Source organism: Enterococcus sp. 7F3_DIV0205, from assembly GCF_002141365.2.
GTDB classification, from domain to species: domain Bacteria; phylum Bacillota; class Bacilli; order Lactobacillales; family Enterococcaceae; genus Enterococcus_L; species Enterococcus_L palustris.
This window is the reverse complement of the sequence record NZ_CP147244.1, coordinates 1,268,773-1,384,115: the sequence shown is the minus strand read 5'-3', so window position 1 is coordinate 1,384,115 and position 115,343 is coordinate 1,268,773. Positions and strand designations below refer to the sequence as shown.

99 protein-coding genes, 1 pseudogene, 1 riboswitch and 1 other annotated feature (2 of these 102 only partly in view) are annotated in these 115,343 nt (G+C 35.6%); of the genes and pseudogenes, 83 read left to right on the top strand and 17 right to left on the bottom strand.

Annotated features, from left to right (window positions below; translation table 11 throughout):
- The 16 genes and pseudogenes from A5821_RS06480 to A5821_RS06410 form a co-directional block, all read left to right on the top strand.
- On the top strand, positions 1-1,072 hold the 3' portion of the coding sequence (locus A5821_RS06480) for a complex I 51 kDa subunit family protein (protein ID WP_170922965.1). Its footprint begins 227 nt before the window's first position; the window shows 1,072 of its 1,299 coding nt (coding positions 228-1,299); the start codon falls outside the window, past its left edge; it ends in the stop codon at positions 1,070-1,072.
- A 7-nt stretch (positions 1,073-1,079) separates the two neighbouring features.
- On the top strand, positions 1,080-3,794 hold the full coding sequence (gene fdhF, locus A5821_RS06475; protein ID WP_422392089.1) for a formate dehydrogenase subunit alpha: 2,715 nt from the start codon (positions 1,080-1,082) through the stop codon (positions 3,792-3,794).
- Positions 3,795-3,809: 15 nt separating this feature from the next.
- Positions 3,810-5,012, top strand: a complete 1,203-nt coding sequence (gene glp / locus A5821_RS06470; RefSeq protein WP_086313758.1) for a gephyrin-like molybdotransferase Glp — start codon at positions 3,810-3,812, stop codon at positions 5,010-5,012.
- A 220-nt stretch (positions 5,013-5,232) separates the two neighbouring features.
- On the top strand, positions 5,233-5,733 hold the full coding sequence (moaC, locus tag A5821_RS06465; RefSeq protein WP_086313757.1) for a cyclic pyranopterin monophosphate synthase MoaC: 501 nt from the start codon (positions 5,233-5,235) through the stop codon (positions 5,731-5,733).
- A 24-nt stretch (positions 5,734-5,757) separates the two neighbouring features.
- Entirely contained in the window at positions 5,758-6,723 is a 966-nt protein-coding gene (gene moaA / locus A5821_RS06460) for a GTP 3',8-cyclase MoaA (protein ID WP_086313756.1), read from the top strand.
- Positions 6,724-6,729: 6 nt separating this feature from the next.
- Positions 6,730-7,164 (top strand): MOSC domain-containing protein, encoded by a 435-nt coding sequence (locus A5821_RS06455; protein ID WP_086313755.1) that lies wholly within the window; start codon positions 6,730-6,732, stop codon positions 7,162-7,164.
- Positions 7,157-7,630: a MogA/MoaB family molybdenum cofactor biosynthesis protein gene (locus tag A5821_RS06450; protein ID WP_086314321.1), complete on the top strand. Its 474-nt coding sequence runs from the start codon at positions 7,157-7,159 to the stop codon at positions 7,628-7,630. The genes A5821_RS06455 and A5821_RS06450 overlap by 8 nt, the downstream gene beginning before the upstream one ends.
- 15 nt (positions 7,631-7,645) lie before the next feature.
- Complete coding sequence (locus A5821_RS06445; RefSeq protein ID WP_086313754.1) at positions 7,646-8,620, top strand: molybdopterin-binding protein; 975 nt, start codon at positions 7,646-7,648, stop codon at positions 8,618-8,620.
- 21 nt (positions 8,621-8,641) lie between these two features.
- Positions 8,642-9,463 (top strand): molybdate ABC transporter substrate-binding protein, encoded by an 822-nt coding sequence (modA, locus tag A5821_RS06440; RefSeq protein ID WP_170923004.1) that lies wholly within the window; start codon positions 8,642-8,644, stop codon positions 9,461-9,463.
- A 9-nt stretch (positions 9,464-9,472) separates the two neighbouring features.
- Positions 9,473-10,144, top strand: a complete 672-nt coding sequence (gene modB, locus A5821_RS06435) for a molybdate ABC transporter permease subunit (protein ID WP_086313752.1) — start codon at positions 9,473-9,475, stop codon at positions 10,142-10,144.
- Positions 10,141-11,142, top strand: coding sequence for a sulfate/molybdate ABC transporter ATP-binding protein (locus A5821_RS06430; RefSeq protein WP_086313751.1), 1,002 nt, complete (start codon positions 10,141-10,143; stop codon positions 11,140-11,142). The genes modB and A5821_RS06430 overlap by 4 nt, the downstream gene beginning before the upstream one ends.
- Positions 11,143-11,462: 320 nt before the next feature.
- Positions 11,463-11,780 (top strand): annotated as a pseudogene (locus tag A5821_RS17580) (ATP-binding cassette domain-containing protein); the annotation flags it as partial.
- On the top strand, positions 11,766-12,263 hold the full coding sequence (locus A5821_RS17575; protein ID WP_422392088.1) for a hypothetical protein: 498 nt from the start codon (positions 11,766-11,768) through the stop codon (positions 12,261-12,263). The pseudogene A5821_RS17580 and the gene A5821_RS17575, both read left to right, overlap by 15 nt.
- Positions 12,260-13,408 (top strand): ABC transporter permease, encoded by a 1,149-nt coding sequence (locus tag A5821_RS06420; RefSeq protein ID WP_086313749.1) that lies wholly within the window; start codon positions 12,260-12,262, stop codon positions 13,406-13,408. Before A5821_RS17575 ends, A5821_RS06420 begins: the two co-directional genes overlap by 4 nt.
- Positions 13,405-14,529, top strand: a complete 1,125-nt coding sequence (locus A5821_RS06415) for an ABC transporter permease (protein ID WP_086313748.1) — start codon at positions 13,405-13,407, stop codon at positions 14,527-14,529. Before A5821_RS06420 ends, A5821_RS06415 begins: the two co-directional genes overlap by 4 nt.
- Before the next feature lie 17 nt (positions 14,530-14,546).
- Positions 14,547-14,702: a hypothetical protein gene (locus tag A5821_RS06410; RefSeq protein WP_170922964.1), complete on the top strand. Its 156-nt coding sequence runs from the start codon at positions 14,547-14,549 to the stop codon at positions 14,700-14,702.
- Positions 14,703-14,752: 50 nt separating this feature from the next.
- On the opposite strand, the gene A5821_RS06405 is transcribed toward A5821_RS06410, so the two are convergent.
- Positions 14,753-15,496 carry a MurR/RpiR family transcriptional regulator gene (locus A5821_RS06405; protein WP_086313747.1) on the bottom strand — a complete coding sequence of 248 codons (744 nt, stop codon included), beginning with the start codon at positions 15,494-15,496 and terminating at the stop codon, positions 14,753-14,755.
- Positions 15,497-15,656: 160 nt separating this feature from the next.
- Here A5821_RS06405 and pfkB point away from each other — a divergent pair, with 160 nt between their 5' ends.
- The 5 genes from pfkB to A5821_RS06380 all read left to right on the top strand — a co-directional run bounded on the left by pfkB (position 15,657) and on the right by A5821_RS06380 (position 20,463).
- Positions 15,657-16,595: a 1-phosphofructokinase gene (gene pfkB / locus A5821_RS06400; protein WP_086313746.1), complete on the top strand. Its 939-nt coding sequence runs from the start codon at positions 15,657-15,659 to the stop codon at positions 16,593-16,595.
- Position 16,596: 1 nt separating this feature from the next.
- The gene (locus A5821_RS06395) at positions 16,597-18,006 is read left to right on the top strand and encodes a PTS fructose transporter subunit IIC (RefSeq protein ID WP_086313745.1); all 1,410 of its coding nucleotides are present in this window, start codon (positions 16,597-16,599) and stop codon (positions 18,004-18,006) included.
- A gap of 24 nt (positions 18,007-18,030) precedes the next feature.
- Positions 18,031-18,486: a PTS sugar transporter subunit IIA gene (locus tag A5821_RS06390; protein ID WP_086313744.1), complete on the top strand. Its 456-nt coding sequence runs from the start codon at positions 18,031-18,033 to the stop codon at positions 18,484-18,486.
- A 9-nt stretch (positions 18,487-18,495) separates the two neighbouring features.
- The gene (gene lacD, locus A5821_RS06385; protein WP_086313743.1) at positions 18,496-19,473 is read left to right on the top strand and encodes a tagatose-bisphosphate aldolase; all 978 of its coding nucleotides are present in this window, start codon (positions 18,496-18,498) and stop codon (positions 19,471-19,473) included.
- A gap of 120 nt (positions 19,474-19,593) precedes the next feature.
- Complete coding sequence (locus A5821_RS06380; protein WP_086313742.1) at positions 19,594-20,463, top strand: AraC family transcriptional regulator; 870 nt, start codon at positions 19,594-19,596, stop codon at positions 20,461-20,463.
- Between the two features lie 61 nt (positions 20,464-20,524).
- Here the strand turns inward: A5821_RS06380 and A5821_RS06375 are convergent, their stop codons facing one another.
- The 3 genes from A5821_RS06375 to A5821_RS06365 form a co-directional block, all read right to left on the bottom strand.
- Positions 20,525-21,808 carry a hypothetical protein gene (locus tag A5821_RS06375; protein ID WP_086313741.1) on the bottom strand — a complete coding sequence of 428 codons (1,284 nt, stop codon included), beginning with the start codon at positions 21,806-21,808 and terminating at the stop codon, positions 20,525-20,527.
- A gap of 220 nt (positions 21,809-22,028) precedes the next feature.
- Entirely contained in the window at positions 22,029-23,384 is a 1,356-nt protein-coding gene (locus A5821_RS06370) for a sensor histidine kinase (protein ID WP_086313740.1), read from the bottom strand.
- Positions 23,374-24,147 carry a LytR/AlgR family response regulator transcription factor gene (locus A5821_RS06365; protein ID WP_086313739.1) on the bottom strand — a complete coding sequence of 258 codons (774 nt, stop codon included), beginning with the start codon at positions 24,145-24,147 and terminating at the stop codon, positions 23,374-23,376. The genes A5821_RS06370 and A5821_RS06365 overlap by 11 nt, the downstream gene beginning before the upstream one ends.
- 436 nt (positions 24,148-24,583) lie before the next feature.
- Between A5821_RS06365 and A5821_RS06360 the strand changes: the two genes are divergently transcribed.
- The 8 genes from A5821_RS06360 (at position 24,584) to A5821_RS06325 (ending at position 33,864) form a co-directional block, all read left to right on the top strand.
- Positions 24,584-25,720: a DUF916 and DUF3324 domain-containing protein gene (locus A5821_RS06360; protein WP_086313738.1), complete on the top strand. Its 1,137-nt coding sequence runs from the start codon at positions 24,584-24,586 to the stop codon at positions 25,718-25,720.
- Between the two features lie 5 nt (positions 25,721-25,725).
- The gene (locus A5821_RS06355; protein ID WP_086313737.1) at positions 25,726-26,067 is read left to right on the top strand and encodes a cell wall protein; all 342 of its coding nucleotides are present in this window, start codon (positions 25,726-25,728) and stop codon (positions 26,065-26,067) included.
- A 352-nt stretch (positions 26,068-26,419) separates the two neighbouring features.
- A complete protein-coding gene (locus A5821_RS06350; RefSeq protein ID WP_086313735.1) occupies positions 26,420-27,121 on the top strand; it encodes a hypothetical protein in 702 nt (233 codons plus the stop codon).
- 109 nt (positions 27,122-27,230) lie between these two features.
- Positions 27,231-27,896 (top strand): WxL domain-containing protein, encoded by a 666-nt coding sequence (locus tag A5821_RS06345; RefSeq protein ID WP_086313734.1) that lies wholly within the window; start codon positions 27,231-27,233, stop codon positions 27,894-27,896.
- Positions 27,897-27,948: 52 nt separating this feature from the next.
- A complete protein-coding gene (locus A5821_RS06340; RefSeq protein WP_086313733.1) occupies positions 27,949-28,641 on the top strand; it encodes a WxL domain-containing protein in 693 nt (230 codons plus the stop codon).
- 14 nt (positions 28,642-28,655) lie between these two features.
- Positions 28,656-29,684, top strand: coding sequence for a DUF916 and DUF3324 domain-containing protein (locus A5821_RS06335; protein WP_086313732.1), 1,029 nt, complete (start codon positions 28,656-28,658; stop codon positions 29,682-29,684).
- A 368-nt stretch (positions 29,685-30,052) separates the two neighbouring features.
- On the top strand, positions 30,053-32,899 hold the full coding sequence (locus A5821_RS06330) for an RICIN domain-containing protein (protein ID WP_086313731.1): 2,847 nt from the start codon (positions 30,053-30,055) through the stop codon (positions 32,897-32,899).
- Positions 32,900-33,171: 272 nt separating this feature from the next.
- Positions 33,172-33,864 carry a winged helix family transcriptional regulator gene (locus A5821_RS06325; protein WP_086313730.1) on the top strand — a complete coding sequence of 231 codons (693 nt, stop codon included), beginning with the start codon at positions 33,172-33,174 and terminating at the stop codon, positions 33,862-33,864.
- A 147-nt stretch (positions 33,865-34,011) separates the two neighbouring features.
- Here the strand turns inward: A5821_RS06325 and A5821_RS06320 are convergent, their stop codons facing one another.
- From A5821_RS06320 to A5821_RS06310, 3 genes are read right to left on the bottom strand one after another with little or no spacing between them, the layout of a single operon-like run.
- Positions 34,012-35,301 (bottom strand): sensor histidine kinase, encoded by a 1,290-nt coding sequence (locus A5821_RS06320; RefSeq protein ID WP_139844048.1) that lies wholly within the window; start codon positions 35,299-35,301, stop codon positions 34,012-34,014.
- Positions 35,302-35,321: 20 nt separating this feature from the next.
- Positions 35,322-36,617 carry a sensor histidine kinase gene (locus A5821_RS06315; protein ID WP_086313728.1) on the bottom strand — a complete coding sequence of 432 codons (1,296 nt, stop codon included), beginning with the start codon at positions 36,615-36,617 and terminating at the stop codon, positions 35,322-35,324.
- Between the two features lie 13 nt (positions 36,618-36,630).
- Positions 36,631-37,383 (bottom strand): LytR/AlgR family response regulator transcription factor, encoded by a 753-nt coding sequence (locus A5821_RS06310; protein WP_086313727.1) that lies wholly within the window; start codon positions 37,381-37,383, stop codon positions 36,631-36,633.
- A 228-nt stretch (positions 37,384-37,611) separates the two neighbouring features.
- On the opposite strand from A5821_RS06310, the gene A5821_RS06305 reads away from it, so the two are divergent.
- The 8 genes from A5821_RS06305 to A5821_RS06270 all read left to right on the top strand — a co-directional run bounded on the left by A5821_RS06305 (position 37,612) and on the right by A5821_RS06270 (position 48,463).
- Entirely contained in the window at positions 37,612-38,625 is a 1,014-nt protein-coding gene (locus tag A5821_RS06305) for a WxL domain-containing protein (protein WP_086313726.1), read from the top strand.
- 14 nt (positions 38,626-38,639) lie between these two features.
- On the top strand, positions 38,640-39,314 hold the full coding sequence (locus tag A5821_RS06300) for a WxL domain-containing protein (RefSeq protein ID WP_086313725.1): 675 nt from the start codon (positions 38,640-38,642) through the stop codon (positions 39,312-39,314).
- Between the two features lie 26 nt (positions 39,315-39,340).
- Positions 39,341-40,006 (top strand): WxL domain-containing protein, encoded by a 666-nt coding sequence (locus tag A5821_RS06295; RefSeq protein WP_086313724.1) that lies wholly within the window; start codon positions 39,341-39,343, stop codon positions 40,004-40,006.
- Between the two features lie 23 nt (positions 40,007-40,029).
- Positions 40,030-40,713: a WxL domain-containing protein gene (locus tag A5821_RS06290; RefSeq protein WP_170922963.1), complete on the top strand. Its 684-nt coding sequence runs from the start codon at positions 40,030-40,032 to the stop codon at positions 40,711-40,713.
- Between the two features lie 264 nt (positions 40,714-40,977).
- A complete protein-coding gene (locus A5821_RS06285; protein WP_086313722.1) occupies positions 40,978-42,045 on the top strand; it encodes a DUF916 and DUF3324 domain-containing protein in 1,068 nt (355 codons plus the stop codon).
- Between the two features lie 34 nt (positions 42,046-42,079).
- On the top strand, positions 42,080-44,929 hold the full coding sequence (locus tag A5821_RS06280) for a leucine-rich repeat domain-containing protein (protein WP_086313721.1): 2,850 nt from the start codon (positions 42,080-42,082) through the stop codon (positions 44,927-44,929).
- 71 nt (positions 44,930-45,000) lie between these two features.
- The gene (locus A5821_RS06275; RefSeq protein ID WP_086313720.1) at positions 45,001-47,745 is read left to right on the top strand and encodes a putative mucin/carbohydrate-binding domain-containing protein; all 2,745 of its coding nucleotides are present in this window, start codon (positions 45,001-45,003) and stop codon (positions 47,743-47,745) included.
- Between the two features lie 31 nt (positions 47,746-47,776).
- The gene (locus A5821_RS06270) at positions 47,777-48,463 is read left to right on the top strand and encodes a response regulator transcription factor (protein ID WP_086313719.1); all 687 of its coding nucleotides are present in this window, start codon (positions 47,777-47,779) and stop codon (positions 48,461-48,463) included.
- Positions 48,464-48,524: 61 nt separating this feature from the next.
- On the opposite strand, the gene A5821_RS06265 is transcribed toward A5821_RS06270, so the two are convergent.
- The 3 genes from A5821_RS06265 to A5821_RS06255 are packed head-to-tail and all read right to left on the bottom strand — an operon-like array spanning position 48,525 to position 51,918.
- Complete coding sequence (locus A5821_RS06265) at positions 48,525-49,841, bottom strand: hypothetical protein (protein WP_086313718.1); 1,317 nt, start codon at positions 49,839-49,841, stop codon at positions 48,525-48,527.
- Entirely contained in the window at positions 49,838-51,151 is a 1,314-nt protein-coding gene (locus tag A5821_RS06260) for a GHKL domain-containing protein (protein WP_086313717.1), read from the bottom strand. Before A5821_RS06260 ends, A5821_RS06265 begins: the two co-directional genes overlap by 4 nt.
- Positions 51,152-51,162: 11 nt before the next feature.
- Positions 51,163-51,918, bottom strand: coding sequence for a LytR/AlgR family response regulator transcription factor (locus tag A5821_RS06255; RefSeq protein WP_086313716.1), 756 nt, complete (start codon positions 51,916-51,918; stop codon positions 51,163-51,165).
- Positions 51,919-52,215: 297 nt separating this feature from the next.
- Between A5821_RS06255 and A5821_RS06250 the strand changes: the two genes are divergently transcribed.
- The 19 genes from A5821_RS06250 (at position 52,216) to A5821_RS06160 (ending at position 71,586) form a co-directional block, all read left to right on the top strand.
- Positions 52,216-53,226 (top strand): WxL domain-containing protein, encoded by a 1,011-nt coding sequence (locus A5821_RS06250; protein WP_086313715.1) that lies wholly within the window; start codon positions 52,216-52,218, stop codon positions 53,224-53,226.
- Between the two features lie 18 nt (positions 53,227-53,244).
- Complete coding sequence (locus A5821_RS06245; protein WP_170922962.1) at positions 53,245-53,922, top strand: WxL domain-containing protein; 678 nt, start codon at positions 53,245-53,247, stop codon at positions 53,920-53,922.
- Between the two features lie 25 nt (positions 53,923-53,947).
- Positions 53,948-54,622 carry a WxL domain-containing protein gene (locus tag A5821_RS06240; protein WP_086313713.1) on the top strand — a complete coding sequence of 225 codons (675 nt, stop codon included), beginning with the start codon at positions 53,948-53,950 and terminating at the stop codon, positions 54,620-54,622.
- A gap of 23 nt (positions 54,623-54,645) precedes the next feature.
- Positions 54,646-55,326, top strand: a complete 681-nt coding sequence (locus A5821_RS06235; protein ID WP_086313712.1) for a WxL domain-containing protein — start codon at positions 54,646-54,648, stop codon at positions 55,324-55,326.
- Between the two features lie 214 nt (positions 55,327-55,540).
- Entirely contained in the window at positions 55,541-56,653 is a 1,113-nt protein-coding gene (locus tag A5821_RS06230; RefSeq protein WP_086313711.1) for a DUF916 and DUF3324 domain-containing protein, read from the top strand.
- Between the two features lie 23 nt (positions 56,654-56,676).
- On the top strand, positions 56,677-59,511 hold the full coding sequence (locus tag A5821_RS06225) for a hypothetical protein (RefSeq protein ID WP_086313710.1): 2,835 nt from the start codon (positions 56,677-56,679) through the stop codon (positions 59,509-59,511).
- Between the two features lie 177 nt (positions 59,512-59,688).
- Complete coding sequence (locus A5821_RS06220; protein WP_086313709.1) at positions 59,689-60,390, top strand: response regulator transcription factor; 702 nt, start codon at positions 59,689-59,691, stop codon at positions 60,388-60,390.
- Positions 60,391-60,480: 90 nt separating this feature from the next.
- Positions 60,481-60,750, top strand: coding sequence for a 30S ribosomal protein S14 (gene rpsN / locus A5821_RS06215; protein ID WP_086313708.1), 270 nt, complete (start codon positions 60,481-60,483; stop codon positions 60,748-60,750).
- 45 nt (positions 60,751-60,795) lie between these two features.
- Positions 60,796-60,936 carry a putative metal homeostasis protein gene (locus A5821_RS06210; RefSeq protein WP_170922961.1) on the top strand — a complete coding sequence of 47 codons (141 nt, stop codon included), beginning with the start codon at positions 60,796-60,798 and terminating at the stop codon, positions 60,934-60,936.
- Positions 60,937-61,594: 658 nt separating this feature from the next.
- Complete coding sequence (locus A5821_RS06205; RefSeq protein WP_086313707.1) at positions 61,595-62,671, top strand: Gfo/Idh/MocA family protein; 1,077 nt, start codon at positions 61,595-61,597, stop codon at positions 62,669-62,671.
- A 201-nt stretch (positions 62,672-62,872) separates the two neighbouring features.
- On the top strand, positions 62,873-63,610 hold the full coding sequence (locus A5821_RS06200) for a ThuA domain-containing protein (RefSeq protein ID WP_086313706.1): 738 nt from the start codon (positions 62,873-62,875) through the stop codon (positions 63,608-63,610).
- Positions 63,607-64,575, top strand: a complete 969-nt coding sequence (locus A5821_RS06195) for a sugar phosphate isomerase/epimerase family protein (RefSeq protein WP_086313705.1) — start codon at positions 63,607-63,609, stop codon at positions 64,573-64,575. Before A5821_RS06200 ends, A5821_RS06195 begins: the two co-directional genes overlap by 4 nt.
- A gap of 109 nt (positions 64,576-64,684) precedes the next feature.
- Positions 64,685-65,719, top strand: a complete 1,035-nt coding sequence (locus A5821_RS06190; RefSeq protein WP_086313704.1) for a Gfo/Idh/MocA family protein — start codon at positions 64,685-64,687, stop codon at positions 65,717-65,719.
- 108 nt (positions 65,720-65,827) lie between these two features.
- Complete coding sequence (locus tag A5821_RS06185) at positions 65,828-67,663, top strand: LTA synthase family protein (RefSeq protein WP_086313703.1); 1,836 nt, start codon at positions 65,828-65,830, stop codon at positions 67,661-67,663.
- A gap of 17 nt (positions 67,664-67,680) precedes the next feature.
- On the top strand, positions 67,681-68,442 hold the full coding sequence (locus tag A5821_RS06180) for a tRNA 2-thiocytidine biosynthesis TtcA family protein (RefSeq protein WP_086313702.1): 762 nt from the start codon (positions 67,681-67,683) through the stop codon (positions 68,440-68,442).
- 25 nt (positions 68,443-68,467) lie between these two features.
- On the top strand, positions 68,468-68,878 hold the full coding sequence (locus A5821_RS06175) for a hypothetical protein (protein WP_086313701.1): 411 nt from the start codon (positions 68,468-68,470) through the stop codon (positions 68,876-68,878).
- Positions 68,879-69,163: 285 nt separating this feature from the next.
- Positions 69,164-70,756 (top strand): daptomycin-sensing surface protein LiaX, encoded by a 1,593-nt coding sequence (liaX, locus tag A5821_RS06170; RefSeq protein ID WP_086313700.1) that lies wholly within the window; start codon positions 69,164-69,166, stop codon positions 70,754-70,756.
- Between the two features lie 150 nt (positions 70,757-70,906).
- Positions 70,907-71,227 (top strand): PspC domain-containing protein, encoded by a 321-nt coding sequence (locus A5821_RS06165; RefSeq protein WP_086313699.1) that lies wholly within the window; start codon positions 70,907-70,909, stop codon positions 71,225-71,227.
- Positions 71,227-71,586, top strand: a complete 360-nt coding sequence (locus A5821_RS06160) for a phage holin family protein (protein WP_086313698.1) — start codon at positions 71,227-71,229, stop codon at positions 71,584-71,586. Before A5821_RS06165 ends, A5821_RS06160 begins: the two co-directional genes overlap by 1 nt.
- Before the next feature lie 40 nt (positions 71,587-71,626).
- Here A5821_RS06160 and A5821_RS06155 read toward each other — a convergent pair whose 3' ends face one another.
- Positions 71,627-72,595, bottom strand: coding sequence for a GIY-YIG nuclease family protein (locus A5821_RS06155; RefSeq protein WP_086313697.1), 969 nt, complete (start codon positions 72,593-72,595; stop codon positions 71,627-71,629).
- Between the two features lie 242 nt (positions 72,596-72,837).
- Here A5821_RS06155 and hprK point away from each other — a divergent pair, with 242 nt between their 5' ends.
- From hprK to A5821_RS06125, 6 genes are all read left to right on the top strand, one after another.
- Positions 72,838-73,776: an HPr(Ser) kinase/phosphatase gene (gene hprK / locus A5821_RS06150; protein ID WP_086313696.1), complete on the top strand. Its 939-nt coding sequence runs from the start codon at positions 72,838-72,840 to the stop codon at positions 73,774-73,776.
- A 250-nt stretch (positions 73,777-74,026) separates the two neighbouring features.
- The gene (gene lgt, locus A5821_RS06145; protein ID WP_086313695.1) at positions 74,027-74,857 is read left to right on the top strand and encodes a prolipoprotein diacylglyceryl transferase; all 831 of its coding nucleotides are present in this window, start codon (positions 74,027-74,029) and stop codon (positions 74,855-74,857) included.
- Between the two features lie 173 nt (positions 74,858-75,030).
- Entirely contained in the window at positions 75,031-76,047 is a 1,017-nt protein-coding gene (locus A5821_RS06140; protein WP_086313694.1) for an NAD(P)H-dependent glycerol-3-phosphate dehydrogenase, read from the top strand.
- 20 nt (positions 76,048-76,067) lie between these two features.
- A complete protein-coding gene (gene galU, locus A5821_RS06135) occupies positions 76,068-76,964 on the top strand; it encodes a UTP--glucose-1-phosphate uridylyltransferase GalU (protein WP_086313693.1) in 897 nt (298 codons plus the stop codon).
- Between the two features lie 338 nt (positions 76,965-77,302).
- Positions 77,303-77,746, top strand: a complete 444-nt coding sequence (locus A5821_RS06130) for a DUF948 domain-containing protein (RefSeq protein WP_086313692.1) — start codon at positions 77,303-77,305, stop codon at positions 77,744-77,746.
- Positions 77,747-77,769: 23 nt separating this feature from the next.
- Complete coding sequence (locus tag A5821_RS06125) at positions 77,770-78,360, top strand: YtxH domain-containing protein (RefSeq protein WP_086313691.1); 591 nt, start codon at positions 77,770-77,772, stop codon at positions 78,358-78,360.
- A 56-nt stretch (positions 78,361-78,416) separates the two neighbouring features.
- Here the strand turns inward: A5821_RS06125 and A5821_RS06120 are convergent, their stop codons facing one another.
- Positions 78,417-79,517, bottom strand: coding sequence for an aminopeptidase P family protein (locus A5821_RS06120; RefSeq protein ID WP_086313690.1), 1,101 nt, complete (start codon positions 79,515-79,517; stop codon positions 78,417-78,419).
- A 213-nt stretch (positions 79,518-79,730) separates the two neighbouring features.
- Here A5821_RS06120 and ccpA point away from each other — a divergent pair, with 213 nt between their 5' ends.
- Positions 79,731-80,732, top strand: a complete 1,002-nt coding sequence (ccpA, locus tag A5821_RS06115; RefSeq protein ID WP_086313689.1) for a catabolite control protein A — start codon at positions 79,731-79,733, stop codon at positions 80,730-80,732.
- 196 nt (positions 80,733-80,928) lie between these two features.
- Entirely contained in the window at positions 80,929-81,558 is a 630-nt protein-coding gene (locus A5821_RS06110; RefSeq protein ID WP_086313688.1) for a sugar O-acetyltransferase, read from the top strand.
- A gap of 66 nt (positions 81,559-81,624) precedes the next feature.
- Here the strand turns inward: A5821_RS06110 and A5821_RS06105 are convergent, their stop codons facing one another.
- Both A5821_RS06105 and A5821_RS06100 read right to left on the bottom strand, forming a co-directional pair.
- A complete protein-coding gene (locus A5821_RS06105; protein ID WP_086313687.1) occupies positions 81,625-84,054 on the bottom strand; it encodes a transglycosylase domain-containing protein in 2,430 nt (809 codons plus the stop codon).
- Between the two features lie 181 nt (positions 84,055-84,235).
- On the bottom strand, positions 84,236-84,577 hold the full coding sequence (locus A5821_RS06100) for an iron chaperone (protein WP_086313686.1): 342 nt from the start codon (positions 84,575-84,577) through the stop codon (positions 84,236-84,238).
- 163 nt (positions 84,578-84,740) lie between these two features.
- Between A5821_RS06100 and A5821_RS06095 the strand changes: the two genes are divergently transcribed.
- The 16 genes from A5821_RS06095 to lpdA all read left to right on the top strand — a co-directional run bounded on the left by A5821_RS06095 (position 84,741) and on the right by lpdA (position 106,108).
- Complete coding sequence (locus A5821_RS06095; RefSeq protein WP_086313685.1) at positions 84,741-85,412, top strand: YdeI/OmpD-associated family protein; 672 nt, start codon at positions 84,741-84,743, stop codon at positions 85,410-85,412.
- Between the two features lie 13 nt (positions 85,413-85,425).
- Positions 85,426-85,878, top strand: coding sequence for a DUF1801 domain-containing protein (locus A5821_RS06090; protein ID WP_086313684.1), 453 nt, complete (start codon positions 85,426-85,428; stop codon positions 85,876-85,878).
- 384 nt (positions 85,879-86,262) lie between these two features.
- On the top strand, positions 86,263-87,153 hold the full coding sequence (locus A5821_RS06085) for a deoxyribonuclease IV (RefSeq protein WP_086313683.1): 891 nt from the start codon (positions 86,263-86,265) through the stop codon (positions 87,151-87,153).
- Positions 87,154-87,450: 297 nt separating this feature from the next.
- Complete coding sequence (locus A5821_RS06080) at positions 87,451-87,672, top strand: YneF family protein (RefSeq protein ID WP_010760812.1); 222 nt, start codon at positions 87,451-87,453, stop codon at positions 87,670-87,672.
- A 164-nt stretch (positions 87,673-87,836) separates the two neighbouring features.
- A complete protein-coding gene (locus A5821_RS06075; RefSeq protein ID WP_086313682.1) occupies positions 87,837-89,588 on the top strand; it encodes an ABC transporter ATP-binding protein in 1,752 nt (583 codons plus the stop codon).
- Positions 89,588-91,372: an ABC transporter ATP-binding protein gene (locus A5821_RS06070; RefSeq protein WP_086313681.1), complete on the top strand. Its 1,785-nt coding sequence runs from the start codon at positions 89,588-89,590 to the stop codon at positions 91,370-91,372. Before A5821_RS06075 ends, A5821_RS06070 begins: the two co-directional genes overlap by 1 nt.
- Before the next feature lie 268 nt (positions 91,373-91,640).
- A complete protein-coding gene (locus tag A5821_RS06065; protein ID WP_086313680.1) occupies positions 91,641-93,269 on the top strand; it encodes a fibronectin type III domain-containing protein in 1,629 nt (542 codons plus the stop codon).
- A 149-nt stretch (positions 93,270-93,418) separates the two neighbouring features.
- Positions 93,419-94,147: a trypsin-like serine peptidase gene (locus A5821_RS06060; protein ID WP_086313679.1), complete on the top strand. Its 729-nt coding sequence runs from the start codon at positions 93,419-93,421 to the stop codon at positions 94,145-94,147.
- 432 nt (positions 94,148-94,579) lie between these two features.
- Complete coding sequence (gene trxB, locus A5821_RS06055; protein ID WP_086314320.1) at positions 94,580-95,512, top strand: thioredoxin-disulfide reductase; 933 nt, start codon at positions 94,580-94,582, stop codon at positions 95,510-95,512.
- Positions 95,513-95,625: 113 nt separating this feature from the next.
- The gene (locus A5821_RS06050; RefSeq protein ID WP_086313678.1) at positions 95,626-96,018 is read left to right on the top strand and encodes a DUF1398 family protein; all 393 of its coding nucleotides are present in this window, start codon (positions 95,626-95,628) and stop codon (positions 96,016-96,018) included.
- Between the two features lie 158 nt (positions 96,019-96,176).
- Positions 96,177-96,539, top strand: a complete 363-nt coding sequence (locus tag A5821_RS06045; protein WP_086313677.1) for a DUF6483 family protein — start codon at positions 96,177-96,179, stop codon at positions 96,537-96,539.
- 81 nt (positions 96,540-96,620) lie between these two features.
- A riboswitch (M-box (ykoK) riboswitch) is annotated at positions 96,621-96,789 on the top strand.
- An 846-nt stretch (positions 96,790-97,635) separates the two neighbouring features.
- Entirely contained in the window at positions 97,636-100,248 is a 2,613-nt protein-coding gene (gene mgtA, locus A5821_RS06040; RefSeq protein WP_086313676.1) for a magnesium-translocating P-type ATPase, read from the top strand.
- Positions 100,249-100,817: 569 nt separating this feature from the next.
- Positions 100,818-101,933, top strand: a complete 1,116-nt coding sequence (pdhA, locus tag A5821_RS06035; RefSeq protein ID WP_010764467.1) for a pyruvate dehydrogenase (acetyl-transferring) E1 component subunit alpha — start codon at positions 100,818-100,820, stop codon at positions 101,931-101,933.
- A gap of 2 nt (positions 101,934-101,935) precedes the next feature.
- Positions 101,936-102,913, top strand: a complete 978-nt coding sequence (locus A5821_RS06030; protein WP_086313674.1) for an alpha-ketoacid dehydrogenase subunit beta — start codon at positions 101,936-101,938, stop codon at positions 102,911-102,913.
- Between the two features lie 137 nt (positions 102,914-103,050).
- Positions 103,051-104,694 carry a dihydrolipoyllysine-residue acetyltransferase gene (locus A5821_RS06025; RefSeq protein ID WP_086313673.1) on the top strand — a complete coding sequence of 548 codons (1,644 nt, stop codon included), beginning with the start codon at positions 103,051-103,053 and terminating at the stop codon, positions 104,692-104,694.
- Positions 104,695-104,701: 7 nt separating this feature from the next.
- Positions 104,702-106,108, top strand: coding sequence for a dihydrolipoyl dehydrogenase (gene lpdA, locus A5821_RS06020; protein ID WP_086313672.1), 1,407 nt, complete (start codon positions 104,702-104,704; stop codon positions 106,106-106,108).
- A 110-nt stretch (positions 106,109-106,218) separates the two neighbouring features.
- Here the strand turns inward: lpdA and A5821_RS06015 are convergent, their stop codons facing one another.
- The 3 genes from A5821_RS06015 to tyrS all read right to left on the bottom strand — a co-directional run bounded on the left by A5821_RS06015 (position 106,219) and on the right by tyrS (position 109,918).
- Entirely contained in the window at positions 106,219-107,763 is a 1,545-nt protein-coding gene (locus A5821_RS06015) for a glycosyltransferase family 39 protein (RefSeq protein ID WP_339099035.1), read from the bottom strand.
- A 204-nt stretch (positions 107,764-107,967) separates the two neighbouring features.
- Entirely contained in the window at positions 107,968-108,282 is a 315-nt protein-coding gene (locus tag A5821_RS06010; protein ID WP_086313671.1) for a YerC/YecD family TrpR-related protein, read from the bottom strand.
- Positions 108,283-108,649: 367 nt separating this feature from the next.
- Positions 108,650-109,918, bottom strand: coding sequence for a tyrosine--tRNA ligase (tyrS, locus tag A5821_RS06005; RefSeq protein WP_086313670.1), 1,269 nt, complete (start codon positions 109,916-109,918; stop codon positions 108,650-108,652).
- 52 nt (positions 109,919-109,970) lie between these two features.
- Positions 109,971-110,174 (bottom strand) — a binding site (T-box leader).
- A 382-nt stretch (positions 110,175-110,556) separates the two neighbouring features.
- On the opposite strand from tyrS, the gene tyrP reads away from it, so the two are divergent.
- The 3 genes from tyrP to nhaC all read left to right on the top strand — a co-directional run.
- Positions 110,557-111,963, top strand: coding sequence for a tyrosine-tyramine antiporter (tyrP, locus tag A5821_RS06000; protein ID WP_086313669.1), 1,407 nt, complete (start codon positions 110,557-110,559; stop codon positions 111,961-111,963).
- Positions 111,964-112,027: 64 nt separating this feature from the next.
- Entirely contained in the window at positions 112,028-113,881 is a 1,854-nt protein-coding gene (tdc, locus tag A5821_RS05995) for a tyrosine decarboxylase (protein WP_086313668.1), read from the top strand.
- A 141-nt stretch (positions 113,882-114,022) separates the two neighbouring features.
- Positions 114,023-115,343, top strand: partial view of a Na+/H+ antiporter NhaC gene (nhaC, locus tag A5821_RS05990; RefSeq protein ID WP_086313667.1) — the 5' portion only. It continues 53 nt past the right edge of the window; the window shows 1,321 of its 1,374 coding nt (coding positions 1-1,321); the start codon lies at positions 114,023-114,025; its stop codon lies off the right edge, out of view.

The following is a 115,343-nucleotide window of genomic DNA, read 5'->3' as shown; positions in this document are numbered from 1 at the left end:
CGAGACCAAATATATCGTTTGTAATGCAGATGAAGGAGAACCAGGAACCTTTAAAGATAAAGCTTTGTTGGAACATGATCCATTGAGCGTGATCGAAGGAATGGTGATTGCAGGCTACCTTTTTTCTGCTAAAGCCGGTTATATTTACATGCGGGGAGAGTATCGGCGAATTCAGAAAGTTTTTCAAGAAGCATTGGATAATGCTGAAAAAGCTGGTTTTTTGGGAGAGAATATTTTAGGAATCAAGGGGTTCAATTATAAAATCACGATTATTTCTGGTGCAGGAGCGTATGTTTGTGGAGAGAATTCAGCCTTATTAAATTCCATAGAAGGAAAAACCGGCAGACCAAGGGTGAAACCACCTCATTTAGCAGATGTTGGTTTGTATTTACAGCCTACTTTAGTGAACAATGTGGAATCTTTTGCAGGAATTCCTGTCATTTTACGTGAAGGAGGACAAGCCTTTCTTGATCTTGGGACCAAAGACGGCGGTGGAACGAAGTTGATTTGTTTATCTGGTCATATTAAAAATCGTGGCTTATATGAAGTAAACCTTGGAACACCACTGCAGGAAATTCTTTATTCTGAAGAATATGGAGGAGGTTCATCCACGGGTCACCCATTAAAATTTATTCATTTCGGAGGACAATCTGGGCCAATCGGAGCAGTTCAGAATCTTGATGCGTGTATTTATTCTTATAAAGGCTTGTGGGATAAAGATTTATCTGTTGGTTCGGGTGCAATCGTTGTGATGGATGATCAGGTGAGCGTTGTTGATTATTTAGTCCAAGTAGCGGCTTTTTTTGCCCATGAATCTTGCGGTAAATGTACGCCATGCCGTTTAGGAACGACACGCATCTTAGAGCTTCTAAAGAAATTCAATACTCAAACAGCAGTTACAGGTGATCTTGAACGTCTTGAAAAAATGTTGATGCATGTGACGAACCTTTCCGCTTGCGGATTAGGTCAATCTGTTGCCAATCCAATGAAAAGCGGTTTAGCTTATTTTCCAGAGGAATTTGAAGCAGGTATCCGAGAAACAGCTGTGTCAGTAAAAGGGGGACTTTGGTAAGATGAACATGAAAATAAAAACAGCAACCGTCACCATGTCGATCGATGACCAAGAAATTACTGTTCCAAAAGGGACAACTGTTTTAGAAGCAGCAACGATGTTGAACATTGAAATTCCCACACTTTGTCACCTGAAAGAGTTAGCACCAGATGGCTCATGCCGTATGTGTACGATCGAAGTTGAAGGCGGACGAAAAGGTGGTTTAACAACAGCTTGTACAGCTCATTGTCAAGAAGGGATGGTGGTTTATACAGCATCTCCTAGAGTGAACGATTCTCGTCGTTTTGTCTTGGATCTCTTGTTGAGTAATCATAAATTAGAGTGTTTTTCATGCGGTAAGAATGGTGAATGTAAATTACAAGATTATTGTTTGGATTATGGAATCGACGACACTAGTTTTACGGATGGAAAGAGGATGCCTTGTCATCAAGAAGATACCAGTAACCCGTTTTTTGATTACGATCCAGAAAAATGTATTATGTGCAGACGTTGTTCTAAGGTCTGTCAATTGCGCCAAGGACGTGATGTGATCAGCATTGCTCAACGTGGCTTTGATACAAAAATGACACCAAGTTATGGTGCAGCTTTTGATCAGTCACTTTGTGAGTCTTGTGGGAATTGTGTTTCCTCTTGCCCAACAGGAGCTTTAGTCAGTAAGGACCACAAACATTATCGAGAATGGGAAACGAAAAAAATTCCAACGACTTGTCCCCATTGTGGAACTGGTTGTCAGATGAATTTAATAGTGAAAAATAATAAACTTGTTGGTGTTGAGCCAATCAATGGCGCAGCGAATAAAAATCTTCTTTGTGTCAAAGGAAAGTTTGCTTCATATAAATTTGTCGGCTCAGGAGATCGCTTGACGGAACCGTTGATCAAACGTAATGGCGTTTTTGAACCTGCTACTTGGGATGAAGCGTTGACTTTAGTTGCGGACAAATTTAGTCAGTTGAAGAGCGATCATGGGCCAGATTCATTGGCAGGTTTTTCTTGTTCTCGTTCGATCAATGAGGACAATTATGTCTTCCAAAAAATGATGCGGGCAGCTTTTGGGACCAATAATGTGGATAATTGCGCCAGAGTTTGTCATTCTGCTTCTGTACACGGTTTGGCTCATACACTTGGATCTGGTGCGATGACGAATCCAATCGCTGATATTACGACAGACGTAGAGGTAATTCTATTAGTTGGCTCAAATCCAGAAGAAGCACATCCTGTCATCGGATCACAAATTCGTCAAGCGATGCAACGTGGAGCTAAAGTGATCGTAGTTGATCCTCGTAAAATTGATTTAGTGAAAAATTGCGAGCTTCATTTACAAATTCAAGCTGGCACAAATGTGGCTTTTGCCAATGGAATGATGCATGTGATATTAAAAGAAGGCTTGGCTGATCGTGCTTTTATTGAAGAAAAAACAGAGGGATTTGAAGCACTAGAGCGAATAGTTGCAGAGTATACGCCTGAAAAAGTTGCTGAAATTTGTCATATTAAAGCAGAGGATTTAATCAAAGCCGCTAGATTATATGCTACCGCAGAAAAAGCACCTATCATTTATTGTTTAGGAGTGACTGAGCATTCTACTGGGACAGAAGGCGTTATGAGCATGTCAAATATGGCAATGCTTGTAGGAAAAATCGGTAAACCAGGCTGCGGTGTCAACCCTCTGCGTGGTCAAAATAATGTGCAGGGCGCCTGTGATATGGGGTGTATGCCCTATGATTTTCCTGGCTATCAAAAAGTTGCAAATCCGCAAGTGATGGAGAAATTTGAAAAAGCATGGGGAGTAACTTTGAATAAAAATGTCGGAATGACGTCAACTCAAGTGTTGCCTGCTGCGACAAAAGGCGAGATCAAAGGTTTATATATTTTTGGTGAAGATCCAATCGTGACAGATCCAGATACGAATCATGTGCGCAAAGCTTTAGAAAATTTAGAGTTCTTTGTTGTTCAAGAATTGTTCATGACGGAAACTGCGGCCTATGCGGATGTGGTATTGCCAGGTATCAGTTACGCTGAAAAAGACGGCACATTTACAAATACCGAAAGGCGTGTCCAAAGAGTACGTAAAGCTGTTGAACCAAAAGGAGCTGCAAGAGAAGACTTTGACATTTTCTGTGACGTGATGACTCGTTTAGGTTATCCTTGTCATTATGATTCAGCCAAGGAGATCATGGATGAAATTGCCGCAGTGACACCTACATTTGGTGGAATCAACTATGAGCGTTTAGAAGAAACCGGTGGTCTGCAATGGCCTTGTAGAACCATAGATGATCCTGGTACACCGATTATGCATGTTGGCGAATTCACTCGTGGTAAAGGCTTGTTTATGGCAATTCCGTATAAGAAATCTAGAGAATTGCCTGATGAAAGTTATCCGTATTTAATGTCTACAGGGAGAATGCTGTATCACTACAATACGCGAGCAATGACTGGACGTACAGAGGGAATCAATCAAATTGCCAATCGTTCTTATATTGAAATCAACAAGGTAGATGCTGACCGTTTAGGCATTGAAGAAGGGGATAAAGTAAAAGTTAAATCTAGAAGAGGAACAATTGAAACGTATGCTGCTGTAGGCAATCGAGTTTTTCCTCAAGAAGTATTTATGACGTTTCATTTTCCAGATGGGAATGTCAATGAACTGACCAATGCTGAATTTGATGATATTGCGATTATTCCTGAATACAAGGTGTGTGCAGTTGATATTTCACCAATCAAGTAAAAGGGAGTTGAGCCAATGATTGAAGTCGAAGAAGCTAGGGCAAAAATCCAACAAGTATCCACCCAGCAAAAAAAAGTAGAGACTGTTTCTATTTTAGAGGCTTTAGGTCGAGTCTGTGCCGAAGATATTCGAGCAAAAATAGCTGTTCCTCATTTTCCAAGAGCTGGGATGGATGGTTATGCAGTCGTAGCATCGGAAACACAAGGGGCTAGTATGGAGCAACCAGTTTGCTTAACTGTCATTGATTCGATTTTTGCGGGTGATTCAGAACATGATTTTGTAAAAAGGCAAAGGACTGCAGTTAAAATCATGACAGGTGCGCCGATTCCAACTGGCTATGATGCAGTTATCAAACAAGAATGGACAGACTACGGTGATACACAAGTCAAGATCTATCAACCAAGCAAAGCTGGTGATAATTATGGCGCAGTGGGTGAAGATGTTCAGCTTGATCAAAAAGTTATTTCTCAATATCAATTGATCAACAGTCGAGCTGTTGGCATATTAGCTGCACAGGGAATAAAGGAAATTCGTGTTCTAGCTCCAATGAAAATCGGGATTTTAGCTACAGGTAGTGAGTTGGTTTCTTTAGGAACACCACTAACCTCTGGAAAAATTTATGACAGTAATTTGTATACATTAGCGGCTTTTATCCAATCAAGTGGTAGTCAAATTATTTTCAAAGAGCATTGTTCAGATACTATTGCTGAGCTTTCTCGCTTGATCCATGAAAAAATAGAAGAAGTCGATTTGTTGATTACAACAGGCGGTGTATCTGTCGGAGAAAAAGATTATGTTCCCAAAGTGATCCAGCAACTGGGAGGAGAGCAGTTGTTCCACTTTGTGAATATGAAACCAGGAACGCCTGTGATGGCAAGCTTGTATAAGAAACGAGTTATTTTAAGTTTGTCAGGAAATCCGTTTGCTTCGGCGGTCAATCTTCATTTATTTTATTGGTCAACATTGGCTCATTTTATGAAGTGTACAGAGTTAAACTTGGAGAAACGTGAAGTCCAATTGATGGAGGCATTAAAGCCGTCAAGGATTCGTCGTTTTATTCGGGCATATGAAAAAGACGGTGTTGTTTCTTTAGTCTCGAAATTACATTATTCATCTGTTTTTCATAATACACTTGAAACGAACTGTTTGATTGATCAACCTGCTAAAAAGGAATTCAAAAAAGGCGATTACGTGATGGTTTATTATTGGAAATTTTAGAGAAGTACTAGGTATTGTTGTTTACACTAGTTAGTCAGGATTAAAGCTGTGAAACAAAAGGGAATGTCATTTTTGTTTCACAGCTCTTTTAATTTTTTTGTTTCTAAAAAAAATTATTTATATCAGATTGTTTTTTTTTAGCTATAGTGATAAACTTAAGCTAAAGAGAATGTTACGTAGTTAACAATCTGGAAATGAAAGCGTTTTAAGGAGTGTTTAAATGAATAAGCCTTTGCAATTTACTCACATAAACGAACAAGGAAACGCACGTATGGTAGATGTTTCTGAAAAGAAAACGAGTACACGGATAGCGACCGCTTATGGAGAAATCCATATGAACAAAGAAGTGGCTGATAGTATCAAAAATCAAACAATAAAAAAAGGTGAAGTCCTTCAGGTAGCAAGAGTAGCTGGAATCATGGCAGCAAAGAAGACGTTTGAATTGATTCCGCTTTGTCATGTCTTAGCTTTAAGCAAGTGTGAAGTAGTATTCAACTGGAAAACGGATCAAATTTTAACGGTTCACTGTGTAACGAAGACAGTTGCTCAAACAGGGGTGGAAATGGAAGCGCTGATGGGAGCAAATATTGCGTTATTAACGGTTTATGACATGTGTAAAGCTCTTGATCGTGAAATGAAGATCACAAATGTTTGTTTAGTCGAAAAATCCGGTGGAAAAAGTGGACACTTTATTTCTAAAAGCCATGTGACCGATGAATAAAAAGGCAAAAGGAGCACAACTAAAATGAAGGATTCTTTTAATCGTGAAATTGACTATGTTCGATTATCTGTAACGGATCGTTGCGATCTTCGTTGTACTTATTGTATGCCGGCTACAGGTATGTGTTTTCTCAAAAAATCAGAAATGTTAAGCTTTGATGAAATTCTTTTTTTACTCACGAATCTTGCTGATCTAGGAATCAAAAAAGTGAAAATCACCGGTGGCGAACCACTGACTAGACCAGATACCGTTGCGTTGATCAAAGCAATCAAAACAATCAAAGGGATTGAAAAAGTAACTTTAACCACGAATGGTATTCAACTCGCAAGATATGCTAGTGCCTTAAAAGAGGCTAAATTAGATGGGATTAACATCAGTATCGATACGCTTGATCCAGATGAATTTCATGAGATTACCAGAGTAGGTGAGTTGAAAAGGGTGCTGGCGGGTTTGAAAAAAGCAATAGAGGTGGATTTGCCTAATATTAAAGTCAATACTGTTGCCAGAGGAGAACTGACTGATGAAGAAATTTGTGAAATCGCTTCTCTTGCTAAATCTGATGCAATCCATGTTCGTTTTATCGAATTGATGCCGATTGGACTGGGGAAAGGTTGCCCAGGCAAAACGCAAGAAGAGATTATGTCGATATTACAGACAACTTATGGTGAATTGCACCCTTTTGACCAACAATTAGGTAATGGGCCTGCAAGCTATTTTTCTTTAACAGGCTTTAAAGGGAAAATTGGATTTATCAGTGCCTTAGGACATTGCTTTTGCGCAGAGTGTGATCGAATTCGTGTCACCGCTGATGGTTGTTTGAAAACCTGTCTACATATGGATGATGGATGTGAACTGAAAGAAGCCTTACAGACGAAAAACAAAGAATTATTATTCGCACAAGTGCTTTCAGCGATTCAAAAAAAACCTGAGAAACATCATTTTCTTGAGAGTCAAGGCGATTCTCGGTTAATGTCACAAATTGGAGGGTAAAGGATTATGGCAGTCGGAGAAATTATCGGAATCAATATTAGTGAACGACGAGGTACACAGAAAAAAGAGATTCCAGAAGTAGACTTAGTAAAAGGGTTTGGATTAGAAAATGACGCTCATGGCGGCAACTGGCATCGCCAAGTCAGTTTATTGTCCTTTGAGAAAATCACAGAATTTAATGAACGAGGAGCACGTGTTGGTAATGGTGCTTTTGGTGAAAATATTATTGTATCAGGAATTGATTTACGTTTATTACCTGTAGGCAGCCAGATTCGGATCGGTGAAGCAGCCTTGGTGGTCACTCAGATTGGGAAGGAATGCCATAAACATTGTCAGATATACGCGCGTGTAGGTGATTGTATCATGCCTAGAGAAGGCATTTTTGCAGTCGTTGTTGAAGCAGGTCATATTAAAAAAGGAGATAGACTTGAAGTTGTATAAAATAGGGATCATTACACTAAGTGATAAAGGCTATCAAGGTCTTCGGGAAGATGAATCAGGTAAAATCATAAAACAGTTGGTCGCTGATAAATTTGAGGTGGTTAGACAAACTATTTTGCCAGATGAAGCAGCAGATCTAAAAGCTTTATTAATGGAGTGGTGTAATATGTGTGATTTGATTTTAACGACTGGAGGGACCGGATTAGGCGTTCGTGATATTACACCAGAAGCAACCTTAAGTGTAGCAGAAAAAACGATTCCGGGTATTAGTGAAGGAATGCGCATGTCCAGTATTCAAAAAACACCATTTGCTATGCTGAGCCGAGGGGTTGCTGTGCAGCGAGGGAAAACCTTGATTATCAATTTGCCTGGAAACCCTAAAGGTGTAAGTGAAAATTTGACCTATGTATTGCCTATTTTACCTCATGCTTTAGATATTTTAACTGATCGAAAAACAGAGCATTAAGCGGAGGAAACACAAATGAAAGTTGTAAAAACGATTGATGCACAAGGCTTGATTTTATGTCAAGATATTACCAAAATCGTTAGAGGAGAGTATAAGGGGGCTATCTTTTCTAAGGGGCATCAAGTGACCTCAGAGGATATTCCTATATTACTTTCACTAGGAAAAGAACATTTATTTTTAGAATCTGAGGAGTCAAATTTGATCCACGAAAATGAAGCTGCTGATTTTTTATATCAGTTAATCTCAGGGAAATTTATGCAACCGACACCTGTCACAGAAGGCAAAATTGAAGTGGTCGCTGAATTAGATGGATTGTTGAAAGTAAATAAAGAGCTTTTATTTAAGCTGAATTCAATCGACAAAATCGCTATTGCGACGTTGAAAAACAATCAAAAAGTAACTGCTGGCCAAAAACTGGCTGGGACACGGATTATTCCTTTAAAAATTGAGTCAGAGAAATTAATGAATGCAGAACACTTGGTTGGCAAAAAAAAGATTTTATCGTTAATTCCGTTTAAACCTGTAACGGTTGGGATCGTTACAACAGGGAGTGAAGTGTTTAATGGATTGATTGAAGATTCTTTTACACCAGTAGTGAAAGAAAAACTGTCTCATTATCCGAGTGCTACAATCAAATTTCATGAAATCGTAAGTGATGATCCTGCACTGATCACAAAAGTAATTGAAGAAATGATAGATAAAGGAGCGGATGTTATTCTTTGTACAGGTGGCATGAGTGTCGATCCAGATGATCGCACGCCGCTAGCAATCAAGCAAACAGGGGCTGATATTATTTCCCACGGTACACCTGTTTTACCTGGGTCAATGCTATTGATTGCCTACTTAGGTGAAAAAACAATTGTGGGCTTACCGGGGGGAGTTATGTTTTCCAAGCGGACGGTTTTTGATTTACTCCTGCCGAAAATAATCGCTCAAGACAAAATAACCAAAGAAGAAATCGCTCATTTGGGTTACGGTGGCTTTTTATAAAAAAGCATTGTAGGAGGAGAAATAATGAAACAACATCGGAAAGTAAGTGTTCTGGCGTTATTATTACTGGTATTTTTAGTTGTATCGGGTTGTACATCAAATGAGAAAAAAACAACTGTTTCAACTAATTCCAGTAACTCAGCTGAGGAGCATCATTTATTGATCGCAGCTGCAGCAAGTCTTGAGTCGGTCATGGAAAAACAAATTATTCCTGCATTCATGGAAGACAATCCTGGGACAACGATTGAAGGGAATTACGACAGTTCTGGAAAATTACAGTCACAAATTGAGAAAGGCTTGGAAGCAGATATTTTCTTTTCAGCTGCTACAAAGCAAATGGATGCGTTAGTTTCACAAAAATTGATCGATAAAGATAGCGTCACACCTTTACTACAAAATCAATTAGTGATGATCATACCAAGCTCTTCAGATGCTGATTGGAAGGATTTTAGTGATTTGAAGAAAGCAGAAATGATTGCAGTAGGTGATCCTGCTAGTGTTCCTGCCGGTCAATACGCTGAAAAAGGGTTAAAAGCGTTAGGCGATTGGGAGTATGTCAAGGAGCATGCTAGTTTTGGGACGAATGTAACAGAGGTTTTAAATTGGGTTGCACAAGGTAGTGCTCAAGCTGGTCTAGTTTATGCTACAGATGCCGCATCAAATGATAAAGTAAAAGTCGTAGCAGGTTTACCAGAAGATGCCTTAAATGAACCAATTATTTATCCAGTTGGTATAGTTGAAAGGTCAAAAGAAAAAGCAATGGCACAAAAATTTCTCACCTTTTTGGAAAGTAAAGAAGTGACTAAATACTTTGAAGATATTGGGTTTATTATAAATAAGTAGGTGGGTATGATGGATTTGAGTCCGATCATTATTTCGTTTCAAACAGCAATTATGGCGATAATCTTTACTTTTCTTAGTGGAACGGTAATTGCTTATCTGGTTTTTCGTATCAAGCATCATGGCTTGAAAATCTTGTTCAACAGTTTATTCACCTTACCGCTGGTGTTGCCACCAACGGTTTTTGGTTTCTTTTTATTGGATATTTTTGGCGTTCAGCAGCCGATTGGTCGATTTCTATTGGATTTTTTTGCGGTAAAAGTTGTTTTTTCCAGGACTGCTACAGTGATTGCAGCAGTTGCAGTGTCATTTCCTTTGATGTACCGCTCGGCCATTGCGGCTTTTGAACAAATCGATCCTGAAATCATTGCTGCAGCTCAAACATTAGGTTTTTCAGAACGAAAAATATTTTTGAAAATTGCCTTGCCTCTGGCGATCAATGGGCTTTTAGCAGGGGGTGTGTTGGCTTTTGCTCGCGGATTAGGAGAATTTGGTGCTACAACCATGTTAGCAGGAAATATTGCTGGAAAAACACGAACACTTCCTTTAGCAATTTATTCAGCGGTTGCAGCAGGTGATTGGGCTTTGGCGCAAAAATATGTTGCAATCATCGTGATCATTTGTTTGTTGATTCTATGTTTAACGGAGCTGTTTAGCAGAAAAGCTAGGAGGACACAAGCATGAAACTGTTTGTTGATATTCAAAAAAAATTACGAGATCATCTGTTGACTGCAAGCTTTGAAATAGAGGCAACAACACTTGGTATTTTAGGGGCATCCGGTTGTGGGAAAAGCATGCTGCTTAAATGTATTGCTGGTATCGAAACCCCAGATTTAGGCCGTATTCAGCTAGGCGATCGTGTGTTGTTTGATCAGGAAAATAAGATCGATTTACCCCCGCAACAACGTAAAGTTGGTTTACTTTTTCAACAATATGCACTATTTCCTCACTTAACAGTTTATAAAAATTTAACGAGTGTGACCAAAGATTCGCAATTGATCGTAGAGCTGTTGCGCATGTTTCATTTAGAAAATGTAAAAAACAGTTATCCTACACAGCTTTCAGGTGGACAAAAGCAAAGAGTAGCTTTAGCGCGTATGTTGGCATCAGAACCTGAGCTGTTATTATTGGACGAACCATTTTCAGCGTTAGATACATCGTTAAAAGAAGAACTTCAGCTTGAATTACAAAGGCATCTGAAGGATTTCAAAGGTAATGTGTTGATCGTTAGTCATAGTTTGGATGAACTTTACCGACTTTGTCCATCACTTGTGGTCATGACTGAAACTGGTTTGATCAAAGGCGAAACAATGGATGTATTTAAACAACCTCGAACGATTGAAGCGGCTCGACTAACTGGCTGTAAAAATATATTCCCTGTTAAACGGATTGATTCTCATACCGTTCAAGTTAGTGGGTGGGAAACGCCATTAACAGTTGCTAAAAAAGTGCCGATAGATTGTCGTTATATTGGTATTCGAGCACATGATCTGCTGCTTGATGAGATTGAAGTCAATCAGGTAGAAGTAAAATATGTCACTAGCCAGCAAACACCGTTTGAACAAAACGCTTGGTTTACTTGTAAAGAAATCGATCTTTGGTGGAAAGGCAGTAAGCAGATTGACGCCAGTAAAGTCAACAGATTTAGTCTTGCACCGGAGGCAATCATGGTTTTAAAATAAGGGAGAAATTGGTTCGGTAAAGATTCAGTTGATTTGCACCCAAATGTTTGCCATTAAAGCAGACAATTTGGGTGCTTATTCTATTTGGCCGAAAATAGCCTTCTAACTTTATTCACATATTGTTCATTGAAATGACAAGTCTGCATCTATTGCTTAATGCTAAAATAGTAATTGGAAGATTGTAGAGAGAAAAAGCAATCAAGAATAATAGGAGAAAGATAAAAATGGGGAAGATTTTAGAAATCAAAGGAGTAACCAAATATTTTGGTGAACAGCAAATTTTAGATGAACTTGATTTTTCGTTGGATGAGCCCAAAATCATTGCTTTAGTAGCACCAAACGGCACAGGGAAAACAACGTTATTAAATAGCATTGCAAACATTGATCCAATCAATTCAGGGACGATTCAGATATTTGAACAACCGAATTCAGATTATCGCTTATTTTATAAAATGTCTTATTTACAAGATGCTTCTATTTTATATGGAAATTTAACTGGCTGGGATCATTTGGAATTTGTTCGTAAAGAACAAGGAAAATCAAAAGAAGAACTTCAGCAATTAGTCATAAAGCTGGGAATTGCTGATTACTTAAAAAAGAAAGTCAAACATTATTCTTTAGGAATGAAGCAACACTTACTGTTAGCGTTATCTTTGATCAACCAACCTGAGTTACTTTTGATGGATGAACCGTTAAATGGCTTAGACCCAGATAGTATTATCAAAGTACGAAATATTATTCGAACATTAGCTAATCAAGGTGTATCGATGATTATTTCTTCTCATAATCTTGAGGAGATTGAAAAAGTGACAGACCATGTGCTCTTTCTCTATAAAGGGAAATTAATTAGCAAAGAAGAGGTTATGATCGATACCATAGAGTATATGATCGTTTTAAAAGATCTCGAAAAAGCACTCTCTTTTTTATCACGAATCGAAGTCGTATGTACCAAACTCTCTGAGTATAAGCTAGTCGGAACATTTTCTAAACAGCAATTTAATGTGTTTCAATCTTTTTGCAAAGAGCAGGAAATAGAATTATTTGATTGTCAGGCGACAAATGGTCAGTTAGAATCTGTGTATTTTAATTTATATGGTAAAAATCAGTGGAGTTCATTATGAATTTTGAATGGAAAAAATGGATCAAAAATCCTAAAAATATTATTTTAATCGGTTTAGCTATACTGTCGATTTTTGTCTCCTTAATGAATCTTTATTATAAGAATCTAGGAGAAGATCAAGCTGTTTTTAACCACTTAAAAGAACTTAATGATGAAATCGATCCACCGCAAGGGTACACTGGACCAAAGGAAAATTACAAATTATTACTGCTTTTAGATGAGAACGGGGAGTTTCCTTCTAACAAAGAGCAGGCGCTTCAAAAAATCTTGATCGATATTATTTATCTGTTAGAAGATGAACACACTGCTCAGTTGGAGAAAAAGTGGATTGAAAAAAACAAGATTCAAACGGAGCGCTTAACATTACAGCAGAAATATCTGGATCTTGGTGGTGAACCTTGGCGCAATGAAACCAATATTGCTGAACAGCTGGCTCGTAATCGATGGCTTCTTGATCGAAAAATTCCTATTTCAAACTTAGAGATAGGACAACAAGGTTTTTATTTTGTCTATTATTTGCTGAATCATTGGATGAATTTTTTTATAGTGATCATGATCGGTTTATGCTTTTTTGACTTTTTAACAAGCGAATATGAACGGAAAAATTATTTATTCATGGCAGCACAACCAATCAATACTAAACGATTTTTCCAGCGCAAATATGTTATGGCAGTCAGTATTTTTGTTGGTGGTTTGTTAGTGTTACTAGCTTTAGGTTTTATCGTAGCAAGTTTGATACATGGAACAGGTTCATTGATGTATCCGATAGCTGTCTATCAAGGAGCAACTTTTAAGTTGATCCCGCTGTGGAACTTTTTGATTAAAACGATCAGTTTACAATTACTCTTTATCACATGTGCAATCAGTTTCTTATTATTGTTGTCTAAATGGTTGAAAAATGCTTTAGAAGTACTTGGATTATTTCTGGTTATCCTGTTTATTCCAATCGTTTTAGAAAAGCTGATTCCAAAAATACATGCAATCAGTCTTATTCTGCCTTTTTTCTATATGGATACGAATACTAAAATAGTCGAAATAACTGGTAGCTTTTCATCTTCTTACGCTATTCAATTGGTCGTTTTAATCAGCTGGAATCTTATTTTAACTCTGATTTGGAAACTAAATTGGAGGGAGAAAAAAAGATGAATCTAATTTTGTTTGAAGGAAAGAAAACATGGCAAACGCGAAAAACCTATTTATTTTTGCTATTAGGACTTTTGATGATCGTTATTTTATTTGTATTTAATGGCTATCAGGGACAAAAAGAAAATGAGGATATAGCTTCAGCGATAGGGAATAAAACAGACGTTATGGGGCAAAGTAGTTATAGTGCTGAAATCGATCAATTTCTGAAAGAGACGAATCAAAATATAGAAGCACAAGAAGATGGCTTTCGTACCGCTGCCGATCAGGGGAAATCATTAGATGGGAAATTAACTCTACCAACGTATCCGTTTTATCGGACGGTGTTAAACGACGAGTTAGTAAAACATAAAATACCTCCTCAATCGATGCGTTACGGAGTAAGAAATACGATTTTTACAGCAATCTTATTGTCTTATTTGGCGAGTGGTTTTGGTATAGTCTGGTTGTTATTGCTGTTTGGTGACAGCTTAACTAAGGAGATCGAAGAGCAAAGTATGTACTTCTATTTTTCTCAACCTGTAAAGAGAGATCACTTGTATTTTACTAAGTACGTTTTGGCATGGCTACAGTCAGTGTTGGTGATGGGGATTGTATTAGTTTTTGGCTTTGTGGTAGCAACTCTGTTCTCAGGCGGAAGTTCGTTTGATTATCCAGTGATTGTTTTTACAGAAAAGTCGATGACAATGATTCCAATCATTCAATACATCGGGCAAGTATTTTTGATGTTTATGTTTGTTTTAGCATTTTGTTTTGCCCTTCACTTTTTGGTCAGTCTTTTGTTGAAGAAAACAAGTTTTAGCTTAGTTGTTACACTACTAATTTTATTTGAAGGCTATACTTTAAGTACGTTGAACAATGAATTTATGAGAAAAATCGCCCAGTTTAATCCTTTTACATATTTGAACGTGAGTCGATTATTTGTGGGGTACGATTTTCGCTCATTTGAATTATTTGCAATTGAAAATCAAGAGTATTACGCTAACTGGTGTTTGCCACGAACATTGCATAATGATCAGATCAATAGTGTAAATGGTCTTTTTGTTTTAAGTGTTGGGACTATGATGTTATTATCTCTAGGCTATTTTTGCTTTAAGAAAAATGTTCATCGGTGGAAAATTTAAAACGGGAGTGAATCGTGTTGAAAGAAGAAAAATTTATTCAATATGTTACTGTAGCACTTAAAAATTTAGGGTACACTAAAGCTAGTATCTTTAATGTTGAAGGAGAAATAAAAAGATTGCTAAAACGCTATTCTACTGAAGAAATCAAGGATAAGGTAGATAAAATGAAATAGACGACTGACACTCAATTAGTCATTGAGTGTCAGTCGTCTATTTTTTTGTCTTAATTTGTACGGATAGCGTATGAGTCCAGCAGAATTCTTGCCATGATTGAAAGAGGTAATCTTGAACGAACTTCATATTCTGGAAAGTAAGAGCCTTCTGATTTAAATCCAATGAAGACGATTTCTGATAAGTGAGCCAAGGAGCTACTTGAATTGGCAGTCAGAGTGATTGTACTAACGTCATTTTTTAAACAGTTTTTCACAGCTGTGACTAATTCAGGGGTTTCGCCATTCAAAGAAATCAATAGAACGATATCATTACGTGTGATTTTTTTACTCATACTGGTAATAATATTGGGATCAGCATGCATCTCGCAATATTTTCCTAAAAGCTGAAATTTCACCGTCATTTCTTGAGCAATCAATTCAGAAAAACCGCGAGCAAAAAGGACAATTTTTTGTGCAGCTTTGATTTTTTGAATAGCATCTTCAATACTACCACTATCTAGCATATTGATCGTGCGAATAACTTCTTGTTCGTTCTTTAAAATGGCCCGTTTGATTTCAGCATCGATCTTTTCAACACCAGAAAAATTAATCATTGTGTTGGATTGATCTTTCAAATAATGTTTAAAAGAAGTAAAGCCTTCATACCCTTTTTTTTTCATTGCACGAACAATCGTTGCAGTAGAAACATTGGCTTTTTCACTTAATTTTACGATGGAATAATTAGGGATATCCACTAAATTTTTATCGATAAAATCCCATAAATATTTTTCTGATTCACTTAGCGATTTTTCCAAGATATCGTGCCTCCATTTCAATGCCTATTCTTTTTACATCATACCATTTTCAGCATAGATAAATAAAGATTGTATCGTTTTTCAGGTGATTCTTATGATTATGAAAACATTTACATAGTAAAGTAGCTGATAATACAGGTGTGAGGAAAGGGGGAGCAAAATGGTTCAACTATATACGTGCACGATGAATTTAGCAATCGACTTATTTATCGAAACCGAAACAATGGAACCTAAAGTTGTCAATCGGACGCTTGATGATGATATTCAAGCAAATGGAAAAGGAGTCAATGTATCATTGATTCTGAAAAAATTAAACATAGACAGTACAGCCATTGGATTTAGTGGTGGCTTCACAGGTCGTTACATTGAAGAATTTTTAGATCAGAAGGAGATAGCGACAGAATTTATTCCTATTGCAGAGAATACTCGAATCAACGTGTTTACACAAGTTAACCAAGAGCAAACTGAATATAAGCTAGTCAATAAAGGGCCAAAAATCCCAAGGGAAAAAATCAATGAGCTATTAAAGAGGATCGAAAAAATAGAAGCAGGGTCTTATCTATGTGTTTCAGGCAGCTTGCCGCAAGGGATTTCTGAAATGATTTTAGTAGAAATTAGCCAAATTGCTCACAAAAATAAGGTCAATTTAGTTTTAGATAGTAGCTATATGAGTGTGATGGATTGTTTGGTTTACCAGCCCTACTTACTAAAACCCAATGAAGAAGAATTAGCAAAATGGTTTGGTAAAAAAGATATTCCTTTGGAAGAAAGTCCAACATATTTGAAACGATTGATCCATAAAGGAGCGCAAAGAGTGTTGTTGTCATTTGGTGGAAAAGGCTGCTTCTATGCGGATAAAGACAGAATTATTTATGGAAATGCTCCGACAGGAAAAGTAGTGAACACGGCTTGTGCGGGTGACAGCTTATTAGGGACGTTCATTAGTGGTTTGCTGATGAACGAGGCGCTAGATAAAACGTTGAAACATAGCATTGCAGCTGGCAGTTCGACAGCTTTTAGAAAAGGGTTGACTGATTTTAGTGATATCAAAGAGCTAGAAAAACAAATTCAAATCCAAACAATAGAAGGGAAGAGCTAATATGACAAAGTATCAATTGATTGCAGCAACAGGTTGTCCTACAGGAATCGCGCATACTTATATGGCACAAGAAGCTTTAGAGCAAGCAGCAAAAGTAAAAGGTATTACGATCAAGGTTGAAACTCATGGACAAATTGGTGTAGAAAACGAATTGACAAAAGCCGAGATTCAAGACGCTGACGCTGTAATTATTGCAGCAGATAAAGATGTTCATGCAGAGCGCTTTGCTGGAAAAAGAGTGATTGAAGTTCCCGTGAGTAAAGGAATCAAAGAAGCGAGCAACTTGATCGATGATGCTTTAGCTGGCAAAGGTAAAATATTCGGTGGTGATAAAAGGGTTGACGTAGATACTTTAGAAGAAAAAAATAATGAAGCTAAAGGAATCGGTCATAGTATTTATAAAAATCTGATGAATGGTGTTTCTCATATGTTGCCTTTTGTAGTCAGTGGTGGAGTGCTAATTGCCATTTCATTTTTATGGGGAATTTACTCTGCTGATCCTGAAAGTGCTCAATTCAATCAATTTGCAGCTACTTTAAAAGAAATCGGTGGTTTAGCGATGGGCATGATGGTACCGATTTTATCAGCGTATATTGCAGAAGGGATTGCCAAACGTCCGGGGTTAGTCGTTGGATTTGTTGGCGGACTAGTCGCAAGTAATGGCGGGACTGGCTTTTTAGGTGGGATCGTTTCTGGTTTCTTGGCAGGATATGTCGTTCTAGGGTTAGTCAAGGTATTTAAAATATTACCAAAATCTTTAGATGGTTTAAAGGCGATTTTCTTATATCCAGTTTTAGGTGTTGCAATCACAGGATTGATCATGTTTGGCATTGCAGGACCAATGTCTGCAATCAATGAAAGCATGATGGATTTTCTAGCTGGGTTTGAAAACTCAAGTCCTTTGGTTTTAGGCATCATTGTTGGATGTATGTGTGCCTTTGATATGGGTGGGCCGGTGAATAAGGCAGCTTATGTGACAGGAACAGCGCTTTTAGCCCAAGGAAATACAAGCTTTATGGCAGGTGTTTCTGCTGCTTGTATTGCACCACCATTGATTACAGGGTTCGCGGTCCTATTTTTCCGCAAATATTTTGACACAAGTGAACAAAATGCTGGGTTGGTCAATTTTATTTTAGGTTCGACGCATATTACAGAAGGAGCCATTCCATTTGCAGCAAAAGATCCGTTGCGGGTATTGCCGACGATGATGTTAGGGTCATCGATTGCTGCGGTTTTAACGTATATGTTTAAAGTTCAAGTGCCAGCGCCGCATGGTGGCTTCTTAGTATTACCTGTTGTGACACATGGTTTGCTATGGGTATTGGCTATTTTAGCTGGCTCGATCGTGGGTGGATTTTTGCTAGGAGTCATTCAAAAACGTCGAATCGAGAAGATAGAAGCAACAGTTTAAGTGATAGAAAGAGGTTGAAAATAAATGGATTTATTAAACGCACAACACGTTTGTATTGAAACATCGATTGGAACAAAGGAAAAGGCCCTTCAATTTTTAGCTCAAACCGCTCAGGATTTACAGATTACGACCAATAGCACAGATGTTTTAGCAAGTTTTAATGATCGTGAAACGCAAGGCAGTACAGGGATGATGGATGGTTTTGCTATCCCACATGCAAAGAGTTGTGCCATTAATGAAGCGAGTATCCTCATTGTAAAAACGAAAAATCCAATTGAATGGGACAGTTTAGATGGCAAACCAACCGAAGTGATCATCGCTTTATTGATTCCTGAACAAGAAGCTGGAACGACCCATCTAAAATTATTATCCAAAGTTGCACGGCTATTAATGAAAGATGATTTTAAAACACAGTTGAAAGAATTAGAATCAGCAGCAGAAATCACTGAATACGTGAATCAACAATTAATTGAGGAGTGAGCATGAACGATGAAAAAAATGACAGAATCTAAATTAACAGCAATGAATCAAATGTGTAATAAAGACGGAATTATTGCTGCACTTGCGATCGATCAACGAGGATCATTGAAAAAAATGATTGAAAAATCTTGTGGAAACGAAGTAGATGAAGAAAGCATCATCACGTTTAAAGAAATTGTGTCTCGTGAATTAACACCCTATGCTTCAGCGATCCTTTTAGATCCAGAGTACGGATTACCAGCAGCAAAAGTCAGAGATCAACACGCAGGATTATTAGTAGCATACGAAAAAACTGGATATGATGCTAGTGAACCGGGGCGCTTGCCTGATCTTTTAAGTGATTGGTCTGTTAAACGTTTAAAAGAAGCCGGCGCTGATGCAGTAAAATTTTTACTGTATTATGATGTGGATGAAAGCAAGGCAATCAATGAACAAAAACATGTTTTTATGGAACGAATCGGTTCAGAATGTGTTGCTGAAGGGTTGCCATTTTTCTTAGAATTAGTTTCATATGATGCAGTGATAACCGATATATCAAGTAAAGAATATGCTAAAATCAAACCTCATAAAGTCATTGAAATGATGAAAGAATTTAGTAAACCGCGATACAATGTTGATGTATTGAAAGTGGAGGTTCCTGTAAATATGTCCTTTGTAGAAGGATTTGGTGAAGAAGCTTGTTATTCAAAGGAAATAGCGAAACAATTATTTAAAGAACAAAGTGAAGCAACTGAGCTGCCATTTATTTTTCTAAGTGCTGGTGTTAGTAGTCAGTTATTCCAAGAAACATTATACTTTGCAAAAGAAGCAGGTTCGACGTTTAATGGTGTTTTATGTGGTCGAGCAACTTGGAAAGAAGGGGTAGCACCTTTTGCTAAAGAAGGAAAACCAGCTGCCGAGCGCTGGATGAGAACTGTTGGCAGAGAAAATATTGAATCCTTGAATCGGGCTTTAAAAGAAACAGCGACACCATGGATGAATAGATAAAACAACTCTTCATAAAAAACAATCTGCTACTATTAGGGATTGTTTTTTTATACATAATCAGTTGTAAATAATCAAAATTTTGATAAAGTAAAGAGTAAGAGAAACAATCGGAGGCTGAACATGAGTGTATATTTAGAACGACCAGAATTTGAAGAAAACCTGCTCTTTAGAGCATTTATCAATGATGGAATGACCATCGTTTACCCACATTGGCATAAAGAAGTTGAAATGATCTATTCAATACGGGGAACAGTCAACATTGGTGTGGGTGATGAGATCGTCCATGTAGCCGAAGGAGAAATTTATTTTTTTGCCAGTGGTGAACCCCATTATTTTTTAGCATCTCCTGATAGTGAGCGAATCGTTTATCAGTTTGACTTAAGTCTATTTGATGAGAAAAGCTTAAAATCGGTGAAAGATTATTCATTGATTGAATTATTTGAAACAGGAGAAAAGCACAGCTCAAAGTGGTCAAAATCATTAGCGATGGACATGAAGAAGCTGTTACAGAAATTATTTGAAGAATATGAAAATCAAAATATAGGGAAAAATTATGCGCTTTTTAGCTTGCTATTTGAACTGGTCACAACCTTCTATAGAAGACTCCCGCAAACGCAAAAGGAAGTCAAAAAAGGAGCGAAAGCTTCTACAATAAAGTATAAGGAAAACTTAGAACAGCTCGATCGCATCTTTGCCTATGTTGAAAATCATTACGAAGAATCGATCACATTGGAAGAAATCGCAAAGTACAGTGGGTTTAGCTCTTACTATTTTACTCGTTTTTTCAAAGCCAATACGGGTACGACTTTTATGAGTTTTTTGACGGAATATCGAATCAATCAAGCAAAGTTTGTCCTAGCAAATGAAAAAGTTCCAATGATCGAAGTAGCTGAAAAATCGGGCTTTGCTAGTGTAAAAACGTTTCATCATGTGTTTAAAGAACAGGTGGGAATTTCTCCGCTGAAGTATCGAAATAAAATTATAGAATAAAAACAACCGATAGACGGATTATTTAGTCTATCGGTTGTTTACTTTTTGATGATCTATTGAGTTATAGGGTAAGTAATGCTAAAAAATGATTCTCACTAGATTGAAGGGAAAAATCGGTTTCGTTATACTGATGAATAATTTTTACCACCGTATTAAGACCGTTTTCCTTATAGTATTTTTGGGGAATTTTTAATGGTTCAGTTATTTTTTTTAACTTGTTTTCAGGCTGAATTGCATTAGTTAATTCAATATAAAGCACATTGCCTTCTTTTTTTATGATCATATATAAATTTTTTTCTTTACTGTTCGTGGTTTCTTTTACAGCGAATTCAGATAAGGCTGATAGACAGTGTAAAAAATCGATCAAGCGAATTGAAATGTTCGTTTCTTGGATCTTATCAGGTATGGAAAGGTGAAATTGAATATGTTCTTTTTCACATAGTTCAATTAGATAAATCAACAAACCTTGAACAGATGGGATATCGATATTACTAAGCTCATCATAAAAATTTTCTTCTAACAAATCTTTCGAATAATCAGTGATGGAAGCAATATAGTTAAGTGCTTGTTGATTTTCACCCTGCTCAATATAATCCATCAAACTTAATAAGATATTACGATAATCATGTCTAAATTCATCTGAAATAGTAATTTTTTCCAATTCCTGATTATACTGTTCGAATAAAACTTCTTTTTTTAATTGTTCTTGATAATACGTGCTATATAGATAAGCAGTCGTATAAACAATTAGATTTAAAGTGAGTAATAAAAATGTCAGGTAAAAAAAAGATTCTACAAAAAAATGAGTAACGGCAATTTGTTTAAGTAAAGCAAAAATAGCCAGAAAGAATAAAGCAATCATTGATTGTATCTTGTAGCTTTTGCGAATATGCAAAATAGAATCAGAAATCATATATTTTTTATCGACCTTTTTAACCACTATGATTAATGAAAAAAGACATACTTGTTGAGCAAGCAGTGAAAAAGGAACCAAAAACTGTCGTTGAACTGCATCGATATAATGTAATTGAAACGTAATATCCAACAAGTTATAGGTAAATAGCCAAGAAATAATGACTAATGAATTAATCAAAAAAGGAGTGAGGGCCATCAAGATCCAACTGCCTGTACGCTGTACAATAAAAATTGCTGAGGCGGCAAAAAAAGTGAACAGTAGTAAAAATACATACGGCGTTCTAATAAAATAACTAATAATGATGATTAAAATCAATAGACAAGATAATAGAATCGATTGTTTTTTATCAATATATTTTTTATTTAGAAGAGCCCAAACAATTTGAAGATAATTTATAGCATATAATTCTGTTGCTAAGTAAGTTTCCATAAATTTGTATGCTCCTTTTAGTAGAAAAAACATAGCTTTGTATTATCATATCAAAAAGTATTAAAAGGCACAATTTATAGCTAGTATAATGAAAAAATATTCTTTTTTTGTAATTTTAGACGATAAAGATATGAAAAAAAGAGAGTGTAACATAACTCTTCGAGCCATATCACACTCTCTTGTAATCCAGATAAACGATAGCATCAAAAACAATCCCTTCTTATTTTCCAGAGCTCAGCACTTTTGCTTCATCTTCTTTTTTTAGTAAAGAATTATTGTTTTTTAGTTTGGGAACTGAAAAACTGGCGATAAAATAGTTGTCTTTTTTAGCTACTTGATAACTGGCTTTTTTGTATTTATCAATCAATTTTGCCAGAATAAATAACCCTTTTCCCTGATGATTTTCTTTGGTTGAAAAATTATTTTGTAAAAGCGACTGAAAAGAGATATTACTATCATTTTTATACGTATTTTTAACCGTTAATTTTACAAACTGTGAATCACCAGTAATAGTGATCTCAATTAGTTGCAAATCGGATTCTTGAACTGCTTCATACGCATTATCTAATAGAATAGAGAAGCAACGAATAAAATCAACGATGTTCATATCAATATCTGTAAGCTTTTCAGTTATTTGAATTTTTGGCTGGATATTTATTTCTGAACATCTTTTAAGAAAGCTGGTCAAAAGACCTTGAATCGGAGGATTATGAATCACAGCGATTGTTTTATACAGATTAGGTGTAAGCAGTGAGTTTGAATAATCAATGATCGAATGAAGCAAACCAAGAGCTTGTTTCGTATCGTTTGTCTCTAGATACGAAGTCAGTCCAATCAAAAGCTGTTTATAATCATGTCGAAATTCATTGGAACGTTCGATTTTTTCTCGCTCTTGCTCATACTTTTCTTTAAGAATACTGATATATTGCTGTTCATTTTGTTGTTTAACAACAAGCAAAATATTCCAGCTAAGAAAAGCTGTAAAGCAAATAATCATGAAGGTACTATAGAAAAAGGGAGCTGAGTATCCTTCTAAAACACTAAGTTGTTGTAATCCAACTGTAAAAAATAAGAAAAATAGAAGTAAGACAGATACAAATCGATACTTTTTAGGTAAAAGGTGAAGAGTTGCTGTCACACTAAATCGCTTATTTAAATAGTTAGCAAAAATCAACAGCAAATAGAAAACAAATTGTTGCAGAAAAATAACGAATTTTAGGTATGTAGAGTGCGTTTCAAATGATATCCAATTTTTGATAAATAAGATATCCCAAAAGTCTAATGTCAAAAGCCAAGAGAGCAACACAATCGCATTTTCAAAACTTAAAAATAAAGCGGGTGTTAACCAGTTTCGGACTCTTTTTACAGGGAATGAAAACTGCAAAATAAAAAAAGGAATCAACAGCAAAATCACAAAATGATCATCGGTCAACGTACCTACGATAAATTGAATAATCAAAAGAATACTCAATATCATCGTTTCCCGAAAAACCAATATCTTTTTATAAGAAAATAGCCAAAGGAGTTGTAGCAGATTTAGTGATAGTAAAGAAATGAAGAAAGGTCTATCCAACATATTGATACTCCTGCAACCCTTTTTTGACTTTATCAATGATCCTAGTTCCTACAAAAAGGTCTTTGTCACCAGTAAAAGTAATTGTACCGTTTTTGCGATTGATTGACGAAATATTTTCAAGATTGATCACATAAGATTGAAGAGATGTAAATAGGTAGGGTTGTTTTAAGTTCGTTTTGATTTTACCAATTTTTCCTTCAATGACTAACTCTTCTGAAAGAGTTTTGATTAGCACTCGGCTTTTTAACCCCTTTAATGATTCAATATATAAAATATCCTTACAATTCAGATAAATTGCTTCGTATCCATTCATAAAGGTCGTGATGTCTTGATCTTGCCTCCACGCCGCTTTAGTAAGACTCTCAATTTTCATCAGTACATTTTCAATTGTCGTTTTCAGTTCAGTTGAATCAACTGGATTTTTTACAAGATATCCAAGTGGAAAAATCTCACTATTGATTATCGAAATCGCCTTGTCTTCAAAACTAGTTAGAAAAATAATCGAACATTTTGAATTTATTTCTCTGATTTTATTGGCTAAATCAATACCTGAATACTGCATTTTTAAATCAATATCTAAAAAGAAGACATCATTATCAGAGATGTCCAATGTTGGAATATCTTCCATAAAAAGCAAGTGATTGTCTAAAGGAGATATTTTGTAATGAAAAGAATTGGAGTGGTAGTTTTCAAGATAATGAATAATTCTTTTTCTATAAAGATTATCATCTTCAACTACATAAATCGTTGTATTTACAGTCATTATTTCCCCTCCTAAGAAAAATAAATATTTTAAAAAAATAATTTTAATATATTTTAGAATAGAATGATAGAAAAAGAAAGGTTTAAATAGATTAAAAACGAAAAAGGCTGTATATGTAACAAGACAGCGCTTACTTGATACTTTTGATCTGAAGAAAAATAAAATTTGTAAATAAAAAAGTTAAATGTAATTTGTTAGCGCTTACTTGTTGTTTTATTTGTTATTAGGTAATTGTACTATGAATGAGTTCATTGATAAACAAATATGAACGCCTTGTACAAAAAATGTATGAGCTGTTCGTTTAGTTAGTTGATTTCATTAAGGTAAATCTCAAAAAACGTGTTTTGAAGATTATTTCTAGCTGTGATCGACAAACTCTATTTTAGATGTAACGAAACGAACATAAAGAGTTTTTATACATAGAAAGGAAGTTAAAATGATTACGCATTTAAAAAAAATCACGAACTATTGCCGATATGTCCTACTGGCGAGTGTCTTACTGCTTATTTTCCCAAACCATTCATTAGCTGCTGGGAAAGAACCTGACCCTTTAGGATTCGTCGTCCAAGCAATTAGGCCAGATACACAACTTGAAATAAACAAATCTTATTTCTTTATCGAAACGAAACCTGATGAATCACAAGTGTTGAAAGTAAAAGTCAAATCAACACAAAATGAGCCAACTAAAATAAAAGTTTTTGTTTCAAATGGTACAACAGGTTCAACTGGGAAAATTGAGTATGATGAGCCGACAAAAGAACTAGATGCAAGTTTAAAAGATCCTTTAACGGAAATTGTTCAAATAAGTGAACCCGAAATAGAGTTAGCAAGTTTTGAGGAAAAAATAGTTGAACTAGTAGTGACACCTCCTAAAAAAAGTTATGAAGGAGTTAAGCTAGGTGCTGTTGTCTTTGAAACGGTTGAAGATCAAGAGAAAACTAAAAAACAAACGATTTCTAATAAATATCAATACAAAATCGGCTTGGTTACGACTGAAACAGGAGAAGAATACAAAAACGCTAAAAATCTAGAACTAACCTCAGCCAAATTAGGATTACATTTAGGGCGTAAACAAGTAGCAGCTGTCATACATAATCCTGAACCAAAAATTGCTGAAAATCTAAAAATTGAAGCAACAGTTACTAAAAAAGGTTCAAAAAACATTCTGAAAAAACAAACTGTAGAAAATGCACGAATGGCCCCAAATAGTACCTATGAATTTTCAGTAGATTGGGGAGTAGACGCCATTGAATCTGGAGACTATACATTAAAAGTTCATGCACAAAATGATGAAGAAGATTGGAAATGGGAAAAAGACTTTAGCGTTTCAGGTGAAACCGCAAAGAAAATGAATGAAGAAACTGTGTTTAAATTAGAATCACCTGATTGGTTGCCATATGTTGTTATGCTTGCTATTGGAGCACTTATAGCAGTCATAGTAGTTTTATCTGTTAGAAATAAACGTTGGAAAAAAATGATTCGCGAACGAATGAGAAAAAGAAAAGCGAAACAAGCAAAAAGAAAGAAGGCTGAACAAACAAAGACTAAAAAGAACAAACGAATGAGGGAGTGAAATAAATGAATTGGGACCTAAAAAAAATCTCAATGAAACGATTACTACTAATAATACTCGTTTTCGGTTTCACTTCTGTTTTTACACCAATCGCATCTGCTAATCAACTAGGTGAAGGAGATGTGGGCATAACATTTAAAAAAACAGAAGATGACGCACCACCGCCACCGCCACATGATAATACACCTACAGCGGATGATGATCAACCAATCAATAAACGTGTTCGTTTACCAAATACTGGAGAAGTAGTGAAACAACTGACCTTTTTGGTTAGTGGCATGATCCTAATCGTAATCAGTTTTGCGATCGTTTTAGATAAACAAATTAAGGCTAGCAGTGATTTATGAACTTGAAAGAAAAAACATTATTTTAAAAATGAATGAAAGGAGAATGTTTTATGAGAGTCTATCTTTGGCTGTATATATTAGGAGCCTGCGGCACAATTTCTTTAGGAATGTTCCTCTTCTCCTTGAATCGAGACAGTATTTTATTAAAAAAATTAAAACTAAAAAAAACAAAAATATTGGTGAACTGGCTGTTACTAGCCGTCTCAATCATCTGTTTTCTTTTGATGATTTATGCCTTTATATATATACAAAAGCAAATCAATATTTTCAATCAAAGTTAAATAGGTGTCAGTAGCTTCAACAGCTTACTACGACAACTTCCTTGCAGGTAGAATATGTTAGGAGAAATTAAATGAATAAAAAAGTATTAGGAACATTAATTTTAGGTTTATCTGTTGGGGCAGTATTGTTGCCAACAGCTGCCAAAGCAGCAGAAAGAGAAACAGATACAGGAGTAGGAATTGGATTTAGCACAGATAATCCAAGTACAATTGTTCCTGGACCGTACGATGAAGCATTAAGTTTGATGGCTAAACCTACAGCCTTTAAATTTGGTACAGAAAACGAAGCAAGCGCACTAAGTTCAGTATACTATCAACAACTGACTGATAAACAATACATCGCAGTATATGAAGATCGTGAGGCAGATCAGCAAACAAATTGGGAATTGTCCGCTAAAATGTCTGATCTAGTTAGCACAACTGATGCATCGAAAAAGTTACTTTCAACACTGACTTTGAACTCAGCAAATATTTCTACGTTTGATTTAGATAGTCAAAGAGATAAAGAGACTAATAAATTACCAAGCACTATTGACGCACTACCAGATTTAACAAAATATGCTGAAGATAAAGTAACTGGTTTTACTAAGGTATCTCTTGAAGCTGGTGCTTCAGGTAGCCAAAATATCATGGTTGGGAAAAAACCAGGATCTAAAGGATTTGCTGCTGAAATTAGAAATGTTCAATTAGCTGTTACTTCTAAACAAAAGGAAAAAATAGCTGGTCAACAATTTACAGGTACAGTTAGCTGGTCTTTAGCAGACGTAGAGTAATTAGAACATATAATATAATACAATAAAAAAAAACACAATAAATAATATTTAAGCTTGAAGGAAGTTGTCGTAGTAAGCTGTTGAATAAAAAGTAATGGAGGAATTTTATATGAATAAAAAAATAGTATGTAGTTTAATAGTAACATTAACATCTGCTAGCGTACTTTTACCAGTTACAGTAAAGGCAGATGAGTTAAATTCTGATATAACGGTCTCTGTTGATGCAGGAACAGGAACAGGACCCGCTGAAGAAGAAATATCAGACAAAACACCTCGTGATGGAGAATTTATCATCAAAGCAGTCTCAGACTTTAATTATCCTTCTGTTCCCTTAGGAGAAACAAGAGCCGCAACGATTGCCAAAGATAAAGCATATGGGATTGAAGTTGTTGATGTAACGGGGAACGGCACTGGTTGGAACGTTAAAGTAGCGATGGATTCATTCAAAGTGAAAGGCGGAGTAAATGACGGAGAAGACTTAAAAGGTTGGGAATTAACAATTCCAACAGCTGAAGTTACCTCAAAAAGTGCATCTATCCGTCCTGAAAACACACCAGTTGGAAAAGAAGCAAAGATATCAGGTACTCTATCAAGCGTAGTGTTCAAAGCAGATGAAGGCAAAGGAATGGGCCGTTATACAAATATTTTTGAACGATATGCTGATAAGCAAGAACCAACAAGAACAACAGGTGTTCAATTATCAATTCCTAATACGGCACGTAAAGCAAGCTATATCGGGAAATTGAACTGGACATTAACAAATACACCAAATTAAAGCGAAGATAAGGATTTTTTGTTGGTAAATCAAAAATGGAGGATAGATAATAGTGAAATCAAAATATTTAAAAGTTGCTTTAGTGGGTTTAGCTGTATCACCAGTTTTTATAGCAGAAATTGGTTTAGCAAAAACCAGCGACGCTTTAAAATCAGATATTGATGCAGTCATTATCGAAGGGAAAGAGAGCCCCGTTCCTCCATCGTTTGGTCAAGATCCAGAAGATCCAACCAACAACGGTACGAACAGTTCGGGATTGTTAAAAATTGATCGAGTTCCAAATTTTAGCTTTGGGAAAGTCGTTAGAAGTGGTTTGTATCAAGAAGAATATGCAATCAATTCTAATCCATATATTCAAGTGTCAGATTTAAGAGGCAACTTGGGTGGATGGTCACTTTACGCGAAGATTTCTAACTTTGTTTCCGAACCCACATCAAAAGATCAAAAAAGATACTTATTGAGTGGCGCAAATTTAACAATACAAAAAGGAGATATTCAGGAACACAACTCTGAGTATGCAGCTCCTCCCAAAAGCCACACTGTTTCATTGAACAAAGATTTACAAAAAGTGATGTCAGCAGATGAAAATGCGGGTCAAGGGGTTTGGGCAACAAGATGGAAAAGTGAAAAAGGGGTAAATAAAAAGATTAAACTGGACATCTTGCCTAATACTGCTAAGGCAGGGAGAGAATATACTGCGACAATTTCTTGGAAATTAGCAGATGTTCCAAGTGCAGAAAATTAGATGGAGAGTAATAAATGACATTTTTTAAAACAATAAAGTATTGCCTGACGATAGTTTTTATGGTGACACTCGTAAGTATTTGTGATCGCGCATATGCAGATGGAATGGGCTATTCAGTTCAAGCGATCATTCCAGAAAACCAAATCGATCAATCGAAAACATACTTTGACTTGAAAATGAATCCTGGACAAACCCAGAATATAGAGTTAGAAATAAAAAGTTCTAGTGGAGAGACATTAAACTTAGCTGTAGTACCATACATAGGCACAACTAATCAAAATGGAGAATTAGAATATAGTGTTGAACCTGAAAAAAACGACTCAACGCTAGTTTATCCAATTACTAGGCTCATCTCAGGGCAGCAAAAAGTGACACTAAAACCTAAAGAAACCAAAAGAGTGACCTTTACTTTAAAAATGCCCAAAAAAGCATTTGAAGGAAAAATAGTTGGAGGATTTAACGTTTACGATGAGGCAAATGATGCAACAAACGAGTCAAAATCAAAGAAAAATGATGTTCAAATAAAGAATGTTTTTTCTGTTGTGATTGGGATCCAATTGCGGGAAAATTTGGATAAAATCAAACCAGAACTCAAGCTAAATACGGTTAAAGCAAGTTTATTCAATTACCGAACAGCAATTACTGCAAATATTCAGAACATCAAATCTGATTTTGTTAAGGATTTAGCGGTCACAGCAAAAATCAGAAAGAATGGTTCAAGTAAAGTCCTCTATGAAGCAGAAAAAACGGAAATGGCAATGGCTCCTAATTCCAACTTCAATTTTCCAATCTCATTAGAAAACCAAGAATTAGCCGCAGGAAGTTATGATTTAGAAATTGTGGCACATTCAAATGAAGATGAATGGACGTTTACGAAAAAATTTACAATCTCTGATGAAGAAGCTGCTCGTTTGAATGAAGAAGCTGTTGAACTTGAGACGAAGTCAAATAGTAAGTTTATGGTGATTATGATTGCGGTAGTCAGTTTGGTTTTTGTTTGTATGATTGTGTTTATCATTGTTTTATGGCGTCGGAAAAAGTGAATTTGAAATGCGGATAGAGTATTTTTATAGGGGAGAATGAGAGTTACTAATCTATTGCTTTCGTGCTGATTCTTTTCATCTCTGATTACAGATAAAACAACTCTGATAGTTTATTTAGGAAAATCACTAACGAAGGAAACTATACAACAGGAAGATAGTTTGGATGATCAAGAAAGAATAAAGCCAATTTTATCTCTGTCTTTTTGCTAATTAATGATAGCTCTATTGTTTTTAAGCTAGAAAATCACAACGTTTTATGTGTAGATGGAATCAGTTTTAATTTTGAAATATTATTAATTTAGCAAACCTACCATACGGGAAAGGCAGGTAATTCGATGTGGAAAATAAAGAGAGGGGAACGATAGTCTTTGGTAAAAAATAAAGTGATTAATATTTTATTTTTATTCATACTATATTTAGTTGTATGGGGAAGTCCATTAGTTGCCCATTCAGAACGAACGTTGAATGACAATATGTATGTTTCTTTCTCAACTTTAGATGAGGGGTATGTTTTAGATGTTTCAGGTTCTACAGGTAAATTAATTACTTATCCGTACCATGGATTAGGAAACCAGTTACTTTCCTTTAAATACAGACCAGAAAAAGATGGATACATTATCCAACTATCTGCAGATGAACAAAGAATTTTAACCCTTGGTTCAAATAATCAAGTAAGTAGTATAACGGTTGAAAAAGTAATTAATAGCTTGAGTATCCTAGAAGATGAAGTGATATGGGACATAAAAAAAGTTTCTGGAAATATTTATTCAATCTCCAATAGAAAAAATGGTCTATATATTACAGTTGATAATGTAACATCTATGCTTCCTATTTCCATGAAAGCTAATAATAATAGCAACTCGCAGAAGTTTAAACTTGAAACAATGCAAGGCGTTTATACAATCGAAAACCGATGGAACACTAATATGGTCTGGGATATTGAGGGTGGTGTTTACAAAGATAGGGACATTATAGGTTATCCTTCTGGAGGAGTGGGTAAAAAAAATCAAGAATGGTTTTTACTATACAAGCCGAATAATAATCAGTATGTTTTATCAAATTCTGGAGATAAGCGATTGATTGTCGATCAAAAAAATGTTACAAGTTCGCCAAGTACTATGTTAAATAATCTTGCTTTTAATGAAAAGTATGCGAATAAGAATTTATTATCACTTTCGAAAATAACTAGCTTGAATGGCAATATGGTTGTGACAATTAGAAATTGGGAGTCAGGTCTATATTATGAACTCACAGATATTAAAACATATGACACCATTGGTCGGGTAATAAAATTAGCAGAAAATAGTGAGAGTACAAAACAGCAATGGATTCTAAAAAAGAAAAAAGAGTTAGCAATTCCTACTATAGATAATATCAAAGTAATGGGGACTATTTCAGGAGAAAGTACTACGTTTTACGCAGGAGAAAAATTAACGGTTAATGGAAGATACACGGATTCAGAATTTAAACAATTTGATTTATATGCTCAATTTGACACAGATGCAGCAAAGCTTATTGAGCAAAATATCCCTATAAACAATGGCACACAAAACTTTTCAGCGCAAGTAGATACTTCCGATTATAGAGATGGAGAACACTTTGTGGAGTTTTCTGCAAGAGGGGATGGAATGTTTCAATCAAATAGGGTGGCCTTAAAATATCAGATCGTATATCCTACTCCAGTTGGAAAACCTAAACCTCAAGTCATAGAACAATACACAGATATCAATTCGTTAAATGCTGGTGATTTTGTAACGGATCTAAGAGATGAAATTGGCAGTAACATTGAAATTACTGGATTGGAGTTAGATACGAGCCTTAAAGGGGATCAGATTGCAGTTGTTTCAATTAAAAATAAGTATAAAACAGTGAAAATCGATGTCCCTGTAACTATTTTGCCAAATCCGATCATTACGTCAGATTATTTTGAAAATCAAGCCTGGCTGATTGATGAAATAAATCGCCAGTTCTCAACGAAAGGCAAGAAAATAGATGAAAATCTTTATATGCTAGATCTATTAGATATTACGTCAATTGTTAATCGAGCAGGAGCCGATTTTCCTAACCAACATATCCCAAAGAATATAGAGGCTCTTCAAAATTTACAAGTAATAGATTTAAAAGACAAACACCTTAGCGGCAGTCTGCCAGATGAGTTAGGGAATTTAACCAACTTGAAGAAACTATCGATATTCGGGAATAGTTTTACAGGAGAAATTCCAAAAACAATATCTAAATTAGAAAAACTTGAATTTCTGGCTTTAGATGATAATAAATTGACAGGAACAGTTCCTCCAGGACTTGAAAAATTAACGAAACTAAAACAAGTATATATTAATAAAAATGCTCTTGTTGGGATTCTACCTACATTTAATTTAGGACCATTTTATAATTTTAGCATACGAGACACTCAGTTAACGTATAATGAAAAAAATAGTCCAAGTTTCATTAGTAATGAAACCCAGTATCAACAAACATTTGCTGTAGGGAAGAATAGCCTAGCTTTGACAGGCGTTAAGAGTTTTCTAATTTCAGATGATGGAGCAATCATAAAACCATTTGATTCGACCAATGAAGGTTTTCTAAACCTTCGTGCGCAAAAAAAGGATATGACAGATGTTGAACTGTATTCAGGACACACATTCAAAATTATCAATAAAGAGAATAATCAAGTACTGTATGATGGGCAAGCAATTAAAAATACGGAAATTAAAATTGACTCTGATACAATTTATCAAGTGGTGATGGATAATGCTGAGAAAAATCCAAACAATATTACCGAATTTGAAGCAAAGCTTCGCGAATACACGCTAAGTGAAGTGCCTAAAACATTATCACTAGATTTGACATTAGGTGATTTTAGGCATCAACCAGTGAAAATTTCAAGTAAAGATAGCCTAAGTGTATTTGATAATCGCTTGAATAGCCAATGGCAATTAAAAATTAAGCCAAGTGAACTAAAAAGTCAAACGCGAACGATGACAGGAAGTTACTTTTATAAATCAAATGATGGTGTACCGGTAGAAATTCTAACTGGAGGTTCGTTTACAACGATTGAAAGTGGAACAAGTAAACCCAATACAGGAACAATAGACATATCAAAAGAGTGGAACGACGAAAGTGGTTTATTTTACAAACAGTCAACAAATGGTAACTATAAAGATACCTATACTGGAAAAATTGAATGGCAATTAGTAGATGCTCCAGCAGGATGACAAATGTGAAAGAGGTTGTCGAAAATAAATAGGAAGAGCTTAGAGAAAGATTTTCTCTGAGCTTTTCTAATATGATGTATATTATCAATAAAATTCCTCTAAAAATACATAATTGTTATTTGGTAGCGCATTCAAGTTGTTTTTTTTATCTTGAAATAAGTGTAATATACATATAATGAAATAAAAATGATTTAAAAAACATAATTACTGTTTTTTTGTTTTAGAATTTTTAAACTAAAAATATAAGTTTAGTAGAAAAGGGAGGACGAATCATGTATACGATTGGATACTTAATGGAGAAGAAACAAGAAGAAAATACACATTTAAATTTTTTAGCAGATAAAGGGTGGAATTTGGCGAAAATTAACTTAAAGGAACAATCCAACTTTCCAGAAAAGTTAGATGCTATCATTATTTTGGGAGAGACGATGTCAGAAACGTGCTGTTACTTGATGGAACTAAAAAAATATATAAAAATCCCAATTTATCTGTTATCTGTAGTGGATGAATCTCGTTCCAATATAGTTTATCTACAGTTAGGTGCAGAAGCATGTTTTCCTATGAAAATGGAAGTTGAGGAATTTTATTACACATTATCGAATTTGCTTTCTCATTACTCAACTAAACAGAGTCATTTTTTAGAGAATACATCAACTTCATCTCCAAGAAAAGAAATAGAGCTAATCCCAAGAAATTTAAGTGTTCTAATTGATGGAAAACAAGAAGTTTCTTTAACTAAAAAAGAATATAGTGCATTGGAACTACTATATAATAGTCCTGGTCAAACCATTTCTTATGAAGAGCTTAAAGAAAAACTATGGGATTCTGAAATAGAGGGCGAAAATAAAAATTATCGAGTGGCAAACCTGATGTTTCATTTACGCAATAAAATAGAAGTTAGCACAACTAATCCACGGTTTATCAAAACAGTTCGTTCAAAAGGATATATGTTGAATTTGAAATAAAACAGAAAAAGATCAGAAGAGAAAATCATCATGAAATGATTTATTCTTCTGATCTTTTTTGTTCATCATCAAACAGGGAGATAAAGATAGGGAGTCTTATGATTCAGTGTAATCACAGTCTTTGTCTTATAAGATGTTAAGAAAGGGTCAAGGAATTATCGGAAAGCTAAAAGTCAACGTAAATTTTTCTTTGTTAGAGGTAATGGAGAACTCAGTTTCTTTATAATGTTGAAGAATTTTTTGAGCAGCAATTAAATTACTTTCAATAAGCTTTTTTTTAGGATGAGTACTTTGATTAAATGTAGTTTCCAGCAATTCTGAAGAATTTTCTAGATTGGTTAAATGAAAGTAAAATACTTGATTTTCTTTTTTTATGGAGAGTGTTAACGTTGAGGTTTGGCCGTCCACATTGGTTTTTAAAGCATAATCAAATAGAGTAGAGATACATCGAATAAAATCTATCAACTGAATAGAAATATCTGATTCATGGATTATTTGCGGAATCGAAATAGTTAGCTGAATATTCTGTGATTCACACATTTCAATAAAGTGAATCAACAAACCTTGAACGGGTGGAATTGTTAAGTGATTTACTTGATCATATTCATCTTCTTCCAACAAATTCTTAGAATAATTTTCTACAGATGAAATAAAACCTAACGCTTTTTGTAACTCATTATTTTCTATGTACCCCATTAAACTCAAAAGAATATTATGATAATCATGCCTAAATTCATCAGATAAAGTGATTTTTTCCATTTCCTTATTATATTGCTGATACAATATTTTTTTCATCATCTGCTGCTGATAATATTGACTATATAAATAAGCAGTGGTGCAAAAAATAATACTTAACGTTAATAATAAAAACGTAAGATAAAAAAAGTCGATACTAGAGTGAAAAAAAACAGATAAACGTTTGAAAGAATCTAAGAAAATCAACAGAATCGTTAATAGGATAGCTGGAAGCTTATAGCTCTTTTGAACTTGATTAATCGAGTCGAATATACTATATTTTTGATCAATTTTTATAGCAATTAAAATCAATATAAAAAGCAATAATTGTTGTAAGACTACTGAAACTGGAAGTATCTGTTGATAAAAAGTATTGGAAATTTGTCCATTTTTTAAAAGAAAACCAATTAAATCATTCGTAAATAACCATGAGATGATGGTTAAGGAGTTTTCTACATATAGAAAGAGGACCATCGGTAGCCATTTTTTTAAAGAGCGAACAATAAAAATAGGCTGTAAAATAGTAAAAACGACTAATAAGACAAAAGGGACGTTAAATACCAGATATAATGGAAGTTGAAGACTCAACAATATAGTGAGAATAGTTGTTTGGTGCGGTGTAATAAATTTTTTATACTTGAGAAACCAAATAAACTGTAAGTAGTTCATAACAAGTATTCCCATAAAGATAGTTATAGTCAAAGGTATACCTCCTTTCAGTATCAGATTTTTTTAGGTATCGTGAACTTGGCAATAAAGTGATTGTTTTTATTTGTGAAGTTATGACTAGCGTATTTATAATTCTTTAATATATTGATGAAAATATACAGGCCCTTTCCTTGATGGCCTTCTTTGGTTGAAAAATTATTTTGCAAAAAAGTAGAGAATGGAATACTGACTTGATTGCTATAGGTATTATCAATTTCAATGGTTATGGTACTAGCCGTTCCAGTTATCGTTATCTCAATAGAAGGATTGCTTGTCCGCTCAGTGGCTTCATAAGCATTGTCGAGCAAGATGGAAAAGCATCGAATGAAATCGACGATGTTCATATCAATATTTGTTAAATTTTCAGTTATATGTAAGCTCAAATGAATATTTGCGCTAAGTACTTTGTTCAAAAAACTTGTTAGCAGAGCTTGAACGGGTAAATTATTAATAACAGAAACTTTCCTATATAGATTTGGCGTAAGCAAGGAATCAGAATACTGAATAAGGCGTTTGAGCTGCTCAAGCGCTTTTTTTTGATCTCCAACTTCTAAGTAAGTCGTTAAGTTTTGTAAGAAATTGTTATAATCCTGGCGGAATTCATGTGAAAGGCTAATCTTATTTTTTTCACGGTTATACGTCTCAGTCAAAAGAGCAATATATTGTTTTTCATTATTAGACTTAAGCACAAGCAGCAAATTCCAGCTGATTAAACAGGTATAACCAACGATAATAAATAAACTATAAAGTAGAGAAAAGGAATCCCCGCTTAAAACATTGACTTGTTTGATGAGAACAGCTAAAAAAAGCAAAAACAAAAGAAAAACAGAAAGTAGTCTATATTTTTTGGGAAGTAGTGCAGGAGTATCGTGAGGGAAGTATCGTTTCCATAAATAATTCATTAATCCGATAACCAAAAATAATACTAATTGCTGCAAAAAGACAAATAAGAAAAAATAAGAATCATAGGTAGCGTTAGAAATTTGCTGATTATAATGTAAAATATCCCAAGTATCCAATGTTGGAATCCAAGAAAGAGTAATTAAAGCAATTTCAAAACTAATCAATAGAGAGGGAGAAAACCAATTACTCAATCTTTTAACAGAAAAAATAAACTGTAATAAAAAGAAGGGAAGTTGAAACAGTGCTATATAAGGTGAATGTATAAGAAAGCCTAAGCCAAATTGTATGACTACGCAGAAAGTTAGGGCCAGACTTTCACGCAACATAAAAATTTTTTTATAGGTAAGAAGCCAGATAAACTGAAAAAAATTAACTGCCAGTAATGATGTAAAGAGAGATTTATCCAAAGTAATTAGCCTCCTATAAGGCTTTTTTTATTTTATCAATAATCGAAATACCTACATTTAATTGTTCTCCATTTGAGAAACTAACGATTCCATTTGCTCTGTCAAGTGTTGCTATAGTTGATAAGTTGATGATATATGAAAGTAGTGAAGTCATTAAGTAGTCTTGTGGCAAAAGTTTTTTTATCTTACCAATATGGCCATTGATAATGATTTCTTCTGAAAAAGTTTTAATTAAAATTTGACCACGTACTCCTTTTAGAGATTCAATATAAAGAACATTTTTACAATTGATATAAATTTTTTCGGCACCGTTTTTTAAGGTAACAATGTCAGGATTTTCAGTCCAAAAATCTTTTAGTTGATGTTCTACTTTTGTTAATAATTTGTGGATCGAGTTATTCATATTCGCTTGGGAAGTCCCATCTTTAACGATATAACCAATTGGAAAGATGTCACTATTGATGATAGAGATTGCTTTATCTTCTAAACTAGTCAGAAAAATAATTGAACAGTTATGATTTTTTTTTCTGACTTCTGTCGCTAAATCAATTCCAGTAAAGGTCGTTTTTAAATCAATATCAAAAATAAAAACATCGGTGTCAGTGATTGAGAGTGTTTGAAGATCTTTAAAAAAAAATAAATGATTATCTATAGAAGAAATATCAAAATTAACAAAATTAGAGTGATAGTCATTTAAAGATTGGATAATTCGCTTCCGATATTCATAATCATCTTCTATCACGTAGATTTTAGCACATAAACTCATAATAAAATACTCCTTAGTATGTAAAATTAAATATTAATCAAACAATATTAATACATAGTAAATTATTTTTCCAATAAAATGAAGAGTTTATTGATAAAAAAAATACGAAAATCGTAAAAAAGACAAAAAAGCGCTTACATTCGATTTAAGTGATTTAAAAGTATCGGTATTATTTAAACAGTATTACAGCGCTGTTTTGATACAAAAGATTTAATAAGGGGGAGTTATATGAAGAGGAATAGATTACTTGCATTCTTGTTGGTATTTATTTGTTTGAGTGCTTATCCAAAGATAAGCAAAGCAGAAGAACAAAATACTGGAAACCATGCGAGTAGTCAAGTGAGTATTACATTTGTTCAGGACAACACACCACTAAAAAGTAAAGAAACTCCAAATGATAAGGGAGGAATACTTGGTGATTTAGGTCTAGGACAAGGGAAAAGATTACCGAATACTGGTGAAGTCAAGATGATTTTATGGATAGCTACAGGCTATTTGGTTTTACTAATGTTGTGCGTCACCGTAGGCTACTATTATTTAATTGGGGGAAGAAAAATGAAATTATGGAAATCAATGTTCGTAACAACACTACTATTAGGTAGTATTGCAGCACCAAGTGTCTCGCTTGCGACAGATAATACAGTTGGCGATGAATCAGGAAAGAAAGATGCACAATCATTTGGTTCAGTAAACCTACAAGCAGGAGAAGATGATAAACCAGGTAAACCTGAAGTTCCTGGTGATGAAGAAGGTGGCGAAACAGGAAATACTGGACTTTTAGCAATTACGTATGTCTCTCCACTCGATTTTGGAGATGTTCAACTAACAGGACAAGAACAAGTGAAAACTGCGAAAAATGAAGATCCAAGTCTTCAAATCCGAGATATTCGCGGAACTGGTAAAGGGTGGACCGTTCAAGTATCTATGACAGAATTCAAACAAAAAACAAACGATAAAATCATTATGAAAGGAGCAGCTTTATACTTGCCAAAAGGAACAGCTAAAGCAAGCGGAGCAACGACATCTTCAGCTCCAACAACAAAAGAAGTTGAAGTAAATGATAAGCCACAGACTATTTTTGAAGCAAAACCAGGAACAAGTACTGATATTGTCGGTGCTGGTGCATGGATGGATAAATTTGGAAAAGAAACAGTGAAATTGACAATTCCTCAAGATGCCTTAGTTGGTGACTATCAAGCACAATTAACATGGACGATTTCAGACACACCAGGAAAGAAATAAGGAGAGAAAATTAAATGAAAAAAACGATTCTATTAACATGCTCAGTTGTATTAACATCACTTGCTATGGGAGCACAAGCGGCTCATGCTGAAAGTACAACACCATACAATGGTAAAGCAACCTTTGAATTTACGACGGAAGATCCTAACAATCTAAAGCCAAATCCACCAGTAGATCCAGAAAAACCAGTAACTCCACCAACTGGTCAAAAAGGTTTAGTGGCAATTGATGCTGTTTCTGATCTTAACTTTGGTTCAGCAACAATTTCAGGGGGCGAAACCAAAGCAACAGCAGTCGTTAATGAAGGCGAAACATTAGGAATTCAAGTAACAGATAAAAGAGGAACAGGTGCTGGTTGGAATGTTCAAGCAAAAATCAGTGATTTTAAGGATAAAACAGATGCTAAAAAGATATTGAAAGGCGCGACTGTAAAAATTCCAGCAGGAACATTTTATACAACCGCTACTGGAGATAAAGATAATGCTCCAACAGCCTCAAATGGGAACGGTACGGTGATTGGCACTGCTGCAACACAACTTATCACAGCAGCCAAAGACAAAGGAAAAGGTTCTTGGGTCAATGATTGGGCAGATAATGTGGAATTAACAATCCCAGGGGGGAATCTTGTTGGTAATTATGAAGCAGCAATTACTTGGACGATGTATGACACACCAACAGGAAACAAATAATTAAGAGAAATCGAAGGAAAACCAATATGAAAAAGCTAAGTATAGTCACAGGTGTTGCTTTAACAAGTCTATTACTAGTTAACGGACAAAGTACTTTTGCAGCAGATACAGCAACACAAAAATCAACGACAGCAAATGTTGAAGTAACGAAATCTAACCTAGTTGATCCAGGTGATCCGGAAGAACCAATTGGACCAGGGATAGGAACAGGAGACTTCACGATTAATGCTGTTTCTGATTTTGACTTTGGTCAAATTAAGATTGGTGATATTGGAACAGCTAAACTTGGAGATGGAAAAAAACTAGGGGTAGAAGTTATTGATGAACGAGGAACAGGTGCTGGTTGGAATGTCCAAGTGAAAATGACAAATTTTTCATCAACTGTTAATGGAAACTCAGACAAAATCGTAAAAGGTTGGGAATTAGTGATTCCTAAAGGAAAAGTAAAAAGTAAAAATGGAGACATGGCGAATGCACCCGTAACAAAAGTCGTAACTTTAAATGAAGCTGGAGTAGCTCAAACTGTCTTTTCAGCAGACAAAGATAAAGGGCTAGGAAGATACACGAGTATCTTTATGGATAAAGATACGGTTACCACTACTCCTGTGACGTTGAAGATTCCTAGTTATGCCAAAATAGGGACTTATAAAGCCGATTTAACATGGACTCTAACAACTGCACCATCAAAATAAGCAATAAAAAAGGAGCAATAAAAATGAAAAAAAATATAGTATTATTCTCATCCCTAGTATTAGGCGTATTAGCTATTAATAGCTTTAATACAGAAGTGCATGCAGAAAAATTGTCAGATGCAACATCACCTGTTGATATTCAAATGTTGGCAGGAGACGAAAATGAAACGCATCCGCCAGTAGGTCCAACAGATCCAACAGACCCAGAAAATCCAGGAACGGGAAATACAGGTTTATTGACAATTGACCGTGTGCCAAATGTAAAGTTTGGCGAAGTGAACATCAGCGGCTCCGATCAAGTGGAATATGCGATGAATGAAAATCCTTATACTCAAGTAACAGACGTACGCGGAACGTCTGCTGGTTGGACGTTGTATGTCAAAGCTGATCCATTTGTAAGTTCCAAAAAAGATGAACTAAAAGGAGCAACACTATCACTAAAAAGCAGTACAATTGCCTCAAAAAGTACAGGAAAAGTGATCACGCCACCAAAAGGATTTAATGTGTCATTAACAGCAACAAACCAAAAAATCTTAATGGCTGATAAAAATTCTGGTGAAGGTACATGGATGCAAACTTGGAAGAAAGCAGATGCTGATGAGAAAAACCAAAACATCCAATTAGCAATCTTAGCTGGTACAGCTAAAGCGAATACAACTTATACAACAACAATTTACTGGGAGCTTCAAGACGCACCAGGAAAATAAAATGAGTAAGAGCAAGGCCAAAATAAATCAATTTTAGGAAAATAAAGCAGGGATTCATTTTACTACAAATGGGTTTTGGAACAAAGCAACTGCTTTCTAATAAAAAAAGTTGTTTTGTTCTAGCCTTATTTTCTAAAAACTGACCTCACTAAATAAACTAATCGTTATTTTATTCACCACAGACGTTAAAACATCTGTTTTAAAAGTTGGGTGTCTCAAAAGTTTTAGGTTAGCCCAAGCTCATTAAATTCAGGAGGAAAAACGATGCGCAACGTCAAAACAATGGTGTACAGTTTATTTTTAAGTATCTTATTTTTTATAGGAATACCCGCTTCAGCGGCAGATATGGAGTATTCGATTAGTGCTAATATTCCTGAAAATCAAGTAGATAAAAGTCAAACTTATTTCGATTTACGCATGAAACCAGGACAAAAACAAGACTTATCATTGAATATTTCAAATGCTGGGGATAAAGAAATTACGTTGAATGTCATTCCAAATGTGGCAACAACCAATCAAAACGGTGTTATCGATTTCAGTGAGAAAGATAAAGAAATCGATTCCAGCCTAAAGTATCCACTGACAAAGCTTTTATCAAAAGAGCAAAAAGTAACGCTAGCTCCTAAAGAAAAGAAAGTAGTTTCATTTAGCTTACAAATGCCAGAAGAGGAATTTTCTGGAAAAATAGTGGGTGGATTTTACGTCTATAAAGATGAATCAGGGGAAAAGGAGAGAAAATCTGAAGGTGGCGTTCAAATCACCAATAAATACGCCATGGTTGTTGGTGTCCAACTAACTGAAAAAGATGATTCTGTGGTTCCTGAATTAAAATTGAATACGATTCAGCCCAGTTTGCTGAACTATCGAACAGCTGTAACAGCTAATCTTCAAAATACACAGCCTACATTTGTCAATGATTTAAAAGTGGTGGCTAAGGTAAGTAAAAAAGGGGCAACAGAGGTTATCCACCAAACAACTAAAGAAGAATTAGCGATGGCTCCAAACTCAAATTTTGATTTTCCGATTAGTTGGGACAATCAAGAACTAGCGCCTGGAAAATATTCTTTAGACTTAGTTGCTAGTAATAAGGATAAAGAGTGGAGATTTCAAAAAGATTTTGAAATTAAAGCCAAAGAAGTTAAAAAATTAAACGAAGAAGCTATTGAAGTCAAAAAAGAACCCAATTATTGGGCGATTGGTGGAATCGTTGCAAGTATTGTCATAGTCATTGCAGCTGTGATCATTTTGATTGTAAAAATAAGAAAAGAAAAAAAACGCAAAGAAGCATTAGCCAAAAAACGTAAAAAAAGGAAAAATAAACAAGGGAAATAACAGTGGAAATAAGCAAAGAAAGGAGGAATAAATAGTGAAAATAAGCGTAAAAATAGTAAGCGGTGCTATTTTATATTTGTCCATATTCATCTTATTTCTTTTTAAAGTATCATTTGTTGAAGCTGCGTCTGAAACAGTTTCATTAGAAGATTATTATGTCGAAATGCTTCCTGATGGTACTCTTACAAGAGGAAAAACTTTTGTCCCAGACAAACCAGTTATTCGACCAGCGTATACAAAATCCTCTACTGAGGCAGTGAATGATATTGTGCATGAAGACGGGAAACGTGCTTTTAAAGATGTTGGATACACGATATTTTTTGACAAAAATTGGGTGCTGTACTATAACAATGTTGGAATCTACAATAACCGACCGATTTCTTATAAAATTAAATTCTTTACAGGACCGCCTTCTCCTTCGCAGTACTTTATGTATTCTATTAAGTTGAATAGTGATGGGTCACTTAACATAGACTCGGCTATGTCAAGAGGAGTTGGTGATGCTTGGGGTTCGTATCAGTTAGTCTATACGGATACGAAAGAAGTTGTAAAAAATGTATATGTTGAGTTCCCTCAAACTATAACGAATCGTATGTCTGACGAGTCTACAATAAACTATTCTTATAATTCATTTGGATTAGTTGGTTTAAAGAAGGTATATCGTGAAAGACCTGTAGGCAATATAGTACCAACTGTACTGTCTCAAATGACAGGATCGGAATCTGAGTTGGATCTTTTGAAGGTAAGGATGTTGCCATCTTCCATTAATGAGCAACAGTTTATTGTTGTATCAGACAACGAATATCCAGTAGTTGAAGGTGGCTTTCAGGAAAGGGGCGCTTTGTCTACTTTTCATACTATTTTTAAGAGTGATGTGAAGTCTCCAAGTATTCCTAACTATACTTCACCAACTATTGAAGGGTCTAAAGTCGCTGATTCTTTTCAAGCTAATTATTCGATTAATCAGGTTGTTACGCCAGCCTATGACAAGTTTTATCCAGATGTGCTAGCAATTGTTTTAGAGGACAAAGACAAATTGTTTTCAACATTTGATGGCGCCAACATCAAAATATCTAAATTAGATGGCACTGATATTACAAGTAAGGTCACAATTAAGAAGACATCAGATGGCAAGTTAGATATAGCTATACCACGTAGTTTACTAATAGAATTGCAAGATAACATCGTTACAGTTCAAGCAAATCTTACTACAATCGATACTAAAAAAGCATTAACTTATTATGATTCAACTAGTGGGTCAATTAAGTTGCCTTTAACAGTTAATAATGTCAGAAAAATAGGAAAAGACTGGGTGACTTCTACTAGCAATACTGCCGATGCACAAATCGTTCCAACTATTTTGGCAACGGCTGTCCCGCAAAAAGTAGAAATAAACAGCAGTACAGATGATTTAAATTTAGACAGTCTTTTGACAGATATAAAAAGTACGATTCCAGGGGACAAAGTAAAAGTACTTCCTCTAACAAAAAAAGTATTTGATACAGTAAAAAAAGAGACAATCACAATGAAACTACAGAGTGAATTGTTACCACAATTAACACAGACGATTGATGTACCAGTAGATGTAATAGATGATGTTATCACTTCAGCATTTTTTGAGAATCAAGCATGGATCATTAATAATATTAATGACCAGCTAAGCCCAAAACAAATAGATAAAGATGTCTATATGTCAGATTTAGCTAAAATCAAACAAATTAATACGGATAGTACTAGACCTTTTCCAGGACAACATATTCCTAAGAATATCAAATATTTTCAAAATCTAGAACTCTTATATTTAAGAAATACTAAACTGGATGGTAATCTTCCAGAAGAGTTAGGGAAATTAGCGAAGATGAAGGATCTAAGAATATTTGATAATTATTTGACAGGAGAAATACCTAAGGAGTTAGGGAATTTAACGAATTTAGAATATTTAATTTTAGATGGAAATGGCTTGACAGGTACTGTACCAAAAGAACTAGGCACTTTACCAAATCTGCATACACTTTATTTGAATAGAAATAGACTTGTCGGGCAATTCCCAACGTTTAGAGACGGTTTTAAGATTTTAATGGTAGAAAATAACCAACTTACTTACAATACAGCCGATGTACCTAGTTTCTTAACAAGTGCTGTTACAAAGGGTTATTCCAAAACATTCATTGGTGAAATGTATTTATCAGGTAATCAGCAAATTATGATTACTAATCCAACAACCACATCGATAAAACCTTTTGTTGAATCTGATCCTGGCTATTTTGCTTTAACAGCAATTTCTTCTGCAACGAAGATTCCATTGTATGCTGAACATGTGTTTAAAATTATTGATGAAGAAACAAAGACGGTTTTGTATGAAGGAAAAGCAGATGAAAAAGCTGAAATTCCTTACAAAAAAGGAATGACATATAAAGTAATTCTGGATAATTCAGATCAAAATCCAAAGAATGTTTGGATAGTCAAAACAAAAATACCTGAACTAAAATTAGACAGTGTCCCTTCAGCGATGGCATTTTCAATTGCATTAGGGAAAGACTTGGAAAAGCCAGTACAATTAACTGGGAAAGTCTCTGTATTTGACAATCGAGAAAATGGTCACTGGCAATTGAGTATAACGCCAAGCACTCTGAATTCTGATTCAAGAGCTCTTAAAGGTGAATATATCTATATCGATAGCAAAGGTGTAGAAAAAAATATTGTCTCAGATCAGAAAATCATGATTGAAAGTGGTGTAAGTGATACCGTTAAAGAAGTAATCCCTATTTCAGATAATTGGGGGAACAAACAAGGTCTGCAATATAAAATGAATGGTTCAAATTATTTAGGCTCATATAAAGGCAATGTTCTTTGGACACTCGAAGATGTTCCTAACTCTAATTAGAGTTAGGAACATGCTTTTATGTTTATAGGTGAATTACATATAAGAAACATTCAGAATGAAGGAGTGATTAAATGAAAAAGACGAGCATAACGCTTTTATTTTTTACGATTACGCTGTTTTTCGGTGTCCAATTTAGCTATGCAGAAGATGGCTCTAAGGAAGTTAGGGGGATTCAAGAACCAACATGGCTGTTTAAAGCTGGAATCAGTAAAGGGAAGTACCATGATCGTCAAGATTTAGGTTTTGTTTTAAAGGAAAATACAACATTAAGAATCAGACAAACAAGTCCTGATTTTAAAGGTGAATTGACAGTGTGGTTATTATCAAATGACTCTAAAGAAGAAGTATCTAAAAAAGTTGGGTCACAGTGGGTAGAACTATCGTCTGATTTTGTGACTACGCCTTTTATTAACACACCATATGGTCAAGCAAATGCAACTGTAGAATATGAAGTTATTGATGATAGTCCGCAAAAACGTTTGCCGATTTATGAATGGCATGGAAATCCTGCCGATTTTTTTACAACTTGGGATAAAGACAATAGTGATTTTGCTCTAATCAAGGGAACAAGGTTTCAGCTTTTCTTACCTGAAAAAGATAAAGAATTAGTCAGAACGCTTAAAGAGTTTAAAACGATTGATGAACTAATTGAACACCTAGATGGTATTCTTACAACGTTTGATCAATATATTGGGTTGGATAACTCTTCATCAGAAAATAGAATGAGCGAAAATCGCTATTTCTTAAAAGCTGATAGAAATGGACCAGGCAGTGCTTATTATGGTCTAAATTGGACTGCAAATACTAGTTCAAGTACAAATATGTGGCTTGAAAAAAAAGGCTGGGGGACACTTCATGAAATTGGTCATGGCTATCAAGCAGGATTTGATAATGTAGGGCTCTACACTGGTGAAGTATCAAATAACTTGTTGGCAGCACAATTCCAGTATGAAAAATTTGGAAAAGACGCTGATAATTTTGGTTGGCTTTTTAACTTTGGGAAAAGAACACAAGTTGACAATGGGTTGTATCAAAAAATCATTATAGAAGGAAGCGGCTATGATAGTAGTCTTAGTCTTAGAGAACGCTTAGTGTTACTGACCATGCTGAAACAAAAAGCTGGAAAAGAAGCATTCGCCAAAATGTATCAAGAATATCGAGTACTAGCTCAACAGCCAGGTTTTAGTACAGCTAATTATCCACTCCCTGATTTGATGAACAAATATTACAGTGAAACAAGCAGGTTTGATTTTACTCCGGCATTGGATCGTTGGAAAATGAAACCGAACATCAAGCAAGGTGAATTTAATCGCTCTAAACGGTTTCCAGCAGTTGCAGCCTTAGTGGATGTTATTCCCAAGGATCAACTAGATACCGCTAGAAAAAGTGTTGATAAACAGATTATGATCAATTCAAACTTTGAGCTTGTAGATAATCAAACGATTGCACCGTTGGGATTGACTGGTTCGCTTACTTTGAATTTAAACATCGATGATCTTGAACAAATAAAAGGGAAAAAACTTCGATTGTTAGATGGCAATTCGATCATTAGAGAAGAAGTAATCCAACAAGCATCAATTCATTTTGAGGATATACCAAACGGCATTTATACCATAGAGCTAGAAAATAGTCTAAAACTTGGCTATTCTTTCAATCAACATTATTTGTATATAAAAGAAAAAGAAAATACAAGCACATTAATCTTTGAAAAAATTAATGCTAGTGTGTTAGTAAACCAAGAAATAATTTTTCGTGGTTTAGGTAGTGTACTTGCAGCTTCATTCAAAACAAATCCAAATCATCAACAAGCTAGTTTTAGAGTTGCGAGTAAAGATCCGCATGTCTATTATGCAGGAGAAAAATACATCAGTATAGAAGTTAGCGATCCTACAGGGAAGGTCATTTACAGCAAAGAACTAGAAGGAACAAAAAATACGTTGGGAGAAGATACATTTTCTTTTGGGCCTGACTACCAAGTGAAAATTTTTCATGATGAAACGAAAAGTCGTTTAATCAGCTCAGATAATATCATTTATAAAGGAAACGATACAAATATCTTTAAGATGACATCTACAGGGTTGTTAAATGAACAACTAAAAAATGATCCGGAATCCACTTTAATGGGAAAAATCGATGAGCTAGCTGCAGAAATAAATGCACAAAAAGAAGTGAAACGATCATCCGATTCTGATTTAAAACAACAACTTTGGGCTGCTATGAATGCATTATCAGAAAAAAATAAGGTAGAGTATCGTAAAAAATACAATTCTTTTTTTGCTGTAGATGGGACACAAGGAGGCGGTGATGCAATGGTAGAAGTCATCGCAGATCCAGATGCTCTTACAATCAATACAGTTCCAGCATTTTTGTTTAAACAAATCCAATTAGGCAAGACAGAGAAAGCCTTTGTATCATCTGGAGAAGAATTAGGCTTAGAAGTTATTGATAAACGAGGAATAGGCGGTGGTTGGAATGTTCAGGTTTCAATGACGGATTTCTTATCTGAAACAGAGGGAAATCAAGAGTCGATTCTTAAAGGTTGGCAGTTGAAAATTCCTAAAGGAACAATTAAAAGCCAAGAAGGAGATTTAGATAATCCGCCAAAATCAAAGGAAGTAATTATTACGACAGCTAATACCAATCAATTGATTTTCTCAGCAGAACAAGGTCAAGGGCTGGGTGATTATACAGAGGTCTTGATGACAGATCAAGCATCAATAGAAAATGCTGTCAGCTTGTCAATTCCGACTTATGCGAAAACAGGCGTCTATAAAGCAGAACTAATTTGGTCGTTAGTAGATGGACCAGTAAAATAAAATCGAATGAAATTATTAGGAGGACTATAGGATGTTTACAATTGGCTTTTTAACGTCAGAAGAACCTGAAAAAAGTGTTCATATGAAGTATTTAACTGAAAAAGGTTGGAATGTTGTGCCGATATCAAACGATGAATTGCCAACTGAAAACATACAAACAGATGCAATCATTATCCAAGAAACAAATATGCCTACAACTTGCCATTGGCTGATCGAACTGACAAAAAATACTTGCTCACCAATTTATTTGCTTTCAGAAGAAGGGGATTCTCATGCAAATATTGTCTATTTACAATTAGGAACTAAGATTTGCTTTTCGTCAGAAATTTATCCCGAAGAATTATTATTAACCTTGAATAATCTTCTAGCAGATAGTCAACCATTCAATAATGCGTTAGAGCAAGGATATCCGATAAATTCTGCTTCTTTTGTATTATTACCAAATAATTTAAGTGTCGTTATTGATGGAGAACGGGAAGTACCCTTAACGAAAAAGGAATTTCAAACAATGGAAATTTTATATAACAATCCGGGAAGAGCGATTTCGTATGAAGAATTCAAAAAAAAATTATGGGGGAATGAAACAGATATCGAGGATAAAAACTATCGTATCGCTAATACAGTTTTCCACTTAAGAAGTAAAATTGAACAAAATACAATGAAACCAAGATTCATTAAAACGATACGATCAAAAGGATATATGTTTAACGATAGATAAGTATAAAAGCAAAAGTGACTGGGATATAACTCTATGCGTTACCCTCCGGTCACTTTTGCTTTTACTTTTCTGGTACTATAGAGACATATTTTAATTGAAGAGAGAGTGTAATCAACAAATTTTGTTGATCGAAATAAAAAACTGAGGTCGTATTTCTATAATTTTTCAGTATCGTTTGAACATTGGTCAATTCAGATGGTTTTGGCATTTTTTTATCCGTAATCAAATATTCAGGCTGCCTAATTTCTGATAATTGCTGTTTAGGAAGATTACTTATTTCAATCAACAAGTCTTGAGGCGTTTTTTTCAAAGTGAAATAAATTGATTTATCTTGGTACCTCGTTTGCCTATTTACGATGAAATCTAAAAGAGCGGATAAACATCTAATAAAATCAATCAATCGAATCGAAATATCAGCATCGTGGATTTTTTGAGGAATAGAGATGTTTAGATGAATCCCTTTTTCTTCACATTGCTCAATAAATCGTAAAAGCAACCCTTGGATCGGTGGGCTCGCCAAGCGATTCAATTGATCATAACTATCCTCTTCTAATAAATTTTTTGAATAATCTGTTACAGATAAAATAAAAGCAGAAGCTTCCTCTAATCGATCCTCTTCAATATAGCCCATCAAACTCACCAAAATACTGCGATAATCATGCCTAAATTCATCTGCTAAAGTAATTTTATCTAAATCTTTATTATACTGCTGAGACAAAATCAGTTTTCGGAGTTGCTCTTGGTAATATCGACTATATACATAAACAGTAAAATGAAACACACTATTAAGTCCAAGTAAAATCACTGTTAAATATAAAAACGAGCTATATGAACTGTTATATACGGCAAATTGACGTAGAAAATATAAAAAAACTAACAGAATAGTAAGCAAAATTACCGTTACTTTATAATTTTTTTGAACGTGAGCGATAGAATCAAAAAGACCGAATTTTTGATCAAACCATTTGACCCACAAGATAAAAATAAACAGTAAAAATTGTTGTCCTACCAATAAAAAAGGAAGAAGCTGCTGGTGTAGCTCAGTGGAAACTAGTCCAATTCTTAATAAGTAAACGGGTAAATCATAAAGAAATAGCCAAGATATAATAATCAAGGAACTCTCTAAATAAAGAAATAAAGCCATCAACAACCAACTTTTTAAATGGCAAACAATAAAAATCGGCTGCAAAACAACAAAAAGAAATAAAAGAAATACAATAAAAGGTGTTTGAAACAAGAAAATAAATAGGCAATGAAAAATAAGAATCGACGAAAGAATGGTAGTTTGATTTGATGAAGTATATTTTTTATTGCCTAAAAACCAAATAAGCTGGAGATAGTTTAGCGACAATAAAATAGCAAAAAAGGGAAAGCTCATAAATATCTCCTCTCATCGGTATTTTTCAGTAGTGTAAAATTAGCAATAAATTGATTCTCTTTTTGTGTGATCGTATAATCACATTCTGGATATTGATCTAAAATCGTCATAAAAATATAAAGCCCTTTTCCTTGATGCCCTGCTTTGGTAGAAAAATTATTCTGCAGCAAGGTTTGAAAGGAAACTTTTTTTTCTTCATTGTAGGTATTACGAACTTCTATCGTTAAAAACTCTTGTGTTCCTTCAATGAAAACACCAATAAAGGGATGTTCAGTCTGTTCCGTTGCCTCATACGCATTATTCAATAAAATCGAAAAACATCGAATAAAATCTACGATATTCATAGTCAAATCTGTTAGATTATCTGTAACTTGTAGGTCAATGTCAATAGTAGCTGTCAGACATTTCGTCAGAAAGCTAGTTAATAATCCTCGAGCGGGTGGATTGCTGATACTGGAAATTTTTTTATATAGGTTCGGTGTCAGCAGAGGATCTGAATAATCAATAATGTTATTAAGTAAGGCAACTGCTTTTTCTTTTTCTTTTTGTTCTAAAGAGCTGTTTAAACTAAGGAGTAAGTTTTGATAATCTTGACGAAATTCATCAGAGAGTGTCACTTTTTCTTTTTCTTGCCTGTAGGTTTCTGAAAGCAATTCGATATACTGTTTTTCATTGTTATATTTGGTTGCAAGTAATACATTAAGCGTGATGATCACTGTACAACCAATCACAATACCGGAACTATATAAAACGGAAACTGGGTCGCCATTTAGGACACTAAATTGTTTGAGGCTAGTAGGTAGGAATAAAAGTAGGAGCATTACTATAGACAATAATTTATATTTTTTTGGCAGTAAAGAAATCGAATTGGATAATGCAAAACGCCGATTTAAATAACGAACTAAAATAATTAAGAAAAATAAGAGAAGTTGCTGCAAAATAATAAATAAATATAAATACTTAGCATAAGTTTGATCAGAAATTTCCTGATTAATATGTAAAATATCCCAAGTGTCCAAAGTAGGAATCCAAGACAAAAGAATCAAGGAATTTTCAATGCTGATCAATAATGATGGGATAAACCAGTTATTCAGTTTTCTTGCGACAAACATAAATTGTATGGCTAGAAAAAATAATTGAGAAAAAGCAATATAAGAATTACTGATAAAAATTGCTAATATAAACTGAATAAATACAAAGCCACTCAAAATGAGACTTTCACGTAATGTGAGTAGTTTTTTATAAGTAATCAGCCAAATCATTTGTAAAAAATTTACTGCTATTATGGAAGTAACGAAAGACTTATCCATACTTAAGCCCCCTATAATACTTTTTTCAATTTATCAATGATTTTGATACCCACCAATAGTTCATCTCCATTAGAAAAGCCAACCATCCCTTTTGCTCTATCAAGAACAGCAATAGCAGTTAAATTAATGATATAAGATTGTAATGATGTAAATAAGTAAGGCTGATGATCCAACATTTTTTTTATTTTGCCGATTTGTCCATTAATAATGATATCTTCATGAAATGTTTTAATTAAAATTTTTCCACGCAATCCTTTTATTGATTCTATGTATAGAATATCTTTTCCATTAACATATATTTTTTTAGCCCCTGTTTTTATCCGAACGATATTCGGATCTTCTCTCCAACTATTATTTAAATTGTACTCAACTTTGTCCAATAGTTCATAGAGTGATTGACTTAATTTTGTAGACGAAACAGTTTTTTTAATAAGATAGCCGATGGGTAAAATATTGCTGTTGATAATAGGAATTGCTTGATCTTCTAAACTTGTTAGAAAAATAATCGAACAGTTACGATTATGTTTGCGTACTTCTAAAGCTAAATCAATTCCTGTAAACGTAGTTTTTAAATCGATATCAAAAATAAAAACATCTGTGTCAGCAATAGAAATTGTTTGAAGTTCCTCCATAAAGAATAGATGGTTATCAATGGAAGAAATGTTGAATCGAACAAAATTTGAATGATAATTTTTTAAAGCATGAATGATTCTCTTCCTATATTCGTGGTCATCTTCTACTACATAAACCTTTGATATAAATGCCATTGAAGGCTCCTTTCTTGTATTCCATGAAAAAAAACAAAATTTAAGTAAATTATTTTAGTATATTTTAGATTATTTTTGCAATAAAAGGAAGTAATTGTTAAATAAAAGGTATAAAAGTGTTCGAAAGGAACGAAAAAGCGCTTTCAAAATGTTTTGTGAGATAAAACTTAACTGTATTATTTAAAGTGTACTACAGCAACAGCTCTTATACAAAAAATAACTAAGAACATTTTTTCGTAAAGGAGTACAGCAAAGTTGAAAGATTTAGCTGCAAATAAAGAGTAAAGGAGGATTTCTATGAGACAGAATCGATTACTTGTTTTATTTATAGTAGCTGTTTATTTTATTTTAACGCCGCTCATCGGACATGCTGAAGAAAAAAAAGCTGCAAGTAAGGCAAGTAGTCAAGCAAGCATCACTTTTGTCCATGACAACACACCAAAAAAACTCAAAGAGCAAACCAAAAATCATGGAGGAATCTTAGGCGATCTAGGTTATGGACAAGGAAAAAGACTACCGAACACTGGTGAGATAATAACAATAGTTGGAATAACTGTTGGTTTACTTCTCATTGGTTTGTTCACTGTTATCAGTATTTACTATTATTTTACAGGGGGAAGAAAAATGAAATTATGGAGATCAATCTTATTATCAGCAATTGTATTAGGTGCGGTTTCAACACCAAACACATCCTTTGCCACTGAATCTGAAGGTGATGGCAAAGGAAATGCAAAATCAGTAGGTTCAGTTACCTTAGAACCAGGAGACGAAAGTGAAAAACCTACAGATCCAGAAGAGCCGGGAGATGAAACCGGTGGGGGAACTGGCAATCCAGGAAACTTAGCGATTTCTTACGTATCACCATTAGATTTTGGATCAGTGAATTTGACTGGGAAAGAGCAAGCAGTTCTAGCAAAAAATGAATCACCAAATATTCAAATCAGGGATTCACGTGGAACGGCAAAAGGTTGGACGGTTCAAGTAGCTATTTCTAATTTTATGAAAGTTAAAGAAGATGGCAAATTAGACGACAAAACAATCATTAGAGGTGCATCTTTATATTTACCAAAAGGAACGGTGAAACCAGCAAACGGTGGAACAGGAGCCAATGCGCCAACTGCTAGAGAATTAACACTTAATAATAAGCCGCAAACAGTATTTGAAGCAGCAGATAAAACTGGTGCAGGGAACTGGATGAATAATTTCGGTAAAGATGCAGTAAGCCTGACGATCCCACAAGATGTATTGATCGGTGACTATCAAGCAGAACTAACGTGGACAATGTCTGACACACCAGGGAAAAAATAAAAGGAGCGAATGACCAAAATGAAAAAGACAATTTTACTAAGTAGTACCTTACTATTAACGGCACTTTTAGCAGCAGGAGCCAATGAAGCAAACGCAGAAACAACGACGCCATTCAATACAGATGCAACGTTTGAATTCACAACAGAGGACCCAGAAAATCCAGATCCTAATGATCCTGTAGACAAAGAGAAACCAGTCGGACCAGAAACAGGTCAAAAAGGTTTGTTAACAATTGATGCTGTCTCGAACTTTGAGTTTAAATCAGCAAAGATCAGTGGTGGTGAAACAAAAACAACGGCAGAAGTTTCGGATGGAGAAACACTAGGAATTCAAGTAACGGATAAACGAGGAACAGGTGCTGGATGGAATGTTCAAGCAAAAGTTGATGATTTTAAAGATAAAAAAGAAGCAACAAAAATCTTAAAAGGTGCAACGATCAAAGTACCAGCAGGAACCTTTAAAACAACAGCCAATGGAGACACAACGAATCCACCGAAAGCAGCAAATGCAGCAGGAACGATCATCGGAAAAGCCGCAACACCAATCTTGCGTGCCGAAAAAAATCAAGGAAAAGGATCATGGATCAATGATTGGGCGGATCAAGTTGAATTAACGATTCCTGGTGGAAACTTATTGGGAGATTACCAAGCTACTGTGACGTGGACTTTGATCAACACACCGACTGGTAATAACTAAATTTTGTGAAGGAAGAGAGAATAAGATGAAAAAAACAATGATGTTATTCGGAGTATGTGCAATGGCTGTTTTGCTATTATCTGGACAAAATGCTTATGCAGATACAGCAACTGAAAAAACGACAACGGCGGATGTTGAAGTATTGAAATCTGGTGGAATCGAGCCGGGGAAACCAGAAGAACCAGAAGAACCGATAGGACCAGGAACTGGTACTGGAGATTTTACAATCAACGCTGTGTCAAATTTTAAATTTGGAAAAATTAAAATGGGTGCAGCAGGGATTGCGGAAGTAAAAGACAATGAAAAGCTTGGAATAGAGATAATTGATGAACGTGGAACTGGTACAGGATGGAATGTTCAAGTTTCAATGACCAATTTCGTATCAACAATTCAAGGGAATCAAGATACAATTGTTAAAGGTTGGGAGTTAGTCATTCCTCAAGGACAAATCTCAAGTAAACTGGGAGATATGCAAAATCCTCCTACCTCAAGGAGCGTTATTATTAATTCAGCAAATAAAAATGAAACCATCTTGACTGCTGACAAAAATAAAGGGATGGGGAGATACACAAGCATTTTTATGGATGATAAAACTAAAGAACTTAATAAATCAGTTCGATTAGCTATCCCAGCTTATGCCAAAATCGGTCAATACAAAGCTGAATTAACTTGGTCATTGATCAATGGACCAGTAAAATAACTCACTAAAAGGGGAGATACACTATGAAAAAGAACATCACACTACTTGCAAGTTTAGCTATGACAATCTATGCTGGCAACTATTTTAGTATGAACGCCCACGCCGAAAAATCAGATGCAGATTCACAAGTCAACATCCAAATGCTTGTGGGAGACGAAAATGAAGAACGACCACCAGTAGGACCAACAGATCCTGGTGATGAGGGAAATAATGGAACCGGAAATAAAGGACTTTTAACAATTGACCGAGTTCCTAATTTAAAATTTGGCGAAGTCAATATTAGTGGATCAGACCAAGTAGAATCTGCGATCAATGAAACACCTTATGTGCAAGTAACAGACGTTAGGGGGACTTCTGTAGGTTGGGCATTATATGTCAAAGCAGATGAATTTTCTAGTGACAAACAAGAAAAACTAAAAGGTGCAACACTATCTTTAAAAAATAGTACAGTTGCTTCATCAAGTTCAGGAAAAGCAATCACGCCACCTAAAGGAAATGACCTTGTCTTATCACCAAAAGCTCAAAAAATCATGACAGCTGCTAAAGGTTCTGGTGAGGGAACTTGGTTACAAGCGTGGAATAAGAATAGCTCTGACGAAAAAAATACCAATGTTCAATTATCTATCTTAGCAGGTACGGCTAAAGCGAATACAGAATATAAAACAACCATCTACTGGGAATTACAAGATGCACCAGGTAAATAAAAACAACAAATGAGAGTAAGGCAAATGTAATTGTATACCAAGAAAATAAGGCATTGTTTTGATAAAAATTCAATTCTTATTTTCTTGTGTATCACTCAAATAAACATGGATAGTCCATTTATTCCCCATAGACGTTAAAACATCTGTTTTAAAAAGTTGGGAGACTGAAAGGTTTACGTTGTCCCAATCTCATTATTATTGGAGGAAATAAACGATGCGAAACGTCAAAAATAGCTTATACAGTTTATTTTTACTTATATTATTAATGATCTACCCAGTTCAAGTACATGGGGCGGATATGGAATATTCAGTTAGTGCCAATATTCCGGAGAATCAAGTGGACAAATCTCAAACTTACTTTGATCTCAGAATGAAACCTGAACAAAAACAGGATTTGACCTTGAATGTTTCAAACTCAGGAGACAAAGAAATCACGCTAAATATCATTCCAAATATTGCGACAACCAATCAAAATGGCGTAGTTGATTTTAGTGAAAAAGATAGAGAAATTGATTCTAGTTTGACACATCCGATCACAAAACTGATATCAGGTGAACAGAAAATCACATTAGCACCAAAAGAGAAAAAAACAGTAACCTTCAACTTACAAATGCCAAAAGAAAAATTATCTGGAAAAATCGTCGGAGGTTTTTATGTATACAAAGACGAGGCAGATGAAGAGAGTAAAAGTTCAGAAGGCGGCGTCCAAATCACCAACAAATACGCAATGGTTGTTGGTCTACAATTGACTGAAGATGATGAGCCTGTAAAGGCAGAACTAACATTAAACACCATTCAACCTGATTTGATTAATTACAGAACCGCCGTCACAGCAAATCTTCAAAATACTAAGCCAACGTTTGTCAATGATTTAAAAGTTGTAGCAAAAGTAAGTAAAAAAGATTCAGTCGAAGTGATCCATCAAACCACAAAGGAAGAAATGGCAATGGCGCCTAATTCCAATTTTGATTTTCCCATTAGTTGGGATAACCAAGAACTTCTTCCAGGAAAATATATGCTAGATCTAGTTGCAACAACAAAAGACGACGAATGGGCTTTCAAACAAGAGTTTGAAATTACATCCAAAGAAGCTAAAAAATTAACAGAGGAAGCCATAGAAGTTGAAAAAGCACCAAATTATTGGGCAATCGGCGGTATCATTGCTGGCAGTATTTTAGCTGTTGCGATCATGATCATTTTCATTGTACTACTATATAAAAAACGCAAGAAAAAGCAGGAATTAGAAAGAAAACGTCAAGCAAAAAAACGCAAACAGCAACGAAAAAAGCGTGCTGAAAAAACAAAACGTGAAAACAAGACAGATTAAAAACAAAAGAAAGGAGGAAAACGATGAATAAAAAAAAGATTTCACTAGCAATCGTTATTTTTTGTTTCTCCTTCATAAGTTTCTTTTTTGGGGATATTCAACAAGCTGAAGCGAATGATCCATGGGATTATTTTACAGAGGTATATACAAAAGGCAGTATTATTAGGGGAAGTGTTTTTCATCCAGACAAACCAATGATTCGCCCCGAATATCAAGGCTCTACATGGGAAGATATCCTAACAGATGTGACGGATAAATCTGGTAATCGGCTATTTTACGGATTTGGAGAAAAGAATTATAGGTATTACAAAGTTGGTGATGTTATCTACTATAACAATGTTGGTGTTTACAATCATCGTAAATTATCGTTGAAGATCAACTATATTTCAGGTGGAGATGGAGGACTAGGTGATTGGAAATATAAAATTTACCTAAATAATGATGGTTCTTTAGTTCAAACATCAGCTGGCAGTTCTTCCGATATTGAGGGATTAATCTCATATCAGCTTGTTTATACTGATAATAAAGAAGTTGTAAAAGATATTTACTTAGAATTTCCCCAAGTTGTTTATATTCATCAAGGTGGTGGCCCCCCGCCTTCTTTTAGCACAGTCAGTAAAAAAGGCTTAAAGAAAGTTTACCTTAATATACTGGGGTTAGTTTACGCTGGTAGCAAGTTGGATTTCATGACGGGAGAGAAAACAAAAAATGATATGTTGAAAATAGAAGCATCAAGATATTATACTGAGGGACATCCACAAAATTACGTGATTGTTTCTGATAATCAAGAGGCAATCACAATTGGTGCATACAGTGCCTTTAATATAAGCCCAAAATTTAATGTATTTTCAAGTTCAATAGAGGCACCTGGAACGCCACGTTATTCTTCACCAGTTGTGAGCGGTCAACAAAGTTTTAATGGATTGGCGCCAGAATATCAAATAACCCAAAGTCTGGGATCAGCATTTCAAACGTATTATCCAGATAAATTATCAATCATATTAGAAGATAAAGAAGGCATTTTTCCAACTACTGGTTTACCAGACATTAAAGTTTCAAATCGAAATGGAGAATCCATTACAAATAAAGTAAAGATTCAAAGAATTACAACAAAAAAAATAGCTGTTGAACTTTCAACGGCATTACTAGAAGAGCTCAAAAGTAATTCTGTTACGATCAAAGTTAGCTATAGTGATCTTAATCTTTCTAAAATTATGAAGTATTATGATTCAGGCAATGGTACATTCGATATCCCACTTTCAGCCTATAATATCAGGAAAAAAGCTACAGAAGAAATAGTATCTGATACAGAAACAGGAAGTGCGAAACTTATCCCAAGTATTACTGCAACTCCTGTTGAACAAACTGTGTGGATCAATAGCTCTACAAACGATTTAGATCCTACTAAATTATTGAAGAATATAGAAAGCTCCCTTCCCAATGATACTGTAAAATTTGTTGGTTTCTCAGAAGAAAAAATCTTTGATAAGGTACAGGTAGATTCTGTTAGAATAAAACTTCAAAGCCAACAGCTGAGTCAGTTGACTAAAGTAATAGAAGTTCCAATCACTGTTATTGATTATGTCGTTACTGCAGCCTTTTTTGAAAATCAGTCTTGGATTATTAATAATATTAACAATCAACTAAGTCCTAAACAGGTTGGAAAAGATGTCTACTTATCTGATTTGGCTCAAATCAAACAAATCAATACAGATAGTACGAGACCATTTCCAGGACAATATATCCCTAAAAATATCAAGTATTTTAAAAATTTAGAACTCTTATATTTAAGAAATACAAAAATGTCTGGAATCTTGCCAAAAGAGTTGGGACAATTAGATAAAATGAAAGATCTAAGAATCTTTGACAACACGCTTACTGGGGAAATACCTCAAGAATTAGGAAATTTAAAAGAGTTGGAGTATTTGATCTTAGATCAAAATGGTTTAACAGGTACGGTGCCAAATGAATTAGCTGATTTATCTAAGCTTCATACACTTTATTTGAATAAAAATAACTTAGTTGGACAGTTACCAACTTTTAGTGACGGCTTCAAAATCTTAATGGTGACTGATAATCAGATTACTTATAACTCAGCTGCTGTACCAAACTTTTTAACAAGTGCAGATAAAAAGAGTTATGCCCAAACTTTTATTGGTAGTATGAGTTTAACTGGTAAAGAACAAGTTACGGTAACTGATCTGGCAACGACCATGATTAAGCCCTTTGATTCAACTAACGCTGGTTATTTTGACTTAACAGCTAAGGCTCAAAATGAGATTCCTCTTTATGCTGAACATGAGTTTAAAATTATCGATGAAACAACAAAAGAAAGCTTATATGAAGGAAAAGCAGATAAGAATACTGCGATTCCTTATAAAAGAGGAATGATTTACAAAGTTATCATGGATCAAGCGGATCAAAATCCGAAGAATCAATGGATCGTCAAAACGAAAATACCTGAACTAAAATTGGACAGTGTTCCTTCAGAGATGGCCTTTTCCATTCCTTTGGGTAAAGACTTGAAAAAACCAGTCCAATTAACTGGAAAAGTCTCTGTTTTCGATAATCGTGATAAAGGCAATTGGCAATTAAGCATGACGCCAAGCACGCTAAAATCTGATACTAAAGATCTTAAAGGAAGTTACAGTTACATTGATTCCAAAGGAGAGCATTGGATCGTTTCTGACCAAAAAGTAACGATTGAAAAAGGACAAAGTGATGCTGAGAATGAAGTGATTCCAATTTCAGATCAATGGACGGATAAAAAAGGTTTACAATTTACAATGAATGGGTCTAATTTTATTGGAAAGTACCAAGGAACAGTGATATGGACATTGGAAGATGTGCCGAATTAAGCATCACAGTTTGATTTCTAAAAATTAGATGAGCATAAAAAGTACTGCTTGGTTGCTGGAAGATGTTCTTGCTGTTGATTAGCCAAGAGCATCTTTCAGAATACATATAAGGAAATGTCAGCCAAAGCTCAAGACATAAAAAGTTAGACAAGAAAATAAAGAAATGGAGGAATAGCTATGTATACGATCGGCTTTTTGACGTTACAAACCATGAAAAAATCAGCTCATGTTGAGTTTCTGACAAGTAAAGGCTGGGACATTGTTCCAGTGACTGAAGAGGAATTTTCTATAGATGTTGACAAGATTGATGCATTGGTGATTCAAGAAGAAGCAATGCCTGTTACGTGCCGGTGGTTAATGGAAATCACGCGTCAAGTAACCGAGGTACCAATTTATTTATTGTCTACTAGTGGAGGGAAACATTCCAATATTGTCTACTTACAGCTAGGGGTAGAAGCTTGTTTTCCAATTGAAATAGATCAAGAAGAATTTTATTATACAATGACTAATTTATTGGTGCGTCGTTATAAAATGGGGAAACATATAAAGGAAGAAAATCGAAATATGTACTCATTGAAATCCGCAGGGTTAGAGTTAGTTCCTAGCAATCTAAGTGTTGTCATCGATGGGGAAGAAGAAATCATCTTGACTAGAAAAGAGTTTCAAGCAATGGAGCTTCTATACAATAATCCATGTCGTGCAATAACGTATGAAGAATTTAAAGAGAAAATGTGGGATCCTGAACAAAATGAACCAGAAAAAAATTATCGTATTGCCAATGTCGTTTTCCATTTACGAAATAAAATAGAACAAAACCCAATGAACCCAAGGTTTATTAAAACAGTCCGTTCAAAAGGATACATGTTGGACATGAAATAAAAAAAGAGTCCTTGCATTTTATCTTATTTGATGTTATTCTTATCACTCTTAAAAAGTAATCATTACGATTTAGAAAGGGTGAAAGAAAGCATGGCTAAAAAATCAAAAATTGCCAAAGCAAAACATCAACAAGCACTAATTGAAAAATATGCTGAACAGCGCATTGGGTTAAAAGCGAGCAAAGACTATGAAGCGTTAGCAAAATTACCAAAAGATTCCAATCCAAATCGCTTGAAAAATCGCGATTTGATCGATGGACGACCAAGAGCATATATGCGCAAATTTGGCATGTCACGGATCAATTTTAGAACATTAGCACATCAAGGGAAAATTCCTGGTGTACACAAAGCAAGCTGGTAATCATTAGAACAGGAAACCGACGAATAGATGCAAAGAGGTGATTGGATGGAGAAACAAGATCTTTCAAGTGCACGTAGACGATTGAAGTGCAGGAATAGAAAAACAAGAAAACGAGCATTGAAAATTATTCAGCAGTATAAACGGGAACAAAGACATCGAGTGATGACTTCTGGTAGTGTTGGCTGAGTATTTTACGAATCGGATAAACAAATGAAGTTCTTCCTTTTTATTGTAGAAGGGAAGGGCTTTTTTGTTTTTAGTGGAGTTATTAAGATTGCATTTTATACGATTGTTTTGGCTAGTCCGCTTTTATTAGTGTGATTCATAATTAAGAGAACTTTTCTACAATTTTTAGTAATGTGAGGGAAACTATCCGTTTTGTGATTCACAAGTAATGAGACTTCTCTCCCTTTGGTCGCCAAGTACAGTTCATCATCTGCTCTGGCAAAGCTATTCGTAGTGATTCACAAGTAATGAGACAACGCTCCTTTTAGTCGCCAAGTATAGTTCATCATCAGTTCTGGCAAAGCCAGTCGAGGTGTTTCACAAGTAATGAGACAACGCTCCTTTTAGTCGCCAAGTACAGTTCATCATCAGCTCTGGCAAAGCCAGTCGAGGTGTTTCACAAGTAATGAGACAACGCTCCTTTTAGTCGCCTTGTACTGTTCAACATCTATTCTGTCTACTTTGTAGCCAATCATAGTGTTTCACAGCAATATCCAGGAACTTTCCAACCGAAATCTAGGAAGAAAGCTCTTTCAAATTTTTGTATAGTAATAGTGTAGACGTGTAACCGTTTTATTTTTCCACAAAATAATATAAGTAGATTACTGGAGGTTTTTGAATGACGTTGAAAGTCGGAATTATCGGTTGTGGTGGGATTGCTAATGGCAAACATTTACCCGCGCTTGCACAAGTGAAAGAAGTGGAGCTAGTTGCTTTTTGCGATTTGATTAGTGAACGAGCAGAAGAAGCCAAAATGCATTATGGAACGTTGACCGCTAAAACATTTACGAATTATCAAGAGATGCTTGAAGAAATGGATTTAGATGTGGTTCATGTTTGTACACCAAATAGTACACACGCAGAATTATCAATTGCTGCAATGGAAGCTGATTGTCATGTGATGTGTGAAAAACCAATGGCAAAAACAGCTGCTGAGGCGCGTAGTATGATCGAAGCAGCCAATAAGACGGGAAAAAAATTGACGATCGGGTATCAAAATCGTTTTCGAAAAGATTCGACGTACTTGCATGAAATTTGTGATGAAGGCGAATTAGGCGAGATTTACTTTGCCAAAGCACATGCCATTCGTCGTCGTGCAGTGCCAACTTGGGGTGTTTTTCTTGATGAAGCAGCGCAAGGCGGCGGACCGTTGATCGATATTGGGACGCATGCGTTGGATCTGACGTTGTGGATGATGAACAATTACAAGCCTAAATATGTTGTAGGGAAAGCGTACCATAAATTAGCTGAGACAGAAGATGCTGCGAATGCGTGGGGTTCTTGGGATCCTAAAAAGTTTACTGTTGAAGATTCAGCTTTCGGTTTTATCATAATGGAAAATGGTGCAACGATCTTTTTGGAATCTAGTTGGGCATTAAATAGTTTAGATGTAAAAGAAGCTAAGACCACTTTACATGGTACTAAAGGTGGTGCAGATATGAATAATGGTTTAACGATCAACGGAGAAGACCACAGCACACTTTTTGAGAAGAAGATTGAATTAGAACCTGGTGGTGTTGATTTTTACGATGGCGCAGGAGACAAACCAGAAGTTTTAGAAGCACAATCTTGGATCGATGCGATCTTAAATGATACAGAACCTGTCGTTAAACCAGAACAAGCTTTAGTTGTGACCGAAATTCTTGAAGCAATCTACAAAGCATCCGAGACAAATCAGCCTGTATTTTTCAATTAAATCTAGATTATCTAGCTTCACGGGCTAGTACTACGCTTTGCTTCGATCACATCAATTCCTAAGAGCTAAAGCTCTAAGGATTGAAGGTCTCGGAAAAAAGATAAATTATGAATGAGGCAAAAAGTGCCTCATTCATAATTTCCTATTTTTCAGTCGAGACTAAACGAGCCCGATACGCTTTTAAATTAGGGAGGAAAAATAATGATCCAAGTTACCGTGTGGAATGAATTCCGTCATGAGAAAACAGATGAAGCTGTAAAAAAAGTTTACCCATCCGGCATTCATCAACAGATAGCTAATTTTTTAAAAGAAGATGATTTTTCTGTTCGAACGGCTACCTTAGACGAACCAGAACATGGTTTAACGCAAGACGTTCTAGCGAATACCGATGTTTTGATTTGGTGGGGACATGTGGCTCATCAAGAAGTTTCAGATGAAATCGTTCAACGGGTCTATCAATGTGTTCTTGAAGGAATGGGTTTAGTTGTGCTTCATTCAGGACATATGTCAAAAATTTTTATGAAACTAATGGGCACATCCTGTGACTTAAAATGGCGGGAAGCGCAAGAACATTGCCGCATCTGGACAGTAGCGCCAAGTCATCCAATCGTAGAAGGTATTGGTGAGTATATCGAACTTGAAAAAGAAGAAATGTACGGTGAACATTTTGATATCCCGACACCGGATGACTTGATTTTTATCAGTTGGTATCCTGGTGGCGAAGTTTTCCGAAGTGGCTGTACGTATCATCGCGGGAATGGAAAGATCTTTTATTTTCAGCCAGGGCATGAAACATATCCTTCTTACTACAATAAAGAAGTGCAAAAAGTAATCAAAAATGGTGTCCGTTGGTGTCAGCCAACTCAAAATGTTTATCCCAATTACGGTCACCATGAACCATTAGAACCCATTACGAACAAGAAAGGAACGGAACAATGAAATTAGGTGTATTTACTCCCTTATTTAATAATTTAAGCTTTGAAGAAATGATCGATACAGTCGCAAAATCAGGATTAGAAGCTGTTGAAATCGGAACAGGCGGCTCACCTGGAAATGCTCATTTGGATATTGATAAACTATTAGCGAGTTCAGAGGCTAGAAAAGAGTATTTAGCAAAACTTGCTGACAAAGGCTTAACGATCAGTGCTTTGAGTTGTCATAATAATCCAATCTCGCCACTGAAAGAAACAGCACAAGAAGCAGATGAATTAGTACAAAAAACAATCAAACTTGCTTCATTAATGAATGTATCAGTTGTTAACGGTTTTTCTGGTGTATCAGGAGGAAACCCGACGGATACCCAAGTCAATTGGCCTGTTTTACCTTGGCCGACGGAGTACGATGATAATTACAATTATCAATGGGAGAAAAAGTTGATTCCTTATTGGAAAAATATCAATACGATCGCAGAATCTGCTGGTGTGAAAATTGGGATTGAATTGCATGGTGGTTTCTTATGTCACACACCTTATACAATGCTAAAATTGCGTGAAGCAACGGGCAAAGCAATCGGCTGTAATTTAGATCCAAGTCATTTATGGTGGCAAGGAATCGATCCAGTCGCAGCCGTGAAAATTTTAGGTGAAGCAGATGCAATTCATCATTTTCATGCGAAAGATACGTATTTAGATCAAGACAATATCAATATGCATGGACTAACGGATATGCAGCTATATGGTAACGTTAAAACTCGTGCATGGACTTTCCGCTCAGTAGGTTGCGGCCATGATTTAAACGTCTGGTCGGATATTATCAGTGCGCTGAGAATTTACGGTTATGACTATGTTTTAAGCATTGAACATGAAGACCCGATTATGTCCACAGAAGAAGGCTTGAATAGAGCGATTACTAATTTGAAAAGCATTATGATCAAAGAACAACCTGCCCAAATGTGGTGGGCATAATTAAGGAAACAACGTTTCATATAGTCGCCTTGTACTGTTCAACATCTGTTCGCTATCTCTTTCGCTAACCAAAAATCAATCATTCTCATTAATAGAAAGGACGCAAAAAATGACAGCAATCAACTTCGCCGTAATCGGCTATGGTGGTATGGGTTCCTACCATATCCACAACATCATACCTAATGAAAACGAACGAATTCACGTCGTAGGAACTTACGATATTTCTGGTGAACGTCAAAAAATCTCCAGTCAACATAATCACAAAATTTATGACTCGTTAGAAGAAGTACTAACAGATGAAACAATCGAAGCCGTACTGATTGCGACACCCAATGATTCTCACAAAGACTTAGCGATTCAAGCACTAAAAGCAGGAAAACATGTCGTCTGCGAAAAACCAGTTACGATGAATGTAGCAGATTTAGATGAAATCCTAAACGTTGCCAAAAAAACAGGCCAAACCTTTATGGTCCATCAAAATCGTCGTTGGGACCCAGATTTTCTAATCACACGGGAACTATACAAAAATCAACAAATTGGAGAATTATTCCAAATCGAAACCCGAGTTCAAGGGGCTAATGGTATTCCTGGAGATTGGCGTCATGAATTAAAACATGGTGGTGGAATGCTTTTAGACTGGGGAGTTCACTTATTAGACCAACTATTATTTCTAGTCGATAGCCGCATCGAAAAAGTATCTGCCGATTTAAGCTATATTCTTGGCGATGAAGTCGACGATGGTTTTATCGCCTATATTATTTTTGAAAATGGCATCCGAGCAATCATCGAAGTGGGCACAACCAATTACACTAAACTACCACGCTGGTATCTAAAAGGAACCAAAGGCACGGCAATCATTCACGATTGGGATTTAACGGGTGAAATGGTGGTCGAATCAGGGAAACAAGATATTCAAGCACCAAAACCAATTCAAGCAGGTGTGGGCTTAACGAAAACGATGGCACCGCCATCAGAAGAGGCAACAGAAACAAAAGCTTTACCACAAGCAACTGCTGAATACGATACATTCTATAAAAACTTTTACAATGTTGTAAGAGAAAAGGCTGAACCTGTAGTCAAAAATGAAGAAGTTCGGCAAGTAATGGTGCTGATCGAAGAAATTTTTAAAGCTGCGAAAAGATAAGGTAGATACGTCTAAGGTAAAGTTTCCTAGAAGAGGGAGCTTTACTTTTTTTTCGTCTAAGCATAAAATATTAAAGGACGCTTTACGAAAGAGAAAAGGGAGAATGGTGTGAAGAAAAAATTACAAATACTCAATAAAAAACCAGTTAAGTATTCGCTGATCGTGATAGGATTACTGTTACTGGCTTTAATTAGCAACTTATATTTACAATGGTGCCAAAATGAATTGTCATTGGATTTAGTGTTTAAATTTGCCTTTTCATGGCATACAGAAAAATTTATTCTAGGCAGTCTAGTCCTACTGATATTTTTATTATTTTTATGCAGTTTAGCGGGTTCACTGCTTCTTGGAAGTGCGCTTTATGCCATTACGATCGGTATTTTAGGTTTTGCTGATTATCAAAAAATGTTTTACCGAACAGAACCGATCTATCCAGATGATCTAAAAATGATCACTGAATTTGGCTTATTAAGAGAAATGATCGGAACGATTCCCTTCATTATTATTTTATTGATTGCAGTGATTGGTTTGTTCTTTTTCGCAAGAGCCATTTACAAAAGTCGCTTGCTGTCAAAAAAAATACAGATCATTCGCATTTCAGGTTTAATGATCACAATGGCATTATTGGTGTATGTCAGTGATTTCAACAACCCAAATAATCTATTAAGAAAAGCCTATAACGAAACTGCTTTGTGGATTCCGTATAGTCAAAAAATGAATTATTATAATACCGGTTTTATGGGTGGTTTTTTATATAACTTAAAAGTGGACGCAATGGACAAACCAGAAAACTACTCACAAAAGACCATCGAAGGCATTACCTCAAAATACACAAAAACAGCTCAAGAGACAAAAAGTTCATTGGAAGAACAACCAAATATTATCTTTGTGATGAGTGAAAGTTTTTCAAATCCGCAACATTTAACTGGTGTAACCGCCAATAAAGATCCATTAAAAGCCTATTACGATATTGCCAAAACAACCTATAGTGGTCAAATGCTTTCGCAAAATTACGGTGGAGGAACTGCAAATATTGAATTTGAGGCTTTAACCAGTTTTTCTATGGAATTGTTCAATCCTCAATTGACGACGCCTTATACAATGTTGATCCCGAAAATGAAAGAAATTCCATCGATCGTTTCACTTTTAAATCAGCAAGACTATCGAACAACAGCCATTCATCCGTACAATACATCAATGTATAAGCGCAAAGATGTGTACCAAACAATGGGATTTAATCAATTTATTAGTGAAGAGACGATGAATTACACAGAAACACTTGAAAATAATCCTTATATATCTGATGAATCGGCCTATAAAGAAGTATTGGACTTATTAAAAGAAGAGCAAAATCCGCAATTTGTTCATTTAGTGACAATGCAAACCCATATGCCATACAGCGATAAATATAAAACCTCAGATTATTCTTCACAAAGTTTAGGAAATAAAAAGGCAATCGACAGCTACATGCAAGATGTGGCTTATAGTAGTGAAGCATTGAAGCAATTTACAAGGGAATTGAAAGAATTGAAAAGACGAACTTTAGTTGTTTTTTGGGGCGATCATTTGCCTAGTATCTACTCAGATGAAATCAAGGTGGACAACGATGAAGTGAACATGCATCAAACGGAATTTTTAATGTATGATAATCAAGGAAAACTTAGCGAAAAAAATACCAATGATGCTGTTACTAGTCCCTTTTACTTTGCTCCTTCACTATTTGAACAAAGCGGCATGGAAATGACTGGTTTTTACCAACTACTATCGGAATTAGAAAAACAAGTACCCGCTTTTGAGAAAAGTTTCTATTATAAAGATAAAAAATGGAGTAAGACACTTGCCCTTAATAAAGAACAAGAAGAATTGTATGAAGACTATCGTTTGATTCAATATGATATTGTTTCTGGAGAGCGTTATAGTTTAAAAAATGATTTTTTTAAATAAAAAGAGGAGTACACGTGATGAGTTTTAAAAAGAAAGACAATCAGATATACTATAATCCCATTCGGCGAGCTGTCATACAACATCAAATGATTCAACCGGGAGATAAAGTAGCGATTGGCATGAGTGGTGGAAAAGACAGTACTAGTCTATTGTATTTTTTAGATATGATCAGTAAGCAAAAACGCCTAGGCTTTGAATTTGAAATCATGCCAATAACTTTAGCGATGGGGTTTGATATGGACATCAGTCCTTTGCAGGAATTTGTGGAAGGATTAGGCTATGAACTAGATGTTGTGCCAACAAATATTGCTCAAGTTGTATTTGACATTCGAGAAGAACGCTCGCCTTGTTCCCTTTGTGCCAAATTGCGTCGGGGCATTTTGTATAAGCGTGCCAAAGAAATCGGCTGTAATAAAGTAGCTTTGGGTCATCATCTGGATGATGCAATTGAAACTTACTTTATGAATTTTCTATTTCACGGTCAAATGGCTAGTTTTGACCCAATTAGTTATCTATCAAAAACAGATATTACGCTGATCCGTCCATTGCTTTATGTTGAAGAGAAACAGATTATTCAGTTTGTTCAAAGAGAAGGGCTGCCTGTCATTTTTAATCCATGTCCAGTCGATAAGAAAACCAAACGAGAAGAAATCAAACATCTTGTTAGCGGATTAGCTCAAAGCTATCCTGATATTAGAGAAAAATTTATTATGGGAATGGAGCAAGGGATATCTGAGAATTTCTGGACGAAGTCGATGAAACCAATTGATCATTTGTAGTTAGCCTCTAGAGGGACGGAATAGAATGAAGAAATTAATAGCGTTGTTGTTATTGGTACTTGTGGGATGTTCTGAGACGAGTTTACTTAAAACACAAGAAGAAATAAGCTTCGAAAAAACTAAGAGCGAAAAAGTCGATTTTAAATTTGAAGGGAAAAAATTGCTGATCACGAACAACTCAAAAGATGTTCTCACCGTTTTTGAATCAGAAACGAAATTTTCAATAGAAAAAAATAAAAAATGGATTTTAGCTGATAGAACGACCGGTCTCCTTGCGTGGTCTGGTGGTGCTTCAAGCAAAACTGTTTATGAATATGATTTAACTAATGAACTTTCGGAAATTGATTCAAATAAGGTCAAAATAACTGTGTATTATACTTTTGGATCTAGCACGGAAGGCAAACGCCATGAAAAAGAGATGATTTATGAACAATAGATATTATACGGAATGAGCTAGCAAAAGAAGCTGTTCTGCAGCCGCTAATTCAAAAAACTAAGACTGAGACATAACGCTATGAGTCATGTCTCAGTCTTAGTTTTTTTTGATTAATTACGACTTTCTTCCTATATATGGATTAAAAATCAAAATAAATCATTTGTTACCCTTGAGGACTACCAAAAATTCATTCTAAAGTCCTATGACAAATAACTAAAAAGAAGGCATAATAGGTACATAAGGAAAACACCCTCGGGTGAAAAATTTGCTAAGGAGGCAATTTCCATGAAAGAAAGAGAAAGAGTATTAGACTTAGTTAAAAAAGGTATCCTATCTTCAGAGGAAGCTTTAGTTTTATTAGAAAATATGGCGACAGAAAAAGATGAAAAACAAATCAAAAAAGCTGCCGACCAAGTAAATGCAACTGTTGACACAAAAGAAAATGACAAAGTCGTAGATTTATTAAATAAGTTAGAAAGTCAAAAAGAAGAAGAAATCGTTGAACCTGAAATTTCTGATGAGGACGTCAAAGCAAAAGAAGCACAAGACCATGAACGTTTAGAAAAAATTCTAGACAATCTAGCGACAGAAGCAAATCGCGCATCTGTTGAGTTGGATGAAATCAACGCTGAAATTGCAGGTGTTAAAGAAGAAATCAAGGAAGCACAAGAAAAATTGATGGAACTAAACACTAAAGAAGAATTGAGCGAATTAACAAATGAAGAGTTAGAGTTGAGAACTTCATTAGAAGCTGAAATCAAATCTTTAGAAGATTCATTAGACGAAAGAATCCAAGAAAAAATTGCTTTAGAAGCTGAACTGAAAAACATTCGCAAAGAGCAATGGTCTGAAACAAAAGATCGTGTTACTTCAAAATTTGATATTCCAGATGATTGGAAAGATCAAGCAACAGATACGATCAATCAAGTTGGCGAAAAAATGAGTGAAGCCGGCTCTCAATTAGGTTCTTTCTTGAAGAAAACATTTAATGCATTCTCAGAAACCATGAACGATAATATGGAATGGAAAGATGTTAGCTTTAAAGTACCAGGAGTTGCTACAACGAAATTTGATCATGAATTTAACTATCCTGCACCACTTGCAAGTTTGATCGATGTTAAAGTAGCAAATGGGAATATCGTGTTTAAAACATGGGATCAACCAGATGTTAAAGTAGAAGGTAAAATCAAACTTTATGGTAAAATGGATGCTGAAACACCGCTTGAAGCATTCTTGGAAAGAAGCCAAATCGATGTAGATGATGAAGTCATTTCATTCCAAATTCCAAATAAACGGGTTCGTGCAGATCTAATTTTTTACTTACCTGAGCGCACATTTGATCACGTATCAATCAAATTATTAAATGGAAATGTATTAGTTGAATCATTAAAAGCGAAAGATGTTTATACTAAGTCAACAAATGGTTCAATCACATTTAATCACATTGATGCAACGATGCTTGAAATCGAAGGCGTGAATGGTGATATCAAAGTTTTAGATGGTGAGATCTTAGACAATATCATTGAAACAGTTAATGGTACTGTAACGATCGCTGCAACACCACAAACAATCGGTGTTTCATTGATCAATGGTGACGTTCGTATCACAGCGAAAGAAAAAAATCTACGTAAAGTAGAAGCAAGTTCTGTTAACGGAAATGTGAAAATCGCATTACCAAATGAACTTGGTGTCGAAGGAACCGTAAAAACTAGCTTAGGCAGTATCAATAGCCGTTTAAGTGACTACGAAGTGATTCGTGAGAAAAAAGAAAGAACGAATCAATTACTACAATTTAGACGATTGAATAATGAAGATATGGCTCAAATCAATGCTTCTACAACAACAGGAAACATTTATTTAAAAGACACAGATAAATAGATGTGTAGAACTTGATGATTTAAAACGTGTCAACTCTGCGTTGATAGTTAAGAGAAATCCTCTTAGCTATCAATGTAGAAATAATTAGAAAAAAAAGGATGATTCTTCATCCATTCTATTGTAAAATCTAAGAGATGAGAGGTGAAAAAAATGAGAAAACGATTGACAAAATCTCCCAATAACGTGGTATTAACAGGAACCTTAGCAGGAATTGCAGAATGGTTAGGTATCGATCCTACGATTGTACGTGTGATTTACGTGGTAGCTAGCTTTATCTTTATTGGCAGTCCAATTTTACTATATATTCTGTTAGCTGTGTTGATTCCTTCTGGTAGAAGTAGAAATTACAACGGTTATGGACATCAAAATCCATATAATAGAAATACCCGTAATCCAAATCCATACGCTAATGAACAAAAACAAAGAAAACAAGCAGAAAAAGTGAATGATGATGACTGGAGTGACTTTTAATGACCTATTTTCAACGTTTGATCGTTAATACGTTGACATTTATTTCACTCTCAGTAATTTTTCCAAATATGATTTATGTGAGAAGTATCTGGATGGCGATCATTGCAGCATTTGTGCTTTCCATATTAAATATGCTAGTAAAACCAGTGTTGACGATTTTATCACTTCCATTTACTTTACTTACATTTGGCTTGTTTAGCTTCATTGTGAATGCAGCGATTTTGAAGATGACATCTTCTTTCGTTGGTGAGATGAATTTTGGATTTTCTAGCTTTGGAGCAGCGATTCTAATGGCAGTGATCATGTCTGTAGTTAATATGATTGTTAGTGAACGTAATCTGGATAAATACAAAGAATAAGGATAAAACCCAAACGATAAGTTGGGTTTTATCCTTTTCTTTATGCAAATGGATCAGCAAGTTCAACTAATTGACATTCATTGTGTTGATTAATATAGCTAGATAAAATATTGATAAAATCAACTTGTTCTTTAGAAAATTGCTGAATTTTTTCAGGTTCATTTTTTGGAAGAATTTTTTTAGCTAATTCATTCGGTGTATATTTAGAAAAGGTTTGCTTCGTAAGTGTTCGACTAGCAAGCACGATTCCTTGGTGGACTAGATAATATTTAATTTTGTAGCCAATCGGAATATATAGCAGTTGCCAATTTGTTTGGTTTGCTAAAACTAATTTTTTATTTTGATTGAAAAAACGAATAAGGAATTGCCAATCTTCACGTAGTTTCGCTGCTTTTTCAAATGAATAATTTTCAGAAGCCGAAAGCATTTTTGCTTCTAAGCGTTTTTGAGGCAGTTGATTATTCAAGGTAAATGCACCGAGTAATTCTTCCGTAATGACACTTAGATCTAGTGGAGGTGTGAAATTTTCAGAGAAAGACTGTTGCCAGTAATTTTTTTTGTTCAGTCCATATAAATTTTCCAAAATCAGTTTTAATTCTGAAAGTTTTCGGTTGATTGGAAAAGGACCAAAACAATTTGCTGTTGTTGGGATAGAGCGTATATTAATGGTTAGATCGTTATTTTCAGTATGAATTTCAATATATTTATATTTCTCAAAAGAATTCATTTGACGATTATAAATGGGTCTGTATTCTTGAATCAGTTGGCATTCTAATAAAAGTGCATCAAGCTCAGAGTCTACTTCAATAACATCAAAATCAGTTAGTTGTTGAATCAGTCTTAGGGTTTTACTAGAATGCTGTTTGTTTTTGACAAAGTAGCTTCCGACCCGTTCACGCAGTTTTTTTGCTTTCCCTACGTAAATAATTGTTTCATGTTTATCTTTCATTAAGTAGACACCGGGGGCTAAAGGTAGATTTCTTGCTTGTTCTTTTAAATTATTTTTCATAAGAAACACATCCAATTGATTGTTTTTGACTGGATAAGTGATACAAACTAAGTATACAAATTAATGAGAGATAGTCAATCATTCGTTACGACTCAACGAGATGCTGTTTGATACTGGATAAGATAAGAAAGGAATAAAATTTGATGGGACAAAACATGGACAATCTTCTTAATAGCTAGAAAGTTCTCACCTGAAATGATAAAATGGAACGAGTAGAGAACTGAAAGGAATGGATGATCAATATGGAAGAAGTTGTAAAAATTCATCAACTGGTAGAGAAGCTTTCTTTAGAAGTCGTTTATGGCGATGAAGAAAGTTTAAATAGAGAAATCACAACAGGAGATATTTCCCGTCCTGGACTGGAATTGACTGGGTACTTTAATTATTATCCTCACAATCGGTTGCAGTTATTTGGTAGTAAAGAGATCACATTTTCTGAACGGATGATACCTGAGGAACGTTTGATGGTGATGCGTCGTTTATGTGAGAAGGATACACCAGCTTTTATCATTTCTAGAGGACTAGAAGCGCCTGAAGAGATGGTACAAGCAGCGAAAGAAAAAGGGTTAGCAGTGTTGCGTTCACCGATTTCTACATCAAGATTGTTAGGAGAGTTATCCAGTTATCTGGATAGTCGCTTGGCAGCAAGAACAAGTGTACATGGCGTTTTAGTCGATGTTTATGGGCTTGGTGTCTTGATTCAAGGTGATAGCGGTATCGGTAAAAGCGAGACAGCATTAGAGTTGATCAAGCGTGGGCATCGATTGATTGCGGATGATCGTGTAGATGTTTATCAGCAAGATGAATTGACTGTTGTGGGTGAACCACCAAAGATTTTACAGCATTTGATCGAAATTCGCGGAATCGGAATCATAGATGTAATGAATTTATTTGGAGCAAGTGCTGTGCGTGGTTTTATGCAAGTACAACTTGTGGTTTACTTAGAAGCATGGGAAAAAGATAAGAAATACGATCGTTTAGGGTCGGATGATGCAATGGTAGAAATTGCTAGTGTTGATGTTCCTCAAATTCGTATTCCTGTGAAAACAGGACGAAATGTTGCGATTATCATTGAAGTGGCAGCCATGAATTTCCGTGCGAAAACTATGGGATATGATGCAACAAAATCATTTGAAGAACGTTTGACTCGTTTGATTGAGGAAAATTCAGGGAATATCTAGCTACGCGGGCTAGCACTTCGGAAAAAAGATAAATGATGACAGAGGTAAAGAACACTTCAGTCATAGTTTTCTATTTTTCTGTCGGAGCTGAGCGAGCCCATTCTGTTTGTAATAATATCTAGCTACGCGGGCTAGCACTTCGGAAAAAAGATAAATGATGACAGAGGTGAAGAACACCTCAATCATAATTTCCTATTTTTCTGTCAGAGCTGAGCGAGCCCGCTTCGCTTTTAAATTAGGAGGAAGCCAAATGTTAGGACAAGTAAATCCAGTTGCACTAAATCTTTTTGGAATCGCTGTGTACTGGTATGCAATTATTATTGTTTCCGGAATCGTACTAGCTGTTTGGCTAAGTAGTAGAGAAGCAGTTCGTGTCGGTTTAAAAGAAGATGATGTGATTGATTTTATGTTATGGGGCTTACCAAGTGCCATTATTGGTGCTCGTTTGTATTATGTGATTTTTCAGTGGCAAGATTATGTGGATAATCCAATCGAAATTATTTTGACTAGAAATGGTGGACTAGCGATTTATGGTGGTTTGATCGGTGGGGGTCTGGCATTATTTTTCTTTACAAGGCATCGTTTTATTTCAACTTGGACTTTTTTAGATATTGCAGCTCCAAGTGTGATTTTAGCGCAAGGGATCGGACGTTGGGGGAATTTTATGAACCATGAAGCGTATGGTCCAGCAACTACACGAGCCTTTTTAGAAGGTTTACATTTACCTAAATTCATTATTGATAATATGAATATTGATGGAACATATCATCAACCGACTTTCTTATATGAATCAATCTGGAATGTCTTAGGTTTTATCGTATTGATTACTTTAAGAAAAAAGAAAAATTTCTTAAAAGAAGGCGAAGTCTTTTTAGGCTATATTATCTGGTATGCTTTCGGCCGATTCTTTATTGAAGGCATGCGTACAGATAGTTTATACGCATTTGGAAGTATTCGGGTCTCACAATTAGTTTCTCTGGTGTTATTTTTCGGTGCGATTGCACTGGTGGTTATTCGCCGTAAAAAAGGATCAGTAGAGTTTTATAATCGTGAAAAAGGAACCGCAAAAAAGGCAGTTTAGAACTGCCTATTCCCCTTAAGCTATGGTAGAATGTTAAGTGGGTATGAAAGTTATAAAATTAGTAATTTATTTTGGTTAGTTAAAGAAATAGGAATCTGAATGATGAGTATAAATTTGCAAAAAAGCGAGACGATGTATTCAGCTTTTCTTATTTTGAAAGGAGATTTTCACCAATGAAACAAAAAGTTGCTGTTTTAGGTCCTGGTTCATGGGGAACCGCATTGGCACAAGTTTTAGCAGAAAATGGTCATGAGGTTCGCATTTGGGGACATAATAAAGCACAAATTGATGAAATCAACACGCACCATACGAATCATCACTATCTTCCTGATTTAGTCATTCCAGAATCCATTCAAGGGAAGATGTCGCTGGAGGAATGTATTGCAGACGCAGATGCGGTCTTGTTTGTTGTTCCAACAAAAGCGATTCGGACGGTTGCACAAGAGTTTACAGCTAAATGTAGGAATCAGCCATTGATCATTCATGCTAGTAAAGGCTTGGAACAGGGGAGTCATAAACGTATATCAGAAGTTTTAATGGAAGAAATTCCAGCTGAAAAAAGACGAGGTGTAGTTGTATTATCTGGTCCAAGTCATGCAGAAGAAGTAGCGGTTCATGATATTACAACGATTACTGCTGCAAGTGAGAATCTAGTAGAAGCAACGTATGTTCAAAAGCTATTTATGAATGATTATTTTAGAATTTATACAAATGATGATGTGATTGGTGTAGAAACAGGCGCAGCCTTGAAAAATATTATTGCTCTAGGTGCTGGTGCGATTCATGGGTTGGGATTTGGTGATGATGCAAAAGCTGCAATCATGACACGCGGTTTAGCTGAGATCAGTCGCTTAGGTGTGGCGATGGGCGCAAATCCTTTAACGTTTATTGGATTGAGCGGAGTTGGTGACTTGATTGTTACTTGTACCAGTGTTCACTCACGTAATTGGCGTGCTGGAAATCTTCTTGGAAAAGGACATAGTCTAGATGAAGTTCTTGAAAACATGGGCATGATTGTTGAGGGTGTCTCAACCACAAAAGCAGCCTACGAATTGTCTCAACAGCTGAATGTTGACATGCCGATTACAGAAGCTATTTATAAGGTGTTGTATGAAGGTCAAGATGTAAGACAAGCAGCAAAAGAGATTATGCTGCGTGATGGTAAGATGGAAAACGAATTTTCAATATAATTTTTAGGAGGCCATTTGGCATGAAAGTAAAAAAAGCGGTTATACCAGCAGCTGGATTAGGAACAAGATTTTTACCAGCGACAAAAGCAATGGCAAAAGAAATGCTGCCAATCGTGGATAAACCAACGATTCAATTTATTGTGGAAGAAGCGTTGGCATCTGGGATCGAAGATATTTTGATCGTTACAGGAAAAGCAAAGCGTCCGATCGAAGACCATTTCGATGCAAATTTTGAACTAGAAAGTAATCTTCGTGAGAAAAATAAAACAGATTTATTGAAATTAGTAGAAGAAACAACAGATGTCAATCTTCACTTTATTCGTCAATCTCATCCTAAAGGGTTAGGACATGCGGTTTTACAAGCAAAAGCATTTGTTGGAAATGAACCATTCGTTGTAATGCTTGGCGACGATATCATGGAAGACAAAATTCCGTTGTCTAAACAATTGATGAATGATTATGATGAAACACATGCATCAACGATCGCTGTAATGAAAGTTCCTCATGAAGAAACTTCAAAATATGGTATCATCAATCCAGAAGCTGAAGTTTCCAAAGGCTTGTATAATGTGAATAGTTTTGTTGAAAAACCGACACCAGAAGAAGCGCCGAGTGATTTAGCGATTATCGGACGTTACTTACTCACACCAGAGATTTTCCATGTATTAGAGTCACAAGAACCAGGTGCTGGTGGTGAAATTCAATTAACGGATGCGATCGATACATTGAATAAAACCCAACGTGTATTTGCTAGAGAATTCACTGGCAAACGTTATGATGTGGGTGACAAGTTTGGCTTCATGAAAACAAGTATTGAGTATGGATTAGTGCATCCAGAAGTGAAAGCTAACTTACGCGATTATATTATCGAATTAGGTGCTGAACTTGCTAAAGAAGACGAATCAAAAAAGAAATAGACAAAACCGATTCATATGATCTTTTTTAGGTGGAGACTAGGTTGAGACGGAGAATTAAGCAGGTACTATTCAGCGTCAATTCGTACCTCATTGTGATAGGTAGTTTTTTGCTTCCACCGTTTATCTGGATTCCTTGTGGCTGGAATATGACTCGTAGAGTTATGTTCCAGCCACATCTTTTTTTTCTATAACTTACAACCTTAATTTTGAAAGACTATGTGGAGACTTGGGCTAGAAATTGTTATAATTAAGTGAACAAAATTAACTGAATAATTTGTTAAAAAGATCAGTTGGTGTTATTCTAAGAACATGGAATAATTGATGGAAGGAGCAAGAATATGACAGGTGGAGAGGTTGCAGCGATCATTGCTGCAGTAGCGTTTGCTGTATTAGTAGTATTTATTGTTTTGGTATTGATAAAAATCGGTAAAACAGTAGAGAGAGTGACGACTACAGTAGATGAAGCAAACAAAACGATTGAGGTCGTAACAAAAGATGTAGACATTTTATCAAGACAAGTGGAAGGTCTTTTAGTGAAAAGTAATGAGTTGTTAGATGATGTAAACAAAAAAGTAGCAACAATCGATCCATTATTTGCGGCGGTTGCAGATTTAAGCGAGAGTGTTTCTGAATTGAATTACTCTAGCAGAAATTTACTTGGAAAAGTCGGATCAGTTGGGAAGACAACTGCTAAAGCAGGTGTTGTCAGCAAAGTTGGCGGAGCAGCTTTTAGAGCATTTCGTCCAAAGAAAACATCTAAAACGAGCGAAGCTACTAAATAATAAAAGATAACGGAGGAATAAACATGGCGAAAAAAGGTGGATTTTTTTTAGGAGCAATTATCGGTGGAACAGCAGCGGCAGTTGCGGCTCTTTTATTAGCACCAAAATCAGGTAAAGAATTACGTGAAGATTTGTCAAACCAAGCAGATGATTTTAAAGATAAAGCAACGGACTATACAGATTACGCTATGCAAAAAGGTTCTGAATTATCATCGATTGCGAAAGAAAAAGCAAGCGTGCTAGGTGAACAAGCAAGTGATTTAGCTGGTAATGTCAAAGATAAGACGAAAGATTCATTAGATAAAGCACAAGGCGTTTCAGATACCGTTTTAGAGTCATTTAAAAAACAAACGGACGATTTATCTGATCGCTTTAAAAAGACTGCTCAAGATGTAAATGATCAAGTTGATGAATTAGGCGACATCGCAGAAGATGCTTCAGATGATATCTTTATTGATGTTAAAGAATCTGCAAAAAAAGCAAAAGCAACAGTTTCAGAAGGTGTTGCTGAAGCAAAAGAAGTAACGAAAGATGTTCCAGAAAAAGTAGAAGAAGCAAAAAAAGAAACAAAGCAAGCAGCTGAAGAGACAGTAGAAGAACTTAAAGGGAAATAGAATAACAAAAAGACCATCAGCATTTTAAAGAGAATGCTGATGGTCTTTTTATTGTTTTAATCAATAATCATTAATTCTTTTGATGTTTTTGTAAAAGCTTCACAACCTGTTTTAGTCACATGTAAACAATCCTCGATACGCACACCAACTTGGTTTGGAATATAAATACCTGGTTCGATAGAAAAACACATGCCTTCTTCAATCACTAGGTCATTTCCAGTTACTAGAGAGGGATATTCATGAACAGTAGTCCCAATTCCATGTCCTAAACGGTGATTGAAATATTCACCATAACCATAGCTGCTGATAACACCACGCGCAACTTCATCTAATTCTCCAGCAGTAATACCTGGTTTTACTGCATCCATCGCTTTTAACTGCGCTTCTAAAACGATTGAATAGATTTCTTTTTGGAAATCAGTTGGTTCTTTATAAGCTACTGTTCGCGTAGCATCACTGCAGTAACCGTTATAAACAACACCAAGGTCAAATAAAACCAAATCTTGTTTAGCAACGGTTGTACCACCAGGATTTCCATGAGGGCTAGCGGCATTTTTTCCAGTTAAAACTAAAGTATCAAAGCTCATTGAACGAATTCCTTGTCGTTTTAGTTGATATTCAATTTCAGCTAAGATCTCTTGTTCTTTAGCACCTTCTTTGATTGCTTTAAACCCGATTTCAAAAGCAACATCCGCCCAATTTCCTGCCTCCATAAGTTTTTCAACTTCGGAAGGAGTTTTGAGTAGTTGTAATTTTTCAATGACTGGTGTGACATTGCCTGAGAAATCACTAGTTGGAAAATAACTATTTAAAATATCAAAACGAGCAATAGTTAAAGCTTCTTTCTCAGTCGCAATTTTATTTGGAGTACCATTTTTTTTAATCAACTGGGCAATTTTTTCCCAAGGATTTTCGCTGTCAAGATAGCCATAAACTGGATAGCTCCAAGTACTTTTTTCAGCATCTTCCACTTCTAAAGCTGGGGTAAATAAAAAAGGGTCATGATTTAATGAGATAAATAAAGCTAAAACCCGCTCATGCGGATCGCTTTTATAGCCGGAGAAATAGGCAATATGACCAGGATCACTAATATAAGTGAGGTCGATATTTTCGCTGGCCATCCATTTTTTTAGTTCATTCATTTTTTCTTGATTCATAGATATCCTTCTTTCTTTTAGCATTCCTTACTTTAAAACGCATCTTTATCATACCATGAAATGACGTAAAGCGCTTTTTGAAATATAGAGTAAATTTTCATGAAAATAGGATAAAACGGTTGCAAAAATAAAAAAACTCTGCTATTCTTAGTGAGAAATGTAAACAGCGTTTTCAGAAAATGAAAAAAACTATAAATATTTAGGAGAATAAACATGGAAAAACAAACAATTACCATTTATGATGTTGCTCGTGAAGCAAATGTGTCCATGGCGACTGTATCTCGTGTAGTTAATGGTAACCCTAACGTAAAACCTGCTACGCGAAAAAAAGTGTTAGAAGTAATTGACCGCTTAGACTATCGTCCCAATGCTGTAGCCCGTGGCTTAGCAAGTAAAAAAACAACGACTGTAGGAGTTATTATCCCTGATGTTAGTAATATCTTTTTTGCTTCGCTAGCACGAGGAATCGATGATGTTGCGACAATGTATAAATACAATATTATTTTGGCAAACTCAGACAGCAATGATCAAAAAGAAGTCAATGTACTGAATAATCTTTTGGCTAAGCAAGTTGATGGAATCATCTTTATGGGCCATCACATTACGGATGAGATTCGTGGCGAATTTTCTCGCTCTAAAACACCTGTTGTTTTGGCAGGCTCGATCGATCCTGATGAGCAAGTCGGCAGTGTAAATATTGATTATGCAGAAGCAACTAAAGATGCTACAAACTTATTAGCTAAAAACGGCAATAAAAAGATTGCCTTTGTTAGTGGTGCATTGATCGATCCTATCAATGGTCAAAATCGTATTAAAGGCTACAAAGAAGCTTTAGCTGACAATGGCTTATCTTATAACGAAGGCTTGATTTTTGAAGCTGAATATAAATTTAAAGCTGGTATCTCATTAGCTGAACGAATCCGCAACAGTGGTGCGACAGCAGCTTATGTAACAGATGATGAGTTAGCAATCGGCTTATTGGATGGTATGATCGATGCTGGTGTGAAAGTACCAGAAGAATTTGAAATCATCACAAGCAATAACTCATTATTAACAGAAGTTTCTCGTCCACGTCTTTCAAGCGTTACACAGCCGTTATATGATATTGGTGCGGTAGCAATGCGTCTATTAACAAAATTAATGAACAAAGAAGAAATCGAAGATAAAACAGTTATCTTACCATATGGTATGGATCAAAAAGGTTCAACTAAATAATATAGTATAACTGTAAACCTTATCGATTATCAGTGACACTCCCTATAAAGTAGAAACTAGAGCTCAAAGCTAGTATACTTAGATTATGGGAGTGTTTTTTGTTTGAAAAAAATGCTGATGCTTAAAAGGTAAAAATATCGGGAAACATTCCGATACTATCAAATTGTATAAATGAAATAAGGAAGGGGTAGTTTCAATGAATATGAGAGAAAGAATCATTGCGGGTAAATTATTTTTAGATAATTGTGAGGGCTTGCCAGAGGAGCGCTTGCAGGCCAAAAAAAGAATGATGGCTTTTAATCAAACCGCTCCTGATGAAGTAGAACGAAGATTTCAGCTCTTGGATGAAATCTTTGGAACAAAAGTAAATGCGTGGATCGAACCGCCATTTTATTTTTGTTATGGTAGCAATATTGAACTTGGAGAAGAATGTTACATAAATATGGGGTGTAGTTTTGTTGATGACGCCAAGATTAAGATTGGAAATAAAGTAGCTTTTGGTCCAGGAGTGACAATCGCAACTGTAGGGCATCCCATACATCCTGATTACAGACGTTTGATGTATGGTAATTCAGTAACGATTGAGGATAATTGTTGGATCGGAGCGAATACGACGATTTGTCCTGGTGTAACGATTGGTGAAAATAGTGTTATAGGTGCCGGTAGTGTTGTGACAAAAGATATTCCCAAAAAATCGGTTGCGGTAGGAAATCCTTGTAAAGTAATCCGCGAAATCAATGAGAGAGATCGTGCATTTTATTATAAAGATCGACCTTTTTTAGCAGAAGATTTAGAAGATGTATACCGTTTAAATAGTACAAAATAATATAGAAGAGCCTCACACAAAACGACAACAAGTTTTGTGTGAGGCTTTAAATTTAACTTAAATAGATTAGTTATTATTTTTTTCGCTTGAAGAAGGGGTTGAATTTTCTTTTTTCTTATCTTCTTTTTTCTCAGACGAAGGTGTCGTTGTCGAACCTGCACTTGAAGAAGGTGTCGTTGTTGCATAGCGTCCCCAATACGCACTGTAGTTTGCATCTGATCCACCATAGCCAAATTTGTATTGGCTTTTTGGCGCACCGTCTTTTGCATAAAAGGATTCAACATTTGGTCCAGGAGCAGTATACGTTCCACCGTTATAGGTGAAAGTACCAGGTTTTTCTCCTGTAAAACTTGATACTTTTGATTTGATCACATCTTTTGAAAGTGTGAATTTTTCACCAGCACCGAATAAATCAGGTCTAACGGAATAGATGGCATTTGCCAAATTCGCTAAGTAAGCACTATTTTGATCTCCGCTATTAGGACTCATTGCGGTAGGGATATCATAACCTGTCCAAGAACCTAAGGTAATAGTCGGTGTAGAAACAACTAACCAAGCATCTTTATAAAAATTTGTTGTCCCTGTTTTACCAACCCAATCCACATTTCCAAAAGTAGGATTAAGACCATTGATCATATTTTTGAACGGAGTGGTTATTTTTGAATCTAAGACAGAACGCATCATATCATTCATGATCGAAGCGGTAGCTTCAGAATAGACTTGAACCGGTGTTTCTTTATGTTCATAAATCACTTTTCCGCTATTATCTGTGATCTTCTCGATCATATAGCCTTTTTGATATTGACCTTTATTGGCAAGTGCTTGAAATCCATTTGTTTGAGTCAAAACAGTTGTTTCTACTGAACCTAAAGGCGCTGATTCATAAGCCCAGGCATCGCTAGCAGGGTAATTCATTTTACTTAGATAATTATTATAAGAAAAATTATCGTCTCCCATTTGGGTTTTCATGGCTTCATTTAAATGGTAAACAGGAATATTATATGACCACTCTAATGAATGACGGACAGTGTCGAATGTATTTGTTCCAGAATTTGTTGCATTCGTTAGCTCACCACCACCTCTGTATGAGATAGGATAATTAGCCAAGCGGCTTTCTGAACCAATCATTCCTTGGTCGATAGCCGGTCCATAGACGGAAATCGGTTTAATCGTAGAACCAACTTGTCGGACTGTATCTAGTGCATGATTACTTTGACTAACGTTAAAGTCACGCCCTGCTACAAAGCCGATGATTTTCCCTGTTTTGTTGTCCATCAATACATTCCCAGTCTCAACAAGTCCAGCGCCATAACCATCATCTAGCATATAACCAAAGTTTGCAACAGCATTTTGCATGGTATCGTAAACGGTTTGATCGATCGTAGATTGAATCGTATAACCACGATTTTGAATTTCATTTCGGGCTTGATCTTTGTATTGAGAAAGGCCAAGGTCATCCAGTGTTTCTTTTTTTACTCCAGCTTTTTCTATATTGATATCCATCACGGCATTAGTTGCTTGTTCTAAAACAGCATTATATAAGTAGCCTTCAGTATTTTGATTGGACTCTTGCTGTGGTTGGAAATCTTGCTTTAAGTCATAGCTTTTGGCGGCTTCATATTCTTCTTTTGTAATAGCTTTTTCCCGATACATACTGAATAGAACAAAATCTTTTCGTTTCATTCCATAAGCCATGTTTTCGTCATCTTTTAAAGCACCTGTGTTGCTGTAGGGTGTGTAGATGATAGGACTTTGCGGCAAGCCTGCAATAAATGCTGCTTGAGGAAGTGTTAGGTCGTTAGCATTTTTACCAAATAGACCTTTTGCTGCTTCTTCAACACCTGCAATATTTTCTCCTTTGTTATTACGACCGAAAGGTGAAACATTTAGATAAGTAGTCACAATCTCATCTTTTGAAAAATACTTTTCAATACGATAAGCGAGTAAAATCTCGTTCGCTTTTCGCTTAAAAGTTGTTTCATCGGTTAAAATTTGTTGCTTGACCAGTTGTTGTGTGAGTGTTGAACCCCCAGATGAACCACCCATACCTGTGGCATCAGAAACAAGGGCACGAATCACAGCTTTTGGAACCACACCTTTGTGTTCTTCAAAGTATTCATCCTCAGTAGAAATAATAGCTTTTTTCAAGAGAGGAGAGATGTGTTCACTATCAACTCTTGTTCTAACTAAATCTGACTTGATCATCGCAATATTTGTACCATCCGCATAAGTCATACGGGAAACTTCAGTGATATCACTGATTTCTGTCTGTAGTTCTTCTTTTGTTGGCGGTTGTGTATCTTCAACTAGAAAAGCAAAATAGCCCATCCCGATCCCAAGACCCAAAGCACCACCTAATAGTAGAATAACCACTGCAAAAACAAATAAGGATTGCAGTACACGAATCACTACATTTATAATCAAAAAAATCTTTTTCTTTTCTGGTACTTTATTAGAATGTTGTTCCGTGTTACGGGAATTATTCTGATTGTCCAAACGCTTCACCTCAATATAATGTTACATTCCGTGATATTATAGCAAAAAAACTCTATAATGAACAGTTGTTCAGGTCTTTATAAGTTCTTAATCAAAAAAACTTAATAAAAATGGGTAGAGAAAGCTAGTTCATATTTTGGCTGATTTGTATAAAATGAAGGATGTACGTATAGTGATTTCCTTATTTTTCTATATTTTCTTCTACTCTAAATAGTACGATCTTTTTGATTAAGTCAACGGGTAATTCACGATCCAAAGGAATTTGAATCGCACCTTTACTTGTTTTAAAGTCCTTCAGTTCATTTTTAAAAGCTTCAATAGCACTTGGAGTAGGATAAAAGCCAATATGATTTTTAGCATTAGCAAAGTGAACTAAATTACCATTCAAATAGAAGGTAGGCATTCCATAAGATATTTTTTCTGTAGCTTGTGGGACAAGTTGTTTGATTGTTGTATAGAGTTGTTGCAATTTTGCTTGGCGATCTTCTGGGATAGTTGAGATATAGTCTTCAATGATTGTCATAGTAATCGTTCCCTACTTTCTGATTGGATAATATGTTTAGTATACCATGGTGTAAAGCGTGTAGGAGTTATTTTAATTCAGAAAAAACTTAGAGTGTGAAAGAAGTAACCGTTTTATGGTACACTATCAGTGCGTCGTAGAACAGGATGAAAGGCTGAAAATAATGGCAAAATCAATTGTTGAAAAATTGAACTTAATGAATTATTCAACTAAAGCAGTAGTCAATCGACCAACGAAAGAGTATTTATCGGAAATACCTGAATCGCAAAAGCAACTGCCTACAAAATCGGTAGATTTACTCTTTATTTTTGTAGAGACGATGGGGGAGTTTAAACAAGTTGTTTCAGAAGTGATCGAAAAGCAATTGCTTAATAAAAATGGGGTACTTTTTGTTGCCTATCCTAAAAAAGGGAATAAAAAGTATTCAACATTTGTTCATCGCGATGAGATTTTTCCCGCACTTCAAGTGGATGATAGTGATGGCTATGTAGCAAATAGTACGTTAAAATTTAATCGAATGGTAAGTTTAGATGAGACATTTACAGTAACTGGCATGAAAAATATCGAGCGAAAAGCCAAAACTAAAGCTAGCAGTAGCGCTCGTGTAGATGATTACATTCAGTTTATACCAGAAATAGAAGCGTTTATTGAACAGCACAAAGAAGCAAAAATGTTGTTTGATCAATTAACCCCTGGTTATAAAAAAGATTGGGCCAGATATGTTTATAGTGCTAAACAAGAAGTGACGCAAGAAAAACGCAAAAATGAAATGATCGATATTCTGACAAAAGGGTTTAAATCAAAGGAGTTATATCGTCAATATTTAGCAAAATGAAGGAGGGGATACTATGGATGATGTACAAAAATATGTAGAAAACATCGATGAAAAATGGCAAGATTCTTATCAACGATTGGCGACAGTCATCGCAGAAAATATACCTGAAGGATTTGTCTTACGCTTGCAATATGGAATACCGACATACGTTGTTCCTCTAAGTGTTTTTCCAGAAGGATATTTAGGTAGGAAAAATGAACCGCTACCGTTTATCAGCTTAGCTTCTCAAAAAAAGCATCTATCTTTGTATCATATGGGGATTATGGGAAATAAAAAATTACTGGCTTGGTTTCAGAAAGAATACCAAAAAGTGGTTCCAACGAAATTGAATATGGGTAAAAGTTGTATTCGTTTCAGTAACCCAAAAAATATTCCTTATGAGTTGATTGGGGAATTAGTTAGTAAAATTTCAATGGAAGAATGGGTTGCAAGTTATACTCGATTTACAGAGAAAAATAAGAAGTAGATTGTGTTTTGCAGAAGAAGCAAAAAGATTGTTTTTTCTGATGGTTTCACGTACTCTTTTAAAGGATGAGAAATAGTGTAGTTTATAGAATTTTAACTGAAAATAGGATAGTGCTTTGGAGAAAAGATTCTCTTATTTTCATTCGGGGCAGAACGTTGTTACCGTATGTTATCTAGCTACGCAGGCTAACTCCTCGGAAAAAAGATAAAATCCGATTGTGGCGAAAAGCGCCACCCTCTGATTTTCCTATTTTTCATTCGGAGTTGGACGAGCCTGCTACGCTTTTAAAATTATCTAGCTTCACGAGCTAGTCTCTCGGGAAAAAGATAAAAAATGATTGAGACTGAACGAGCTCGTTCAGCTTTTAAATTTAGGAGGATCATTATGTTATTAGGTTCACATGTTAGTATGAGTGGTAAAAAAATGTTGTTAGGATCAGCGGAAGAGGCTGCTAGTTATGGTTCAACGACTTTTATGATCTATACAGGCGCGCCGCAAAATACACGCCGTAAACCAATTGAAGAGATGAATATTGAAGCAGGTCAACAATTTATGGCTGAGCATGATTTAAGTAATATCGTTGTTCATGCGCCTTATATTATTAATTTAGGTAATACAATCAAATTAGAGAATTTTGGTTTTGCAACGTCATTTTTACGTCAGGAAATTGAGCGTGCCCATGCATTAGGCGCAACGCAAATCACCCTTCACCCAGGAGCCCATGTAGGAGCAGGTGTGGATGCTGGTTTGAAACAAATCATCAAAGGTCTTGATGAAGTCTTATGGAAAGAACAAGTGCCGCAAATTGCACTTGAAACAATGGCAGGTAAAGGAACCGAGTTAGGTCGGACGTTTGAGGAGTTAGCAACGATCATTGAAGGGGTTAAGTTGAATGAAAAATTATCTGTTACAATGGATACTTGTCATATCAATGATGCTGGTTATAACGTGAAAGATGATTTTGATGGTGTTTTAGAAGAATTCGATAAAATCATTGGATTAGATCGTTTGAAAGTAGTTCATGTCAATGACTCTAAAAATCCGATGGGCTCTCACAAAGATCGCCATGCAAATATCGGGTTTGGAACAATTGGATTTGATGCACTAAATAAAGTTGTTCACCATGAAAAATTAAAAGAACTACCTAAAATTTTAGAAACACCTTATGTGGGTGCTGATAAAAAGACAAGTAAAGCACCATACGGTTATGAAATTGCTATGTTAAAATCACAAAAATTCGATCCAGATTTATTGGACAAAATTGAAGGGCAATAATAATACAGGTAATACCGTTTCGTTTTGCTATAGCTTGTCCTTTTCTCAAAAGGCTGGCTCGTGAAGCTAGAGAAAATAAGGAGAAATGGTCTTTCGTAAATTTCTTGTGAGGAAAATGACAAAAGACCTTTTCTTTTTGGTCTGTTTCTAGTAAAATGATTTCTTGAGAGCAATTTAATAAAACGGGATAAATGGTCCCATTAAAAATGAACAGTGGTAAGTTGATAAGAATAGTGACTGCATAACAAACACGCAGAAGTTCTTATACAACTTTTCTAGTAGAAAGGAGAGATTTAAATGTCAACAGGTTTAGTAGTATTGATCGCGATTATCGCTTTATTAGCAGGTGCAGCAGGTGGATTTTTCCTTGCGCGCAAATATATGCAAGACTATTTTAAAAAGAATCCTCCCGTTAATGAGGAAATGTTACGAATGATGATGATGTCTATGGGACAAAAACCTTCTGAGAAGAAGATTCGTCAAATGATGCAGCAAATGAAGAACCAAGGAGACAAATAGGTTTTTTGATTGCTATTCAGAATTCAAGAGCACAACGGGCCGATTTTTGGTCCGTTTTTTTTGCACTTATTTTTCAATAAATGAAAGGAGTTGTATTAAAATGGCAAAACAACAAATGAAAGATGTGAGCGCGCAGTAGTCAAATTAGAAGAGGAGAATGATAGATGTCTATATTTAAAAAATTAGGGTGGTTTTTCAAACAAGAGAAAAAAAGTTATATAATTGGGGTCTTTTCACTAGTGATGGTGGCACTTGTTCAACTAGTTCCGCCAAAAGTGATTGGAATCGTTGTTGATAAAATCGCTGCAAAAGATCTGACGATCAAACCTATCTTATTTTGGGTGGGTGTGCTGTTGGCGGCAGCTTTAGCGCAATATATTTTTCGTTATATTTGGCGAATCTATATCTGGGGGAGCGCTGCAAGGCTGGAAAAGGATTTAAGACGACAATTATTCCATCACTTCACCAGGATGGATAGTGTTTTTTATCAGAAGTATCGAACAGGTGATTTGATGGCACACGCAACCAATGATTTGAATGCAATTCAAAATGTTGCGGGAGCGGGGATTTTAACCTTTGCTGATTCATTGATCACAGGTGGCGCTACGATCATTGCTATGATTTTATTTGTTGATTGGCGTTTGACGTTGATTGCATTGATTCCATTACCATTATTAGCAGTGACATCAAGAGTTTTAGGCTCAAAGTTACACGATGCTTTCCGAGATTCACAAGCGGCGTTTTCAACGATCAATGATAAAACACAAGAGAGCATTACTGGGATGAAAGTGATCAAAACGTTTGGTCAGGAAAAAGAAGATATTCAAGATTTTACAGAAAAGATCGATGACGCCATTGTTAAAAATAAACGAGTAAACTTTCTTGATGCATTATTTGATCCGTTTATTACATTGATTATTGGCATTTCTTATGTTCTGACAATCATTATGGGCGGACGTTTTATCATGGAAGGCACGATCACGATCGGTCAGTTGATTTCATTTATAAGTTATATTGGGATGCTTGTTTGGCCGATGTTTGCGATAGGTCGTTTGTTTAATGTATTGGAGCGAGGTAATGCAAGTTATGATCGTGTGAATGAACTGTTACATGAAAAAACGCATATCATTGAGAAAAAAGATGCGATCCAAACACCTGCCAAAGGTCAGTTATCAATGGAAATTGCTCAGTTCACCTATCCTAAAGATGACCATACGACCTTGGAACAAATCAAATTTACAGTGGGTGTTGGAGAAACGTTAGGGATTGTGGGGAAAACTGGCGCTGGGAAAACGACGATTTTAAAATTATTGATGCGTGAATTTGATCATTATAAAGGTCGTGTGACATTTGGCGGTCATGATATTAAAGATTATTCGTTGGATGCTTTGATGACCTCAATGGGGTATGTTCCTCAAGATCATTTTCTATTTTCAATGACGGTACGAGATAATATTCGTTTTGCTAATCCTGATTTTACTGAGGAAGAAGTGGAACAAGCTGCTGAAATGGCCTTTATCAATAATGAAATCAAGGCGTTTCCTAAAGGCTATGATACCTTAGTTGGGGAACGTGGTGTTTCGTTGTCAGGCGGTCAAAAACAACGAATTTCAATTGCTAGAGCGTTGATCGTTGATCCTGAATTGTTGATTTTAGATGATGCGTTATCAGCAGTCGATGCGAAAACGGAAGAAGCCATTCTTTCTAACTTAAAAGAAGCAAGAAAAGCAAAAACGACGATCATTGCAGCGCATCGATTGAGTAGTGTGATGCATGCAAAGGAAATCATTGTTTTAGATGAAGGAAAAATTGTTGAGCGTGGTACCCATCAAGAATTGTTAAGATTAGCTGGATGGTATAAACGAATGTGGGATAAACAACAATTAGAAGCGAAAATTGAAGGGAGTGAAGCATAATGGAAGAAAAATATGAATCAGAATGGACAAAATCAGTACCATTAAAAGAACAAGTCTCAATCGTTAAGCGATTACTTAAATTTGCACGGCCGTTTCGTCGTACGTTTTTAACAGCGATTTTATTTGCATTGGTACTGGCTATTATCAATATCATCTTGCCAAGAATCATTCAAACGTTTATGGATGACTATTTAACGCCTAAAACGGCTACTACTCAAGTGATTCTCTTTTTTGCTGGATTATATTTATTTGGTGTGATCGTTAAAAGTATTGTTTGGTTTTTCCAATGGTTTTTATATTCAACTGCTTCACTGAAAACCTATCAGTATATTCGCGTGAAGTTGTTTGAAAAACTACAGACTTTAGGAATGCGTTATTTTGATCAAACTCCGGCAGGTTCGATTGTGTCTCGAGTGACGAATGATACGGAAACATTATTTGAGTTTTGGTATGTATTTTTGATGGTGTTGACGGGGATTTTTGCCGTAGTTTCTTCATTTATTGCGATGTTTCAGATCAGTGGGAAAATTGCGTTATATAACTTGATTTTCTTGCCGATTTTACTGATTGTGATTTGGTACTATCAAAAATTCAGTTCAAGAATTTATAGAAGTATGCGGGAAAAATTAAGTCAATTGAATACAAAGCTGAATGAATATATTTCTGGGATGCAAATTATTCAGCAATTTAGACAAGAGCATCGTTTGGAAAAAGAGTTTGAGGAAACCAATAACGATTATTTACGGACACGCTTTTCAATGATTAGAACGAATTCATTGCTGCTAGGCCCAATCATTAACTTCCTTTATACACTTGCAATTGGTTTAACGTTGACTTTATTTGGCTATGATGCGTTGCATTCTCCTGTAGAAGTTGGCTTGATTTATGCATTTGTGACGTATGTACAGGCATTTTTTAATCCAATGACACAGATGATGGATTTTCTAAGTGTCTTTACAGATGGGATGGTTGCAGGTAGCCGAATTTTGAAAATTTTCGATAACGAAGAGTTGACACCACAACAAAATGTTGGTGCTAATGCAGAAATTCTTCGTGGAAAAATTGAATTTCGTAATGTTAGTTTCTCTTACGATGGAAAGAATAAAGTTTTGAAGAATATTAGCTTTATTGCTAATCCTGGTGAAACTGTTGCATTGATCGGTCATACAGGAAGTGGTAAAAGTTCAATCATCAATGTCTTGATGCGCTTTTATGAATTTTATGAAGGCGAAATTTTGATTGATGATCGCGATATTCGTGATTTTCCATTGTCAGAATTAAGGAAAAAATTAGGATTGGTTTTACAAGATGCATTTATGTTTTATGGTGATATCGCTGGAAATATTCGAATGTTGAATCCAGAGATCACGGATGAGCAGATCAAAGCAGCAGCTGAATTTGTTCAGGCGGATAAGTTTATCGAAACATTACCTAAAAAATACCATGCAAAAGTGATTGAAAGAGGAGCCAGTTATTCGAGTGGTCAACGTCAGCTGATTTCATTTGCTAGAACTATCGTTACAGATCCAAAAATTCTTGTATTGGATGAAGCGACCGCAAATATCGATACTGAAACAGAAGGCTTGATCCAAGAAGGCTTGGCCAATATGCGTCAAGGTAGAACAACAATTGCCATTGCACACAGATTGTCTACAATTCGTGATGCAGATCTGATCTTAGTATTAGATAAAGGACGAATCGCTGAACGTGGCAATCATGAGAATTTATTGTCTAAAAATGGTCTATACGCAGATATGTATAAGTTACAAAATAGTGATGGTTAAAATAAAAACGATTCAAGGCGAAAACATGTAGTTCGCCTTGAATCGTTTTTTCTTGCTGAATAAAGCTTTTTTGTCAAGTGCATAAAAAAATAAATTAAAAATATTTATAAAAATTATAGAGTATTTATTGAATTTCATTATAGAAAAAAATAATTGTTATGTCATCTGCTCATTTTTTTCTAATTTTTTTCGATTTCTGAACTTTAGATGTTTAACAGTTCGTATAAAATGATAGACCAAGAAAGAAAAATTTTAGGAGGAAGAAACAGTGAAATTGAAAAAAATGATGACATTCTTACTTTGTGGTATGACCTTATCAATGATTACATTGACTGAGCATAGTTATGCAGAAACAAAAGTACCGGAAAAAAGAGCGATCCTTGGAGAAGATACTCGTACAAAGGTGATGGATACAACCAAAGCACCTTATTCTAGTATTGTTTATATTTCAAAAGCAGATGGAGGTTTTGGTTCAGGTACTGTCATTGGAAAGAATAAAGTACTGACGGCAGCTCACGTGGTGACGAGTTTGAAAACAAGTTCGGATATTAGCCGAGCAAATGTAAGCCCAGCCCGCAATGGTTATTACTATCCGTATGGTTCTTTTAAAATAGAATCTATTGATATGCATACTGGCTGGACCGTTCAAAACAATCGTGATCACGATGTTGCGGTTGTTACGCTAAAACCAAATAGTAATGGTAAAAACATTGGAGAGGTCGTACCAATCATTCCTGTAACTAACGTACCAAATATACCAGTCGGTACGAAAGGAAAGTTGCCAGGATACAGCCAAGATAAATACGGAGAATTATGGGAAGGTAGAGGTTCCATTATTTCGCAAACAGCTGAGCGATTATACTACGATATGGACTCTGTTGGAGGAACTTCTGGCTCTCCTGTTTACAATGAAAATAATCAATTGATTGCTGTTCATACATCTGAATATCGTATGGGAAATGTGGCATTCAAAAACGGTGGATCAAAAATTACGGGCTCTAATTATGAATTTATTGCTAAGCATTTAGAACAAAAAGAAGTTGATACACAAGCACCTAGCCAAGTAACAGGTTTAAGATCATTTAAAGTTACAACCAATTCGGCTCAACTTAATTGGAATCCTTCAACAGATAATGTTGGAGTTGATAAGTATGAAGTATATCGCAATGGCTCAAAAGTAGGTGAAAGTAAAACCACTACGTTTGCAGTCAATGCTTTGATACCAGATACGACTTATACTTTTTCAATTATAGCTGTAGATAAAGCAGGAAATCGCTCTGTTATGTCAACAGGACTAACTGTTCAGACAGAAAAAGAAATCGTAGTGGATACGCAAGCACCAAGTCAAGTAACAGGTGTAAGAGCAAACAATGTAACAAGTAATTCAGCTCAAGTTTTGTGGAATCCTGCGACGGACAATGTTGGTGTCACTAAATACGAAGTGTACCGCAATGGTTCAAAAATAGGTGAAAGCCAAGTAACCAATTTCCAAATGAATAATTTATCAGCGAATACAGCCTACACTGTATCAATTGCAGCAGTAGATAAAGCGGGGAATCGTTCGGTTTTATCGGCTAATTATATTTTACAGACTGAAAAAGAACCAGAAAAACCAACAGAAAATCAAACAACATGGGTTCAATCAAAAACGTATGTAGCTGGTGACAAAGTTTTCTACAACGGAATTGAATACAAGGCAAAATGGTGGACGCAAGGAAATAAACCAGGAAGTTCTGATGTATGGGAAAAACTAAGCACAGGAGTTATTGAGGAATGGCAATCAAAATTAGCTTATTCTGGAGGTAACGTGGTTTCGTACAATGGAGCAAAATACAAAGCTAAATGGTGGACTCGAGGAGAAGAGCCCGGAAAAGCAACGGTATGGGAAAAAATTTAACTGAATTCAAGTAATTAAACGATTCAACTATAAATCATAATGGCGCTTTTGAAGTGACTTGTTGAATACCATGTGAAGTGGTGGAGCCAAAAAATGACTGAAAAGTCTTTGAGGGATTAATAAAGTAAAAAATGAAGGATGGTAAATCAATGAAAATTTCAAATTTAGTAACAGCATTACTTTGTAGTGCAGTATTATCGACTGCAGTGGTTGCAGTAGCACCACATGCGCAAGCAGCTCATCCTGTGAGAGAAAAATTAACCGAAAATAAATCAAAAGTCAATGATACAACAAAAGGACGCTTCCAAAGTATCTCATTTATTGATGCTAATGGCGTAACAGGGACAGGTACTGTTATCGCTAAAAATAAAGTAATCACTTCATATAATGTAGTTGAAAACTTAAAAAATAGTGAAAACCTAGAAAATGCCTCTGTAACACCTGCTAAAAATGGAGAAAACGCTCCTTTTGGCTCATTCCAAGTTGAGTCAGTCGACTTTGAAGACTCATGGAAAAATATCGCCATTTTGACACTAAAATCAAACGAACAAGGACAAAATATTGGAGAGGTCGTTTCTGTTGTTCCAGTTACAAAAAATCCAACTATTTTAGTTTGTGGTTCTGTAACAATGCCAGGCTATGACGCTGACAAAAAAGGCGAAATGTGGGAAAGCCAAGCAACAATCAGTTACAACATTGCTTCTAACTTTTGGGTTAACCAAGCAAGTGAAGATGGAAATTACGGCGCTCCAATTTTTGACCAACGTGGTAATTTAATTGGTATTCGTACGTTTGAAAAATTTTCAAAAGGCGTTCAAACTAGTGCTGCTAAATTATCAGAACGCAATTATGATTTCATTTCAAAACATTTGAAGTAACATTATTTTTTCTAATATAAAATTGATTGAACTATTTTAAAGATATCGGGGAAGTAAAATGTTTCAATACTAGTGCATCATTATTAAGATAGAAGATAAACATTACTTGGCTCCACCACTTCACATGGTATTTAACATTGTTATTTTGAAAGCACCAATTCATATGATTATTTATTTTGTGTTAGAAAAAGGTTAGACAGATCCAAAGGTCCTAAACTAACCGTTTATTCAGATTCTTTGAGGCTGGGATGTGACTCGTAGAGTTATGTCCTGGCTTTTCTTTTTCCTGATGTAAAAGTGATAGTTTAATGTACAAATCAAAACAAAATCGAAAATCAATTCTTCAAAGGAAAATTTGGGCAGAAATATAGACAATCACTCTTTTAAGTTGTAAAGTAAATGTACTTGAAAAATTCGGAGGGTGAAAAAATGATGTATGATGTAATTATAATAGGAGCAGGACCTGCGGGAATGACTGCTGCGCTATATGCGTCACGTTCTAATCTTTCAGTGTTGATGATTGAACGCGGAGCTCCAGGTGGGCAAATGAATAACACTGCTGAAGTAGAAAATTATCCAGGTTTTGACTCGATCATGGGACCTGAGTTGGCTTATAAAATGTATGAAAATGTTGAAAAATTTGGGACCGAAAATGCATATGGCATTGTGATGGACATCAAAGATCAGGGTTCTTATAAAGAAGTCATTTGTGATGACAAAACGTATCAAGCAAAAACGGTAATTATTGCAACAGGTTGCGAACACCGTAAATTAGGTGTGAAAGGTGAAGAAGAATTTGCTGGTCGTGGTGTTTCTTACTGCGCAGTTTGTGATGGCGCCTTTTTCCGTAACAAAAAACTTTTAGTGATTGGCGGTGGCGATTCAGCCGTTGAAGAAGCCATTTACCTAACACAATTTGCTTCAGAAGTTGTGATCGTACATCGTCGTGACGAATTACGTGCACAAAAAATCATTCAAGATCGTGCGTTTGCTAATGAAAAAATTTCTTTTGAATGGAATACTGTTTTGGAAGAAATCATTGGAAATGATATGGTCGTAACAGGTGGTCAATTAAGAAATACATTAACTGATGAAGTCAAAGAAATCGAAGCAGACGGTGTCTTTATCTATGTCGGTCTTGATCCTTTAACAGAACCGTTCAAAAAAGCTGGATTAACAAATGCAGAAGGTTGGATCGAAACAGATCTTGATATGAAAACAAGTGTACCAGGTGTCTTTGCTATTGGTGATGTTCGTGAAAAAACATTACGTCAAATCACAACAGCTGTTGGCGAAGGCGGAATTGCAGGACAACAAGTCTATAAATATATTGAAGATATGGCAGAAGTAGAAGAAGTTAAATAATCAATCATTTTCTTTAAGTACCGCTATACTTTTGATTGATCAAGATCTAGGTCGAAGCTTGATACGTTTTGACTTAGATCTTTTTTATATTATTTAATAGGAGTGGATGTGTGATGAGTCTTGATTTAAACGCAATTGAAGAAATCGTCAATAATGAAAAAAATGCAGGTGGATTTTCTGAGTTGATTCGCGACTTTAAAAAGATCGGCATTGAAAAATATGATTATTTGGTAGAAGTGGGCGTATATCGCTACTATGATGAAACGTCATATATTGAAATCCAACTGAATGGTAAACCTAAAACTGTTGCTGAGACAGAGTCTTTGGCAGAAATAAAACAAGCAGTTTTAAAAGCACAAGCTGGTGAGATTACATTTGAAAAATTTACAGAGCTTGCTGGATTTGCAGGAGTAGCCTTTTGGCGCACAGATTTATTGGCTATGAAGGTGGATTATTTTGGTCAAAGCGGGGACATTCTTTTAAGTGAACCAATTCCGCAAGTTTAAAAAATTATCTAGACAGTTGTCGTGAGTGTATATCTATTATTGAAGTATTTCCTGTTAATTCCTATTTTTAATGGTAAAATTAAAGATGAGAGTAGAAAATGATGAGTAAAAATAAACTTAGTATTTTTAATTATTATTAAAAAAGGAGTGAAATAATAATGATGGAATATGAAAAAGATTGGTTTATGAGACAAGTGAAAGCTGCTGTGTTCAACCCTTTTAAAAAAGCGTCAGAAGTTCAAATCATGCCAATGATTCAGGTGACCGATGAAGGAACTGGAGAAAACTATTCGGTCCCAATCCAAAGTTATCTTTCAGAACTGATTTTGATATTAAAAATAAACCAAGCTGAAAATATTTTATTTTTAGAATCGAAAAAAATGACAGACGAACAGTTTTGTGACTTAGGTCATTGGTTTTATGATAGGGTGAACAATTTATCGGATGAAGAATTAAAAGAGGCAAACTTTTCAAGAGCGGAAATCCGTCAAGGAAGAGCTGATTTGGGAGAAATAATGTAACTAAAAATACCTGTTTTTTTGTTTATTTTTTTTCTTTTGACAATTGTAAAAATATGGACTATGATGAGTAAGGATTCATAACTGAATAATTGTTAGGTGAGGCTCCTATTTGGACACATGCTGCTGCCGCGAAAGAATCGAGAGACTCTTAGTTGGTTGAACAGGAATGATCGTGAAGGTCATTCATAACGTAGCTGATAAGAAATTATCTACGCCCTATAGTGCTAAAGCTCAACGATAGAGAAACTTTTATTTACGTTGCTATTTCACGCACACTCTATTGTTGAGTGTGCGTTTTTGCTGTGAATCACAGCGACTGGCTCCGCCAGAGCTGATGATGAACAGTACTTGGCGACCAAAGGGAGCGAAGTTCCGCAAAAAAGAACAAGCAGCAAGAAGGAAAGCCTAGGTCAGAAACCCCAAGTTCCGAGACTGATAGTAATGCGACTGGCTCCGCCAGAGCTGATGATGAACAGTACTTGGCGACCAAAGGGAGCGAAGTTCCGCAAAAAAGAACAAGTAGTAAGAAGGAAAGCATAAGCTAGAAAGGCGAAGCTCCGAGACTTGTAATAATGCGACTGGCTCCGCCAGAGCTGATGATGAACAGTACTTGGCGACCAAAGGGAGCGAAGTTCCGCAAAAAAGAACAAGCAGCAAGAAGGAAAGCCTAGGTCAGAAACCCCAAGTTCCGAGACTGATAGTAATGCGACTGGCTCCGCCAGAGCTGATGATGAACAGTACTTGGCGACCAAAGGGAGCGAAGTTCCGCAAAAAAAAGAAGCAGCAAGAAGGAAAGCATAAGCTAGAAAGGCGAAGTTTCGAGACATGTAATAATGCGACTGTCTTCACCAGAGCCGAGGCTGAACCGTATCAGAAGTTCAAACAGAGTAATATTTTTTTGGAAAGTTGCCCCCTAACAATTACTAAAAAATCCATCGTTTTAAAATAAAGCAAAGAGAGGAAGAATTACATGGAAGACCCCAGTCATTCGAGAAAATTAAATGTAGCCTTCATCTTAGAAACGATGGAATTGAGAGAATGTTTCTTTTCCTATTCTAGATAAGATGAAGTGAGCTAGAACTAGGAGGAAAAGAAAATGATGAACAAAAAAATAGCAGATATGAAGAAAACAACAAAAGATCAAGAATTAAGAAAATTAGCAATGCTTTCTGAACGTGAATTGATGATGGAGCTCCGTACATCAGAAAAAGGATTATCTGAAGAAGATGCCAAAAATCGTTTAGAAGAATATGGACCAAATGAAGTGTCCGCACAAAAACCAACACCTGCAATTATTATGTTTTTAGAAGCTTTCAAAGATCCCTTTGTTTATGTATTAGCTTTGCTGATGGTCGTTTCAGCTGTAACAAAAGATTTTGAAGCAGCACTTGTCATGGGAATCATGATTTTAGCTAGTGTTATTATTGCATTTATTCAAGAATACCGTTCTCAAAAAGCTAGTTTGAATTTAAAAGAACTTATCGAAAACACAACAGCTGTGACCCGTGCTGGACAAACCAAAGAAATCCCGATGGATGAAGTTGTGCCAGGAGACATTGTAACTCTTGCAACAGGAGACATGATTCCCGCTGATGCTGTGTTGATTTGGACAAAGGATTTGTTTATCAATCAATCGTCTCTAACAGGAGAATCAATGCCAGTAGAAAAATTTGTTGAAGCAGGAATTGATAAAAATTCAGAATCTGTAGCAGCGTTAGATATGCAGGACTTGATTTTCATGGGAACGGACGTATTAAGTGGACAAGGAAAAGCAATTATTTTAAAGACAGGTCAAAATACCTTCTTTGGAGATATCGCTAAAAATGCAACCACACAACGTGGAAAAACTTCTTTTGATATTGGCTTGTCAAAGGTCAGTAAATTTTTACTGCGGATGGTCATGATCTTATTTCCAATCGTATTTTTGATCAATGGACTTACCAAAGGTGAGTGGGGAGAAGCATTTTTCTTCGCAATTGCTGTAGCAGTTGGCTTAACTCCTGAAATGCTGCCGATGATCGTAACAAGCAACTTAGCAAAAGGTGCCTTAAGCTTATCTAAACATAAAGTGATCGTGAAAGAATTACCATCTATTCAAAATTTAGGGAGCATGGATATTCTTTGTACAGATAAGACAGGAACCATTACAGAAGACAGAGTGGTGTTAGTGCAACATTTAGATCCATTAGGTGAAGTCAATGATCAAGTTTTAGATATGGCTTTTTTGAACTCTCATTATCAAACAGGTTGGAAAAACTTAATGGATATTGCTGTGATTAATTTTTATGAAGAAAACAAAAATCAAAGTCCTTATCACTCTGTCACAAAGTTAGATGAAATTCCTTTTGATTTTTCTCGTCGCCGTCTAACTGTGGTAGTCAATGCAGATGGTCATCAATTTATGATCACTAAAGGGGCTGTTGAAGAAATGGAAGCTGTTTGTACACATGCAGAAATCAATGGCGAAATCGTTCCGTTGACACCAGAATTACAAAAAAGAATGCGCGAAGTGAACATTCGGATGAATGAACAAGGTATGCGTGCATTAGCTGTTGCGGTAAAAAAAGATGTTCACAGCGAAGCAATCTATAGTATAGAAGATGAGCAAGGAATGACATTGATTGGTTTTATGGGCTTTTTAGATCCAGCTAAAAAATCAGCGATCACTGCGATCAAGTCATTACATGAGCATGGCGTCAACGTAAAAGTGTTGACAGGTGACAATGATATTGTTGCTAAAAAAGTGTGTAGTGATGTTGGAATTGAAGTATCTCACGTAGTGCTTGGCTCTGAGATCGATAATTTTTCTGATGAACAACTGAAAGAAGAAGTAGAGAAGACAAATTTGTTTGCAAAATTAAACCCTATGCAAAAATCACGAATCATCGAAACGCTTCAAGGGAACGGACATACTGTAGGATTTATGGGAGATGGTATCAATGACGCACCGGCTCTTCGGAAAGCAGATGTTGGTATTTCGGTTGATACCGCCGCTGATATTACCAAAGATGCCAGTTCAATCATTCTATTAGAGAAAAGTCTGAACGTTTTGGAAGATGGTGTGATCGAAGGTCGAAAAGTTTTTAGTAATATGATGAAATATATTAAAATCACAATCAGTTCAAACTTTGGGAATGTCTTTTCAATTTTGATTGCAAGTGCCTTCTTACCCTTTTTACCAATGCTGTCTATTCAATTATTGATTCAAAATTTAATTTATGATATCGCTCAGTTAGCAATTCCTTGGGATAATGTGGATGAAGAAGATTTATTAAAACCTGTCCGCTGGGAAACGAATGGCTTGATGAAATTCACGCTATGCATTGGACCTGTAAGTAGTATTTTTGATATTATGACGTATGCAGTAATGTGGTTTGTATTCAGCGCAAACACGGTCGGTAGTCAGCACTTATTCCAAACAGGTTGGTTCGTTGTTGGATTAGTTAGTCAAACATTAGTGGTTCAGATGGTTCGAACTAGAAAGCTTCCATTTATCCAAAGTATTGCATCACCTGCAGTGATTCTTTCTAGTATAGGCGCAGTAGGGTTAGGATTATTGATTGTCTTGACACCAATTAGGGAGGTTTTCGACTTTGTGAAACTTCCTGCTAATTATTGGGGCTGGTTTATTTTGATCATTGTACTATATTTGATTACAGTAGAAGTTGCGAAACGACTTTATATCCATATCACCAAAGAGTGGATTTAATTTAGAAAAAAACGAATTTCATTTTTTTAAAGAGTAATTTTGGTGAAATCAAGATTTTGTTTCGTTTTATTTTAAAAAATTGTTCATGTGTAAATACCGAAAAATTTCTTTGTGATTGAAGTTGTTATTCGTAAAGAATGAAGAAAAATTATTTTTTAATTATTAATATTCGTTTTTTATGGAACAAAGACAAAATACCCCAATTTTTGTCTTTGTTCCATTTTTTATGTTTTGGAAAAGTCTGTTCATTTTTTAGCAAACAATTTCTAACTTGTGATTTTGCTGTAGCATAACAATGAACCGAGTAACTATAACAGTCTGTTGTCAAAAGATATGATTAGGAAGGCTATTTGTAAAACGGTTTCTTGTTTGTGATTTTAATCACTAACCTTTGGTACGAAAGGTTTCAGGTATTTTAATCAAATTTAAAGAAATGCTCACTTTTTACTTGCTCTTTTATCTGTTTAGTGATAATTTGTAAGTGTAGTCGATAAAAAGTAATACAGTTTTTGACACTGTTTTACTTTTTACGAAAAAAAGAAACGTAACAGAGAGGATTGTGTGACAAAATGGCAAAGGCAAAGAAACAAAAACCTATTGACTTTAAAGCACTTATGGAAAAAGTCGACGCTGATTTCCCAACATTTCAAATTTTAGATAAAGATGGGAAAATCGTAAACAAAGACGCTGTACCGGATTTATCAGATGACGAATTAGTAGAATTAATGACTCGTATGGTTTGGTCACGTGTATTAGACCAACGTTCAACTGCTTTGAACCGTCAAGGTCGTCTAGGCTTCTTCGCACCAACTGCTGGACAAGAAGCAAGCCAATTAGCAAGTCAATTTGCTATGGAAAAAGAAGATTACTTATTACCAGGTTACCGTGATGTACCTCAATTAGTTCAACACGGCCTACCATTAACAGAAGCTTTTCTTTGGTCTCGTGGACATGTAGCAGGTAACCACTATGCACCAGAATTAAATGCTCTACCACCACAAATCATCATTGGTGCGCAATACATCCAAGCAGCTGGTGTTGCTTTAGGAATGAAAAAACGCGGCAAGAAAAACGTTGTCTTCACTTATACAGGTGATGGCGGTTCTTCACAAGGTGATTTCTATGAAGCTATCAACTTTGCAGGAGCATATCATGCAAACGGCGTGTTCATCATCCAAAACAATGGTTTTGCGATTTCAACACCTCGTGAAAAACAAACAGCAGCTAAAACATTAGCACAAAAAGCAGTAGCAGCAGGGATTCCAGGGATCGTCGTTGACGGAATGGATCCATTAGCAGTGTATGCAATTGCAAAAGAAGCACGCGAATGGTCTGCAAATGGCAATGGCCCTGTATTGATCGAAACATTAACTTACCGTTATGGTCCACATACATTATCAGGTGACGATCCAACTCGTTACCGTTCAAAAGACATGGATGACGAATGGGTACAAAAAGATCCATTAGTTCGTTTCCGTAAATATCTAGAAGACAAAGGTTTATGGTCTGAAGAAAAAGAAAATGAAGTAATCGAAAAAACAAAAGAAGAAATCAAAGTAGCAATTGCAGAAGCAGATAAAGTTCCAAAACAAAAAGTATCTGATTTCTTGAAAAATATGTTTGAAGTTCAACCACAAAACATTAAAGAACAAATTGCATTCTACGAAGCGAAGGAGTCGAAATAATCATGGCACAAAAAACAATGATCCAAGCAATCACAGATGCCTTAGCTCTTGAATTAGAGAAAGACGAAAACGTACTGATCTTCGGTGAAGACGTTGGTAAAAACGGCGGAGTTTTCCGTGCAACTGAAGGCTTACAAGAAAAATTTGGCGAAGACCGTGTCTTCGATACTCCTTTAGCAGAATCTGGAATCGGTGGTTTAGCTTTCGGTTTAGCTTTAGAAGGTTACCGTCCAGTTCCTGAAATCCAATTCTTTGGATTCGTATTCGAAGTCTTTGACGAAATCGTTGGTCAAATGGCTCGTACTCGTTACCGTATGGGTGGAACACGCAACATGCCTATTACTGTTCGTGCGCCATTTGGTGGTGGTGTACACACACCAGAACTTCACTCAGATAACTTAGAAGGATTGATTGCTCAATCTCCTGGTATCCGTGTTGTTATCCCATCAAATCCATATGATGCAAAAGGATTATTAATTTCTTCTATTAGAAGTAATGACCCAGTTGTTTATTTAGAACACATGAAACTATACCGCTCATTCCGTGAGGAAGTGCCGGATGAAGCATACGAAGTGCCTTTAGATAAAGCGGCTGTTACTCGTGAGGGTACGGATGTTTCTATCATCACTTACGGTGCAATGGTTCGTGAAGCAATCAAAGCTGCTGACAACTTGGCGAAAGACAATATCTCTGCTGAAATCATTGACTTACGTACTGTCGCTCCTTTAGATGTTGAAACAATCATTAAATCAGTTGAAAAAACTGGTCGCGTAGTTGTTGTTCAAGAAGCACAAAAACAAGCTGGCGTTGGTGCTATGGTTGTTTCTGAAATTTCTGAACGTGCAGTATTATCATTAGAAGCGCCAATTGGCCGAGTATCTGCTCCAGATACAATCTTCCCATTTGGACAAGCAGAAAACATTTGGTTGCCAAATGCTAAAGATATCGAAGCGAAAGCTAGAGAAATCGCAGAATTTTAATTAAAAACTGAATAAATTTGCTTTAAACGGCATGCCTGAATTTTCACGTGATATTTTTTCATGTGGAAATTTAGAGCTGTTGTTTTCAGTAATTTGCGAGTTAGACAGATACGATAAAGGAAGGGAAGGCTTAAAAAATGGCTTATCAATTTAAATTACCAGATATTGGTGAAGGTATTGCAGAAGGCGAAATCGTAAAATGGTTCGTTAAAGCAGGAGATACCATCAATGAAGATGATACATTATTAGAAGTTCAAAACGATAAATCTGTAGAAGAGATTCCATCTCCAGTTACAGGAACAGTTAAATCAATCGTAGTACCAGAAGGCACAGTAGCAAATGTTGGAGATGTATTGATCGAAATCGATGCACCAGGACATCCTGAAAATGATGCAGCACCAGCTGCTCCTGCTCAAGAACAAACGCCTGCTCAACCAGCAGCTACTCCAGAAGCACCAGCAGCTGATAATGGCGGTGGAGTATTCCAATTTAAATTACCAGATATTGGTGAAGGTATTGCAGAAGGCGAAATCGTAAAATGGTTCGTTAAATCAGGCGATACAATCAACGAAGATGATACACTATTAGAAGTTCAAAACGACAAATCTGTTGAAGAAATCCCTTCACCAGTTACAGGAACAGTTAAAAACATCGTTGTTCCAGAAGGTACAGTAGCAAACGTTGGAGATGTATTGATCGAAATCGATGCACCAGGACATAACTCTGCACCAAGTTCAGTACCAGCAGCAAGTGCTCCTGCTCAAACAGAACAAGCAGCACCAGCACCTGCAGCGTCAACTGGCGTAGTAGCAGCGGCTGATCCAAACAAACGTGTCTTGGCTATGCCATCGGTACGTCAATTTGCTCGTGAAAAAGATGTAGACATCACACAAGTTGCACCAACTGGAAAAGGTGGACGTGTCACAAAAGCAGACATCGAAGCATTTATTTCAGGTGGCGGACAAGCAGCAGCACCAGCGCAAGCTGAACAAACTGCAGCAACACCACAAGCAACAGCAACAACTGAATCAGCAGCACCAAAAGCTCCAGCTAAACCGTTTGTTTCTGACTTAGGTGAAGCTGAAACTCGTGAGAAAATGACGCCAACTCGTAAAGCAATTGCTAAAGCGATGGTTAACAGTAAACATACTGCGCCACACGTTACATTGCATGACGAAGTTGAAGTATCTAAATTATGGGATCACCGTAAGAAATTTAAAGATGTTGCAGCAGCAAATGGTACAAAATTAACATTCTTACCATACGTTGTGAAAGCATTGACAGCAACAGTTCAAAAATTCCCAATCTTGAATGCATCAATTGATGATGCAGCACAAGAAATCGTTTATAAAAACTACTATAACATTGGTATCGCAACAGATACTGATCATGGTTTATATGTACCAAACGTTAAAAATGCGAACACTAAGAGCATGTTTGCTATCGCTGATGAAATCAACGAAAAAGCAGCTCTTGCAATTGAAGGCAAATTAACTGGTGCGGATATGCGTGATGGTTCTATCACAATCAGTAATATTGGTTCAGTTGGCGGCGGCTGGTTCACACCAGTTATCAACTACCCTGAAGTTGCGATTTTAGGTGTTGGTACGATTGCTACTCAACCAGTTGTAAATGCAGATGGAGAGATCGTTGTTGGTCGTGTAATGAAACTTTCAATGAGTTTTGACCACCGTATTGTTGACGGAGCAACTGCTCAAAAAGCAATGAACAACATCAAGCGTTTATTAGCTGATCCAGAATTATTATTAATGGAAGGATGATTATCACATGGTAGTAGGAGATTTCGCCATTGAATTAGATACAGTCGTAATTGGTTCAGGCCCTGGAGGATACGTTGCAGCAATTCGTGCTGCTGAAATGGGTCAAAAAGTTGCGATCATTGAACGTGAGTTTATCGGCGGTGTATGTTTAAACGTTGGATGTATTCCTTCTAAAGCATTGATCGCAGCAGGACATCACTATCAAGAATCACTAGATTCAACAATGTTTGGTGTAACAACTAAAGGTGTAGAACTAGATTTTACAAAAACTCAAGATTGGAAAGATAACCAAGTTGTTAATTCATTAACAACTGGCGTTAGCTTCCTTATGAAAAAACATAAAATCGAAGTTATTGAAGGAGAAGCGTTCTTCGTTGATGAAAACACATTACGTGTGATCCACCCAGATTCAGCTCAAACTTACTCATTCAATAATGCAATCGTAGCAACAGGTTCTCGTCCAATCGAAATCCCAGGATTTAAATTTGGCGGACGTGTCTTAGATTCTACTGGCGGTTTGAACTTGAAAGAAGTACCTAAGAAATTTGTTATCATCGGTGGCGGTGTTATCGGTGCAGAATTAGGTGGCGCTTATGCTAACCTTGGTTCTGAAGTAACGATTTTAGAAGGCAGTCCTTCAATCTTACCAACGTATGAAAAAGACATGGTTAAACTAGTTACAGATGACTTCAAGAAGAAAAATGTAACAGTTGTAACCAAAGCGATGGCTAAAGAAGCAATCGACAACGGCGACAGCGTAACTGTAAAATATGAAGTAGACGGCAAAGAAGAATCAGTCACTGCTGACTATGTAATGGTAACAGTTGGACGTCGTCCAAACACTGATGATCTTGGTTTAGAACAAGCCGGTGTTGAAGTTGGCGAACGTGGTTTAGTAAAAGTGGACAAACAAGGTAGAACAAACGTATCAAACATCTTCGCTATTGGTGATATCGTACCAGGTGCTGCTCTTGCTCATAAAGCAAGCTACGAAGCAAAAATTGCGGCAGAAGCAATCTCTGGTAAAAAAGTAGAAGTAGACTACAAAGCAATGCCTGCTGTAGCCTTCACTGACCCAGAATTAGCAAGCGTTGGTATGACAATTGCTGAAGCCAAAGAAGCGGGATTAGAAGCAACAGCTTACAAATTCCCATTCGCTGGTAACGGCCGTGCTATCTCTTTAGGTAAAACTGAAGGATTCGTACGTTTGGTAACAACAAACGAAGACAATGTCATTATCGGAGCACAAATCGGCGGAGTTGGCGCAAGTGATATGATTTCTGAATTATCATTAGCAGTTGAATCTGGCATGAATGCCGAAGATATTGCATTAACGATCCATCCACACCCATCTTTAGGGGAAATTACTATGGATGCTTCTGAGTTGGCTTTAGGTTTGCCAATTCATATTTAAATAGCATATTTGTCACACAAAGAAAGACCGAGCTAGCCAAGCTCGGTCTTTTGTTAGAGTGAAAAACACCCGCCGAGTTGTGATTCAACTACTTGGCAGGTGTTTTTTTACTATAATTTTTTTATATTTTGTTCAATTGTTGGAAGTTTACTGTAAAAACCATAAGCAGACAATATATATATAGTAGGAAGATATTGAATCAAATATCTGGATCGACCACCTTCAAATAGAAGAAGATACAAAAAAGCGCCTAAGATAGTTAATTTGAAAATAGCTAGTAAATAATCAGTATCTTCATTTTTTTCTTCTTTTTTTGTGGCGAATAGTAGACCTAGTAGAGTGACAATCCACATTAAGTGCATAAAAATGCGTACTGTTTTAACCTTTTCTCCTTGCTGATAATAAGTATCTCTTAGGAAAATTTGTATAGGATCATTCGATTTGACGTATACTTGGGGATTTCCGTCTCTGCCCCAACCAAAGTCACCACGATCTGTATTGTTGAGATGCTTTTTCATTAAAAATTTTGTATATCCGATAAACCCATGATTTTTTAAGCGTGCAACAATTTCTTTATTTGCGTAGTTGATTTTATCTTGTTTTGAAGGGAGTGAATTTATAGTATCAGTATCTTCAACACTATAGCCACCAGATCCTCTCACCCCCATCATTACAAAGTGCTGCCAAGGTTTAGCTTTACTTTTATCAATGATCACAAGTTTTTGATGATTCTCAAATGTATGAAACAGTTTGAGTGTTCCAGCAAAAGGCAGGAAAAAAAGCAGTGTAATCAATATTACTTTTTTTAATTTAATTTTTCTATGTTCTGTTATTAATGTAATCAGCGAAACTAGGATGTATGCGATTAAAAAAACAATAGAAGAAGGTTTTAGTAGATAAGAGACGGCAGTCAAAATACCTAAAAAAACAATTAGATGTTTCTTGTGATTTTTGATAGCTAGAGAATAGAGCCAAAAAATAATACTAATGACTGGCAACATAATAATATCTGTATAAATAACTAACATCCAAGGTGACAAAGCTAATGGTATAAATGCTAGATAAAATGAAAGGTAGGCTACTTTTTTATTGAATAGATTTTTAGCTGCTAGAAAAATAAAAATAAAGCCGATATCCATAAAAATGGTGTTTACCAGTTGCCAAAACATCCAAGAATAACCTAAAGATTGATGAAAAAAATTCCCTATTTGACTTATAAAATACATTAAAAAGAAAAACAAGCTATTATTGGGATTACCTGATAAATAGATGCTGGCAATTGAATCTGGGGAATTTTTAATCAGCTCCGTTACACTTGCGTGGATCCCGTCTACATCCCAATCAAGTGGTACATGAATATAATATAAGATGATTACTTGTAAAAAAATCGTTAAAATAAAGAGCATCTTTGTAATTAGTTCTATATTTTTTTTGAAAAATTCGAACCATTGCTTGCTTTTTTTATTTAAATATAAACGGCTACTTTCTGAACAAAAGATAATAGCACTAATAAAAAGTAGGCATAACAAGAATACCCAGATTTTATCATTTATATTTGAGATATCTAACAGGCTACTTCTAAGTGCACCGTACAATGTGTAAAGAATTGAGCAGATGAATAGGTAGTTTAAGAGTGAAACTATTGTTTTTTTCATGTATAATCTCCTGATATGTTGAATTATTTCTGTTTATCTAATGATATATTAAGATTAACTATTTTTTATGATTTATCACTATTTATTCTATTATAAGACAATCAGAGCTATTAGGAAACTTTATATATAAAAGAAGTTCTAAAAGTTAAGGAATGAGCTTAACTTTTAGAACTTCTAATTATTTTGTAAAATAATACTATTATTCTAATGATGCAATTCTTCGCCATCTTGTTCATCGATCCTATGGACCATTTCAAGTAATCCGCCATTACCTTCATCAATAATTCGTTTCACTCTAGAAATCGTTGTAGTGCTGCTGCCAGTAGCTTCCGCAATATCACTATAGGTTTTATTCAACAATAGTAACTTTGCAACTTCAAATCTCTGTATCATAGAATCCAATTCTTTTAATGTCATTAAGTCATCAAAATAATTGTAACAATCCTCCAATGTTTCTAAAGCTAATAGAGAGCGGAAAAACTCATCGCCGTGGCCGTCTTGTATCTTGTCGATTTTCATAAGTTCCTCCTAAATTTAAAAGCGGAACAAATCGTTTGATTCTGTAGAAAATTAGGAAATTTACTTTGAGACGCAAGTTGTCTCACTGCCAATTTATCTATTTTCCTAAGGATCGATTTGTGCAGCTATCTAATACAAATGATTAAGACTTTCTTATGAAAGTCTTGTACTGTTCATCATCAACTTAAATTCTTTCGTTGTAATTTTCAACATTAGTTCATAGTATTCAATGTGTTTCGTAGCAAGCATTTTTTATTATAAAACTTTTTTGTATTTTGTCCAGTAAATTGAATAAATAAATGTAAAAGGGTGAAGTAAAACTGATTTTCAGTTTTACTTCACCCTTTAGAAATAGACTAACTATTTTTTACTTAGAAAGTAATTTCACTAAAGTGTATTGTTTTTTCCCTTTGCGAACAATAATGAATTTTCCGTCAAAACTGTGCTCTGCTGTAACAATAAAGTCCAACTCTTTAATACGATCACCATTGATCGAAATCGCACCGTTTGAGATGTCTTCTCTCGCTTGGCGTTTAGATGGTTCAATGCCAAGTTCGATCAACCAATCAACAAGGTTTTGATCAAGTGATTCTGTTTCGACAGTCGGCATGTTTTTAAAGCCTTCTTCAATTTGTTTTGAAGTTAGATTTTTTACGTTACCTGAGAATAATGCTTCTGAGATTGCTAAAGCATCATTTAAATCTTCTTCACTATGCACGAATTTTGTCATTTCTGCAGCTAGTACGCGTTGTGCTTCACGTAAATGTGGTTCAGTTTCTACTTTAACTTCTAATGCATCGATTTCTTCTTTTGTTAAGAAGGTAAAGAATTTCAAGTATTTGATTACGTCACGGTCATCTTGGTTAACCCAGAATTGGTAGAACTCGTAAGGTGTTGTTTTTTCAGGATCTAACCAAACGGCACCGCCAGCTGTTTTCCCAAATTTTGTACCATCCGCTTTTAGCATCAATGGAATCGTTAAACCAAAGGCTTTTGCATCAGCACCTTCTTTTTTACGGATCAAGTCAAGACCTGCTGTGATATTGCCCCACTGATCAGCGCCACCGATTTGCATGCGAACGTCGTTGTGTTGGAATAAGTGTAAAAAGTCCATTGATTGTAGAATTTGGTACGTGAACTCTGTAAATGAAATCCCTGTTTCTAAACGGCTTGCTACGATATCTTTGGCAAGCATTGTATTGATGTTGAAGAACTTACCGTAATCTCTTAAGAAATCCAACAAAGTAAGGTTGTGTGTCCAATCGTAGTTGTTCACTAAAGTTAGTGTGTTATCTGTGTCCACTGCAAATAATTTTTCCATTTGTCTTGTTAAAGAATCAACATTGTGCTGAACAGTTTCCATTGTTTGTAATTGACGTTCTGTTGTACGTCCACTCGGATCACCAATTGTACCAGTAGCCCCACCAATTAAAATAAATGGATGGTGTCCAAATGCTTGGAATCTTTTTAACATCATAAAGGGAATCAAATGCCCGATATGCATACTGTCTCCTGTAGGGTCCACACCGCAATATAGTGAAATGCTATTGGTTTCAACGTATTCACGCAAACCTTCGCTATCTGTTTGTTGGTTGATGGCGCCACGCCACTCTAATTCATCAATAATGTTTGTCATGTCTCTTCTTCCTCTCCTAAATAAAATAAAAAACGCCCCATAGGCTCAATGCCTATGGGACGAACTTCGCCGTGTTACCACCCAAATTGTATACGAAAAACTCATATACCTCTCAAATCTGTATCGTAGATAGACGCCTACTTACGGTAGGAAACTAAAAGTGTAATTCACAAAAAATGTATATGCCAACTCTCACTAAATGTTGACTCTCTGAAATAGGGACATTCTTGCTACTTCGCTTTATTAAAGTTTGATATGTTATTTTGTAGCAATTTTACGACAAATAAACCAACTTGTCAAATACTTCTTTTTTTCTTTTATTATTTTTAAATGAGCTCTTTCTCATATAATCGGACTTCACTTTAATCTAGGTTTTTCGAAAGACGGAAGGGTCAAATAGGATTTCTGACAATTGCGAACGACCTTTTTACAAAAAGCTGTTTTATGCGATTTTTTCACATAAATGCTTTAGCGTAGCGCAGTGCTGACGCGCTGTATAGAGTACATAAATCTTAAATAACGGGCTTTTTTTTTAATTCTACTCTTTTTGACTTGGGGCTAAAAGCTACCTATACTTTGGGAGTGATTTCACATGTGGGAAACAAAAAATAAATTTAATCAGGAGGTCAAATAGAAACATGAATAAGAAATTGTCATTATTTGGATTAATCGGAATTACCATGGCCTTTTTTGGAACGGTTCGTAGTGTTCCAACATTAGCATCAACGGGATGGGCGCAAATTTTTTATATGTTGATCGCAGCTTGCTGCTTTGCCTTACCAATTGCTTTGATTTCAGCAGAACTTTCAACTGGCTGGCCAGAAGAGGGCGGACCGCAAGTCTGGGTTCGTAATGCGTTTGGTGAAAAATGGGGTTTTGTTACGTCATGGTTATTATGGGTACAAATGTTTTTCGGAATGGTAATGGTTGCTTCAACTGTAGGTGTACTACTTGGTTACGTAATCGACCGTCCAGACCTTGGACATAATAATTTATTCATTTTTATCATGATCTTGATTTCTTATTGGGGCATTACACTATTGAACTTGAAATTTGATATGGTCAAAATTGCAGGTGACTGGGGTGCTGTGATCGGTGTTTATATTCCTTTTGTTGCTCTAGTTGTTTTAGGAATGATGTACATGGCAAAACACGGCATCAACCAAGAGAGTTACTTAGGTCATTTTGAAGCAAGTAAATTATTACCTGACTTTAGCGATTTAGGTAGTTTACCAACTTTGACAGGAATTATCTTCATTTTTGCTGGAGTAGAAATTTCATCTGTTCATGCAAACAATATCGATAATCCAAAACGGAATTATCCAATTGCTGTGATTGCTTCTGTTTTACTATTAGTTGTGTTTAACTTAGCAGCTGGTTTAAGTGTAGCAGATAGTGTACCAGCCGGAAAAATGGAACTTGCCAATATCACGCAACCATTTGTGATCATGACACAAGATCTTGGGATTCCAGCGATTTTCAATAATATTATTTCTTTGATGATTTTAGTGGGTGTATTAGTTCAATTGAGTGCGTGGGTTTTAGGTCCAAGTAAATCAATGATCAAAGTAGCAGAAGAAGGAAACTTACCACCATTCTTCCAAAAACGTAATGCAAAAGGAATTCCAATTGTGTTTGTTATGATCCAAGCGATTGTCATTTCACTTGTATCGTTCTTATATGTTGTTGTACCAGATATCAGTGCGGCATTTTTGATCATCACGATCACAACAACGATCCTTTATTGTGTCGTATATCTACTGATTTCACTTTCAGCGATCAAATTACGTTACAGTATGCCAACTGTGAAACGTCCATTTCGATTAGGAAGTAAAGGCAATGGTTTGATGTGGTTTGTTTCAGTTCTAGCGATCGTGAGTGTGGTTGTTACGATTCTAGTCAGCTTGATTCCGCCAACTTCAGTTCCTCAAAGTGGACATGTAGCTTATATTATTTTCCAAGTGGCGGCAACTGTTATTATGATCGGTATTGCATTGTTCATTTATAAGAGAAAGAAACCAGAATGGAAGAAAACAGATAAATAAGAAAGAACGATTAAAACTAAACTTTTTAGCATGATCAATTATGAAACTATTGGAGGAAAATATCATGAAAAATTTCAATACTGATGATACAAATTTAAAAGCATTATTTATAGGCGACAAAGGTGAAAACGTTGATTTATTCAAAGAGCTATTAAATAAAATGATCGATGAACATGTGGGCTGGAGACAAAATTACATGCCGCAAGATTTACCAGTGATTTCACCACAAGATAGAAGTTCTAAAAGTTTCCAAGAAACAGCAGACAACATGAGAAGTGTTTTCAATGTATTATCTTCTCGTTTACGTACCGAATCACTTCCATGGCACTCAGCAGGTCGTTTCTGGGGGCATATGAACGCTGAAACATTAATGCCATCAATTATCGCCTATACAACTGCAATGCTTTGGAACGGTAATAACGTGGCGTATGAGTCATCACCTGCAACGTCACAAATGGAAGAAGAAGTTGGGTTAGAATTTGCTACATTGATGGGTTATGAAGATGGCTGGGGTCATATTGCGGCTGATGGTTCGATCGCAAACTTAGAAGGTCTATGGTATGCCCGCAATATGAAATCTTTACCATTTGCTATCCAAGCTGTAGTACCAGAAATGGTTGCTGGGAAATCAGATTGGGAATTATTGAATATGTCAACAACAGAAGTCTTAGATATTTTAGATCAAGTACAAGACCAATTTGACGAAATCAAAGCTCAATCAGCCCGCAGTGGTAAGAACTTAGACAAATTAGGTAAATGGATCGTTCCTCAAACAAAACATTATTCATGGCTGAAAGCTGCTGACATCATTGGGATTGGTTTAGATCAAGTTATCGCTGGTGAAGTAAACAGTGAATACCGTATGGATATTGACAAATTAGAGGTACAAATCCGTGATTTAGCTGCACAAGGAATTCCGACTCTTGGAGTTGTTGGTGTGGTTGGTTCAACAGAAGAAGGACAAGTCGATCGTATCGATCAAATCATTGCTTTACGTGATAAATTAGCCAAAGAAGGCATCTACTTCTATGTACACGTTGATGCAGCATACGGTGGCTATGGACGTTCAATCTTCTTAGACGAAAACGATCAATTTATCGAATGGGATAAAATCGAAGAAGTTTATGCCAAACATAACATCTTCCAAGAGAAAAATGATTGGTTGACAAGAGAAGTTTATGACTCTTTCAAAGCAATCGAACAAGCTGAATCTGTCACGATCGATCCACATAAAATGGGCTATATCCCTTATTCAGCTGGTGGTGTTGTCATCAAAGACATCCGTATGCGTGACGTGATTTCTTATTTTGCAACTTATGTATTTGAAAAAGGCGCAGATATTCCAGCTTTACTTGGCGCATATATTCTTGAAGGCTCTAAAGCTGGTGCAACGGCTGCAGCTGTTTGGACAGCACATAAAGTCTTGCCGCTTAACGTAACAGGTTACGGTAAATTGATGGGCGCAAGTATTGAAGGAGCATATCATTTCTATCACTTTATCGACGGATTAGAATTCAAAGTCGGCGATAAAACAATCGAAATCCATGCTTTAACAAAACCAGATTTTAATATGGTGGACTATGTATTCAATGAAAAAGGCAATACTGATCTTGTGAAAATGAACAAATTAAACCACGATTTCTATGACTATGCTTCATACGCAAAAGGTGGATTATATAACAACGAATTCATTACATCTCATACAGATTTTGCTATCGAAGAATACGGCCACAGCCCATTTGAATTTGTAAACAGCTTAGGATTCTCTCGTGCTGAATGGGAACGTGCGGACAAAGTAACGATCTTACGTGCTGCTGGTATGTCACCATACATGAATGATAAAGAAGTTTTTGACGAATATGCAGAAAAAATCAAAACAGCGATCCAAGAAAAATTAGAAGCAATCTACGCTGAATAAACGATTGTAAATTGACCACTGTGGGTGTGACAAAGCGAAAAATTTGCTTTGTCACAGCTGCAGCTTTTCTATAAAAAATAAATGAAAGAAAATGAATAAGAATATTCATCGACTTTCTACGAAAAATGTGAGGAACAATGTATGAAAAAATATCAAGTGAATTTTAATGAAGCTGTTTTCTTATTAGTAACATTGCTGTTGATGATCGGTATTAGTATTATTGGTTTTGGTATTCCGGCTCATGTTGCGATCTTGATTGCGATTGGTTATTTACTTTTGTTTGCGGTGTATAAGAAATTTTCTTGGGATTTCATCCATGACGCTCTGATTGATGGTGTTTCTTCTGGTATTATTCCAATGTTGATTTTTATTTTGATTGGTGCGTTGATCAGTGTTTGGATTGCAGCAGGAACGATTCCAACGATCATGGTTTTAGGTTTTTCATTCTTATCAGTGAAATTTTTTATTCCGACTGTTTTTATAGTTTGCGGAATAGTAGGCGGCGCTGTTGGCAGCTCTTTTACAACGATTTCAACGATTGGGATCGCTTTTTTAGGAATGGGTAGTTTAATTGGGATCGACCCTGCACTGACAACAGGTGCAATCGTTTCGGGGGCTTTTTTGGGCAACACGATTTCACCGCTTTCAGATACAGTGAATTTAGCCGCAGCGATTTCAGAAGTTGATTTATTTGAACATTTGAAAAATACATATAAAACAGCAGTTCCAGCAGCGGTACTTTCGTTTGGCTACTTTTTAGTTATGGGATTGCGCTATGATGGTGCCTTAGATAGCACAAGTATTCATGATATCGTCAATACTTTAAATAACAATTTTACGATTTCTTTGATTGAACTGATTCCGTTGGCACTTTTGTTTGTCTGTGCTTGGAAAAAAATTCCAGCTATTCCTACATTACTGTTGAGTATCTGTGCCTCACTCATGTTGATGTTTTTTACGAATGCACACTTTTCATTCGTAGAAACAGCCGATATGATCCAAAATGGTTTTGTTTCTCACACTGGTAACGCACAAGTAGATGAACTGCTTTCTAGAGGTGGGATTCAAAGTATGATGTGGTCAGTATCGTTGATTATTTTGGCCCTAGCTTTAGGCGGATTATTAGTGAAAATGGAAATTATCGACTGTTTGCTTCAACGTTTTGAATCAGTAATCAATTCTCGACACAAATTGATTTTTCTTACAATGATGAGCTCTATCGGAATCAATGTATTAATCGGTGAACAGTATCTTTCGATCATTTTACCTGGAAAATCCTTTATCAATAAATTCAAAGAAAAGAACGTTCCGTTGACCCAGTTATCTAGAGGCTTGAATGATGCAGGTTCAGTGGTGAATCCATTGATTCCGTGGGGTGTGAGCGGTGTGTTTATCTCAGGAACGTTAGGTATTGCAACAATCAATTATCTGCCTTATGCGGTATTTTGTTATGTTTTACCGA

Excerpts from the sequence above, each read along its gene's own strand:
- fdhF (WP_422392089.1), top strand. The coding sequence starts at position 1,080 with ATGAAAATAAAAACAGCAACCGTCACCATGTCGATCGATGACCAAGAA.
- glp (WP_086313758.1), top strand. The coding sequence starts at position 3,810 with ATGATTGAAGTCGAAGAAGCTAGGGCAAAAATCCAACAAGTATCCACC.
- moaC (WP_086313757.1), top strand. The coding sequence starts at position 5,233 with ATGAATAAGCCTTTGCAATTTACTCACATAAACGAACAAGGAAACGCA.
- moaA (WP_086313756.1), top strand. The coding sequence starts at position 5,758 with ATGAAGGATTCTTTTAATCGTGAAATTGACTATGTTCGATTATCTGTA.
- A5821_RS06455 (WP_086313755.1), top strand. The coding sequence starts at position 6,730 with ATGGCAGTCGGAGAAATTATCGGAATCAATATTAGTGAACGACGAGGT.
- A5821_RS06445 (WP_086313754.1), top strand. The coding sequence starts at position 7,646 with ATGAAAGTTGTAAAAACGATTGATGCACAAGGCTTGATTTTATGTCAA.
- modB (WP_086313752.1), top strand. The coding sequence starts at position 9,473 with ATGGATTTGAGTCCGATCATTATTTCGTTTCAAACAGCAATTATGGCG.
- A5821_RS06430 (WP_086313751.1), top strand. The coding sequence starts at position 10,141 with ATGAAACTGTTTGTTGATATTCAAAAAAAATTACGAGATCATCTGTTG.
- A5821_RS17575 (WP_422392088.1), top strand. The coding sequence starts at position 11,766 with ATGAAGCAACACTTACTGTTAGCGTTATCTTTGATCAACCAACCTGAG.
- A5821_RS06420 (WP_086313749.1), top strand. The coding sequence starts at position 12,260 with ATGAATTTTGAATGGAAAAAATGGATCAAAAATCCTAAAAATATTATT.
- A5821_RS06415 (WP_086313748.1), top strand. The coding sequence starts at position 13,405 with ATGAATCTAATTTTGTTTGAAGGAAAGAAAACATGGCAAACGCGAAAA.
- pfkB (WP_086313746.1), top strand. The coding sequence starts at position 15,657 with ATGGTTCAACTATATACGTGCACGATGAATTTAGCAATCGACTTATTT.
- A5821_RS06395 (WP_086313745.1), top strand. The coding sequence starts at position 16,597 with ATGACAAAGTATCAATTGATTGCAGCAACAGGTTGTCCTACAGGAATC.
- A5821_RS06390 (WP_086313744.1), top strand. The coding sequence starts at position 18,031 with ATGGATTTATTAAACGCACAACACGTTTGTATTGAAACATCGATTGGA.
- lacD (WP_086313743.1), top strand. The coding sequence starts at position 18,496 with ATGAAAAAAATGACAGAATCTAAATTAACAGCAATGAATCAAATGTGT.
- A5821_RS06380 (WP_086313742.1), top strand. The coding sequence starts at position 19,594 with ATGAGTGTATATTTAGAACGACCAGAATTTGAAGAAAACCTGCTCTTT.
- A5821_RS06375 (WP_086313741.1), bottom strand. The coding sequence starts at position 21,808 with ATGGAAACTTACTTAGCAACAGAATTATATGCTATAAATTATCTTCAA.
- A5821_RS06370 (WP_086313740.1), bottom strand. The coding sequence starts at position 23,384 with ATGTTGGATAGACCTTTCTTCATTTCTTTACTATCACTAAATCTGCTA.
- A5821_RS06365 (WP_086313739.1), bottom strand. The coding sequence starts at position 24,147 with ATGACTGTAAATACAACGATTTATGTAGTTGAAGATGATAATCTTTAT.
- A5821_RS06360 (WP_086313738.1), top strand. The coding sequence starts at position 24,584 with ATGATTACGCATTTAAAAAAAATCACGAACTATTGCCGATATGTCCTA.
- A5821_RS06355 (WP_086313737.1), top strand. The coding sequence starts at position 25,726 with ATGAATTGGGACCTAAAAAAAATCTCAATGAAACGATTACTACTAATA.
- A5821_RS06350 (WP_086313735.1), top strand. The coding sequence starts at position 26,420 with ATGAATAAAAAAGTATTAGGAACATTAATTTTAGGTTTATCTGTTGGG.
- A5821_RS06345 (WP_086313734.1), top strand. The coding sequence starts at position 27,231 with ATGAATAAAAAAATAGTATGTAGTTTAATAGTAACATTAACATCTGCT.
- A5821_RS06335 (WP_086313732.1), top strand. The coding sequence starts at position 28,656 with ATGACATTTTTTAAAACAATAAAGTATTGCCTGACGATAGTTTTTATG.
- A5821_RS06325 (WP_086313730.1), top strand. The coding sequence starts at position 33,172 with ATGTATACGATTGGATACTTAATGGAGAAGAAACAAGAAGAAAATACA.
- A5821_RS06310 (WP_086313727.1), bottom strand. The coding sequence starts at position 37,383 with ATGAGTTTATGTGCTAAAATCTACGTGATAGAAGATGATTATGAATAT.
- A5821_RS06305 (WP_086313726.1), top strand. The coding sequence starts at position 37,612 with ATGAAGAGGAATAGATTACTTGCATTCTTGTTGGTATTTATTTGTTTG.
- A5821_RS06300 (WP_086313725.1), top strand. The coding sequence starts at position 38,640 with ATGAAAAAAACGATTCTATTAACATGCTCAGTTGTATTAACATCACTT.
- A5821_RS06295 (WP_086313724.1), top strand. The coding sequence starts at position 39,341 with ATGAAAAAGCTAAGTATAGTCACAGGTGTTGCTTTAACAAGTCTATTA.
- A5821_RS06290 (WP_170922963.1), top strand. The coding sequence starts at position 40,030 with ATGAAAAAAAATATAGTATTATTCTCATCCCTAGTATTAGGCGTATTA.
- A5821_RS06285 (WP_086313722.1), top strand. The coding sequence starts at position 40,978 with ATGCGCAACGTCAAAACAATGGTGTACAGTTTATTTTTAAGTATCTTA.
- A5821_RS06275 (WP_086313720.1), top strand. The coding sequence starts at position 45,001 with ATGAAAAAGACGAGCATAACGCTTTTATTTTTTACGATTACGCTGTTT.
- A5821_RS06270 (WP_086313719.1), top strand. The coding sequence starts at position 47,777 with ATGTTTACAATTGGCTTTTTAACGTCAGAAGAACCTGAAAAAAGTGTT.
- A5821_RS06265 (WP_086313718.1), bottom strand. The coding sequence starts at position 49,841 with ATGAGCTTTCCCTTTTTTGCTATTTTATTGTCGCTAAACTATCTCCAG.
- A5821_RS06260 (WP_086313717.1), bottom strand. The coding sequence starts at position 51,151 with ATGGATAAGTCTTTCGTTACTTCCATAATAGCAGTAAATTTTTTACAA.
- A5821_RS06255 (WP_086313716.1), bottom strand. The coding sequence starts at position 51,918 with ATGGCATTTATATCAAAGGTTTATGTAGTAGAAGATGACCACGAATAT.
- A5821_RS06250 (WP_086313715.1), top strand. The coding sequence starts at position 52,216 with ATGAGACAGAATCGATTACTTGTTTTATTTATAGTAGCTGTTTATTTT.
- A5821_RS06245 (WP_170922962.1), top strand. The coding sequence starts at position 53,245 with ATGAAAAAGACAATTTTACTAAGTAGTACCTTACTATTAACGGCACTT.
- A5821_RS06240 (WP_086313713.1), top strand. The coding sequence starts at position 53,948 with ATGAAAAAAACAATGATGTTATTCGGAGTATGTGCAATGGCTGTTTTG.
- A5821_RS06235 (WP_086313712.1), top strand. The coding sequence starts at position 54,646 with ATGAAAAAGAACATCACACTACTTGCAAGTTTAGCTATGACAATCTAT.
- A5821_RS06230 (WP_086313711.1), top strand. The coding sequence starts at position 55,541 with ATGCGAAACGTCAAAAATAGCTTATACAGTTTATTTTTACTTATATTA.
- A5821_RS06225 (WP_086313710.1), top strand. The coding sequence starts at position 56,677 with ATGAATAAAAAAAAGATTTCACTAGCAATCGTTATTTTTTGTTTCTCC.
- A5821_RS06220 (WP_086313709.1), top strand. The coding sequence starts at position 59,689 with ATGTATACGATCGGCTTTTTGACGTTACAAACCATGAAAAAATCAGCT.
- rpsN (WP_086313708.1), top strand. The coding sequence starts at position 60,481 with ATGGCTAAAAAATCAAAAATTGCCAAAGCAAAACATCAACAAGCACTA.
- A5821_RS06210 (WP_170922961.1), top strand. The coding sequence starts at position 60,796 with ATGGAGAAACAAGATCTTTCAAGTGCACGTAGACGATTGAAGTGCAGG.
- A5821_RS06205 (WP_086313707.1), top strand. The coding sequence starts at position 61,595 with ATGACGTTGAAAGTCGGAATTATCGGTTGTGGTGGGATTGCTAATGGC.
- A5821_RS06200 (WP_086313706.1), top strand. The coding sequence starts at position 62,873 with ATGATCCAAGTTACCGTGTGGAATGAATTCCGTCATGAGAAAACAGAT.
- A5821_RS06195 (WP_086313705.1), top strand. The coding sequence starts at position 63,607 with ATGAAATTAGGTGTATTTACTCCCTTATTTAATAATTTAAGCTTTGAA.
- A5821_RS06190 (WP_086313704.1), top strand. The coding sequence starts at position 64,685 with ATGACAGCAATCAACTTCGCCGTAATCGGCTATGGTGGTATGGGTTCC.
- A5821_RS06180 (WP_086313702.1), top strand. The coding sequence starts at position 67,681 with ATGAGTTTTAAAAAGAAAGACAATCAGATATACTATAATCCCATTCGG.
- A5821_RS06175 (WP_086313701.1), top strand. The coding sequence starts at position 68,468 with ATGAAGAAATTAATAGCGTTGTTGTTATTGGTACTTGTGGGATGTTCT.
- liaX (WP_086313700.1), top strand. The coding sequence starts at position 69,164 with ATGAAAGAAAGAGAAAGAGTATTAGACTTAGTTAAAAAAGGTATCCTA.
- A5821_RS06165 (WP_086313699.1), top strand. The coding sequence starts at position 70,907 with ATGAGAAAACGATTGACAAAATCTCCCAATAACGTGGTATTAACAGGA.
- A5821_RS06160 (WP_086313698.1), top strand. The coding sequence starts at position 71,227 with ATGACCTATTTTCAACGTTTGATCGTTAATACGTTGACATTTATTTCA.
- A5821_RS06155 (WP_086313697.1), bottom strand. The coding sequence starts at position 72,595 with ATGAAAAATAATTTAAAAGAACAAGCAAGAAATCTACCTTTAGCCCCC.
- hprK (WP_086313696.1), top strand. The coding sequence starts at position 72,838 with ATGGAAGAAGTTGTAAAAATTCATCAACTGGTAGAGAAGCTTTCTTTA.
- lgt (WP_086313695.1), top strand. The coding sequence starts at position 74,027 with ATGTTAGGACAAGTAAATCCAGTTGCACTAAATCTTTTTGGAATCGCT.
- A5821_RS06140 (WP_086313694.1), top strand. The coding sequence starts at position 75,031 with ATGAAACAAAAAGTTGCTGTTTTAGGTCCTGGTTCATGGGGAACCGCA.
- galU (WP_086313693.1), top strand. The coding sequence starts at position 76,068 with ATGAAAGTAAAAAAAGCGGTTATACCAGCAGCTGGATTAGGAACAAGA.
- A5821_RS06130 (WP_086313692.1), top strand. The coding sequence starts at position 77,303 with ATGACAGGTGGAGAGGTTGCAGCGATCATTGCTGCAGTAGCGTTTGCT.
- A5821_RS06125 (WP_086313691.1), top strand. The coding sequence starts at position 77,770 with ATGGCGAAAAAAGGTGGATTTTTTTTAGGAGCAATTATCGGTGGAACA.
- A5821_RS06120 (WP_086313690.1), bottom strand. The coding sequence starts at position 79,517 with ATGAATCAAGAAAAAATGAATGAACTAAAAAAATGGATGGCCAGCGAA.
- ccpA (WP_086313689.1), top strand. The coding sequence starts at position 79,731 with ATGGAAAAACAAACAATTACCATTTATGATGTTGCTCGTGAAGCAAAT.
- A5821_RS06110 (WP_086313688.1), top strand. The coding sequence starts at position 80,929 with ATGAATATGAGAGAAAGAATCATTGCGGGTAAATTATTTTTAGATAAT.
- A5821_RS06100 (WP_086313686.1), bottom strand. The coding sequence starts at position 84,577 with ATGACAATCATTGAAGACTATATCTCAACTATCCCAGAAGATCGCCAA.
- A5821_RS06095 (WP_086313685.1), top strand. The coding sequence starts at position 84,741 with ATGGCAAAATCAATTGTTGAAAAATTGAACTTAATGAATTATTCAACT.
- A5821_RS06090 (WP_086313684.1), top strand. The coding sequence starts at position 85,426 with ATGGATGATGTACAAAAATATGTAGAAAACATCGATGAAAAATGGCAA.
- A5821_RS06085 (WP_086313683.1), top strand. The coding sequence starts at position 86,263 with ATGTTATTAGGTTCACATGTTAGTATGAGTGGTAAAAAAATGTTGTTA.
- A5821_RS06080 (WP_010760812.1), top strand. The coding sequence starts at position 87,451 with ATGTCAACAGGTTTAGTAGTATTGATCGCGATTATCGCTTTATTAGCA.
- A5821_RS06075 (WP_086313682.1), top strand. The coding sequence starts at position 87,837 with ATGTCTATATTTAAAAAATTAGGGTGGTTTTTCAAACAAGAGAAAAAA.
- A5821_RS06070 (WP_086313681.1), top strand. The coding sequence starts at position 89,588 with ATGGAAGAAAAATATGAATCAGAATGGACAAAATCAGTACCATTAAAA.
- A5821_RS06060 (WP_086313679.1), top strand. The coding sequence starts at position 93,419 with ATGAAAATTTCAAATTTAGTAACAGCATTACTTTGTAGTGCAGTATTA.
- trxB (WP_086314320.1), top strand. The coding sequence starts at position 94,580 with ATGTATGATGTAATTATAATAGGAGCAGGACCTGCGGGAATGACTGCT.
- A5821_RS06050 (WP_086313678.1), top strand. The coding sequence starts at position 95,626 with ATGAGTCTTGATTTAAACGCAATTGAAGAAATCGTCAATAATGAAAAA.
- A5821_RS06045 (WP_086313677.1), top strand. The coding sequence starts at position 96,177 with ATGATGGAATATGAAAAAGATTGGTTTATGAGACAAGTGAAAGCTGCT.
- mgtA (WP_086313676.1), top strand. The coding sequence starts at position 97,636 with ATGATGAACAAAAAAATAGCAGATATGAAGAAAACAACAAAAGATCAA.
- pdhA (WP_010764467.1), top strand. The coding sequence starts at position 100,818 with ATGGCAAAGGCAAAGAAACAAAAACCTATTGACTTTAAAGCACTTATG.
- A5821_RS06030 (WP_086313674.1), top strand. The coding sequence starts at position 101,936 with ATGGCACAAAAAACAATGATCCAAGCAATCACAGATGCCTTAGCTCTT.
- A5821_RS06025 (WP_086313673.1), top strand. The coding sequence starts at position 103,051 with ATGGCTTATCAATTTAAATTACCAGATATTGGTGAAGGTATTGCAGAA.
- lpdA (WP_086313672.1), top strand. The coding sequence starts at position 104,702 with ATGGTAGTAGGAGATTTCGCCATTGAATTAGATACAGTCGTAATTGGT.
- A5821_RS06015 (WP_339099035.1), bottom strand. The coding sequence starts at position 107,763 with ATGAAAAAAACAATAGTTTCACTCTTAAACTACCTATTCATCTGCTCA.
- A5821_RS06010 (WP_086313671.1), bottom strand. The coding sequence starts at position 108,282 with ATGAAAATCGACAAGATACAAGACGGCCACGGCGATGAGTTTTTCCGC.
- tyrS (WP_086313670.1), bottom strand. The coding sequence starts at position 109,918 with ATGACAAACATTATTGATGAATTAGAGTGGCGTGGCGCCATCAACCAA.
- tyrP (WP_086313669.1), top strand. The coding sequence starts at position 110,557 with ATGAATAAGAAATTGTCATTATTTGGATTAATCGGAATTACCATGGCC.
- tdc (WP_086313668.1), top strand. The coding sequence starts at position 112,028 with ATGAAAAATTTCAATACTGATGATACAAATTTAAAAGCATTATTTATA.